At 61.6% G+C, this 84,747-nt stretch carries 71 protein-coding genes and 4 pseudogenes (1 of these 75 running past the window's edge); 21 read left to right on the top strand and 54 right to left on the bottom strand.

Annotated features, from left to right (window positions below; genetic code table 11):
- Window positions 1-330: 330 nt before the first annotated feature.
- The 3 genes and pseudogenes from GQ59_RS33100 to GQ59_RS18795 form a co-directional block, all read right to left on the bottom strand.
- A pseudogene (locus tag GQ59_RS33100) lies at window positions 331-797 on the bottom strand (catalase); the annotation flags it as partial.
- Between the two features lie 458 nt (window positions 798-1,255).
- The gene (locus GQ59_RS32370; protein WP_156376356.1) at window positions 1,256-1,423 is read right to left on the bottom strand and encodes a hypothetical protein; all 168 of its coding nucleotides are present in this window, start codon (window positions 1,421-1,423) and stop codon (window positions 1,256-1,258) included.
- A 959-nt stretch (window positions 1,424-2,382) separates the two neighbouring features.
- A complete protein-coding gene (locus GQ59_RS18795) occupies window positions 2,383-2,613 on the bottom strand; it encodes a hypothetical protein (protein ID WP_037083935.1) in 231 nt (76 codons plus the stop codon).
- Window positions 2,614-3,720: 1,107 nt separating this feature from the next.
- Between GQ59_RS18795 and GQ59_RS18785 the strand changes: the two genes are divergently transcribed.
- Window positions 3,721-3,945 (top strand): hypothetical protein, encoded by a 225-nt coding sequence (locus tag GQ59_RS18785; RefSeq protein WP_037083931.1) that lies wholly within the window; start codon window positions 3,721-3,723, stop codon window positions 3,943-3,945.
- Between the two features lie 207 nt (window positions 3,946-4,152).
- Here the strand turns inward: GQ59_RS18785 and GQ59_RS18780 are convergent, their stop codons facing one another.
- Window positions 4,153-4,548 (bottom strand): DUF1236 domain-containing protein, encoded by a 396-nt coding sequence (locus GQ59_RS18780; RefSeq protein ID WP_037083930.1) that lies wholly within the window; start codon window positions 4,546-4,548, stop codon window positions 4,153-4,155.
- A 212-nt stretch (window positions 4,549-4,760) separates the two neighbouring features.
- Here GQ59_RS18780 and GQ59_RS18775 point away from each other — a divergent pair, with 212 nt between their 5' ends.
- From GQ59_RS18775 to GQ59_RS31985, 3 genes and pseudogenes are all read left to right on the top strand, one after another.
- Complete coding sequence (locus GQ59_RS18775) at window positions 4,761-5,066, top strand: DUF1236 domain-containing protein (RefSeq protein ID WP_037083929.1); 306 nt, start codon at window positions 4,761-4,763, stop codon at window positions 5,064-5,066.
- A gap of 362 nt (window positions 5,067-5,428) precedes the next feature.
- Window positions 5,429-5,798: pseudogene (locus GQ59_RS33640) on the top strand (DDE-type integrase/transposase/recombinase); the annotation flags it as partial.
- Window positions 5,799-5,964: 166 nt separating this feature from the next.
- On the top strand, window positions 5,965-6,291 hold the full coding sequence (locus GQ59_RS31985; RefSeq protein ID WP_152564384.1) for a hypothetical protein: 327 nt from the start codon (window positions 5,965-5,967) through the stop codon (window positions 6,289-6,291).
- Here the strand turns inward: GQ59_RS31985 and GQ59_RS18765 are convergent.
- The 8 genes and pseudogenes from GQ59_RS18765 to GQ59_RS18730 form a co-directional block, all read right to left on the bottom strand.
- Window positions 6,260-6,648 (bottom strand): annotated as a pseudogene (locus tag GQ59_RS18765) (type II toxin-antitoxin system VapC family toxin). The gene GQ59_RS31985 and the pseudogene GQ59_RS18765 overlap by 32 nt on opposite strands.
- Window positions 6,649-6,780: 132 nt before the next feature.
- Window positions 6,781-8,889, bottom strand: a complete 2,109-nt coding sequence (locus GQ59_RS18760; RefSeq protein WP_037083980.1) for a beta-galactosidase — start codon at window positions 8,887-8,889, stop codon at window positions 6,781-6,783.
- Window positions 8,890-8,998: 109 nt separating this feature from the next.
- Complete coding sequence (otnI, locus tag GQ59_RS18755; protein ID WP_037083927.1) at window positions 8,999-9,790, bottom strand: 2-oxo-tetronate isomerase; 792 nt, start codon at window positions 9,788-9,790, stop codon at window positions 8,999-9,001.
- 11 nt (window positions 9,791-9,801) lie between these two features.
- Window positions 9,802-11,508 (bottom strand): ABC transporter ATP-binding protein, encoded by a 1,707-nt coding sequence (locus GQ59_RS18750; protein WP_037083926.1) that lies wholly within the window; start codon window positions 11,506-11,508, stop codon window positions 9,802-9,804.
- A gap of 10 nt (window positions 11,509-11,518) precedes the next feature.
- Window positions 11,519-12,709, bottom strand: a complete 1,191-nt coding sequence (locus GQ59_RS18745; protein WP_037083923.1) for an ABC transporter permease — start codon at window positions 12,707-12,709, stop codon at window positions 11,519-11,521.
- Window positions 12,710-12,719: 10 nt separating this feature from the next.
- Window positions 12,720-13,706, bottom strand: a complete 987-nt coding sequence (locus GQ59_RS18740; RefSeq protein WP_037083921.1) for an ABC transporter permease — start codon at window positions 13,704-13,706, stop codon at window positions 12,720-12,722.
- 109 nt (window positions 13,707-13,815) lie between these two features.
- Window positions 13,816-15,924 (bottom strand): alpha-amylase family protein, encoded by a 2,109-nt coding sequence (locus GQ59_RS18735; protein ID WP_037083919.1) that lies wholly within the window; start codon window positions 15,922-15,924, stop codon window positions 13,816-13,818.
- Between the two features lie 87 nt (window positions 15,925-16,011).
- Window positions 16,012-17,937 carry an ABC transporter substrate-binding protein gene (locus tag GQ59_RS18730; RefSeq protein ID WP_037083917.1) on the bottom strand — a complete coding sequence of 642 codons (1,926 nt, stop codon included), beginning with the start codon at window positions 17,935-17,937 and terminating at the stop codon, window positions 16,012-16,014.
- 172 nt (window positions 17,938-18,109) lie between these two features.
- Between GQ59_RS18730 and GQ59_RS18725 the strand changes: the two genes are divergently transcribed.
- Window positions 18,110-19,135 carry a LacI family DNA-binding transcriptional regulator gene (locus GQ59_RS18725; RefSeq protein ID WP_037083915.1) on the top strand — a complete coding sequence of 342 codons (1,026 nt, stop codon included), beginning with the start codon at window positions 18,110-18,112 and terminating at the stop codon, window positions 19,133-19,135.
- A gap of 72 nt (window positions 19,136-19,207) precedes the next feature.
- Here the strand turns inward: GQ59_RS18725 and kduI are convergent, their stop codons facing one another.
- The 9 genes from kduI to GQ59_RS18680 form a co-directional block, all read right to left on the bottom strand.
- Window positions 19,208-20,056 carry a 5-dehydro-4-deoxy-D-glucuronate isomerase gene (gene kduI / locus GQ59_RS18720; RefSeq protein ID WP_037083913.1) on the bottom strand — a complete coding sequence of 283 codons (849 nt, stop codon included), beginning with the start codon at window positions 20,054-20,056 and terminating at the stop codon, window positions 19,208-19,210.
- A gap of 143 nt (window positions 20,057-20,199) precedes the next feature.
- Window positions 20,200-20,826, bottom strand: a complete 627-nt coding sequence (locus GQ59_RS18715) for a class I SAM-dependent methyltransferase (protein WP_037083912.1) — start codon at window positions 20,824-20,826, stop codon at window positions 20,200-20,202.
- A gap of 95 nt (window positions 20,827-20,921) precedes the next feature.
- On the bottom strand, window positions 20,922-22,067 hold the full coding sequence (locus GQ59_RS18710; protein ID WP_051904063.1) for a glycoside hydrolase family 88/105 protein: 1,146 nt from the start codon (window positions 22,065-22,067) through the stop codon (window positions 20,922-20,924).
- 6 nt (window positions 22,068-22,073) lie between these two features.
- Entirely contained in the window at window positions 22,074-23,588 is a 1,515-nt protein-coding gene (pglA, locus tag GQ59_RS18705; protein ID WP_037083910.1) for a polygalacturonase PglA, read from the bottom strand.
- 4 nt (window positions 23,589-23,592) lie between these two features.
- Window positions 23,593-24,849, bottom strand: a complete 1,257-nt coding sequence (locus tag GQ59_RS18700) for an ABC transporter substrate-binding protein (RefSeq protein ID WP_037083908.1) — start codon at window positions 24,847-24,849, stop codon at window positions 23,593-23,595.
- Window positions 24,850-24,881: 32 nt separating this feature from the next.
- On the bottom strand, window positions 24,882-25,991 hold the full coding sequence (locus tag GQ59_RS18695; RefSeq protein ID WP_037083906.1) for an ABC transporter ATP-binding protein: 1,110 nt from the start codon (window positions 25,989-25,991) through the stop codon (window positions 24,882-24,884).
- A gap of 4 nt (window positions 25,992-25,995) precedes the next feature.
- The gene (locus tag GQ59_RS18690) at window positions 25,996-26,904 is read right to left on the bottom strand and encodes a carbohydrate ABC transporter permease (protein ID WP_037083904.1); all 909 of its coding nucleotides are present in this window, start codon (window positions 26,902-26,904) and stop codon (window positions 25,996-25,998) included.
- 2 nt (window positions 26,905-26,906) lie between these two features.
- Complete coding sequence (locus GQ59_RS18685; protein WP_037083902.1) at window positions 26,907-27,791, bottom strand: carbohydrate ABC transporter permease; 885 nt, start codon at window positions 27,789-27,791, stop codon at window positions 26,907-26,909.
- Window positions 27,788-28,027, bottom strand: a complete 240-nt coding sequence (locus GQ59_RS18680; RefSeq protein WP_037083900.1) for a hypothetical protein — start codon at window positions 28,025-28,027, stop codon at window positions 27,788-27,790. The genes GQ59_RS18685 and GQ59_RS18680 overlap by 4 nt, the downstream gene beginning before the upstream one ends.
- Window positions 28,028-28,192: 165 nt before the next feature.
- Here GQ59_RS18680 and GQ59_RS18675 point away from each other — a divergent pair, with 165 nt between their 5' ends.
- Window positions 28,193-29,101 (top strand): helix-turn-helix domain-containing protein, encoded by a 909-nt coding sequence (locus GQ59_RS18675; RefSeq protein ID WP_037083899.1) that lies wholly within the window; start codon window positions 28,193-28,195, stop codon window positions 29,099-29,101.
- A gap of 217 nt (window positions 29,102-29,318) precedes the next feature.
- A pseudogene (locus GQ59_RS33440) lies at window positions 29,319-29,393 on the top strand (type II toxin-antitoxin system prevent-host-death family antitoxin); the annotation flags it as partial.
- A 139-nt stretch (window positions 29,394-29,532) separates the two neighbouring features.
- Here GQ59_RS33440 and GQ59_RS18670 read toward each other — a convergent pair.
- Both GQ59_RS18670 and GQ59_RS18665 read right to left on the bottom strand, forming a co-directional pair.
- Window positions 29,533-30,288, bottom strand: coding sequence for an alpha/beta fold hydrolase (locus GQ59_RS18670; protein ID WP_037083898.1), 756 nt, complete (start codon window positions 30,286-30,288; stop codon window positions 29,533-29,535).
- 47 nt (window positions 30,289-30,335) lie between these two features.
- Window positions 30,336-32,111 (bottom strand): cytochrome c biogenesis protein DipZ, encoded by a 1,776-nt coding sequence (locus GQ59_RS18665; protein WP_037083897.1) that lies wholly within the window; start codon window positions 32,109-32,111, stop codon window positions 30,336-30,338.
- 332 nt (window positions 32,112-32,443) lie between these two features.
- Here GQ59_RS18665 and GQ59_RS18660 point away from each other — a divergent pair, with 332 nt between their 5' ends.
- From GQ59_RS18660 to GQ59_RS18630, 6 genes are all read left to right on the top strand, one after another.
- On the top strand, window positions 32,444-33,496 hold the full coding sequence (locus tag GQ59_RS18660) for an alpha/beta fold hydrolase (RefSeq protein ID WP_037083896.1): 1,053 nt from the start codon (window positions 32,444-32,446) through the stop codon (window positions 33,494-33,496).
- 114 nt (window positions 33,497-33,610) lie between these two features.
- A complete protein-coding gene (locus tag GQ59_RS18655) occupies window positions 33,611-34,351 on the top strand; it encodes a response regulator (RefSeq protein ID WP_037083895.1) in 741 nt (246 codons plus the stop codon).
- Window positions 34,348-35,667, top strand: a complete 1,320-nt coding sequence (locus GQ59_RS18650; protein ID WP_037083894.1) for an ATP-binding protein — start codon at window positions 34,348-34,350, stop codon at window positions 35,665-35,667. Before GQ59_RS18655 ends, GQ59_RS18650 begins: the two co-directional genes overlap by 4 nt.
- A 172-nt stretch (window positions 35,668-35,839) precedes the next feature.
- Complete coding sequence (locus GQ59_RS18645; RefSeq protein WP_037083893.1) at window positions 35,840-36,256, top strand: organic hydroperoxide resistance protein; 417 nt, start codon at window positions 35,840-35,842, stop codon at window positions 36,254-36,256.
- Between the two features lie 471 nt (window positions 36,257-36,727).
- Window positions 36,728-37,747: a ketopantoate reductase family protein gene (locus tag GQ59_RS18635; protein WP_037083890.1), complete on the top strand. Its 1,020-nt coding sequence runs from the start codon at window positions 36,728-36,730 to the stop codon at window positions 37,745-37,747.
- Window positions 37,744-38,502, top strand: a complete 759-nt coding sequence (locus tag GQ59_RS18630; protein ID WP_037083889.1) for an SDR family NAD(P)-dependent oxidoreductase — start codon at window positions 37,744-37,746, stop codon at window positions 38,500-38,502. Before GQ59_RS18635 ends, GQ59_RS18630 begins: the two co-directional genes overlap by 4 nt.
- A gap of 2 nt (window positions 38,503-38,504) precedes the next feature.
- On the opposite strand, the gene GQ59_RS18625 is transcribed toward GQ59_RS18630, so the two are convergent.
- Genes GQ59_RS18625 through hutI form a run of 5 tightly spaced genes read right to left on the bottom strand, consistent with a single transcriptional unit; the run spans window position 38,505 to window position 44,385 of the window.
- On the bottom strand, window positions 38,505-39,089 hold the full coding sequence (locus tag GQ59_RS18625) for a HutD/Ves family protein (RefSeq protein ID WP_037083888.1): 585 nt from the start codon (window positions 39,087-39,089) through the stop codon (window positions 38,505-38,507).
- Window positions 39,090-39,093: 4 nt separating this feature from the next.
- Window positions 39,094-40,767 carry a urocanate hydratase gene (gene hutU, locus GQ59_RS18620; protein ID WP_037083887.1) on the bottom strand — a complete coding sequence of 558 codons (1,674 nt, stop codon included), beginning with the start codon at window positions 40,765-40,767 and terminating at the stop codon, window positions 39,094-39,096.
- A gap of 13 nt (window positions 40,768-40,780) precedes the next feature.
- Window positions 40,781-41,599 carry an N-formylglutamate deformylase gene (gene hutG, locus GQ59_RS18615; protein ID WP_037083886.1) on the bottom strand — a complete coding sequence of 273 codons (819 nt, stop codon included), beginning with the start codon at window positions 41,597-41,599 and terminating at the stop codon, window positions 40,781-40,783.
- Window positions 41,600-43,135 (bottom strand): histidine ammonia-lyase, encoded by a 1,536-nt coding sequence (gene hutH, locus GQ59_RS18610; protein ID WP_037083885.1) that lies wholly within the window; start codon window positions 43,133-43,135, stop codon window positions 41,600-41,602.
- A complete protein-coding gene (gene hutI, locus GQ59_RS18605; protein WP_037083884.1) occupies window positions 43,132-44,385 on the bottom strand; it encodes an imidazolonepropionase in 1,254 nt (417 codons plus the stop codon). Before hutI ends, hutH begins: the two co-directional genes overlap by 4 nt.
- Window positions 44,386-44,482: 97 nt before the next feature.
- Between hutI and GQ59_RS18600 the strand changes: the two genes are divergently transcribed.
- Together GQ59_RS18600 and hutC are read left to right on the top strand one after the other, a co-directional pair.
- On the top strand, window positions 44,483-45,829 hold the full coding sequence (locus GQ59_RS18600) for a formimidoylglutamate deiminase (RefSeq protein ID WP_037083883.1): 1,347 nt from the start codon (window positions 44,483-44,485) through the stop codon (window positions 45,827-45,829).
- Window positions 45,826-46,551, top strand: a complete 726-nt coding sequence (gene hutC, locus GQ59_RS18595) for a histidine utilization transcriptional repressor HutC (protein ID WP_037083882.1) — start codon at window positions 45,826-45,828, stop codon at window positions 46,549-46,551. Before GQ59_RS18600 ends, hutC begins: the two co-directional genes overlap by 4 nt.
- An 84-nt stretch (window positions 46,552-46,635) precedes the next feature.
- On the opposite strand, the gene GQ59_RS18590 is transcribed toward hutC, so the two are convergent.
- From GQ59_RS18590 to GQ59_RS18555, 8 genes are all read right to left on the bottom strand, one after another.
- Window positions 46,636-47,649, bottom strand: coding sequence for a sensor histidine kinase (locus GQ59_RS18590; RefSeq protein WP_037083881.1), 1,014 nt, complete (start codon window positions 47,647-47,649; stop codon window positions 46,636-46,638).
- Window positions 47,649-48,353 carry a response regulator transcription factor gene (locus GQ59_RS18585; RefSeq protein WP_037083880.1) on the bottom strand — a complete coding sequence of 235 codons (705 nt, stop codon included), beginning with the start codon at window positions 48,351-48,353 and terminating at the stop codon, window positions 47,649-47,651. Before GQ59_RS18585 ends, GQ59_RS18590 begins: the two co-directional genes overlap by 1 nt.
- 47 nt (window positions 48,354-48,400) lie before the next feature.
- On the bottom strand, window positions 48,401-49,894 hold the full coding sequence (locus GQ59_RS18580; RefSeq protein ID WP_152564382.1) for a DUF4153 domain-containing protein: 1,494 nt from the start codon (window positions 49,892-49,894) through the stop codon (window positions 48,401-48,403).
- A 337-nt stretch (window positions 49,895-50,231) separates the two neighbouring features.
- Window positions 50,232-51,968: a M14 family metallopeptidase gene (locus tag GQ59_RS18575; RefSeq protein ID WP_037083877.1), complete on the bottom strand. Its 1,737-nt coding sequence runs from the start codon at window positions 51,966-51,968 to the stop codon at window positions 50,232-50,234.
- The gene (locus tag GQ59_RS18570) at window positions 51,965-52,810 is read right to left on the bottom strand and encodes an ABC transporter permease (RefSeq protein ID WP_152564381.1); all 846 of its coding nucleotides are present in this window, start codon (window positions 52,808-52,810) and stop codon (window positions 51,965-51,967) included. Before GQ59_RS18570 ends, GQ59_RS18575 begins: the two co-directional genes overlap by 4 nt.
- Before the next feature lie 5 nt (window positions 52,811-52,815).
- Window positions 52,816-53,739: an ABC transporter permease gene (locus GQ59_RS18565; protein ID WP_037083873.1), complete on the bottom strand. Its 924-nt coding sequence runs from the start codon at window positions 53,737-53,739 to the stop codon at window positions 52,816-52,818.
- A gap of 64 nt (window positions 53,740-53,803) precedes the next feature.
- On the bottom strand, window positions 53,804-55,339 hold the full coding sequence (locus tag GQ59_RS18560) for an ABC transporter substrate-binding protein (protein ID WP_037083871.1): 1,536 nt from the start codon (window positions 55,337-55,339) through the stop codon (window positions 53,804-53,806).
- A gap of 37 nt (window positions 55,340-55,376) precedes the next feature.
- Window positions 55,377-57,209, bottom strand: a complete 1,833-nt coding sequence (locus GQ59_RS18555) for an ABC transporter ATP-binding protein (RefSeq protein WP_037083869.1) — start codon at window positions 57,207-57,209, stop codon at window positions 55,377-55,379.
- A gap of 512 nt (window positions 57,210-57,721) precedes the next feature.
- Between GQ59_RS18555 and GQ59_RS18550 the strand changes: the two genes are divergently transcribed.
- Window positions 57,722-58,492: an alpha/beta hydrolase gene (locus GQ59_RS18550; protein WP_244448003.1), complete on the top strand. Its 771-nt coding sequence runs from the start codon at window positions 57,722-57,724 to the stop codon at window positions 58,490-58,492.
- 97 nt (window positions 58,493-58,589) lie between these two features.
- On the opposite strand, the gene GQ59_RS18545 is transcribed toward GQ59_RS18550, so the two are convergent.
- On the bottom strand, window positions 58,590-59,321 hold the full coding sequence (locus tag GQ59_RS18545; RefSeq protein WP_037083864.1) for an SDR family NAD(P)-dependent oxidoreductase: 732 nt from the start codon (window positions 59,319-59,321) through the stop codon (window positions 58,590-58,592).
- Window positions 59,322-59,402: 81 nt separating this feature from the next.
- Here GQ59_RS18545 and GQ59_RS18540 point away from each other — a divergent pair, with 81 nt between their 5' ends.
- Window positions 59,403-59,795, top strand: coding sequence for a winged helix-turn-helix transcriptional regulator (locus GQ59_RS18540; RefSeq protein ID WP_037083862.1), 393 nt, complete (start codon window positions 59,403-59,405; stop codon window positions 59,793-59,795).
- A gap of 395 nt (window positions 59,796-60,190) precedes the next feature.
- Here the strand turns inward: GQ59_RS18540 and GQ59_RS18535 are convergent, their stop codons facing one another.
- The 12 genes from GQ59_RS18535 to GQ59_RS18480 all read right to left on the bottom strand — a co-directional run bounded on the left by GQ59_RS18535 (window position 60,191) and on the right by GQ59_RS18480 (window position 74,560).
- On the bottom strand, window positions 60,191-60,949 hold the full coding sequence (locus tag GQ59_RS18535; protein WP_037083860.1) for an iron ABC transporter ATP-binding protein: 759 nt from the start codon (window positions 60,947-60,949) through the stop codon (window positions 60,191-60,193).
- Window positions 60,946-61,887, bottom strand: a complete 942-nt coding sequence (locus tag GQ59_RS18530) for an iron chelate uptake ABC transporter family permease subunit (protein WP_037083858.1) — start codon at window positions 61,885-61,887, stop codon at window positions 60,946-60,948. Before GQ59_RS18530 ends, GQ59_RS18535 begins: the two co-directional genes overlap by 4 nt.
- A 10-nt stretch (window positions 61,888-61,897) precedes the next feature.
- Window positions 61,898-62,875, bottom strand: a complete 978-nt coding sequence (locus tag GQ59_RS18525) for an ABC transporter permease (protein ID WP_037083856.1) — start codon at window positions 62,873-62,875, stop codon at window positions 61,898-61,900.
- Window positions 62,872-63,771, bottom strand: a complete 900-nt coding sequence (locus GQ59_RS18520; RefSeq protein WP_037083854.1) for a siderophore ABC transporter substrate-binding protein — start codon at window positions 63,769-63,771, stop codon at window positions 62,872-62,874. Before GQ59_RS18520 ends, GQ59_RS18525 begins: the two co-directional genes overlap by 4 nt.
- 44 nt (window positions 63,772-63,815) lie before the next feature.
- Window positions 63,816-64,115, bottom strand: a complete 300-nt coding sequence (locus tag GQ59_RS18515) for a DUF2218 domain-containing protein (protein WP_037083853.1) — start codon at window positions 64,113-64,115, stop codon at window positions 63,816-63,818.
- A gap of 107 nt (window positions 64,116-64,222) precedes the next feature.
- Window positions 64,223-66,508, bottom strand: a complete 2,286-nt coding sequence (locus GQ59_RS18510) for a TonB-dependent receptor (protein ID WP_051904062.1) — start codon at window positions 66,506-66,508, stop codon at window positions 64,223-64,225.
- A gap of 121 nt (window positions 66,509-66,629) precedes the next feature.
- A complete protein-coding gene (locus tag GQ59_RS18505) occupies window positions 66,630-67,604 on the bottom strand; it encodes a FecR family protein (RefSeq protein WP_051904061.1) in 975 nt (324 codons plus the stop codon).
- A 100-nt stretch (window positions 67,605-67,704) separates the two neighbouring features.
- Window positions 67,705-68,220: a sigma-70 family RNA polymerase sigma factor gene (locus GQ59_RS18500; RefSeq protein ID WP_037083850.1), complete on the bottom strand. Its 516-nt coding sequence runs from the start codon at window positions 68,218-68,220 to the stop codon at window positions 67,705-67,707.
- A gap of 260 nt (window positions 68,221-68,480) precedes the next feature.
- Window positions 68,481-69,782 (bottom strand): DUF6005 family protein, encoded by a 1,302-nt coding sequence (locus GQ59_RS18495; RefSeq protein ID WP_037083848.1) that lies wholly within the window; start codon window positions 69,780-69,782, stop codon window positions 68,481-68,483.
- Window positions 69,779-71,059 (bottom strand): AMP-binding protein, encoded by a 1,281-nt coding sequence (locus GQ59_RS31975; RefSeq protein WP_037083846.1) that lies wholly within the window; start codon window positions 71,057-71,059, stop codon window positions 69,779-69,781. Before GQ59_RS31975 ends, GQ59_RS18495 begins: the two co-directional genes overlap by 4 nt.
- Window positions 71,056-72,792: an IucA/IucC family protein gene (locus GQ59_RS31970; protein WP_037083844.1), complete on the bottom strand. Its 1,737-nt coding sequence runs from the start codon at window positions 72,790-72,792 to the stop codon at window positions 71,056-71,058. The genes GQ59_RS31975 and GQ59_RS31970 overlap by 4 nt, the downstream gene beginning before the upstream one ends.
- Window positions 72,776-74,560 carry an IucA/IucC family protein gene (locus GQ59_RS18480; protein WP_037083842.1) on the bottom strand — a complete coding sequence of 595 codons (1,785 nt, stop codon included), beginning with the start codon at window positions 74,558-74,560 and terminating at the stop codon, window positions 72,776-72,778. Before GQ59_RS18480 ends, GQ59_RS31970 begins: the two co-directional genes overlap by 17 nt.
- 500 nt (window positions 74,561-75,060) lie before the next feature.
- Between GQ59_RS18480 and GQ59_RS18475 the strand changes: the two genes are divergently transcribed.
- Together GQ59_RS18475 and GQ59_RS18470 are read left to right on the top strand one after the other, a co-directional pair.
- Window positions 75,061-76,263 (top strand): mandelate racemase/muconate lactonizing enzyme family protein, encoded by a 1,203-nt coding sequence (locus GQ59_RS18475; RefSeq protein WP_037083840.1) that lies wholly within the window; start codon window positions 75,061-75,063, stop codon window positions 76,261-76,263.
- A gap of 12 nt (window positions 76,264-76,275) precedes the next feature.
- Window positions 76,276-77,190: a DMT family transporter gene (locus tag GQ59_RS18470; protein WP_244448002.1), complete on the top strand. Its 915-nt coding sequence runs from the start codon at window positions 76,276-76,278 to the stop codon at window positions 77,188-77,190.
- Between the two features lie 80 nt (window positions 77,191-77,270).
- On the opposite strand, the gene GQ59_RS18465 is transcribed toward GQ59_RS18470, so the two are convergent.
- The 5 genes from GQ59_RS18465 to GQ59_RS18445 all read right to left on the bottom strand — a co-directional run bounded on the left by GQ59_RS18465 (window position 77,271) and on the right by GQ59_RS18445 (window position 82,645).
- A complete protein-coding gene (locus GQ59_RS18465; protein ID WP_037083838.1) occupies window positions 77,271-78,275 on the bottom strand; it encodes a TRAP transporter substrate-binding protein in 1,005 nt (334 codons plus the stop codon).
- A 32-nt stretch (window positions 78,276-78,307) separates the two neighbouring features.
- The gene (locus GQ59_RS18460; RefSeq protein ID WP_037083836.1) at window positions 78,308-79,585 is read right to left on the bottom strand and encodes a TRAP transporter large permease; all 1,278 of its coding nucleotides are present in this window, start codon (window positions 79,583-79,585) and stop codon (window positions 78,308-78,310) included.
- A complete protein-coding gene (locus GQ59_RS18455) occupies window positions 79,585-80,118 on the bottom strand; it encodes a TRAP transporter small permease (protein WP_037083834.1) in 534 nt (177 codons plus the stop codon). The genes GQ59_RS18460 and GQ59_RS18455 overlap by 1 nt, the downstream gene beginning before the upstream one ends.
- Before the next feature lie 336 nt (window positions 80,119-80,454).
- Window positions 80,455-81,171 (bottom strand): FadR/GntR family transcriptional regulator, encoded by a 717-nt coding sequence (locus GQ59_RS18450; protein WP_084683219.1) that lies wholly within the window; start codon window positions 81,169-81,171, stop codon window positions 80,455-80,457.
- Between the two features lie 28 nt (window positions 81,172-81,199).
- Window positions 81,200-82,645, bottom strand: coding sequence for an FAD-binding oxidoreductase (locus GQ59_RS18445; protein ID WP_037083832.1), 1,446 nt, complete (start codon window positions 82,643-82,645; stop codon window positions 81,200-81,202).
- A 179-nt stretch (window positions 82,646-82,824) separates the two neighbouring features.
- Between GQ59_RS18445 and denD the strand changes: the two genes are divergently transcribed.
- Complete coding sequence (denD, locus tag GQ59_RS18440) at window positions 82,825-83,808, top strand: D-erythronate dehydrogenase (RefSeq protein ID WP_037083830.1); 984 nt, start codon at window positions 82,825-82,827, stop codon at window positions 83,806-83,808.
- Window positions 83,809-83,983: 175 nt separating this feature from the next.
- A protein-coding gene (locus GQ59_RS18435; RefSeq protein ID WP_244448001.1) for a diguanylate cyclase domain-containing protein crosses the window boundary here: on the top strand, window positions 83,984-84,747 show its 5' portion. Its footprint extends 835 nt past the window's final position; the window shows 764 of its 1,599 coding nt (coding positions 1-764); it begins with the start codon at window positions 83,984-83,986; its stop codon lies beyond the right edge, outside the window.

Here is an 84,747-nt window from a genome sequence, read left to right as displayed (position 1 = left end):
CCCGTCTCGCGCCCGGTCGCCGCCGCACCGAGCCGTCGAGCGTGAAGTAACCCGGACCCTCGGTGATGCCAAAGGTAAGCCACTCAAGAGCCTTCATCGAGGGCTCGGCGAACGGATCATGCGCTTCCTTCGGTGGACGCTCCTCAAGCAGGACATCGCTGATTTCTATAAGCCGCCTTTTCGGTCCGCGGATGCCAGCAATGCCCGCGATCTGTGGGAGGTAAACGTGTCGAATCGCTGAAGGAAGGGCGGCCTGTCGCACAAGGCCGGTTCCCAACCGGCGACTGATCCATGAGCCCGTCGTACCGACCCGCTTCTGCTAATATCGGTCCCTGCTTTTTCGATCGGTGGCAGCGCCGATTGATCATAACCGATGGATTTGCGGTGCTGGAGAGCGTCGGCGAGAAAGTCCCGGGCCGTCGCCTCTTTCACCAGATCATCACCCGCCGCAGTCGATGTGAGAGTGTTCACGGCGTCGATAGAAACGATGCGCCGCCGTATCATGTGGTGCGCCTCGTTCCAGGAGTCATCGGAAGCCGCTACGCCACCTACTTGGGGCGATCAATTCAAACACGGCTTTCTCCTAGGTGATCGCGTGGCAGACCCTCGGCAACTTGGCATCGACCCATCAGTGGTCAGAATGTCAAGCTTGCGACCTTCAAAACGCTTGGGACCGCGTTCGACGATGCTGAGCGCCAACGAGAGCTCTAAATCCTAACACATGGGCATGGCCGCATCGGCAGCTTTGGGCATGGACTGAAAGCCGAGCTTTGTGCAACGGTCGTTGCCAGCGTATCAACTGACAGGCACCCAAAGACCCGAGCGTGCCCCTGCCGCGGGCCTCCTCCTAAGGCTCAGGTTGGGACTTGGACTTAGATGGCCCAAACCTATGCAGAGTCGGTTCTGGATCAAATTCAGCAATTTCGAATGGATCTAGGAACAAAGCGGCTGGAACATCTGCGCTTTGATAGAAACTTGATAAGTTGGCGCGTATCCCGAACCCGGACCATACTGCCTGGAGGGTGATCAGTGCGGCCGGCTGATTCAGATGAAATCGATCTTCGAGACAACTGCTTTAAGCTGGTTCTCATCGCGGATAACGCTCCGGAAAAGTTCAAACAGGGTTGCCGTCAGTCGTTCGCTAGAAGGACGGTCGCTGCCCACCGCGAGGAGTATGCCGGCGCCAGTTTCCATTAAGATCGGCGCAAGCGGCGTCTGTTCACCAAAACACAGCTGGGTGCGGCAGCTTTTGGACTCATTCCGGTACGATTTCCTGCTCCCATGCTGGATTGGAAGCAGAGAGCGTCGTCGATCTAGCCAGCGGCGGATCGGATCTTTTCCCGCCCTGGAAATTGTTGCGGATCAGGCGAAAACCAAACCAAAGCTGCAGCAAGGCGGCTCCCCAAAAACACAAAAGATCCATAGCCCCCTCCGATTTACGGGGCACCAACGCGGGGCGAACACCGTCGTTCCGATGGAGAGAGCTCCCGGCGGCCTATGCTTAACACTTTGTCACCGCGTCGACCTGAACCGCGGCAGTCAACTCCCTTCTTCGCCGGCGACGTTGGCGCCGGACCCAGACAGCTTGGAGACGTCCGGCGGCTTATTCCAGATGAGCGCGGAGCACTGGGGGCAAGGCGTGCCCGAGGCGCCACATCCGCATCCGTGTGTTCCTGTCCATGGCTGCGTTGGGTGAGACTCGCACACCCAGCCGGTATCTCGACAATCCTTGCACTTGCTCATTCGGAATCCTCAGCCACTCCGCCAGGATGGTTTCTGTCTGCAAAACAGTAGGCTCGCGCCGGTCCGCCTTAGCGCGAGCCCATAACCCGTTACGAGGTCAGGGTCCAAACATCGGCCGCTCAATCGTTTTCCCCGTTCGAGTTGGCGACACCCTGCCACAACCGAGATACCCTTTTCGGTGAACGCGACCATAGCTCCTTCGGCATAGATCACCTGAAAGGGCTCCCTCTTTCTGCCAGACGAAACCGTGATCAGAGCCAGTGAGAGCGTCATCGACGTCGGCGTTGTCCGCACGGTAGCGCTCGTGGCCATAGTAGCGCGGTACCTGGTCACAAGGAGGCTTTTCGAGGTCAGGACAAGCTGCGTCCCGCGGTAGCGTGGCTGCATGCAAGGATTTCGTGGCTATCAGCGTGGCGCGTGGTAACAGTACCCCCTACTGGATCTGATCAGAAATCTAAATCCGCGTCCCAGACTCCTGCGCGATATACAGGTCCCGGATGATGCCTGCTGCGTTGAGCAGTGCCGATGCGATTTGCTCGTGCCGCGTTCTCAAGCTGCCGCGCTTTGAAGATCGGCAGCGCGTCTGCAACAGTCGTTCTGCTGGGCACCCCGATCGTCTTCGCAGGTCTCGGATCGTCATCACGGCTTGGTCAAGCTACCGGCGGCATTCCAAGGCGTCGTCCCTCCGCGCCTCGTGTATTGCGCGTTCAGGAGGTCGGCTAAATCATCGGCCTCTTCCATTCCGAGTGCATCAAGTATCGCTCCGTTTACCACGGCTGGCAAACCGGTGGAGATGTCGTAGACGCTCCAGTAGTCGGTACCATCTTCGTTCTTTCGCGCACTGAAGCGGCTCATCAGCTTATCGTTCAATGCAGTGTATCCCTGTCAGGCAACACACCCACCGAGTTCATGAAGGCGACGAACGTATCTGCGCTATCTCGCGGCAGGTCGCAGTACGGCTTTTCCCCAATGATTACCGTCCTGCCAGTGGTGCTGTCGAATCTCCCAAGTATGTTGGCCGTCTTTGCGGAGGTCGAAGCGATCACGTGTACTCCTGCTGGGAAGCTGAAAGCTGGAAGGGTTTTGGCAAAACTGGACCTCTGACGTCTAGTTCCAGCCGCCTTGTCCTGCTAGATATGTCGGGCGTTCCCTGTGTACTTACTGCCCCGTAGCCCTAACCGGCCGCGGGGCTTTTTCATTTGAATGGGCTTCAACGAATTTTTTCCGGACTGAGGTCGTGTCACGCGGCCAAGAAGGCGATCATCCCGCCGCGCCCGAACCCGCGTTCATATGCAGTACAGGTCCTACGGGGACAATGGCATCCCTCGATTGAATAACTGTGAGATTGGAGGGTGCATATTGTTGGATGATCGCTGCAAAGAGATTTTCACCGCATACATAGACCGGGAATACGGTGGCTCGCCATTGCATATTGAGGAAGCTCTCTTCGTGGCGTTCGAGCGAGGCACGGAAGCGGCGAAACGTAGAGGAGATGCCAGCTCCTGTCCCTATAGCGCACTTTCCGAGCCCGAGCCTTTTCTAGCGTGGGTGAAAGGATTTGAGTGCTGCTCTAGCCGGTGAACTTTCTATGCAATGCCAGACCGACGGACGCGCATGACCCGGTCATCGAAAGCCCGCCAGCCCCTGCGCCTCGTACTCCCTTTTTTGACGTCAATACTGCCTTTGGAGAAATTGATCACCTCGGCGCCAGAGGCTTAAGCTTCGGCCATAGGTCGAGCAGAGAAGAGCCTCGGCCGCGAAAGCCCGCGCCTCCGGGGATTGACGCGGGCTTTCCATTAGCTGATTGGGGTGGCCCGGGTTGTCGCCCATCCATCATCATCCCATTCTTCTTTTTCATAGTGTTCCAAACAATCCGGCTTTCACCGTCACACTGTGCAAGGCTCGCTCCGGCCATAGGAAGTAATCGACATATCGGCAGAATCAGCCGAAGAGTCGATCAATGGCAGGAGAGGGCGCATGAAGCGACGGGAACCGGGACTTCAGCCTAAGCTTACTCCGCTCGAAAGCGCTTTGCGGCTAGTCTTGCATATCATGATGATCTGCGCGCTACCCACCACCCTGTTCGCCACGGTTGGCGGTGCATTCGCAGAGCATCAATCACTGCACGGGATATTCTGCCACGAGGTCAACTATATTGATCTCCCGGCAGGTCCCTGGCCATCGATGGATTTCAGGATTTGATCTTGAGTGCTAGGTCCTCGGGAATATAGACACGGGGAGGGGAGTTCTTCGAAGAGTCGTTGAGCACGACAAGTGCGACGACCATTCCCACCATGGCCATCAAAACCATCAGGACGGGACTGCTTCTACGACTGTTTCTGGGCTGATGATATATCATGGACCGATCCAAGACGGTCGAGCGTGTAGCCCACGCCCGACCAGACCAATTTAGTTGATGACCTGGATGACTTTCCGCGAGGAAGGCTCAACGATCACGCGCTGCTCGTTCACGACTGCGTAGGCGTAATTCGGGTTGTCCGGCACTGCCTTGACGACGACAGTCGCGGGTAAGGGCTGGCCGACGACCACCTTCTCCTTCACGACGACCCGTTCCATCGGTGCGGGTAGGTCACGGACATAGGTGACGACCGTCGGCGGCGGCGGATCGATAGCGGTACCTGCGACTGCGCCGACCACGCCACCGACCGCAGCCCCGACAGGACCACCGACGATCGCGCCGGTTACCGCACCGCCAGCCGCTCCGTTGACAGTGGACGACTGAGCAAAGGCTGTTCCACCTGCCAGCGCGAGTATGGCCGTCGTCAGGATGAGTTGCTTCTTCATTGTGTTTCCTCCTTCGTTGCTGCGGCCGAAGCCGTGAGCCATGAACGTGAGCTCGCACACGACGTTCCCCCTCCTGGACTTCGGTCCGTGCGCCGTAGGCCTTTGTGCCCAATGCTGGACTGCTGGGTTGGGCCCTAGGTCTCATAGCCGTCGGACCGAAGTCCAAACCTTGGAACACGATGACCCTTCCATGGTTGTTAAGGAATAACATGATGAAAAAATACATGATTTTCGCAGCGGCAGGCCTGGCCGCGATGGCAGGCACTTTTGCCGCTTCAGCACAGACAGTCGTCATTGCCCCGGAACAAGAAACGGTGATCAAGGAGTATGTCACCAAGCAGAAGGTGAGGTCCGTGGACGTGCCGAATGTCACCGTCAGCGTCGGTGCATCGCTTCCCGAAACGGTCGAACTCCACACGGTCGACGTCCCGGACGTGAAATACCGCTATGCCGTTGTGGGCGGCAAAACCGTGCTGGTTGAGCCCAGCACCCGCAAGGTCGTGCACGTCATCAACTGATCAGCTTGGAAATCTTGCGTCCCGGACAGACGTCAGACATGGGGAGCGTCGCTGGCCTCGGAGGTAGCGGCGCTCTCTTGTTCGGTCCCTACTCCGACGGATGGCACGGCTTTGGGAGGATGTTCATGACCATCTCGCCCTCGACGCGTGTGACGGTTGTCGTCGCCGGGAGGGCGTCGCGAGAGCGTGTTCGTAGGGCGACGAACGATCTAATGAGGGACGGGGGATTTGCCCTCGCGACGGCAATAGAACTACTTGCAGGCGCATTGGTTCCAGCACCCAGTGACGCGCGGCGGCCGCGCTGACGGCATTGCTCGGAGCCGGCGGAGGGCAGCGTGAACCGGTCTTCGAGTTTATCCTTAAGCCGCCGCAATGCGAAGGCGGCCAAACGCCTGATGCGCAAGCTGTTGAAGAGGCAGGGCGAGCGCCTCGAGTGATGATCACCGATAAGCTTCGGTCCTACGACGATGCAAAGCGGAAGACCACGCCCGGTGTCGAGCACCGTTGCCACAACGCCTGACCAATCGGGCAGAGAATTCGCATCAGCCAGTTCGGCGACGAGAGTGGATCATGAAATGCTTCAAGTCAGCGTGACATCTACAACGCTTCATCTCCACCCATGACCCGATTGCCAACCTGTTCCACATCCCGCGCCACGACATCCCCTCTAATCATCAACGCGAATTGCGTTCAGAGGCGATGAACCTGTGGGCGAAGATCGCCCGAGCATGACGGGCGAAATAAGCCGGCGCCATGGCCCGCCCTCGTTGGCGGTTAAGTCTACGGTGCCCGTGGGGCTTCAGCCCCGCCTTCTTCGGAAGTTCGAAACGCCATGCGGCATTGGCTGAAAAAGGAAAAAAGGGCCGACGGATACCGCGGCCCATAAAGTGTGAAGGTCATGGACCTCCTGAGGGGAACAGCTGCGGCGGCGGAACTGGGAGGAGGCCGCCATGTGCATCAGCCGATGCTCCATAGTACGTTCTTAGATCGTACTGCATCTGTTTTTGTGCAGTGCAGCTATGCATTTGGCCGTAGCGTCCGGCGCAGCCAGACATGGGAGCTTCCTACCCAGCATTTTGAATACGATGCCTTCCATCTTGATGTCTTGACATCGGCAGAACACGACGAAGGGTCGTTGCTTCTTGACTGGCAAAACAAAATGACGGGGCAGCGTCCGACGTCGTTCCGCTACGTCATGCGGCCGGACGGATATCTGTTTCAGTGAATTCAGCGCCCTTGAACAGCAACGGCTCGTCGAAATCCCTGGCAAGAGCGTAAGCAAAACAATCACCGAAATTCAGCCCGGCTTTGTGTCTGCCCTTTCCGAAGCCGAGGAACGCCTGCCGAGCCAGATGGCCCTGTTCTACGGTTACTGGCTCGATCTCGATCGCCGCACGGCGGAAAAACGCGTCCGCCTGTCTCATGCCTTCCGGCCCGAGTTGCTTCTCGATCACCATGGATAGCTCCAGGTAGTTTCCCACACTGATCCGAGTAGTTGCGGCATCGTGTATCAATCGGTGAAGACAGCGGCCTCCGGTTCACCATACAGGATCGCGACCATCGCTGAAGTGTCGAGGATCATCTCGGCAGACCATCCCTGTCATAAAGAAGCTCCGCGTGATCACCGTAAGGTCGTCTCAGATGGACTTGCCCGCCCTTGCTGGCCGTTCTCCCTGTAACGTAAGGTTTGGGCAAGGTGAGGCACCGACCGCCCTCATTCGAGCGGCAGGATCAGGACGTCGCGGGCCGGCACCTCGATCATGCAGCCGTCATGGGCGTGTCCGACGGGCCAGACGGCCTTTCCGGGGGCAAGACGCCCAGGGCCTTCGGCGAGCTCGACCTCGGTCAGCTGCGCCGCGCGGGTCGGATTGACGAGCCAGAGGTAGCTGCCTTTTTCGCTCTTGTGGATACGTGCGAACAGCGCCTTGTTCGACAGGGCCGCATGCGGCGCGCAGCCGCTCCAGCGCAGCAACTCGGCGAAGAAGGGCGCGTTCGCCGTGCCTTGCGATTTGTAATAGGCGACCGACGGATTGGTGCCGATCAGGAGCGTGCGGCCCTTGCCGTAAGCGTTCTCGACCACGGCAAGCCGTCCATCGTCGAAATTGCCGCGCGCGTTGCCGCCGGCCAGCACATAGGACTGCAGAAAACCGCCGCCATCGACCGCCGCTCCATCCAGCTTGAAATGGATGCGGTCGCCGATATCGGGCATGAACTCGACCTGATCCTCGCGGGCGCCGAACACCCTGTCGAGGCCCATATTCGGCTGCACTTGGCCGACACGGCCGCGGTCACCGAAATAACCGGGGCAGGCCTCGGCGATCAGCGTGCCGCCCTTTTCCACCCACGCGGTAAGGCGTTCTGCCTGCTCGGTGGTGAACATGATCGGATAGGGAAAATAAAGCCGATCATAGGTGTCGATATCGTCGATATGGACCCAGTCCGGCTGGACGCCGTTTTCGAGGAAGGCGCGATAGGCCCCCCACATCGCTTCCGGATAGGGCTTTTCCTTGCGCTCGTAGTTCAAAAGGTAATCCCATTCCTGCGTCTCGGGGACGACCAGAATGCCGATTTCGCCGCGCACCGGCTTTGCCTCCCAGAGGGCGGCCTGCGCCGGGTCGTTTGCCCATTTCGCCATGTCGCTCTGCATCTTCGAGCGCGGCGTGCGGGCGCCGTCCATGCCGTAGGCGCCGAAGGCACCGAAGAGCGGGCCGTCGAGCAGCGGGCGCCAGCGCAGGTTCAGGACACCGCGCGCGCCGCCGGCAAACGAGGTCATGCTCCACAGGCGGATATCCTCGGGCTCTGCAACGCGGCCGTCGTCCTTGTCGCGACCGATCACCTGAGGCTGCAGCCACAGCGGCCCGCCCTGGCGCTCGGCATGCCAGAAGGGTTTTCCGCGAGCGGCGGCGCGGTTGATGTCGACGCCGTACCAGTTCTTCCAGGCCTCCGTGCCCTTGCGGGCCTGGATCCAGGTGAATCCGTAGATCTCGACCTTGGAGGCCGCCAGCCAGTCGTCGCAGCCGTTCGCGGCCATGTTGGGGATCGCGCCGGAAATGCCGTGGGCCGCGATCGTGTTCTTCGGGTCGACGGCGCGGATCGTGTCGATGCGCCATTGCATCTGGTCGTAGAAATTGTCGCGCTTGAACTGGAGCCAGTCGATGCATTCCGGATAGGGCGCCATGTGGACCGGCGGCTCGACATCCTCCCAATCCGCATAGCTGTAGCGATGCCAGGCCTTGGCGAGCACTTTCAGCGTGCCGTATTTCTTCTCAAGCCATGTGCGGAAAGCCGACTTCGCATAGCTGCTGTAATCGACATCGGCGGAATAGTTGCACTCGTTCCAGACGTCGTAGCCGTAGATCGCGGGATGGTCCTTGTAGCGGGTGGCGAGCGCGGTGAGGAACCTGCCGGCCGCCTCCTTCACTTCGGGGCAGTTGAGCGTCAGCGCGCCCGCGCCGCCGCCATTGTTGGAAAATCCGCCGGTTGCGGCGGAAACACCCATATAGGAGCCGAGCCTGGTGCCGTCGGCATTGACCTGCAGCGCATCGGCATATTTGCGCACCGCCCAGTCGGGCACGGCATGGATGAGCTCGGCGATGACCGTCTTGATGCCGTTTTGGGCGGCGAGATCCATCTGCCTGTCGTATTCCTCCCAGTCATAGACGCCGGGCGCGGTTTCGATCGCGCTCCACATGAACCAGTGGCGGAAGATGTTGAGACCGTCCTCGCCGGCCGTCGCATAGTCGCGCTCCCAGTCCTCGCGGGGCGGATTGGACTTGCGGAAATAGACGGCACCGTAGGGGAATTGGATATCGTTTCTAAGCATGGTCCTATCCTTCTTCATCGACATTCGGACATGGCTTCGCCCTCCGGAGAAAGGCTCCGGTCTGGAAGCGGCGGAGATGGCGTCCGGTTAGTTCGGAAAAGCGTTGATCTTAGCGAGGCCCTCCGGCGAGATGGGGCTTCATCCACTGAAGGCCGTCGCTGGTGCCGGCCTTCGGTCGGTATTCGCAGCCGACCCAGCCGTCGTAACCGAGGCGGTCGAGTTCGCGGAGTATGAAATCGTAGTTGATCTCGCCGGTGCCCGGCTCGTTGCGGCCGGGATTGTCGGCGATCTGCACATGGGCGATCCGGTCCTTCAGGCGGGTGAAGGTGGGGATGAGATCGCCCTGCATGACCTGCATGTGGTAGAAATCATACTGGATGTAGAGATTGTCGGAGCCGACCTTGTCGAGGATGCGTTCGGCATGATCGGTCGTCGACAGGAAAAATCCGGGAATGTCGCGCAGGTTGATCGGCTCGATCAGCAGCTTGACCCCGGCATCGGCGCAGCGTGGTGCGGCGTATTTCAGGTTATCGACCAGCACGCTTTCCAGGGCATCGGTGTCGGCACCCTCTGCCACGAGGCCGGAGATGACGTTGACCTGCGCGCAGCCGAGCGCCTTGGCATAATCGAGTGCCAGGGCGACACCATCGCGGAATTCCTGGATGCGGTCCGGCAGGCAGGCAATGCCGCGTTCGCCGCCGGCCCAGTCGCCCGAGGGAACGTTGAAGAGGGCCTGGACGAGGCCGCTCGCCTTCAATGCATCGACGACCTTTTCCTTCGGCTCCGCATAGGGGCCGAGATATTCGAGCCCGCCGAAACCGTCTTTTGCCGCCGCCGCGAAGCGATCGAGAAAGGGCAGGTCCTGGTAGAGGAAGGAGAGATTGGCGGAGAATTTCGGCACTGGCACTGTCCTCAGGAAACGGGTGCGACGAAGCGGTGCCGGTGCAGCATGCGCTTGTCGCGGGGGTCGGGATTGGGAACGGCGGAAATCAGGCTTTTGGTATAGGCCTCTTGCGGGGCGGTGCAGATCTGCTCGGCCTCGCCAAGCTCGACGATCTTGCCGCGATGCATGACGGCGACGCGGTCGCAGAAATAGCGCACCACCGAAATGTCGTGCGAGATGAAGATGAAGCTCAAGTTGAGGCGCTTCTTGATATCGAGCAGCAGGTCGAGGATCTGGCTGCGGATCGACACGTCGAGCGCCGAAGTCGCCTCGTCGGCGATGATGATGCGCGGATCCAGCGCCAGCGCCCGGGCAATACCGATGCGCTGGCGCTGGCCGCCGGAAAAGGCATGCGGATAACGTTCCATGCCCATCGGATCGAGCCCGACGAGGCGCATCAGTTCTGCGACGCGTTCCTCGAGCGCCTTGCCCTTGGCGAGGCCGTTGACGATCAGCGGATCGCCGATCACATCCTTGACCGTCATGCGCGGATTGAGCGAGGCGAACGGATCCTGGAAGACGAGGCGGACTTCCCGGTGGAAACCGCGCAGCTCCTTCTTGGTCAGGCTGGTGACCTCGACTTCGCCGCCAATCTTGTCGCGGTAGATGACGCTGCCCGTCGTCGGCTCGACGGTGCGCAGGATCAGCCGTCCGAGCGTCGTCTTGCCGGAACCGCTCTCGCCGACGATGCCGAGGTTTTCACCGGGATAGAGATCGAAATTGGCGTCATCGACCGCCCGAAGCGAATTGGTCTTGCCATGCCAGCCGAACGTCTTGCCGAGATTGCGGACGGAGAGGATCGGTTGCAGCGGCTGCGACGAAGCGGCCACTGCCGGTACCCTCCCTTCGACATGGCGGGTGAGCTTCACCGTCGAGGCGAGAAGCTGCCGGGTATAGGGATGCTGGGCGTCATGGTAGATCGCATCGACGGGGCCACGCTCGACGATACGGCCAAAGCGCATCACGGCAACATCGTCCGCGACCTCGGCGACGATGCCCATGTCATGGGTGATCAGCAGCATCGCCATGCCGCGCTCCACCTGCAGCCGCTTGATCAGGTCGAGGATCTCGCCCTGGGTGGTGACGTCAAGCGCCGTCGTCGGTTCGTCGGCGATGAGGATGTCGGGATTGCCGGCAAGTGCCATGGCAATCATCGCCCGCTGCCGCATGCCGCCGGAAAATTCGAACGTGTAGCGGTCGGCCATCTGGTCCGGATTGGGGATTTCCACCTGGCGCAGCAATTCGACCGTTTTCGCCCGCGCGGCGCGCTTGTCCAGATCGCTGTGCAGGCGAACGGCTTCGATGATCTGTGAGCCGATCGTGTGGACCGGCGACAGCGAACTCATCGGTTCCTGGAAGATCAGGCCGATCCTGCGTCCGCGGATGGCGCGCATGGCCTGGCCATCCGGATCGAGCCTGGCGATGTCGGTGAACTCGCCGCCGGTGCGCAACAGGATGCGCCCGCCGACGATGCTGCCGGGCCTGTCGACAATCTGCAGCAGTGAGCGGGCGGTGACGCTTTTGCCCGAGCCGCTCTCGCCGACGAGGCAGAGCGTCTGGCCGCGCTTCAACTCGAAACTGACATTCTCGACGGCATGCAGGATATGGGTTCTCAACCGGAAATCGATCGAGAGGTTTTCGACGGAGAGGACGACATCTTCGGCAGGATCGGTCATGGGTTCCTCCTCAACTGTCATAGGGATCGGCGGCATCGCGAAGGCCGTCGCCGAAGAAATTGAAGGACAGCACGGCGACGATCACCGCAAGCGAAGGCCAGATCAGCAGCCATGGGGCGGTTGCCACCGTGCGGATGTTCTGGGCGTCCTGCAACAGTACACCCCAACTGACGACCGGCGGTTTCAAGCCGATGCCGAGGAAGGACAGCGAGGTTTCGGCAACGATCATTGTCGGCACGGCAAGCGTCACGACGGCGAGAATATGGCTCGTCAGCGACGGCAGGATATGGCGGAAGATCAGCCGTTTCTCGCTCGATCCGTCAAGCATGGCGGCAGTCACGAAATCCTCGCTTCGCAGCGCCAGGAAACGGCCGCGCACCTCGCGCGCAAGACTGGTCCAGCCGAGCAGCGACACGATGATGGTGATGACGAAATAGACGTTGACGGGCGACCATGTGAGCGGGATCGCCGCCGCAAGACCGAGCCAGAGTGGGATGGTCGGCATGGCGCTGACCACCTCGATCATGCGCTGGATCACGGTATCGACCCAGCCGCCGTAAAAACCCGATATCGAGCCGAGCACGACACCGAGGACGAGCGACATGACGACGCCGACCAGGCCGATCGACATCGAGATCCGCGTGCCGTAGACCAGCCGCGAGAAGACGTCCCGGCCCAGCCGATCGGCGCCGAGCAGATACATCGGATCGTTCGGATTGATCGGGCCGATCAGATGGCGGTCCATCGGGATCAGGCCCCAGAGTTCGTAGCGGGCGCCTTTGACGAACAGGCCGACCGGCACCACCTTGGCTTCGTCGACGACGAAGGTGCGCCGCAGCGCCACCTTTTCGATCTCGACCTTGTAGCCCTTCACATGGAAATTGAATTCGGTACTGCCGTCCGGCTTGGTGACGAAGAAGCTCAAGCCCTGCGGTGGCGCATAGGTATATTGCGGCCGCGATGTCGAGGGCAGGCTGGGCGCCAGGAATTCGGCAAACAGGCCGATCAGATAGAGGATAAGGATGACCGCGCCCGCGAACATCGCCACCTTCTGGCGGACCAGCTTGCCGGCGATCAGCCTCCAGGGGCCGACGGTTGCGGTCGAAACGGTCTTGCCGGCTTTGAGCGGACTGATCGAGGGGCCGTCGGCGACGGTGTGAACGGGGCCGGAATAGGTTCCGAATGTCTCGTGCGTGCTCATGCGGCCTCCCTCAATTGAACCGGATGCGCGGATCGAGCAGCGCGAGCAGCAGATCCGAGAGCAGCATGCCGACAAGGGTGAGGGCACTCAAAAGCAGGATGAAACTGCCGGCGAGATACATGTCCTGCGACACCAGCGCCCGAAACAGAAGCGGGCCGGCGGTCGGCAGGTTGAGTACGATGGCGGTGATCGTCACGCCGGACACCAGATGCGGCAGCACCCAGCCGATCGCCGAGACGAATGGATTGAGCGCGATGCGCACCGGATATTTGAGAATGACCTTGTATTCCGGCAGCCCCTTGGCGCGGGCGGTGATCACATAGGGCTTGTGCAGTTCGTCGGTCAGGTTGGCGCGCAGGACACGGATCAGAGCCGCCGTTCCCGAGGCCCCGATGATGATGATCGGGATCCACAGATGGGCGAGGAAATCGCCAACCTTGGCAAGGCTCCAGGGGGCTTCGGCATATTCGGGAGAGTTGAGACCGCCGACGCTCTGGCCGAGATAGCGGTAGGCGAAATACATCAGCACCAACGCCAGGATGAAGTTCGGCACCGCAAGCCCGATGAAGCCGAAGAAGGTGAAGACGTGGTCGCCGATCGAATGGCGGCGGACGGCGGAATAGATGCCGATCGGCAGCGCGACGATCCAGACGAACAGCAGGCTTAAGAGCGAAATGACCAGCGTCGAACCCATCCGGCCCCAGATCAGGCCGGAGACAGGCTGGTTCCATTCGAACGAATGACCGAAGTCGCCGCGGCTGACGATGCCCCAGATCCATTTGAGATACTGGATGTAGAAGGGATCGTCGAAGCCGTAGATTTCCTTTAGCCGCTCGATCTGGGCCGGATCGACCGCCTGGCCGCTGTCGCTCATCGTGGCGATCATCGACGTCAGGTAGTCACCCGGCGGCAGCTGGATGATCAGGAACGAGATCAGCGACATGCCGAACAGGGTCGGGATCATGTAGAGCACGCGCTTGAAGATGTAGCCCAGCATCGGAATAGTTCTCCTCCCGTTGAAGACGCCGCTCCGGCGTCACCTTCGGATCTCAATCCGTTTCCGGCCCCTCCAGGCCGGAAACGCTCCTCCATTTCAGTCTCCCACCCTATTTCCAGGTGAGATGCAGCACTTCCAGCCGCTCTATTGCCGGCACCTCCACTTCCGCGCGTCCGTCCTTCACGCTGAAGCTTGCCGCCCTGTCCGCAACCACCAGCCAGGCTTTCGCAACGGACTTGCCCTCTGGAACTTCCACCGAAACGGTCTGGGCCGCCAGCGGATAATTTTCGCGGATCGGCCCTTTCATCATCATCGGATTGGTGAGGTTGAAAAGGCTGAGGGCGATACCCTCGGCGTTTTCCCTGAGTGCCAGGTCAATGACGCCCGGGCCTTTGACGGTGACGCGCGGGGCCTTGCCGAGCGCCCAGTGGACGGAATTGGACAACAGGCGGCCGTGATCGACCGCAAAGACTTCCCAGAAGATTTCGCCGATATTCCATGGAATATAAACCGTGCGGCCACCCTTGCCGGTTTCGCGGGCGATCACCGCCGCCCCTTCCGGCGCCTTGCGCGGATAGACTTCCTCCATGGGAAGATCGGGAAAATCGGGAACGTAGAGGAAGGGCGTGTCAGCACCGGCCGCCGGCTCGACATGGATCAGCCTTGTGCCGCCCATGATCCGCTCGGCACCGTCAAAACCCTTGTTGACAGGGTGGTCGCCGGAGAGCGCCACATAGGTGTTCTTGACGATGCCGCGCGGGCCGGAGACGAATTTCGCCCCGAGCACGTCCGAGAGGCCGAATTCGGAGCGCGTCTTGCCGAATTCATCGCGAAGCGAGGTCTCGTAGGAGGCGACGACGCTGCCGCCGCGCGCCACATAGGCGCGGATCGCCTCGTTCTGCGCGTCCGAAAGGCAGGAGGCGTTGGCAAGGATGATGACCTTGAAGCGGTCGAGACCGTCCTGGGTCAGGACTTGGTCCGACACAAGCTCGAAAGGCAGGCGCGCCTCGACCAGGGCGTGGTAGACGCCGAGATCGTGTTTCTCCGCGGCGTGACGTTCCTCCGGCGCCCAGTGGCGCAAGGTCGTCGACGGGTCGATCACGGCGATTTCAGCGGTCGGCGTCATGCTTTCAAGGACCGGCTCGACGGCCGACTGGAGGACAAACGCCTCGGCGACCGGCTCCACCCAGCGCTTGTCGGGCACCACGCCGTTGAACTTCGTGAACCAGGCGAAAAGCCCGTGGGCCGTGCCGTTGTTGATCCAGAGCTGCATCTCCTCGCCGGAGGTCACCGCATCCTTCCAGCGGTATTCCTCTTCCGGACCGATCGAGGTGATCAGTACCACCGGACGATCGGCGAAGGTGGCACGGATGCGCTTGCCGTTGCGGCCGGCCGACCAGCCGAGCTCCAGCCCCTTGCGGCCCTGATGGTCGACGACGAGGAAGGGGCAATGTTTGGTGATGACGGAGAGGTCGAACTCCATCAGCGACGCGCCGCTCATGTTGGGGATGAAGCTTGCATGCGGCCGGATGGCTTTGACCGCGTCGTCCCACTGGGCGATCACGTCGGTCAGCACGCGGCGGCGCCATTGCAGCCAGGACTGCCAGGCCGGGTCCTCGGCATCCGCCTTGTTCGGCAGGGCGTATCCGGACATGTCCTTGAAGCGGTGGGCGCTGTCCTCGCTGTAGTCGACGCCATGGCCCTGCCAGCGATTGGCGAAGATCGCGTCGATATCGTATTCGCGGACGATCTCCTTTACCACTTCCGGCATGAATACCGAATTGTAGTCGCCATAGGCATTGGCAACCCAGACGTCCGGATAGGCCCAATGGCGGCGCGGCGTGCCGTCGGCATTGATCATCACCCATTCCGGATGGGCCTTGGCCGCGTCGTCATGGATGGCATGCGGATCGACGCGGGCCATGACATGCATGTCGAGCTTGCGGGCGGCGTCGACGAGCGCGCCGAAAATGTCCCTGTCGCCCAGATACTGGCTGACATAGTGATAGGAAACCTTGCTTGGATAGTAGGCGATGTAACCACCGGCGCTGAGGCAGACGGCATTGGATTTCGTGCGCTTGAAGACGTCGATCCAGAAGGCCGGATCGTATTTGTCCGGATCATCCTCGACGAAGGTCAGCTGTGTCCAGCGTGTCGCCGTCCTGAACCAGTCCGGGGTCCGCAAGGTGTCGGTGTTCTGTCGTCTCGCCTCGAGCATTTTAGCATCCAGTTATCGGAAAAAGGGGCCCCGTGGCGCCGGCCGGATTACGCCGGCGCCCGGAAAATATCGGAATGGGCGAGGCCATCAGACCTTGTAGAACTGCTCCGGCATGGTCGGGGCAGGGGTCGGCCAGCCGAACGAATTCGGCATGGTCCTGGTGATGTTCCTCATGTTGTTCTTGACGATGCCGTAGCCGTCCGGCGGCTGCGAAATGCCGAAGACATAGAAGTTGTCGGCCGCCCCCTGCAGGATCTGTTTCATGACCTCGCGTTGGCCGGCCTGGTCCGAGGTCGCTTTCAGCTTGTCGTAGAGCGCAAGCAGCTTCTTGGTATCTTCAGGCGGTTCCTCGGCATTGGCGTTCTTGGGATCGAGATACCAGAGCTGCCAGGCCGGGGCATACATCGCGTTGCTGTCGGTCGGCACGTAGTAGCGCGGATCGAGCATCGCCGCGACGCCGCCATTGGCGCCGAACTGGTGCGCGGTGGCGTCGAAATCGCGACCCTGGCGAACGCGCGTTTCCCAGAGCGAACGGTCCATGGTGCGCATCTGCGCATCGATGCCGACCGCCTGGAACATCGGGATGACCAGCTGGAAGAGATCGAGAAAGATCGGGCGTGCCTGGTCGATCTCGAAGATGATCGTCAGCCGCCGACCCTTCTCGTCAAGACGGAAATTCTGCCCGTCGCGCTTGGGGACCAGCTCGTCGAGCATGGCATTCGCCTTGTCGACACTGTACTCGGTGAACTGCTTGGCGAGCTGCTCGTTGTAGAGCGGATCGCCTTCCTTGATCGACGGCTGGGCGGGCGCGCCCTGGCCGACCAGCACCGCGTCGATCAGAGTCTGGCGATCGAGCGCTGTCGACAGGGCCGCGCGGAACTTCTTGTTGCGGAACAGCTTTCGCTTCGTCTCGTCGTTGTGGTTCAGGTTGAAGATGAAGTTCATGACGTTGGCCTCGGTCGAGGTCAGCGTGTAGAAATCATAGTCGCCCTGCTTGCGCGCGTCGTAGAGCACCGATTTGTTGTTCGGCGTCGCGATATACTGGTCCATCAGGTCGATTTCGCCCTGCATGCATTTCAAGAGAAGCACCTGCGGGTCGGCGACCATCTGGTAGACGATGCGGTCCATATAGGGCAGCTGATTGCCCTCCGTATCGACCTTCCAATAATAGGGGTTGCGTTCGGCCACCACCCGCTCGGTGTTTTCGCCCGGCGCGATCGTGAAATACCAGGCGTTGAGGGTCGGCTTCTTCGAGGAATTGAGGAAGAAGGCGTTGTCGTCCTGGAAGCCGGAGGCCGATTGGAATGCGGCAATCCAGCTCTGGAAACCGCGCTGCTTGGCCAGTTCGTCCGCCTTGGGATTGTAGTCGATATGGAACTGCTCGAGATAATGCTTGGGGCAGCGGGTGGTATGATCCCAGTTGGACCACGCGACCTGCAACGGAAACATACCGTTAGGCTTTTCGAAGATGACCTTGAAGGTCTGCTCGTCCACCACTTCCAGCTTGGCGGGCTTGCCGGCGGTTTTCCAGTGACCCTGGCTGGTGACCGCAACACGCTTGTCGGTGAGGATGGTATCATACCAGAACTTGACGTCGGCGGTGGTGTAGGGATGTCCGTCAGACCACTTCATGCCTTTGCGCAGGCGGATGGTGTAGACAGTGGAATCCGCATTGCCTTCAAAGGCTTCCGCGACGTTGAGCGTCACCCCCGACCAATCGGGCGTGTAACGCAGGAGAGGCTCATAGGCCTGGTAGCGGAACAGCATGGAGAGCGAACCGCCGCCAACCAGCGCCAGCTTCCAATCGCCTCCGTATTTCCCAACGCTTTCAAAGGGTTTTATCACAAGGGGGTTGGCGGGCAGCCGATCCTTGACGGGAGGAAGGGCGCCACTTGCGACCTTATCCTTCAAGAGGCCCGCTTCCTTGTAGTCGAGGGCTAAAGCCGGCAGGGCCGGCAAAATCAAAACGGCTGAAGTCCCAGCCAGAAACGCGCGACGTTTCAGCTTGATCATGAGTGTCTCCTCCACACGCAGTCCCCGCCGTTACCTATTATTTCCCTTGGGCGTGGATAACGAAAAGTTTGCATTAGAATACTGTTAGGTAAAGTGTTATGTAGTGTTGTGTGGGAAAATTGCGTTTTGCAGTGCGGTAGTGTCGCCGCGGCAGGTGCAAAAGGGGGCTGGAATGAAAAATAGGGGACGGGTCACCTTGCAGACCATCGCGCGCGAGGTCGGCCTTTCGAAATATGCCGTGTCCAGATCGTTGTCGGGCAAGAGCGGCGTCAGTGAGGAAACCCGCGAGCGGATCCGCGAAACAGCCCTGCGTCTCGGCTATAACAAGCCTGCCAGCCAGACCGCGCCGGGCGATATCGCGGTGGTGTTTCACGACCTCGATCCTGTCAATAGCGAACTGCACATGCAGATCCAGAACGGGGTGCAGGCAGAGGCGCACAGGCTCGGCATGGCACTCAGGATGTTATGGACCCACAGCCAAGGGCAGCTTGAAGAACTGGCGCGCAGCTGCGCCGGGCTGCTTTTGGTCGGACCGCACGACCGCGAGGCGATCCGCGCAGCGATGGCGACCGGCACGCCGATCATCCGGTTCGGCTGGGTCGATCCGCTTGAAGATGCCGATCAGGTCTCTGGGACGGACCACGAGGCAGGGCAGGCCGTGATCCAATACCTGGTAGACCTCGGTCACCGTTCCATCGCCTATGTCCACGGCACACCCGGTTATCGCGGTCGCCGCGAGCGTTTTTATGGCGCGCGCGAAATTGCCGAACGTCACCCAAGTGTTACGTTGCATGTGCTGCAGTTCGAGGAGGAGAACGGTTTTGCCGAAGCCTATCGCGTCCTGAAGGAAGAAGGCGCTCGGCCGACCGCCTTCTTCTGCGCGCATGACGGCTTGGCACTCACCGTCGTTTCCGAACTCCTGGGCCAGGGCTATCGCATCCCCGATGATGTCTCGGTGGTCGGTTTCGGCGATTTTTCGCCGGCAAAGCAGATCTCGCCGGCTCTGACGACGGTGCGCATGGAAGGCCAGGAATGCGGAGCCGTCGGCCTGCGACTCCTGCTCGAGCGGATCGACAACCCGCGCCAGCCCGGAACCCCCGCCCGCAGGGTCCAGGTCGCGTCGAGGATCATCGAGCGCCGCTCCACCGGACCATGCAAGGACCCGGCGCATGCAAGCGAAAGTACTGCGCTTCGGTAGGAACCCCGTGTCGTGTCCGCCCGACGGAACAGGTCGGTGCTCTGCTCTGGTAGCGAACCGACTTCGAGGGCTCTATTTGAGGCTCTTCATGTCCACCATGTCCATGTCGGTGAAGGACTGGTTGTCTCCGGCCATGCTCCAGATGAAGGCGTAGGCGCCGGTGCCGGCGCCGCAATGGATCGACCAGGGTGGAGAAAGCACGGCCTGTTCATTGCGGATGATCAGATGGTTGGTCGCCGCCGGTCGGCCCATCAGGTGAACGACGAAGGCATTTTCCGGCAATTCGAAATAGAGATAGGCTTCCATTCGCCGGTCATGCAGATGCGCCGGCATGGTATTCCAGACACTGCCGGTTTCCAGCCGGGTCAGCCCCATCAGCAGCTGGCAGGTGGGCAGCACTTTCGGATGCAGATACTGGTAGAGCTTGCGCTTGTTCGACGTGGCACTGTCGCCGAGATTGTTCTCGATCGCATCCGTGCTGCTGACGATCCGCGAGGGTAAGGTGGCGTGCGCCGGCGCACTGTTGATGTAAAATTTCGCGGGCACCGAAGGGTCGTCGCTCTCGAAGAAGATCTCCTTGGTTCCCATGCCGAGATAGAGCCCGTCCATTGGCAGGAGCTCGTAAGCCTTGCTGTCGGCGATGACGCGGCCCGGTCCGCCGATATTGATGAGGCCAAGCTCGCGACGCTCCAGCAGATAGTCCGCGCCGACCAGTCTGGCCAATTCACTGCCGACGCCAAGGCTTGCCTGCGTCGGCGCCACTCCTGCCACCAGCATGCGGTCGTAATGGGTATAGACGGCCTGCAGCGTTCCGGCGACAAACAGATCCTCGATCACGAAATTTTCGCGCAGGTCCACGCTCGTCATGCGTTCCGACTGGCTGTAGTGAACGGCATGGCGCGTCCGGATATCGATCGTCATGGTCTGTTTTCTCCTGTTTCTCGGCGCGAGCGCGCTGGGTAGTGTCTCAGTTAGACCCGAACCGGAAGCCCGGTCTATCCGGTTTGGTGTCCCATGCGGAAGCGGCACACCGCTTCCATCGGGGCCTAAAAACCATATGTGCGTTATGCCCGCCTCGCCCGAACGCTCAGCCACCGGTCATTGGGGCTTCCGACGGACCGACGTAGCTCGCTGACAATCCAGCCGGCCTCTGTGAGCGCGGCTCGCAAGGCAGGCTCGCGCCAGTACGTTTCGACGTAGCGCCGAGGCGCTGCAGCGCTGCCGTGCGTGGACACATCGTCGCCATCACCCTCTCTCACCGAGGCGTGCAGCCTGCCACCGGTCCGGGTTGCCTTGGCAAGCCGTCCAAGCACCACACGTAAATCTTCGCGCGCGACGTGGATCAGGCAGGCACAGGCCCAAATCCCGTCATATGGCGTGCCAGGACGCTGCGGGTCGGCCAGGTCTTCGGTCAGCGGGTCGAGCAGGTCAGCCTCGAAGCCACTCTTGCGAAGCAATTCCACGAAACCCTTCGAAATGTCGGTGCGCCGGACGCTAATCCCCCGCTTCTCAAGCTCAAGTGCATCTCGCCCACCCCCGCTTCCGATCTCCAGCACCCTGCCTGAGCCACCCAGCTCGGTGACGAACGCGTCAATCTCCGTCGCGACCCATTCGGGCATCGCGGCGGCTTCGGCAGCGTACTCCGCCGCGACCGTGTCATAAGACCGCACAGTGTCCCTGTCGGTGCTCATTTTAGCGCTCCTCCCTCAAGACAAAGCCTCCAATGAGCGGGAGGCCTACCTCTCAACGATATCAGAAGTTCGGCCTGAGACACTAGCGAGTGCTGCTATCGCTTGACGGCCGCGCTGAGCTCGACCTGATCCCCCAGCCGCGCAGACTGGGACATCATCGATTGCGTGCCCAGCAGCGTTTCCGCATAGGCCATCATCAGAGGTCCGACACCCTTGATGTCGTCGGGGCGGATTTCCTCGGAGAGATAATAGCCGACGGTGCCGTCGCGATAGCGGCCGTTGAAGCCTCCAAGACCTGCGACACAACAGATGTTGTGAAGCCTCCGCCGTCCATCCGCATCCCGTCGCAGCTCCTGTCCGGTCAGCGATTGAAGGCTCGCTCGACCGGCCTCGGCAACCGCAGCCGGGCCGCCGAGCCGCGCGAGCTTCTGAAGGAAGTAGGAGAACATCGCCGTGGCCGAGCTTTCGGGATAGTTCTGCGCCTCGTCCGGTCGGTCGATCACCTGCAGCCAGCGGTTATCCGCGGTGCGAAGAGCGACGATCCGGGACGCCAGCGCCGCGGCGCGTTCGGTCAGCTCCCGCCGCGCTGCGCCGGCGGGCAGGTTTTCGATGATGTCCACGAAGGCCATCGCCAGCCAGCCGATCGATCTTGCCCAATGGGCCGGCGAAAGGCCGCTTTCCGCATCCGCCCAGGCCTGTTGCCGGGCCTCGTCGTAACCGTGGCGATAAAGATCCGCCTGCCGGTCATAGGTGAGGTCGAGCGCCGTCGTGAACTGCCGGAGCGCTTCCTCGACGGCCTGGGGATTTGAGACCGCTTGCGCGTATTCCACCTTGAAGGGCAGCGCCATGTAAAGCCCGTCGAGCCAGATCTGATGCGGGTAACGCAGCTTGTGCCAATAAACGTCGCTACCGGTGCGCGGATGCGTTTCGAGTTGCCGCGCCAGCGGGGCGGCGGCCTCAAGCCAGCGGCTCTCGCCCGTCAGCCGATGGAGAAAGACGAGCGCCCGGCCGGGCAGGATGTTGTCGATGTTGAATTCGTCGATCGCGTAGCCCACAAGCCGACCTTGCGCGTCGATCTGGCCGCTCACCAGCCGGATGAGATGATCCAGCCACTGGCGCTCGCCGGTCGCCTCGTAAAGCGCGATCAGGCCGCGATAGAGGCAACCGTCCTCGTAACACCAGACGCCGCCTTTGTAATATTCATAGTCGCGCGCGTAAGTCTCGAAATAGTCCTGAAGCATCGGATTTCAGTCTTGAGCTGGATGAATGGAAACCGGAGAAAGCCGCGCCAGGCGGCTGAAAACGGCGTTTTCCGCAACGATCCCGGCATGCCGGAGCGGCAGGAGAAGAGAGGCCATTTCCGGCACCTCGACCTCGGCATCCGGCGCGAAGGAGACGGTGTAGTTCTCGAAGGCAATGTCGCGGATCGCCGCTTCCGGCAGACCGTAGAACACGGCGGCTGCCGTCCGCGCGCCGGTAACGGTGACGTTCTCGACGGAGATCGAGCTTATGCTCGGCGTTTCCAGGGAGACCGGCAGGGGCGACCGGGACTGGACGTAATCTGACCGGCCGTCGGCATCGCAGAAATAGAATGAATTGACGGCGACCGGGGTTGCGACGTCCTCCATCAGACTGTCGGCAAGGCGGATGTTGGCGACCGTGCCGCCGCGTCCCCGGCGCGTCTTGATGCGCAGGCCCCGATCGGTTCCCCTGAAGTGGCAGTTTCGGATGGCGATGTCGCTGATGCCGGCGCTCATCTCGCTGCCGATGACCACCGCACCATGGCCGCGCTCCATCAGGCAGTTCTCGATCCGCACATGCTCGGTCGGGCGGTCCGGTCCACCGAGAAGGCCGCGTTTGCCGGCCTTGAGGGCGATGCAATCGTCGCCGACCGAGATGTGCAGGCCGATAAGATGGATATCGGAGCTGCTTTCGGGGTTGAAACCGTCGGTATTCGGGGAGTCCGGATCGTTGACTATCGTGAGATCCGCGGCGATGAGCCGTTTGCAGAAAACCGGGTGGACCGTCCAGGACGGGGAATTGCGGATCGTGAGGCCGGAAAGGGTGACGTCCTCGCAGGCCGACAGGAAGATGGTGCGCGGGCGCCTGGCGCCCCGTCGTGTTTCCTTCGGCCACGACCACCAGTCGCCGCGGTCGCCGCCACCATCGATGATGCCGGTGCCGGCAAGATGTAGGTCGCGGCAGTCGATCGCGTTGATCACGCTGGCGTAGCAGGCCTCCGCCACGCCTTCCCAGGTGCCGAGAACGCGGCCGTCCGCGTGACGCGCCGAGAGGATGGGAAAGTCGTGCCTGTTGGCGATTGCCGCGAGCTCCGCGCCGTCTTCGAGGAAAAGGGTCATGTCGCTCTTGAGGAAGATCGGGCCGCTCAGCCAGCGCCCGCCCGGTATTCTCAGTGTGCCTCCGGGCGCGAGCGCCGCGATGGCCCGTTGGATGGCCGGCGCATTGTCCTCTGCGCCCGTCGAGGCACCGAAATTACGGATGTCGATCAGGGCGGTTTCCCGCCGTGTGGTAAATTCGAGCCGGGCATCACCTGCCTGGAAAAGGTAGGTTGTGCCCGGCTCAAGGGAAGCGACCGTGAAGACGACGGTCCGCGTCGCCCCCTCGGCGACCAACGCGCCGTCGATCTCCCGAACCTGCCAGGCAAGCGCGTCATCGCGTGTGTAAAGATGACCTTCGGCATCGACGCGGAAGGTCGCGCTGCGGGGACCGGCAATCAGGAGTTCGATGGCGACGTCCGTCACGTCCTCAGATCCCCGTCAGCGCTTGGTTGATGCCGGCGATGATCTCCGTTGCGGCCTCCTTGGAGGATTGCTGGCCATAGGCGAAGGCTTCGAAATTGGTGTCGAAGACTTCGGTGACGCGCGGATGCTCGTTGAGCGGCGAGACGCCGGGGCTGGTCGGCTCCATCACCCGCCTGTAGGCTTCCAGCTGCACCGGCTTGATCTTGCCTTCCTTGGTCAGCGTATCGAGTGCCGCCTTGCTGGACGGAATGCCGCGCGTCGCTCCCATGATCTTGACCGCTTCCGGGTCGTTGAGCAGGCAGTTGAGCACCTGGGCCGCGGCCTTCGGATCCTTGCTGTTCCTGGAGATCGAAAACAGCATGGAGGGTTTGCGGTAGACGCCGTCGGTCTTGGCGCCCTCGATCGTCAGCAGCTTGACGGGTACGAGCTCCTGGCCCTTTTCCATCGGCGTGGCGATCTTGCCGTAGGTACTGTCCCACTGGTAGGTGCCGGCGACCTGGCCCTTGGCCCATTTCTGATTTTCATGCAGTGGCGTATTGCCGCCGGCGGCGACCTGTTTCCAGCTCTCGATGACGCCCTTGTCGACCAGCGTCTTGTAGAATTCCAGGCCTTCGGCGAGTTCGGCTTCGCTCCAGGCGACCTTGTTGGTGGCCGGGTCGATCAGGTCCTTGCCGGTCTTCTGGGTGGTGCGCAGGATCACCATCAGGCGGGCGTCAAGTGCGGCGCCTTCGAACGGAAAATACTCCTTGCCGAGCTTTTCCTTCATCTTCGGGGCTGCGGCGATCAGCTCTTCCCAGGTTTTCGGGATCGGGATGCCGGCCTTGTCGTAGGTCGTCTTGTTGAACATGAAGACGCGGCCGGTCGTGGAGACGGAAATGCCGTTCAGCTTGCCCTTGACGGTGCCGCTGTCGAGATCCGACTTCGACCACTGACTGAGGTCGATGATGTCCTTGTACTGGTTCAGATCGGCAAAGCCGTCGCCGTTCTTGGTGAACAGCGGCAGCCAGGGCCAGTTCACCTGCATGATGTCGGCCTCGGTGCGGCCGGCGAGCTGCGTGGCGATCTTTTCCTGATGGCCCTGGAAACCGGTGAATTCAGGCGCGATCGTGTGGCCGAATTTCGTGCCACAGACCTTCAGGGCCTGCTGGGTCGCGACATGGCGGTCGTCGCTGCCCCACCAGGACATGCGCAGATCCGAAGCGAATGCGGTCGAAAGGCTGGTGGCGGCAAACAAAGCCGCCGTCATGAACATGGTTCTCATTTTGGCTCCTCCCAAGTTGGAACGATGAAGTTTCAAATCGCCAGGCTGATGTTCTCCCCGGACTGGCGGTCGAACAGATGCACTCCCTTCGGGTCCGGACTCAGCCAGACCCAGTCGTCGCGAAGCGCGCCGCGGTCGTAGGACGCGGACGGCACCACGGCGATGAGGCGTTTCGGGCCGATGTCGACATAGAGGTAGACTTCGTGGCCCATGAACTCGATATGGGTAAGCTTGCCCTTGATGGTGCCGGGCGTTTCGGCCGCGACGATGCGCAGGTGCTGCGGGCGGATGCCGAGCGTGACGTGCTCGCTGCGTCCGGAAATCCGCTTGGTGAACTCGTCGCCGAGCACGATCACCTGCTCCGCTGCCCGCACGCTGTTCTCTCCCTCGAACGTGCCGTCGAGGAAATTCATTTCCGGGCTGCCGATGAAGCCTGCGACGAATGTATTGGCCGGGCGGCTGTAGAGCGTCACCGGATCGGCGACCTGCATGATGTGGCCCTCCCTCATGACGCAGATACGGTCGCCCATGGTCATGGCTTCGGTCTGGTCGTGGGTAACATAGATGACGGTCGCCTGCTGGCCGTCCGCCTTCAGCCGCTTGTGCAGGTCGGTAATGCGCACGCGCATCGAGGCCCGCAGCTTGGCGTCGAGGTTGGAGAGCGGCTCGTCGAACAGGAAGACCTGCGGTTTCTTGATCAGCGCCCGGCCGACCGCGACGCGCTGCGCCTGGCCGCCGGAGAGCTGCTTCGGCAGCCGGTCGAGCAAGGGGTCGATCTCGAGCAGATTGGAGACGTGGCTTGTGGCCTGTTCGATCTCGGCGGCCGGACGGCGCTTCAGTCGCATGCTGAAGGAGAGGTTCTTGCGCACCTTCATATGCGGATAGAGCGCGTAGTTCTGGAAGACCATGGAAATCCCGCGGTCGCCCGGCGTCTTGTCGTTGACCAGTTCGCCGCCTATGCGGATCTCGCCGCCGGTCACCCGTTCCAGCCCGGCGATCATCCGGAGCGTGGTGGACTTGGCGCAACCCGACGGGCCGACCAGCACCATGAACTCGCCATCTTCGACATCGAGGTTGATGCCATGCACGGCGCGGAACGAACCGTAGTCCTTTTCGAGGTTTCTCAGTTGAAGACGCGCCATTTGACTATCCTTTGATCCCGCCGGAGGAGATGCCGTCGATGAAATATTTCTGGGCGAGGAAGAAGACCGCGAGGGCCGGTGCCAGCGACAGGACCGACATGGCCAGGACCCGGTTCCATTCGAAGGCTTCGGTCGTGTCGATCGACAGTTTCAGCGCAAGCGAGATCGGGTATTTGTCGACCGAGGAGATGTAGATCAGAGGCCCTAGGAAATCGTTCATCGTCCACATGAACTGGAACAGGCAGACCGAGATCAGCGCCGGCATCAGAAGCGGTACGACGATGAAGATCAGCGTCTGCCAGGTGGTTGCTCCGTCGACCCGGGCGGCCTCCTCCATGTCGCGCGGTATGGCGCGCAGGAACTGCACCAGCATGAAGACGAAGAAGGCATCGCCGGCAAGCGCCGAAGGCACCCAGAGCGGCAGGTAGCTGTCGAGCCAGCCGAGATCGCGGAAGATCAGGTATTGCGGAATGCGGGTAACGACGTTCGGCAGGAGCAGCGTCGCGATCAGCGCGGAAAACAGCACCTTCTTGAAGGGGAAATCGAAGCGGGCGAAGCCATAGGCGACCGCCGTGCAGGAAATTGCCGTGCCGATCACCTTCGGGATGACGATCCACAACGTGTTGGCAAAGAACGTGCCGAAGGAATAGGGCGTCGAGGTTTTCCAACCCTTGATATAGCCGTCGAGCGTCGGGTTCTCCGGCCAGAAGCCGGGATTGGAGAAGATCTCCGAATTGGTCTTGAACGATGCTCCGATCAGCCAGATCAGCGGATAGAGCATCAGCAGCCCGACCGCGGTCAGCAGTGCGTAACGCAGCGCGGCACTAAAGCGGTGGCTGCGCGTCTCGCGGCTGCGGACGATGTCGATGTCACGGGCGGCGGGCGTGTTCTGGGAGAGGATGTGATCGGTCATGGTCAGCTCCTCTTGTCGCCGGCGTAATAGACCCAGTGGCGCGAAGACCAGAAGGCGATGAGGGTGAGGGCCATGATGATGAGGAACAGGACCCAGGCGATGGCCGAGGCATAACCCATGTCGAAGCGCTTGAAGGCCTCGTCATAGATGTAGATCGGCAGGAGATAGGTGGATTTCAAAGGCCCCCCTTGGGTGATGATGTAGGGTCCGTTGAACTCCTGGAAGGCCTGGACCATCTGCATGATCAGGTTGAAGAAGATGACAGGCGTGATCAGCGGCAGGGTGATGTAGACGAAGCTCGTCCATTTGCCGGCGCCGTCGATCGAGGCTGCCTCGTAGAGCGTCTTGTCTATGCTCTGGAGGGCTGCGAGGAAGATCACCATGGCCGAACCGAACTGCCAGAGGCGCAACAGGGTGATGGTGAACAGCGCATTGGTCGGGTCGCCGAACCAGTTGACCGGCTCGAAGCCCAGCAGGGCGAGTCCCATGTTGACGAGGCCGACATCGGCGAAGATGTAGCGCCACAGAACCGCGATGGCGATCGAACCGCCGAGGATCGAGGGCACGTAATAGGCCGTCCTGAAAACGTTGATGAACTTCAGCTTGTAATTGAGGATCACCGCCATGAAGAGTGCGAAGGCGAGCTTCAGCGGCACCGTCATGAACACGTAGACCAGCGTGACCCAGAGCGATTTGCGGAACGTCCGGTCGTTGGTGAACAGCCGGATGTAGTTCTGCAGGCCCGTGAAGACCGGCTCGTTCATCAGGTTGTAGTTGGTGAAGCTCAGATAGAGCGATGCGAGGAAGGGGAGAGCCGTGAAAACCAGAAGCCCGATGATGAAGGGCGACAGATAGATAAGGCCAAGGAATTTGTTGTCGCCGCTCATGCCACCCGCCCCAGTCCGGCCGGCCCTTCCGGCAGGCAGTGCATCTGTCCAGTGCGTTCCGCAGAACCGATGCCGGCATTGCGCGCGGCGGCAGGCTGATCGAGATCGTGGTGTCGGACATGTGCGGTGACGGCTCCGTCACGGGCAGGATCGCCCGTGAGGTTCGTCGCGCAGTTGAGCGAACCACCGCCGATAGAGGCGATGTTGAACGAAGAGACACTTGCTTTATTGTGCATCGCGACCTCTGGCCCTTCAATCCGTGGGCACACCTGATCCATCAGGCTCCCGCAATTGAAGCGCCATTTCCTCCCATTAATGTCTCAGACGTGTTGAGTTCTTAGCTCCCGGGCTGATATTCTCACTTTGCCAGTCAGATCAAATCGACGAATTCGGGGAAAAGGATGGAGAAAATCGAAGGTAGCGTTCTGTCTGCGATTCCGATGAATGCGATGGCGTTGACGCTGACGCGTTCAACCATAAGGATGCAGCATTCGCATACCTGGGCCGTGGACAAATCGAACAGCGTGCATGACCTCATCATCTGCCTGACGGGCTCGGCACGTTATAAGGTCGGGGGCGAGACGATCGACATGGCGCCGGGCAGGGCGATGCTGCTGCCCGCGAACACCTGGTTTTCCGGCCATTCGACCTCGCTGGATGCCTATACCGGCATCGCCCAGCATTTCACGCTCGACCTCTTCGGACGGCTCGACCTGATCGCCCAGATGAACCTGAAGCACGCCGTCACGCTCGCCCGCTGGGAGATGATGGAGCCGCTGACGCGGTATTATCACGACAATTCGCCGCCCTACTCGACGACGCTGCTTCAGCATCATCTCTTCATGTTCCTGTTGATCGAATTCATCGAACAGGCTCATACCGGCTGGAGGGAGCAGTCGGTCGGCAACGTCAACAATCCGGATGCGCTGTCGTTTTCGGTCATGGTGGCGGCGAGCCAGATCGCGGCCGATCCGCTCAATGAGGAGATCGTCGGAAGAACGATCAATTCGGTGCCCTACAATCCGGATTACTTCAAGCGGGAGTTCCGCAAACGCGTTGGCTGGACGCCGGACAAGTTCCAGGAGTTCAAGCGGATGGAGCGGGCCATGGGCCTGATGGCCGGCGGCTGCACGGTGAAGCGTGCAGCCGAGCTTTCCGGCTATACGGACGCCTATTACTTCTCCCGCATGTTCAAGCGCTATATAGGCATCAGCCCCCAAGGTTATCAGCAATCCGAAAAGCGCAGCCGCGAAGGCGCCTTCCCGAGAGGCGAGGAGGATGGCCAACTCATCTATCCGCTGACCCGCTGACCCGCTGACCCGCTGACCGCTGACCCGCTGAACAGGTTGTGGCTCTTAATTCATTGAAGCGCTCAGGGGAAATATTGCCACTGGTTTTTGAGCTTGCGGTTTCAGCTGGGAGCAGGGAAGGGCGTCTATCAGGTTGATATCATTATTGATGCCCCAGTTTACCACTGAGGGTCGCCATTCGGCATTTTCCCAAACAGCGTATTCTGACGGAGAGATCAGGCTCCAGTTGGCGCCTCAAACCATTACCCGCAATGGAAAACCGAGCGTGGTAGTCGTTTCTGCAGAAGAGTTTGCATCGTCTCACCTGTAACCAGAATGACTATAGTGACTACAATGCGCGAACGGCCTTTCTGCAAACACTTGGCCGGAACGGGATGGGACAAAGCCCGGCGCCGGGATTTTCTGCCGACGCCGGTGACCGTTGACGCGGACTATTTGCCAGCCTGCCTGGCCGCGCGCTCGATGACGTCGGCGACTTCCTCCGGTTGGGAGGCGAAAACGGCATGGCTTGCCTTGATCTCGGTGATGTCGCTGCCGGCTCGCCGGGCCATGTCCCGTTCCAGTTCCGGATTGATGGAGCGGTCTTCGGTGGCGACGATTGACCAGCTTTTCTTGGTATGCCAGGCGGGATCGCCGACCTTGGCGGAGAAAGCCTCCTTGGCGGCAAACACCTGCGATCGGGCGAGAAAACGGGCCTCGTCCTTCGGCAGGTCCGCGGCGAAATCGCCCGGGAATGCGGCCGGGTCGATAAAGAGATATTTCCCGTCCTTCGTCTCGCGGATGTTCATGCCGCCAGCCGGTTTGGAGCTTGCGAGGCTGAGCAGGCTTTCGCCCTGGTCGGGCTGGAACGCCGCCACGTAGACGAGGCCGGCGACATGCGGGCTGTGTCCGGCTTCGGTGATCACCATGCCGCCATAGCTGTGTCCGACGAGCAGTGTTGGGCCGTCCTGGAGGTCCAGCACACGGTTGGTGGCGGCGATATCGTCGGCAAGCGAGGTGATCGGCTGTTGAACGATCGTCACGTTGAAGCCGCGCTTTTCGAGGATCTCGGTTGCCTTGCGCCAGCTCGAGCCATCGGCCAATGCGCCGTGGACGATGACGATGTTCTTGACTTCCGCGGCTTGCGCCGCAAACGCGATGACGCTGGTGGCAAAGGCAAGTGCGAAGGTGGGAATACGTCTTTTCATGGGCTTAACTCCTGTCAGTTGATGTAGGATTGGGTTTGGGATGACGTCTAGCCGAATGTGAAGGCATAGGCTTCGACACCCGGATCGAGGAAGCGGATCTCGAAATTGTGCGCCTCGACATCGCCGGCCTGACGAACGAGCTGGTAGAGCTTTGTCGCAGTCACCGTGCCGTTGCCGTCTGCGTCGATATCGGCGCCGTGGTCCATTCCCGGAGCCTTGCCGTCGATCGTCACCTGGAAGCGGACCGGCTTGCCCGCGGCGCCGGGACCGAGGACGAGATGCAGATCGCGGGCGCTGAACCGGTAGGCGATGCCGCCGCCCGGCTGGCCGAGCGTCGCCTGTTCCGCACCGACCGTCCAGGTGCCGGAAAGGCCCCATTCGTTGAGGCTGGGTTCCTCGACCGAATAGTCGCGGGCGGCGTCGGCGCGCAGGGTTTGCCGGGAGGCGAAATTGGTGGCGCGTTTGTAGCCGAGATAGGTTTCGCCGGAGCGGACGTTGCGCAGATCCGGGCTTGTCTCCGCGCCCTTGGCGTCCGGCATGACCGGCGCGCTGGCTGCCATGTCACTTCCGGCTTCGTGCAGTAAATCCTGGATCGCCTGCTCGGACTGCTTGTAATTGCCCTCGCCGAAGTGGTGATAGCGGATCTGGCCTTTTGCATCGATCAGGTACTGGGCGGGCCAATAGCTGTTCTCGAAGGCACGCCAGATCTTGTAGTCGTTGTCGATCGCGACCGGATAACCGATCTTGAAGTCGCCGACGGCCTTTTTGACGTTGTCGATCTTCTTCTCGAAGGCGAATTCGGGAGCGTGCACGCCGATCACCACGAGGCCCTGATCCTTGTACTTCTCGGCCCAGGCGCGGATGTAAGGCACGGTGCGGATGCAATTGATGCAGGAATAGGTCCAGAAATCCACGAGCACGACCTTGCCGCGGAGCTGCTCCGAGGTCAGCGGCGGCGAATTCAGCCACTCGACCGCGCCCTCGAGCGAAGGCGCACGGCCCTCGACCGACAGGTTGCTGCGGAACGGCCGGGGGGTATCGGCTTCGGCGCTTGTCATGCCATTACCGGCGATTTCCGAAGGCGAGCCGGTTGCGGGCTTCGAATGCAGCCTGTCGAGCACCGCCTGTTCGAAGGAGGCGGTGCTGGCATAGGACAGACGCGCGAGCAGGCCGGTATCGAGGCCAAGCGCAATGACTACGACGCCGGCAAGCACGGCGGCACCCAGGACCTGGCGGATCCGTTCGCTGACACCGAGCGAACGCTTCATTCCGGCAAGAACCTTTCCACCGACGATGAGCGCAACCGCGAGGGAAGTTGCCGCGCCGGCGGCATAGGCGGCGAGCAGGAATGTCGTTTCGAGGTTCGCGCCCTGCAGCGCGGCACCGGTGAGGACGAGGCCGAGAATGGGCCCGGCGCAAGGTGCCCAGAGCAGGCCGGTTGCGATGCCGAGGACGAGTGAACTCGCCACACTCGGCACCGAACCGGGTTTGCCCGAGGCATTCATGAGCCGATTGCCGAAATCGACGACCGGCCGAGTGACGAAGCTTGCGACCCGTGGTGAAAGGAGACTGACGCCGAAGACCGCGAGCAGGACGATGGCGGCGAGCCGGCCGTATTCGTTGGCATGGATTGCCCAGCTGCCGCCGATGGCTGCAAGCGTGGCGACGAACGCAAACGTGGCAGCCATGCCGGCGAGCATCGGCAATGTGCTGCGGACGAACGGCTGTCCGGCGCGGGCAAAGACGAAGGGAAGAATGGGGAGGATGCATGGGCTGAGGATCGTCAGCGCGCCTCCGAGATAGGCAATGATAAGAAGCGTCATCATCGTTTCCTTTGACACCGGATGTTCGGGTTCTGGGCGCCGGTGCGGCGCAACCAGCAACGGAGCCAATCTGGTCGGCGCGACGTATCCCGGATGTGTCCGGGTTCGAGGGAAAATGTACCGAAGTGTAGGAAACCGCCCGATGCGCTACAGAGCGACACAAATCGCCGGGCGCGGCGGAAGGCGGCCGGAGCGGGGGGCCTGAATTGTATCAGAACGTATCCCGGCGGCCGGATGCTACATCCGCATTCAAAACCCGCGGCTTGGGACATATCGGGGATACATGGGTCCGGCTTCCTTCCGACCGTGATCAACACGAATTGGAGAGTTCGATGTCCGACCTGATCAACCACCAGCGGCGCCGCTTCGTCGGCATTGCCGCCATGACCGTTGCAGCGGTCGAATTTGGAATGACCAGCACTGCTGGCGCCCAGTCTTCGTCGCCTGTCGTGACGCCATCAACCGCCATCAAGGCCGGCACCAACCCATCTTTTGAAACGTTGAAGCAGGTCGAGGCGGGCGTGCTCGATGTGGGCTATGCCGAAGCCGGTCCGGCAGACGGTCCCGTCGTCCTGCTGCTGCATGGCTGGCCCTACGATATCTACAGCTTCGTGGATGTCGCGCCGCTGCTCGCCTCTGCCGGTTATCGGGTCGTCGTGCCCTACCTCAGGGGCTACGGCACGACACGCTTTCTGTCGAAGGATACGCCGCGCAACGGTCAGCAGTCGGCCATTGCGGTCGATATGATCGCGCTCCTCGATGCGCTCGGGATAGACAAGGCGATCGTCGCCGCCTTCGATTGGGGCGCCAGGACCGCAAACATCATGGCGGCGCTTTGGCCGGAACGCTGCAAGGCGATTGTATCGGTGAGCGGCTACCTGATCGGCAGCCCGGAAATCAACAAAAAGCCATTACCGCCGAAAGCCGAACTTGCATGGTGGTACCAATTCTATTTGGCCACCGAGCGCGGCCGGTTGGGCTACGAGCAGAACCGGCGCGATTTCAACAGGCTTATCTGGCAGACGGCGTCCCCCGGCTGGAAATTCGAGGATGCGACCTTTGAAAGATCGGCCGCCGCATTCGACAATCCCGACCACGTCGAGATCGTTGTCCATAACTATCGCTGGCGGCTGGGCCTGGTCGAAGGCGAGGCCCGGTTCGATGCATTTGAAAAACAGCTCGGCACGGGGCCGATGATCTCGGTGCCGACGATCACCATGGAGGGCGACGCCAACGGCGCGCCGCATGCCGATCCTTCTGCCTATGCGGGCAAGTTCTCCGGAAAATACGAGCATCGCACCATCACCGGCGGGATCGGTCACAACCTGCCGCAGGAGGCCCCGCAGGCCTTTGCGCAGGCTGTTCTGGACGTCGACCGATTTTGAGCCCCCATGGCTGCCGTGGAGATATTTCTTGGCTTCGCGACAGCCATCCTGAGGTTTAAAGAAGGAAGGGCGGTGCGATACCGTTCTCATCGGACAAGGATTTGAAGCCCGAAAATGGATCATATCGACCATATCCTGATCGTTGACGACGACCGCGAAATCCGCGAGCTGGTGTCGAGCTATCTGAAGAAGAACGGCCTTCGGGCGACGGTGGCCGCGGATGGCCGCCAGATGCGCAGTTTCCTCGAGGCCAATACGGTCGACCTGATCGTGCTCGACGTGATGATGCCGGGCGATGACGGGCTCGTCCTTTGCCGCGAGCTCAGGGCCGGCAAGCACAAGGCGACGCCGATCCTGATGCTGACTGCCCGCAGCGACGAGATGGACCGGATCATCGGGCTCGAAATGGGTGCCGACGACTATCTGCCGAAACCGTTTGCCGCGCGTGAATTGCTGGCGCGCATCAAGGCCGTCCTGCGCCGGACGCGCATGCTGCCGCCCAACCTGCAGATCAGCGAGGCAGGCCAGCTGCTGAGCTTCGGCGACTGGCGGCTCGATACGGTCGGCCGCCATCTGCTCGACGGACAGGGCACGGAAATCGCGCTGAGCGGTGCCGAATACCGGTTGCTGCGCGTCTTCATCGACCATCCGCAGCGCGTGCTCAACCGCGACCAGATCCTCAACCTCACGCAAGGCCGCGATGCGGACCTGTTCGACCGGTCGATCGACCTTCTGGTGAGCCGGCTTCGCCAGCGGCTCGGCGACGATGCGCGCGAGCCGACCTATATCAAGACCGTGCGCAGCGAGGGTTACGTCTTCTCGGTCCCCGTCGAGATCTCGGAGCCGAAGCGGTGAGCGCCAGCGTCTCACGCCTGGGAAAATGGTGGCCGAGCACCCTGCGTGCCCGGCTTTTCCTTATCCTGTTTGCAGGTCTCGCCATCGCCTACGGGCTCTCCTTCAGCATCCTCTTTATCGAACGCTACATGTCGGCAAAGGCCGTCATGCTTGGCACGCTTGAAAACGATCTGGCGACGTCGATCGCCATCCTCGACCGGCTGCCGGCCGATGAGCGGGCCGATTGGCTGGATCGGTTGAGCCGCGGCAATTACCGCCTGGTGCTCGGCCCGGGGATTGCCGGCGTGCCGGAAGTGTCGGGCCGCGGCGCCGAGATTACCGGCAAGATCCAGGAGGCGGTGGGGCATCGGTTCCCGCTGCGGGTGGAGTCCATTCCCGGTGACGTCAGGCGGCTGCAGGGTCATCTCACCCTTTCCGACGGCTCTCCGCTCACCATCGACGTCACGCCGACCGGTATCATGCCGATCGCCGAATGGCTTCCCTACGTGTTCGCCGTCCAGATGGCGCTTCTGGTGGTCTGCACCTGGTTTGCGGTCCGGCAGGCGATCCGCCCGCTCGGAGACCTTGCCGCCGCAGCCGATGCGCTCGATCCCAACAGGAAAGGCCCGCCCTTGAGCGAGACCGGCCCGAGCGAAGTCGTCCATGCGGCACGGGCCTTCAACGCCATGCGCGACAGGATCGCCCATTATCTCGAGGAACGGGTGCAGATTCTCGCCGCCATCTCCCACGATCTCCAGACGCCGATCACCCGCATGCGGCTGCGCGCCGACATGGCAGACGATTCGCCCGAGAGGGACAAGCTGGTGCATGACCTCGGCGAGATCGAGCGGCTGGTGCAGGACGGCATAGCCTATGCGCGCAGCGCGCATGGCAATGGCGAGAAAGTTTCCCGCATCGATCTTGCCTCGTTCATCGACAGCATTGCCTATGATTATCAGGACACCGGCAAGGCGGTGACCGTCGCCGGCGTGGTGCAGGGCACCGCGTCCACCAAACCGCACGCGCTACGCCGCATCCTCTCGAACTTCATCGACAATGCGGTGAAATTTGCCGGCGCGGCCGAGATCAGCGTCGAGCGAAGGGGCGAGGGCGACATCGTCATCACGGTCCTCGATCGAGGGCCGGGGATTCCGGAAGAGATGCTGGGGGCGGCCATGCAGCCATTCTTCAGGCTGGAGCAGTCACGCAACCGCGAAACCGGCGGCACGGGGCTTGGTCTTGCGATCGCCCAGCAACTTGCCGCAGCGCTCGGCGGCTCGGTCAGGCTCTACAACCGCGCCGGTGGTGGGCTGGCTGCCGAAGTCACCATCGGTTGATCGGAAATCGACTGATTTTTCGAAGCGTTTTGTATGAAACGGTGTCCGGCGAGGTCCGCGCTACTCTTCGATACATTTCCGGCGATTCCGGAAACATGCCGGATACCTCGGCCCGTCAAACCACTCCCGTCAACGGATGTCGCAACCGGCGACACCAACAAAGGAGTGTTCCATGACCAGGATCGACAAGGTTCTCTATACCGGCAAGACCCGCACGACCGGCGGGCGCGACGGGTTCTCGCGCAGCGACGACGCCCAGCTCGACGTCAAGCTTTCACCTCCCGGCAGCGCGCATGCCGGCACCAATCCGGAGCAGCTTTTCGCAGCCGGATGGTCGGCGTGTTTCATCGGCGCCATGGGCCTTGCCGCAGCTAAGCGGAAGATCAAGTTGCCGACCGAGACGGCGGTCGATGCCGAGGTCGACCTCGGGACGACCGAGGGCGCATACTTCCTGCAGGCCCGCCTCAACATCAGCCTGCCGGGCATCGATCCGCAACTTGCGAGAGAGCTTGTCGAAGAGGCTCACCAGACCTGCCCTTATTCGAAAGCGACCCGCGGCAACATCAATGTCGAGCTGATCCTCGCCTGAGGAAACGCGATTTGCGCCTTGCACCGGATCGGTCGCGGCGACGGGCAAGAACGGATAACCGGACGAGGCAAGCGCCTCGTCCCTGGAGAACCCCATGAGACTGGTGATCATCTGCATCCTGGGAGCGGCCGTCTTCGCGGCGCCCTGCATATACGACTTAACCTCCCTGGAGCCTTCGGCCTTGGCCGGTCTGCTGGCCGCAGGTTCCTCATTTTGAAATCCCTTTGGGAAAAGCGGCGACCGGAGGCATGACCTCGGTCGCCGCCGCCCGACGCTTGTCGATCCCAGCCTGTACTCGACCACGAGACCGTAGTGGTCTACTCCTCGGAGTGCGCGTGTCCGCATGTCGGGAAACCGAATATCGTCATGTTACGGCCCCGGTCGTTTCAAGCAAACTGCAACGAGCGCGCGTTAGGCAATGTAGAATATCGCGCTTGCAGGAATGCGGGCGCTTCTAGAGGGAGCTTGGGCATGAGCCAGCCAATTCTGATCTGGGGCGCCGGCGCGATCGGCGGCACGCTGGGTGCAGCTTTCATCCGCGCCGGCGAGGACGTGATCTTTGTCGACAACGTCAAGGACCATGTCGATGCGATCAACGAGGAGGGACTGAAGATCGTCGGCCCGATCTTCGAAGACACTGTCCAGGCCAGAGCCTATCTGCCGGAAGAGCTGGAAGGCGCCTATCAGCGGACTTTTCTCTGCGTCAAGGCCCATCATACGGAGGCGGCGACACGGTCTCTCGTCCAGCATCTCCCGGCCGACGGATATGTGGTCTCCGCCCAGAACGGGCTCAACGAACGCGTGATTGCCCGCATCGTCGGAGAACATCGCGTCATCGGCTGCTTCGTGAATTTCGGGGCGGATTACCTCGAGCCGGGCGTCGTGCAGTATAGCGGCCATGGCGCCGCGGTGATCGGTGAGCTCGACGGGCGTTTCACCGATCGGGCCGAGGGTATCTATCAGCTGATGCGGCATGTCGAGCCGAAGGCCCTGATCACCAGCAATATCTGGGGCTTCTTGTGGGGCAAGCTCATCTACGGTGCGCTGCTGTTTGGCACGGCTCTCACCAATGACAGCATCGCCGATGTACTCGACAATCCGATCGCGCGACCGGTTCTGCGCCGGCTTGCGCTGGAAGTGGCGACGGTGGCGGCTATCAACAATATCCGGCCGGAAGCCTTCGACGGGTTCGATCCGGCCGCCTTCGGGCCGCTGGCCTTGCCGGAGCAGACCGAGAAGTCCTTCGACGACATGGTCGCGCATAACCGCATGTCGGCAAAATCGCATTCCGGCATCTGGCGCGATCTCGCCGTGCGCAAGCGCAAGACCGAGGTGGATGCGCAGGTGATGCCGGTCGTCGAGATCGGCAGGGAATCGCGCGTTCCGACGCCGCTTGCCGCCCGCCTGATCGCCATGATCCACGAGATCGAGGACGGCAAACGTCCGCTCGACATGGCCAATCTCGAAGAACTGGCGATGGCGACGGCATGAACATTTCGTTCGACGGCAAGGTGGTGATTGTCACGGGTGCCGCCCACGGTTTCGGGCGGGCGATCGCACAAGGGTTCGCGAGCCGCGGCGCGGCGGTGCATGCCTGCGACGTCGATGCGGCGGGGCTCGATGAAACGGTCGGGCTCTGCGGGCCGAAGGCCGAGGGGCATGTACTGGATGTCGGCAATCGCAGTGCCGTGCAGGAAACCGTCCGGGCGATCGAAGCTACCTCCGGCGCGCCGGACGTCCTGGTCAACAATGCGGGCGGTGTGCGAGGGCAGGTGGGCCGGCCGATCGAGGAGATATCCGAAAGCGACTGGCAGACGATCTTTGACGTCAACCTGTCCGGCGCCTTCTTCATGGCCCAGGCGGTCGCGCCGGGCATGAAGAGGCAAAATGCCGGGCGCATCATCAATATCTCGAGCGGAGCAGGTCTTGGCATTTCCCTGACGGGAATCCAGGCCTATGCCAGCGCCAAGGCCGGCCAGATCGGACTGACGCGCCAACTCGCCCACGAACTGGGGCCGTGGGGCATCACCGTCAACAATGTCGCGCCCGGCTTCGTGCGCTCCAACCCGGCGACCGAGCGACAATGGGAGGCGATGGGCGACGAAGGGCAGGCGCGGCTCCTTCAGAATATCGCCCTCAAACGCCTTGGCGCACCTGACGACATCGCGGCCATGGTGATGTTCTTCGCATCCGATTTCGCCGGATGGATTTCCGGGCAGATCATCAGCGTGGATGGCGGCAAATGAGCTTAGAACGACTTGGATACTGCTTCGGAAACCAACTCTATCAGGAAAACCTCCGACTCCCCGGAGATAACAAGATCGCCTGTCACGTCGCCGCCGAAGGTCAGGCAATCAAGTGGCCCGAGGTCAGCTCTCTGCGAACCGAACGCAATCGTGTGTTTTCCTGTGGCAAGAACGAATCTCAAAAATGCCGAGGGCGGCAGCGACACGGGCGTCCGGTGCCTGATGACGCGGTGAGAAAACCGGCTGCGCCGCGTCATCACGTTGAGGTCCGTTGTCACGCCATCGACCAAGGCGGCAAAAACCGGTCTGTCGGCCCGAAACGGACGAGGCCCGGAACTGAGCTCGAGAGTGACAGGCGCGCCACCATCGATCGTCAGCTCCATCCCGTTGCCGGAGAGGATCGACAGGGTTCTATCCACGCCCGGAAAGATCGAGAACGGGCCGTCGGAGGCGACGGTCGCCATGCTGATGCGCCAGTCGAAATCATCGATCGACGCGCCGGCGGGAAAGACGGCGATCTCCACCGTCTCGCCGCCTCCGTTCTTCCACGGCATTCGCTTGTAGTCGGATGCGCGCAGGATCTTCATGGGTTCAGTTTCCGAGAATGCCGGGCAAACGAAGGCCGTTTTCCGTGGCACAATCGACAGCGATCTCGTAGCCCGCATCCGCGTGGCGCATGACGCCGGTGGCGGGGTCGTTCCAGAGCACGCGCTCGATCCGGCGGTCGGCGTCTTCGGTGCCGTCGCAGCAGATGACCATGCCGGAATGTTGCGAATAACCCATGCCGACACCGCCGCCGTGATGCAGCGATACCCAGGTGGCACCGGAGGCCGTGTTCAAAAGAGCATTCAGAAGCGGCCAGTCGGATACCGCATCCGAGCCGTCCTTCATCGCTTCCGTCTCCCGGTTGGGAGAGGCGACCGATCCGGAATCGAGGTGGTCGCGGCCGATCACGATCGGCGCTTTCAGCTCGCCATTGCGGACCATCTCGTTGAAGGCAAGGCCGAGCTTGTGGCGGACGCCGAGGCCCACCCAGCAGATGCGTGCCGGAAGACCCTGGAACGAAATCCGTTCGCGCGCCATGTCGAGCCAGTTGTGCAGATGCGCGTTGTCCGGCAGCAGCTCCTTCACCTTGGCATCGGTGCGATAGATGTCTTCCGGATCGCCGGAAAGGGCGGCCCAGCGGAACGGACCGATGCCGCGGCAGAAGAGCGGGCGGATATAGGCCGGCACGAAGCCCGGGAAGGCGAAGGCGTTTTCCAGCCCCTCGTCCTTGGCGACCTGGCGGATGTTGTTGCCGTAGTCGAGCGTCGGGATGCCGGCGTTCCAGAAGGCGATCATCGCCTCGACATGCTCGCGCATCGAGGCGCGGGCTGCTTTTTCCACCGCCTTCGGATCGCTTTCGCGCTTGGCCTTCCATTCGGCCATCGTCCAGCCCTTCGGCAGGTAGCCGTTGATCGGGTCGTGGGCGGAGGTCTGGTCCGTGACCATGTCCGGGCGGATGCCGCGACGGACCATCTCGGGGAGGATTTCCGCCGCATTGCCGAGCAGGCCGACGGATTTTGCCTCGCCGGCGGCCGTCCAGCGGGTGATCATCTCCATGGCTTCGTCGAGCGTTTCCGCCTTGGCATCGACATAGCGGGTGCGCAGGCGAAAATCGATGCTGTCCGGATTGCACTCGACCGCCAGGCAGCAGGCACCGGCCATGACGGCGGCAAGCGGCTGGGCGCCGCCCATGCCGCCAAGGCCGCCGGTCAGGATCCATTTTCCCTTGAGGTTGCCGCCATAATGCTGGCGTCCGGCTTCCACGAACGTCTCGTAGGTGCCCTGCACGATGCCCTGGGTGCCGATATAGATCCACGACCCGGCCGTCATCTGGCCGTACATGGCCAGTCCCTTTTTGTCGAGTTCGTTGAAATGGTCCCAGGTCGCCCAATGGGGCACGAGGTTGGAGTTGGCGATCAGCACGCGCGGCGCATCCTTGTGGGTGCGGAAGACACCGACCGGCTTGCCGGACTGCACCAGAAGCGTTTCCTCCTCCGTGAGCGTCTTCAAGGTCGCCACGATCCTGTCGAAATCGTCCCAGGTGCGGGCGGCGCGTCCGATGCCGCCATAAACGACCAGTTCGTTGGGGTTTTCCGCCACGTCCGGGTCGAGATTGTTCATCAGCATGCGCAGCGGCGCTTCCGTCATCCAGCTTTTGGTGTTGAGCTGGTTGCCGCGGGGGGCGCGGATTTCGCGGATATTGTGGCGGGGATTGGTCATCGGAACGTTCCCTTTATCGGTTGTTGTTTTTCTGTGACGCGAGGCCGAGGGCGATACGCTCGATCCGCGTCAGGATATCCTTGAGATGGATGCGCAGCCGCTCCGCCTTGGCCCGGTCGTAAGCGAAGGGCTGGGTTTCCGTCTCGAGATGGGTGGATTGTGCAAGTTCCATCTGGATGGCGTGGACGCCGGTTTCCGGCTTGCCGTAATGCCGCGTCGTCCAGCCGCCCTTGAAGCGGCCGTTGAGGATGCTGGTGTAACCCGGCGCCGCGGCCGTCGCGGCAAGCGCTGCCTCTTCGATGTCCGGAGCGCAGGTTCTGCCCGTGTCCGTGCCGATATTGAAATCGGGCAGGGTGCCTTCGAAGAGGAACGGGATATGCGAGCGGATCGAGTGGCAATCGTAGAGCACGGCAATTCCGTGAATGGATTTGACCCGTTCGATCTCGGCTGCGAGCGCGGCATGATAGGGCGCATGAAATTCGCGCAGCCGCCCTGTGGTGTCGGGCTCGGTCGGCGCGGCGCCCTGTTGCCAGATGGTCTTGCCGTCGAAATCCGTCTCCGGGATCAGGCCCGTGGTGTTCTGGCCGGGATAAAGGCTGACACCCTGCGGATCGCGGTTGGCGTCGATCACGTAGCGGTGGAAGGTGGCGCGCACGGTCGTCGCATCCGTCAGGAGGCCGTCATAAAGCCGATGGATATGCCAGTCCGTATCGGCAAGCAGGCGACCGTTGTCGTTCAGCCGGTCCCAGATCGCCGAGGGCACGTCAGTTCCCGTATGCGGAAAGCCGAGAATGACGGGGGAGGTGCCTTGCCGGGTCTCAACAACAGTCATCTACGCCTCCAGATCCGGCAGGATATCCGGTGACACGGATGCGGCGAGCGCGCCCGTGGCGACGAGATCGGTGGCGGCTTTCAGATCATTCGCCATGTAGCGGTCCTCTTCCTGGCTCGGAACCGCGGAGCGGATGGTAGCCATCACCTTCTGAAGTTCCGGACTGGTCGTGAGCGGGCTGCGCAGTTCGACACCTTGCGCTGCCGTCAGCGCCTCGATGCCGATGATGGTCGCGAGATTGTCGGTCATCTGGAGAAGCCGGCGGGCGCCATGGCAGGCCATCGAAACGTGGTCTTCCTGGTTGGCGGAGGTCGGCGTCGAATCGACCGAGGCGGGATGCGACATCTGCTTGTTTTCCGACATCAGGGCGGCTGAGGTGACTTCCGCGATCATCAGCCCGGAATTGAGCCCCGGCTTCTTGGCGAGAAAGGCCGGCAGTCCGTAGGAGAGGGTCGGGTCGACGAGCAATGCAATACGGCGCTGGGAGATCGCGCCGATTTCGCAGACGGCAAGCGCGATCTGGTCGGCGGCAAAGGCCACCGGTTCAGCGTGGAAATTGCCGCCGGAAACGACAGTGTCATCGGAAAGCACCAGCGGATTGTCGGTCACTGCATTGGCTTCGATCTCAAGCGTGCGGGCGACCGAGCGCAGGAGATCGAGGCAGGCGCCGTCCACCTGCGGCTGGCACCGGATGCAATAGGGGTCCTGCACCCGTTCGTCGCCCTGCAGATGACTTTCGCGGATGACCGAACCCGACAGCAGGGCGCGCAGGGCTGCAGCCGCGTCGATCTGGCCCTTGTGGCCGCGAAGCGTGTGGATATCCGGATGGAAAGGCGCGGAGGAGCCCATGGCGGCGTCCGTCGACATCGCTCCGGTGACCAGTGCCGTCTGGGCGGCCCGATGGGCGCGAAACAGACCGGCAAGCGCCAGGGCCGTGGAGGTCTGGGTGCCGTTGATCAGGGCAAGGCCCTCCTTGGCTGCAAGGACGACCGGTTTCAATCCGGCTTTCGCAAGCGCCTCGGCGGCCGGCAGCAGATTGCCTTGATAGAAGGCCTCGCCTTCGCCCATCATCACGGCCGCCATATGCGCAAGCGGCGCCAGATCGCCCGACGCGCCGACCGAGCCCTTTTCGGGGATGAGCGGGATCACGCCGGTTTCCAGCATCGCCTCGATCAGGCGCACCAGTTCGAGCCGGACGCCGGAGGCGCCGCGGCCGAGCGAGATGAGTTTCAGTGCCATGATCAGGCGGACGATGTTTTCGCCAAGCGGCGCCCCGACGCCGCAGCAATGCGACAGGATCAGGTTGCGCTGGAGTGTGGCGACATCGGTACTGTCGATCTTGATCGACGCCAGTTTTCCAAAACCCGTATTGATGCCGTAGACCGGTTCGTTGCCGGCGGCAATCTGGGCGATCCGCGCCGCAGCCTTCTCAATGCCTGCGTCGAACGAAGAAGCGATCCGTGCCGGCGTGCCGTTCCAGTAGATGTCCTGAAGCTCGCGAAGGCTCACCGAGCCGGGTGTCAGAACGATGCTCATGCGGAAACCCTCTCGCCCTTGAAGATCCGTGCCGTCAGCGGATTGAAGCCGATGCGATAGACGAGCTCGGCCGGCCGCTCGATATCCCAGATCGCGAAGTCTGCGGATTTGCCGACTTCAAGCGTGCCGGTTTCGGCCTGAAGGCCGAGGGCACGGGCGGCCTCCCGCGTGACGCCGGCAAGGCATTCCTCGATCGTCAGGCCGAACAGCGTCGCGCCCATGTTCATGGTCATGAGCAGCGATGTCAGCGGCGACGTGCCGGGATTGCTGTCGGTCGCAAGCGCGATGCGGGTGCCGGCATCGCGCAGCGCCTGGACAGGCGGCGCCTGCTTTTCGCGCAGCGTATAGAACGCACCCGGCAGCAGCACGGCGACCGTACCGGCGTCAGCCATGACCTTGGCGTCCGCCGCGGAAAGATATTCGAGATGGTCGGCCGACAGCGCACCGTAGGAGGCGGCGAGGCGCGCGCCGCCGAGATCGGAGAGCTGTTCCGCATGCAGCTTGACGGGCAGGTCAAGCGCTTTCGCCTTGTCGAAAACCCGGGCTATTTCCGCCGGTGAGAAGGCGATGCCTTCGCAAAAACCGTCGACCGCATCGACGAGCCCTTGCGCGTGCGCAGCTTCCAGACCCGGCAGCACCACGTCGGTGATGTAATCGCCGTTGCGGCCCTTGTAGGCCGGGGGTGTTGCGTGTGCGGCAAGCCAGCTCGTGACGATCCGCACCGGCCTGACTTCAGCGAGCCTGCGGGCGACCCGCAGCGTCTTGAGCTCGCCCTCGATGTTCAGCGCATAGCCGGATTTGATCTCGACCGTGGTGATGCCCTCGGCCAGAAGCGTGTCCAGCCTGCGAAGCGCCTGTCCCAACAGTTCCTCTTCCGAGAGGGCATTGGTTGCCTTCACCGACGAGATGATGCCGCCGCCGGCGCGTGCGATCTCCTCGTAGGTCGAGCCCGCCAGGCGCATTTCGAATTCCATCGCGCGGTCGCCCCCGAATACCAGATGGGTGTGGCAGTCGATGAGGGCCGGAGTGATCCAACGCCCGCCGCAATCGGTTTCGTTTTCGGGGTTCTCAAATTCGGCGGGCAGGTCGGCCTGTGCGCCGACAAAGGCCATCCGCCCGTCGCGCACGGCGATCGTACCGGCTTCGATAATGCCGAGGCCGGATGCCGAGGGAGCAAAAGTGGCGATCCGCGCATTGTGCCAAAGCGACGCGGAGCCTCCTGCAGATCTTGAAGATTTTTCCCCATCCATAAGCTTTTCGCCTTTCCTTATGGATGAACATGTATATACATAATAATCCGAGTGACAAGAAGAATTTTGGTCTCCGCGAGAAAAAGGGAAGGCGTTTATGGCCACGCTTCACGCGCAATTGGCTCTTCTGCCAGAAGGCTGGCGGCAGAATGTAAGGTTGACGATCGCGGCGGACCGGCTTGCGGGGGTAGAGGTCGGCGTTGGGGCGACGGCAGAAGACGAGCGTCACAAGGTTGTCGTGCCTGCGATGCCGAACCTGCACAGCCACGCCTTCCAGCGCGCCATGGCGGGTCTCACGGAAGTTCGCGGTCCCAGCGACGACAGCTTCTGGAGCTGGCGGACGCTGATGTACAGGTTTGCTTTGTCGATCACGCCGGAACAGGTCGAGGCCGTCGCCTCACAGCTCTACATGGAAATGCTGGAGGCCGGCTTTTCGCGGGTCGGCGAGTTCCACTATCTCCACCACGACAGAGACGGTGGGCACTACGCCAATATCGCCGAAATGGCCGAACGCATCGGAGCCGCGAGTGCCGCGTCAGGCATTGGCCTGACGCTGCTGCCGGTCTTTTATGCGCATTCCGGCTTCGGCGGTGCGGCGCCGATCGAGGGGCAGCGCCGTTTCATCCACTCGGTCGACGATTTCGCCAAGACGATGGAAGATTGCCGTCGCCTGATAGCGGCCATGCCCGGCGCTAAACTTGGCGTCGCTCCTCACAGCCTCCGCGCCGTAACTCCGCGGGAACTCGATGAGGTCGTGCGGATGGCAGGCGACGGGCCTGTGCATATCCATATCGCCGAGCAGGTGAAGGAGGTCGAGGACTGCCTTGCCTGGTCCGGCGCACGGCCTGTCGAATGGCTGCTCGCAAACATGCCGGTGAGCGAACGCTGGTGTCTCATCCACGCGACCCACATGACCGAGGATGAGACCCGCCGCATGGGGCAAAGCGGCGCCATCGCCGGTCTTTGCCCGATCACCGAGTCCAATCTCGGCGACGGCATTTTCCCCGGCGAGCTTTTCCTCGGGCAGAACGGCCGCTTCGGCATCGGCTCGGATTCGAACATACTGATCTCAGTCGCGCAGGAATTGCGCCAGCTCGAATACTCCCAGCGCCTCGGCTTGAAGAAGCGCAACGTCATAGCGCAGCCGGACGGTTCGTCGGGTCGGCGGCTGTTCGAGGCGGCCCTGTCGGGCGGCGCTACGGCCCTCGATGCGGCTGTCGGCCTGGCTCAAGGCAATTACGCCGATATCGTCTCGCTTGATGTGAAAGATGTTCCCTACCTTGCCGGCGACCAGATTCTCGACCATTGGATATTTGCGGGCGGCATTGCCGTGGATTGCGTCTGGGCGTTTGGCCGCAAGCAGGTCGAAGGCGGACGGCATATCCGGCGGGATGCGATCGGCCGGCGGTTCAGGACGGTAATGCAGGAATTGCTGACAGTATGACCAATGGCAAGGAAGCCACTCTCCATCAACGCATCTTGAGCGACATAGAGGGACGGATCGTTTCCGGCGAATGGCCTCCCGGGTATCGCCTGCCTTTCGAGGTCGACCTTGCGATTCAATACGGCTGCTCGCGAATGACCGCCAACAAGGTGCTGACGCATCTGGCAAGGGCGGGGCTGATCGAGCGGCGCAAGAAGTCCGGCAGTTTCGTGGCGCAACCGGTGACGCAGGCCGCGGTGCTTGAAATCCATAGTATCGAGGCAGAGGTCCGCTCCCTCAACCTTTCCTATTCCTACCGGCTGGAGAGGCGGGTTCGACGCGAGGCGAGCGCCATCGATCGGCAACATCTGGAGCTTTCGGAACCGGCTCCGGTCCTCGATCTCGTCTGTCTTCACCATGCCGGTGAGCGGCCGTTCTGCCTTGAGGAGCGGTTGATCAATCTGACGACCGTGCCTGAAGCGGAGGGCGAAGATTTTTCCAGTTCGGCGCCGGGGACCTGGCTCATCAGCCAGATTCCGTGGAACACTGCGGAACATCGAATTTACGCGCAGTCGGCCAGCGCGGAGGTCGCAAAGACGCTCGACATTTCCAGGAATGCAGCCTGTCTGGTCATCGAACGACGGACCTGGGGCAGCACCGGCCCGGTAACATTCGTTCGTTTCATCTATCCCGGCGACCGGCACGCACTGGTCGCCCGGTTTACACCCGGCGGGGAAAGCTAGGCGAACGCCACCGCCACCGTGCTATCGAAATCCGCATCCGCAAACGATCGCGGGGGGTGTGCTTCAGCCCGGTTTCTTCGCCTATCAGGGCGCCAGGGGCACAATGATCTCGAATTCCGTTGCCGCGCCGGTCGCCTGCCGCAGGCAAATCGTGCCGCCATATGATCCCAGCATGGTGCGGACGATGTCGAGGCCCATGCCGGTGCCGCCCTGTTCGCGACGGGTCGAAAAGAAGGGTTGAAAGACGCGTTCCCGGTTTCCCTCGGAAATGCCGCTGCCATTATCGCGCACCAGAATGGTAGCGGTTCGCGCGTCGGCTCCTACCACCAGGTCCAGTCTGGTGGCGCCGTGCTGAGCCGCATTTTCCGCAAGATTGGCAAAGACGATGCCGGCTGCTTCGAATGGCAGGGCAATTGCAGTTTGCGTGTCTCCCGACCCGAAAATTTCAAGGCCGGGAAACCGGTTGCGCAGCAGAGGCAGGACATCTTTGGCGCACGTTTCGCCCTGAGCCACCGGAAGCTCCGCCTGGGCCAACTCCCTCAACCTCGACAGCAAGGCGTCGAGCCTTTCGGCATCGGCGATGATATTGTCAAGAAAATGCAGGCGTTGGGCTGTTGTCATCGGCAGGTCGGCCCGGTCGTCGCGCAGCAGTTCGGCAGCGCCCCGGATCGCGGTCAACGGCGATTTGAGTTCGTGAGAAACATGCGCCGCAAAGGAGCGGACATATTCGGTGCGGTCGACCAGCCTGCCCGCGAGGTCGAGGAGGCTTTGCGACAGTGTCGCGATCTCGCGCGTTCCATAACGTTCCAGTGGCCGGATTGCCGCCTTGCCGCCGCGGGCAATCTCCTCGGCGCGGGCGATCAGCGCATTGATGGGGCGGGTTATGGTGCGGGCGAGCACATAAGCAACCGCGAGCGTCAGTATGAGGACGACGACCAGTGCCGCTGTTTCGGCAGGCGTCATCCGGATCGAGGTCGTTTCCGTGGCACGAAACCAGACGATGATCAGGACCGGCAGTGCCATCACGGCCAGAAGCACCGCGTACACGATCAGCGCCAGCGGCGGCCGCCATTTCGTCCGCACCCGTGGCGCCGTCATCACGCCTTCCTCCCGAGATCGTTGCCCAACCTGAAACCGACGCCGTGAACGGTAGCGATAATGCCGCTCGCGCCCGCCGCCGAAAACTTGGCCCGAATGTTGCGAATATGGCTGTCGATCGTGCGATCCGCGACATGGATGCCGGGGCCGTAGGCCGCCGCCATCAGCTGTTCGCGGGTGAACACCATCTCAGGGCGGGAAAGCAGCGTGTCCAGAATGGAAAATTCCAGCGCGGTGGTCGCGACAATGGTGCCGCTGAAGGTCACGGTCCTGCCCGCCCGGTCGAGGCTGACCTCTCCGGCGAGAAGGATAGTCTCACGGTTGTCGAAACCGCCGCCATTGCTGCTGCGCTTCAGGATCGCCTTGACGCGGGCGACCAGTTCGCGCGGGCTGAAGGGCTTGGTGACATAGTCGTCACCGCCAATCTCAAGCCCCAGCACCCTGTCGATCTCCTCGTCCCTGGCGGATAGGAACAGGATCGGAAGCCCGGATGTCTTGCGGATCTGCCGGCAGACCTCCAGACCATCCATTTCCGGCATGCCGATATCGAGAACGATGAGGTCGATGTTTCCCCGATGGAAGGCCATCATCGCTTCGGTGCCGTTGCGGGCGGTTGTCGATACCAGGCCGGCGCGCTCCAGGGCAAAGCAGATCACGTCGCGGATATGGGGTTCGTCATCGACGACGAGGATGCGATGCGCCATGATGGGTCCTGCAGAAATTCACCGTCGCTGTTGTTATCGTTCTTCCTCTATCTTGCAATGCCTGCAGGTAAACGGAGATAGGCCTCGATCCGCTCGGCGCGGAAACTCCAGCTCCGCCAGTCACCCGGCCTGAGCGCAAAATCATGGACAAGCGACTGCCGGACCGACAGCGCCCTGTGCTTCTTGTCGATCGCTTCGCCGGGCAGGGCGGAGAGATAGAGATCAAGCGCCGGAATGGCGGAAGGGCCGAGCGACGACAGATAGTCGATATCGAGCGGAACGCCCTCATGGCTGAGTTCCAGGCTGTGCGTGACGTTAAAGCGGGCGATGAAGGCCGGAAAATCGATGAAGGCACTGAGATAGAGCACGCCTGTCAGCACGGCGATATTCGTGGCGATCAGCCATTGGTTGGATTGGCGCAACGCGATCCGCAGCAGGATCAAGACAAGGCCGACGGCAACCAGGCCCATCCATATCCCGGCGGCAACGCGCAGTTCCGTCAGCGAATACACCTCGACATAGAGGTCCAGGCGCAAGATCGACGACAGGCAGAGAAGCACGTTCTGGCCGATCCAGACATGGACGAGGCCGCGGATCAGAGGACTTTTGTCGCCTGGGCCGCCCCGACGCATGGCGATCAGGACGAAAGCTGCGGCAAGAAGGGCCGTGGCGATCAACGGATAGGCGCCGCGATGGGCATATTCCGCATGAGTCATCCCATCCGGCAGCGCGACACCGCCCCAGAGATAGACGAGATCCAGCAAGGTCTCCATGGCAAAAAGCGCATTGAAGAGGAGCAGCGACCGCAGAAGCGAGGCATGGGTGAGAAATGGAATTTCGGTGGGATCCGCGGCCGTGTCGCCTGCCCCGCGTCGAACGATCCGGCGCTTGAGGCGCGGTCGCAGCATGGCCCATACAAAGGCGGCCATCGCCAGCCAGAAGCCGATCCGCCACAGATCCATGAATTGCAGCAGGAATGCGAGATCGATGCGGCGCAACGCGTCTTCGATCAGCGGATTGGCGATGGCGAAGAGAAGCAGGAAAACGGAAGCGAGAATGAGCGGCACCATCCAGATGCCGAGATTCCGCCAGACTGCGGCAAATGACGAGCGTTCGGCCCGCGAGGCAAGATGTTTTTGGCAATCCTGCAGAAGTCGTAACGGGACAACGAGGATAAAACGAAAAAGAACCGGGGGAAGACGGCTGAGCCGCTGCGGCACGAGCCTGGCGCTGGCCAGCGCGACGCACATGATCGCACCAATTGAAACGGCAATGCCCATGGGTGATGGAGTTTCGACGAGCGGCGCCGCAGCGAGAACCGAAAGGCCGAACAAGAGGGCCGTCGTCAAGGGCCGCGCACGCCGCTTTGCCGACAAGAGGATCGCGGCGGTTACCAGAATCGCAAACAGGAAGAGGTTGAGCCCCGGCGCCTGGCCGAAGATCAGGAAATCCGAAACCGCCACGACCGCGAGTGGCGCTGCGATCCGGTTGGCGCCACGTGCCTTGGGCATCGGTGCCGTCAGCTTGTCAGTTATTTGCACTGCCGGTCCTCTCTCTGACGCCGCCCTGGATCACGACGAAAATAATCGCCGCGCACTGGTCAGGGGGAATTCCTTCTGGCTGGCGATCGTCAACCAGCCACCATCCGTCATTGCGGAGGCGATCTGGAAGTGTGGAGGGAGTGATGCGGGGCGGGGTGCTGCTCTTGTTCATGACAAGAGAATGCAGGGCCTGATTGCAGAATCTGTGCAGGCGGCAAGGAGTAATTCAGGAGACTGGCGAGGCCGCGGTTCGCGCTTTTCGAAGCGCGGCCATCCAGCGAAGAAGCATGGTTCTCGCTGGATGGATTTCATCCGAAATCGGGTAACACCGAAGGGCTCAGACCGCGGGTCCCGAGGCCTGCGACGGTTCCTCGATCGCCTGGATCGCGTCATAGGCGGAAAGCACGGTCTCCATCTGCGCTGTGTGGCCCTGAATGAAGGCCGGGCCGTAGATGGTTTCGTCCGGATATTCGGTGATCAGCGTCAGCGGAACCGTATGCCGGTCGTCGATCGAGATCAGGCAGGGGAAACCGTTGATGATGCGGAAGCCTGTCTCGCCGGCATGGGTTTCAAAAAGCTTGATCTGCGCGGCGTTATAGGCGACGAGGCCGGGAATGGCGGCGAGGTGGCGGCTGACGCGGTCGATCAGGATTTCGGCCTGCGCCGTCCATTCGGTATGATGGCGCATGATGAGGAAGAAGCCCTTCGGCACCGTCCACATCGCGAACCCGCGCGGTACGTAGCCGGAAAGTGGTCGCGTCCATTCATGGGAAGGATAACCGTGCAGGTTGACGTGCAGCTTCGCACCGCTCAGCCTTTCTGCTTCGAGGCGGATCGCCTTTTCGAACAGTTCCTTGCCCGAGCGGTATTCGAGATCGTCGCCGAGCGCGGTATAGCGCGCTGCATGGTGCATGTGCAGCGGGTTTTCTGCGCGAAGCCGCCAGTGGACCTGGTAACCGTCGGGATTTTCGAGCGGGGATATGACGAAATGGGCGTTCGGTCTTGAACTCAGCGTCCGAGCGGCACGCAGTGCACCGACGATGCCGGTCGTCTCGTTGGGATGCTGGCCGCCGCTGATGATGACGGGTTTGTCGCCGCCCGCGTGATAACGGGCTTCGATTGCACGGCCAGTCCGAGAATGCGCTTCGAAGGCGACGCCGTTTATGGCTGTGAGTTCCCGGCGGATCTGAGAAACCGGGATCGGCGACACCGCGCAGGCGAGGCGCTGCGGCTCAGCCACCGCCTCGGAGGTCCAGAGCGGCCGGGTTTCGATGCGGACCGAGATGGTTTCGCCTTCGCGGATTTCCGGAATGATCTGGCCCGGCTGCAGACCGCGGTCGCCGATCGGCCGGCCGGATTTCTTCTGGAAGACTTCCAGAAGCGAGAAATAGAAATCCTCATGCAGCGCCTCGCGAAGGCTGACGACTTCTTCGCCGACGGCCAAGCACCGGTCTTCGGCCGGCAGGGTGACGGCGATATTGAGTTCGTCGAAATAGGGCTCCTTCGTCCCCCAGTCATGAGCAGCGACGGCTTCCATGGCCGAGGAGAACAGGAGTTCGTAATCTGTTTCCAGCCGTTCGCCGGTGCCGCCGTCAACCGCCAGCCAGCCGGTCGGTGACAGCAATGTTTCGCCGATGAAATCCGTGTGGAGCCGGTTCGGTGCGAAGACCTTGTGTGTCTCGGTGCCGCCGTCCCTTGCGGTCAGCGTTACTACGTAAAATGCATCTTCGGCCCCGGCTTCGAAGGTCAGCCGTGCCGTTCCGACAAGACCGGCGAGCGGATAGGCTTCCAGCAGGAAACGGTTTTTCGGGCAAGCACGATGAACGGGGTAGACGATATGCAGAGCCGAGAGGTTCTCGAGATCGACCTCTTCGAGAAGAAAATGCAGCAACGGCTTGTAGGCACTACGGAACTTCGCCTCGACGCCCGTGGTGGCGAGTCTCGCCTCGGCCTGCCGGCGGCTCTTCTCGTCGTCAAAGACCCAGGCTTCGATCTTGGTACCCTTGGCGCCGGAAAAGCGGGCGACGAGGGTGTCGAGCGTGCGCTCGACCTGCTTTTCGTGGATCAGTGTCATGCGGATGTTCTGCCTGTGGGATCGAGACTGTCGCGCAGCCAGTCGCCGAGGAGGTTGAGGCCAAGGACGGTGAGGAGGATGGCAAGACCCGGGAAGACGCTGACCCACCAGGCGGTCTGCAGATAGGTGCGGCCTTCGGCGAGCATGCCGCCCCAGCTCGGGATCGTCGGGTCGATGCCGAGGCCGAGGAAGGTGAGGCTTGATTCAAGCAGGATATTGGTGGCGACGTTCAGCGTCATCAGCACGATAACCGGGCCGATCAGGTTGGGCAGCAGGTGCTGGACGATGATGCGCCAGTCCTTGACGCCGATGGCGCGGGCAGACAGGATAAATTCGCGCTCGCGCAGCGTCAGCACCGAACCTCGCACCAGTCGGGCATATTGCACCCATTGCGAGACGATCAGCAGGATGATGGTGTTCGCCAGCCCGCCACCGACGATGGCGATGAAGGTGATGGCGAGCAGGATGAAGGGCATTGCCAGCTGGATATCGGCAAAACGCATTACCAGCATGTCCCATATGCCGCGGTAGTACCCGGCGATCAGGCCCATGACGACGCCGATGGTGACGCCGCCCGCGACCGAGACGAAGCCGACCATAAGCGAGATCTTGCCGCCGGCCATCACGCGGGCGAGCACGTCGCGCCCGAGCGGATCGGTGCCGAAGACATGCGCCGGCCTGACGAAAGGCGGCACGAGGCGCGACATCAGGTCGATCTTTTCGGCGCCGCCGGGAAAGATCACGCCGGAAAGGATGACCGCAACCCCTATAATGCCCACCAGGAAGGCGCCAAGGACAAATTCGAGTTTCAGGAAATTCGAGGAAGCAGCGCGCGAAGCCATGGCTCTCACTCCGTCCGGATGCGGGGATCGACGAGCCCGTAGGCGATGTCGACCAGAAGGTTGATGCCGATGATCATCAGCGACAAAACGGTGATGACTGCCTGCAGCACCGGATAGTCACGGGCTCCGACGGCGTCGAAAGCGAGCGTGCCGAGGCCCGGCCAATTGAAGACGCGCTCGACCACGACGATGCCACCGAGCAGGCCGCCGAACTGCAGGCCGAAAAAGGTGATCAGCGGAATGGCGCAGTTTCGAAGCGCGTGCTTGTAGAGCACCGCGTTTTCGCTGAGGCCCTTGGCGCGCGCGACCATGATATATTGCGAGCGTAGCGTCTCCAGCATGGTGGTGCGCACCAGGCGGACATTGGTCGCCGTCAGGATGATGCCCATGGTGATTGCCGGCAGGATGAAGCTTTCAAATCCGTCCATGCCGCTTGGTGGAAGCAGGGGCACGGCAATCGCGAAAAGCAGCACCAGCATTGTGGCCAGCCAGAAATTCGGAAACGACAGGCCGACGAGCGACAGGATGCGGATCATCTGATCGACCCATTTGCCGCGTGCCGTGGCGGCCTTGATGCCGAGCGGAATGGAGATGACGATCGAGACGATCAGCGAGGTGAAGGCGAGCGCCAGTGTTGCGGGCAGCGCCTTGCCGATCAGCAGAGAGACCGGCGTGCCGCCGAGGAAGCTCTTGCCGAAATCGAGCGTGAATATGCTCTTCAGGAAATTCAGATATTGAACGAAGAACGGCTCGTTGAGGCCGAGCCCCTCGCGAATGCGCACGAGATCTGCCTCGGTGACGCTGCCGGCACCCTGCGTCAGCATCAGCGCCGGATCGCCGGTGAGGCGGATCGCGAAGGCAACCGTCAGTGTCACGGCGATCACGACGAAAACCGCCTGCAGCAGGCGTTTTACCAGAAATGCGGCCAAATCTCGTTCCCCTCTTCTTGTCGGAGCCGCCGCCTCTTTTTCGAAGGCGGCGGCTCGCGAAGTCTTAATCGACGGTGACGTCGGTGAACTTCAGACGGCTGTCCGGCACGGGCGTGAAATTCTTCACGCGCTTGCTGATGCCGAAGATGGCGTTCAAGTTGTAGAGCGGCATTTCCAGCGCCCGGTCGGCCGCGTAATGGGCGATTTCCTGCAGCACCTTTTCGCGCTCGGCCACATTGGTGATGGTGCGCTGCTTGGCAAGCAGTTCGTCCATCTTCGGGTCGCTGTCGTAGGGGTTCCACTTTTCCTTGGTCTTGTACATCGCGACCGCAGTGTTGTCGTAGTCGAGCGTCCAGCCGCCCCAGGACTGCTGGAACATCGCGCCCGTCTTGCCATTCGGGATGATGTCGTTCAGCAGAACGTTGGTCTCATAGGGCTTGATCGTCGCGGTGATGCCGATCGTCTGCAGGTAGGCGGAGATCGCCTGGGCAACTTCGATGAAGGTCGACTCGTTGCCACGAAGGTCGATCTGCAGCGCCGTGCCCGGAGCGACGCCGGCTTCCTTGAGGAGCGCCTGGGCCTTGGCCGGATCGTAGGGAAGCGGCTTCATCGCCTTGTCGAAGCCGAAGGACAGCGGTCCCTGGAAGCTTGCGATCGGCTGTGCCTGGCCGCCGAGGATCGACTTGATGATCGCGTCGCGGTCGACGCCCATGATCAGCGCCTGGCGGACCTTCGGATCCTTGGTGATGCCGTCGCGCGTATTGAAGCGCAGCGCATAGACCGTCGGCCCCGGAGAGGTGACCACGGCAAGCTTGGCATTGCCCTGGATCGTCGGGATCATGCCGATCGGAATGGTCGGCGGAATGACGAGATCGACGCGGCCCGCCTGCAGTTCGGCAACCGCTGTCGCCGGCTCGGAGATGAACTTGTATTCCAGATCCGAAATCTTCGGAGCACCGCCGAAGTAATCGGGGTTGGCGGCAAGAACGATGTTCACCTTGGGCTCATAGGAGACGAACTTGAAGGCACCGGTGCCGACCGGATGGGCGTTGAAATAGGCGTCGCCCTTTTCGGCAATGTATTTCGGCGGAACGATCATGCCGCCGTAACCGGCGAGCTTGGTGAGGATGACCGGATCGGCGACCTTCATCTTGAATTCGACCGTGTTGGCATCGATGATCTCGACGCTGCCGATCGAATTGTAGTTGGACTGTTGCGGCCCCTTGGCGCCTTCCGGACCGAGCAGGCGGTCGAAGGTGAACTTCACCGCTTCGGCGTCGAAGGCCTCGCCGTTGTGGAATTTTACGCCTTCACGCAGCTTGAAGCGGATGCGCATGCCGTTATCGAGCACTTCCCAGGAAGTCGCGAGACCCGGTACGAGCTTCAGGTCGGGGCCGCGATAGGTGAGGCCGTCGAAGATATTGGTCGAGACCGAGGCCCAGTTGACCAGGAAAGTGTCGATCGGATCCCAGCTGCCCGGATCCTGCGGTGAGGACACCGTCAGCTTGCCGGCGGCGAGAGCCGAGACCGGCGCGAAAACCGTGCCTGCGAGCGCCATCGCCACGAACGCCGTCCGCAAACCCCTCTGCATTTTTATCATCGTTTTTGCTCCTGTTGAAAAACCGAATGTCGAATCGTCACGCGCTACGGGCCACATAATGGCCTGGCGCGATCTCCTCCCGGGCGAGAAGCACCGGTTCGTTACCGACAGCCCGGACCGGGCTTGGAATGTCGCCCTCGATCATCGCCAGCGGCTTGCGCCGGCGCGGATCGGCGACCGGCACGGCAGACAGAAGCCGGCGCGTATAGTCGTGCGAAGGCGTTTCGAAGATCTGGCGGCGATTGCCAAATTCCATGATCTGACCGAGATAGAGCACCGCCACCCGGTGGCTCATCTTCTCGACGACGGCCATGTCGTGGCTGATGAAGAGGTAGGCGAGGCCGCGCTCTTCCTGCAGGTCCATGAACAGGTTGATGATCTGCGCCTGGATCGAGACATCGAGCGCCGAAAGTGCCTCGTCGGCGATGATCAGCTTCGGCTTCGAGGCGAGCGCGCGGGCGATGCAGACGCGCTGGCGCTGGCCGCCGGAAAATTCGTGCGGATATCGGCGAGTATGGGCGGAGGTTAGGCCGACCCGTTCGAGCAGGGCATCGACGGTTTTTGCGATTTCCTTCTCGCTGTCGAGAAGGCCGTGGGTGCGGATCGGCTCGGCGACCGAGAAGCCGACCGTCTTGCGCGGATCGAGCGAGGCGAACGGATCCTGAAAGATATATTGCACGTCCCGGCGCAGGTTGTGGCGCTCGGCCATGCTCATCGCCGACAGCGGTTTGCCCGAGAAGGTGATATTGCCGGCCGTTGCCTTCTGGAGCTGCTGTATGGTGCGGCCGATCGTCGATTTGCCCGATCCGGATTCGCCGACCAGTGCCAGTGTCTCGCCCGGATGGATGTCGAAAGAGACCTTTTCAACCGCATGGACGCGGTGCGTGACCTTGCCGAGCAGGCCTTTCTTGATGTCGAAGCGCACCACGAGATCGCGCACTGACAATAGCGGAGCGGCATCGTAGCGGGCGGTATTCTGGATGCGCTCCACACCCGAGAGCTTTGGTTCGCCGTTTTCGAGCACGGTCAGCGGCAGGCGCTTGGGAAACTCCTCGCCGGTCATGCTGCCGAGCTTCGGCACGGCTGCGAGCAGCGTGCGCGTATAGGCATTGCTAGGCCGTTCGAAAATATCGAGCGCCTTGCCCGTTTCCACCGCCTTGCCCTTCCACATCACCACCACGTCGTCAGCCATTTCGGCGACAACGCCCATGTCATGGGTGATGAAGATGACGGCGGCGCCGAGTTCCTTTTGCAGATCGCGCAGGATATTGAGGATCTGCGCCTGGATGGTGACGTCGAGCGCGGTGGTCGGTTCGTCGGCGATCAACAGCCGCGGCCGACAGGCGAGCGCCATGGCGATCATCACGCGCTGGCGCATGCCGCCGGAAAGCTGGTGCGGATAACGGGTCAGGAGTTCCGCGGCATCGGGCAGGCGGACCATGTCGAGCAGCCGCTTCGCCTCGGCGAGCGCCGCACTGTTCGACTTGCCCTCATGCAGCTTCAGGATCTCGGCCACCTGGTCCCCGATCGTGAAAACCGGGTTTAGCGAGGTCATTGGCTCCTGGAAGATCATCGAGATCTCCTTGCCGCGGATGCTGCGCATCTTCTTCTGATCGAGCTTCAGCAGATCGATCTCGCCGGCTGCGGTCTGGAACAGGATGCGTCCGGTCGGATAGTTGGCGCCGAGCATGTCGGCAAGCCGCATGATCGACAGCGAGGTCACCGATTTGCCCGAACCGGACTCGCCGACGATCGCGACCGTCTGGCCGGCCGAGACGGAGAAACTCAGGTTCTCGATGACGCGGGAGGCGCCGAACTCGACCGACAGGTCGTCCACGGCCAGAAGAGGGGTGGAGGCGGTTGGCGTCACGCGGGGAACTCCCTACCGATTGCGGCGGCGCAGGGCGCCTGATTGACGGCATCGGCAACGGAATTCACGAGATGCTCGTGACGTTTGGCGTGGCGGTTGCCGGCAGCCACCCCCATCGGTACCCGCTTGCTTTCCGGGCTCCCAATTTCTGTCGGTCTTTCCGTCAACTGCCTCATCCCTGCCTTGATAAGAATATGTCATCACTTTGTCGACAATTTGTCAACGGCGCTTCTCTACGGCGGGGTGAGGTCAGGCTCTTTCGCGCTATTTGGTGGCGGAACGAAATCGATGTCACGTCCGGAGTCGGCCCGATGCGGCCATTCGCACGCGATGAGAGAGGATTTCCAAGTAGGTATACTCGCCCATATCTAGGCTAAACCAGGTGCGTAATTGATATCAGATATCCGCCGTGTATCTATCGGCTCCATCATGAGCAATGTGATGAAGCTGCCCGGAAAAAACGGACGGCACCCGATGCGCATCAGAGATAGTGGAAAGGCAATAGGATGACGATGAGGAGACTTCTGGCTAGCGCTCTGTTGGTTCTGTCAATTTCCAGACCTGCCAGTGCCGATGGGCCTGCCAAAGTTGTTGGATCTGCCAATGCCGCTGCGACCAATGTTGTGCTGGTGCATGGTGGGACCACGGACGGCTCGGGGTGGAAGGATGTCTATCATATTCTACGGGCGAAAGGGTTGGCAGTCACTATTGTAGAACTGCCGCATACAAGCCTCGAAGATGATATAGCGGCGACGAGACTGGCTGTCGCCGTCCAACGCGGCCCCACCGTTCTGGTTGGCCACAGCTACGGCGGTGCCGTTATTACCGAGGCCGGTGTCGCACCCAACGTCAAGGCATTGGTATACGTCGCGGCTCTTCAACCCGATAAGGGCGAAAGTCTGGCTGAGATCAGCAGCCGCTTTCCCATGGGCATGGACATGAAGATGCTCGACGACAAGAGGTTCGTTCCAAATCCAGCGAGCTATCATGACATGATCGGTGCGGACCTTCCGCGCGACGTCACCGATTTTATGGCTGCGTCGGCCAAGCCGATGAGGGTGGATACATTCCAGATCCGGTTCCAGCATGCTGCATGGCATGACAAGCCGTCGTTCGGCATCGTGACGACCGAGGACAAGGTCCTCTCACCCGACTTTCTGCGGTGGATGTATCAGCGCACAGCCACGAAGGTGAGGGAAGTGAAGGCAAGTCACATGGTCTATATGTCTCACCCGCAGGTGACCGCCGAGGTCATTCTTGAGGCTGTCAGCTCGGTAAAGTGACGACAGGCCGAACGATGGCTTGGATGAATTGGTGGTCATCGAGCGCGTGTTGCTGTACCCGACCTACTCGAGATCGGGTACACCTTTCGACAGACCCTTAGACCTGCCGCAAGCCGCCGTCGACGCACAGTTCAGCACCGGCGATGTAGCTCGCGTCATCGCTCAACAGGAACAAGGCGGCCGCAGCCACTTCTGAAGGCCGAGCCATTCGGCCCATCGGGATCGGAGCGACAATTGCCGCGCGAGTGTCTTCCGCGACAGCAGCCATCATGTCCGTATCCGTCGGGCCAGGTGCAACGACGTTGACGCGTACACCTTTGGGCGCGAGTTCTGCCGTCCAGGTTCTGGCGTAGGATCGAACGGCCGCTTTGGTGGCGGCATAGGTTCCGTACGAAGAGTAACCCGCGTTATCGGCGATGGATCCGACGAGGACGACCGCCCCACCTCCTGTCATCGCCGGGAGAGCCGCCTGCAGGCCGAAAACCATCCCGCGGACGTTGACGCCAAAGTGGCGGTCGAAGTGGTCCGGCGTTATTTCGGCGATCTGCGAAGGCTCGGAAAGACCTGCATTCAGAACGAGCGCGTCAATACGACCGCATGCTTTGCGCACTCTTTCGACAGCCTCCACCATGTCTTCCGGAGAGCTTGCGTCAGCGGTAATACCGACCGCGCCATTGCCGATGCCTTTCGCCGCCTTTTCAGCGTCTTCACCTCTACGACTGGTGATGAAGACACTTGCCCCCTCGGCGGAAAGCCGCTCTGCAATCGCCAGGCCGATACCCTTCGCGCCACCGACGACCAGAGCCACTTTGTTATTCATTCGAGCCATCGTAAATCCTTTCACTGAATGGTCTCGCAATGATATACCCTGGATACCTGATATCAATTACGCACCTGGAATAGCCTAGATATGGATCAGTATACCGACCTTGAAGCGCTTTCTCATCGCGCGCTTTGCGACATGGCGCAGGTTCGTCCGGTGCTCGACAAGATCGCTGACAAATGGACGATCCTGATACTGACAGTGATCTGTCCGAAACCTGCGCGGTTCAACGAACTTAAGCGGCGTCTCGATGGGATCACTCACAAGGCTCTGGCCGACGCGTTGAAGAGACTTGAGCGGAATGGTCTTGTGACGAGGACGGTGCTCCCGACGCAGCCGATCGGCGTTGAGTATGCAATCACTCCACTAGGCCATTCACTGCGGGAGCCGTTTGAAGCATTGTGCTTGTGGGCAGCGGCCAACGGCGACAAGGTCGAGGCAGCCACGCTGAGCTATGACAATACGGCAAATCGTCGTTGACGGCGTCCCTGTGTCCGCTTCTGGCTGGTTTCCAGCCAACGTTGCTGCCGCCCTGCTCATGCAGGCAGCGTTTCGTCCGCAGGTCACAAACTTCGGACCTCACTTCGCAGCCCGCGCTTTCCTCCGGGATCGGCACTTGGCCCTCCCACGATGGGGTCCAGTAGAGGAGGTGGTCCAATCTGTGCTGCATCCTCCTCCGCATGATGGTTGTGCCTGGTTCCGACAGGCGACTTGTATTATCGGCAGTGCGGTGAGCCTCTACCTCCGCGGGTGAGAAAGGGTACGATGCCGATTGGCCCACCTATGCTGATATCCCCGATGGTCTGATGGCGAAGGTTCAGATGGTCTCTACTCGGGCAGTTTCAGTTGTTTCCGCCCCGTTGAAGCTTCCCGACCTAGCGGAAATGCAGGACAACCGGCATATCGTCGAACGTTTCCACCCGCATCTGGAAACCGAAGACGGCTTGCAGGGTTTTGGGCGTCAGCAAGTCGGAAGGCGTGCCGTCGGCGACTATTCGGCCGGATTTCATTGCGACGATCCGGTCGGCATGGGCGCTCGCCTGGTTGATGTCGTGCAGCACGATGACGATGGTCTTTCCGTTTTCGTCGGCGATCCTGCGGAGCGAACGCATCAGTTCCCGGGCGAAAAACATGTCGAGATTGTTGAGCGGTTCATCGAGCAGCAGGTAGTCCGTACCCTGGGCAAAGGCCATCGCCACCAGGGCCCGCTGCCGCTGGCCGCCGGAAAGGGTTTCGATAAAGCGGTCGGAAAGATCAGTCAGGTCGAACTGCTGCAGCGACTGGTCGATGATCGCGTAGTCGTCAGGCGTCAGGCGTCCGCGTCCATGCGGAAAACGGCCGAAGCCCACGAGTTCGCGCACGCGCAGCCGGCTGGTGACGATCGAATCCTGCCGCAGGATGGCGAGGATCCGGGCAAGATCACGGCTCGGTGTCGTGTCGACAGGGAAACTGTCGACGCTGATCCTCCCGGCCTGCAACGGTTGCAGCCTGGCGATGAGCGACAGGAGCGAGGACTTGCCCGCGCCGTTCGGCCCGACCAGGGCGGTGATGCCGCCCTTCGGGATCGTCAGCCAAATGTCGTGAAGGATCTGCGTCTGGCCGTGCCGCAGCGAGACGTCTTCTATCCGGATCATTTGCGGCTCCCGAAAACGAGCAGAACAAGAAAGGCGAAGCCGCCGACGAATTCGATGACGACGCCAAGTGTCGAACTGCTGCCCAGCCCATGCTGAAACAGCGTCTGCCCGCCAACGAGGATGATGACGGCCGTCAGCATGGCGGCTGGCATCAGAGCCGCGTGGCTGCGCGTGTCGACGAGACGTTCGGCAAGCGCCACGACCAGCAGGCCGAAAAATGCGACAGGCCCCACCAGCGCCGTCGAAACGGCGACAAGCGCCGAGACGAGCAGCAGCAGCCCGGTAACGTTGCGCGACCAGCTGATCCCAAGGCCGGTTGCCGTATCGGCGCCGAGTGCCATGACATCGAGCACATGCCGGGCCCTCCAGGCAATCACGATGCCGGCGATTGTGAGGATGGCGGCAAAGGCGAGAAGGTCGGTGCGGACGTCGTTGAAGTTGGCGAAACTCGCGCCCTGGACGACGGCGAAGTCATTGGGATCGATCAGGCGTGCCAGCAGCGAATTCAGGCTGCGGAACAGGATGCCGAAGATGATGCCGGCGAGCAGCATCAGACCCATGTCGGTGCGGCGGCGGAGCATCGGCAAGAGGAGGCCCGTTGCCAGTGCCATCAGTACGATAATCTCGCCGCCGAACTTGAGCTGCGCGTCGAGCGCCGCATAACCGAGCCCGCCGAGCAGGAAGACGAGCAGGATCTGGCCGAATAGGTAAAGCGCGTCGAGACCCATGATCGACGGTGTCAGGATACGGTTGTTGGTGACGGTCTGGAAGATCACCGTCGAGACGGCGATCGACACGCTCACCTGCAGAAGCGCGGCAAGCTTGATGGCGCGCAGGGCGAGCACGAAGCCGATATTGCCGCGCAGGCCGATCGTCATGAAGGCGACGATGCACAGAAGTGCCGCCCCGGCAAGACAGAGAAGCCGTCTATCGGGCATGTGCCGGCGCTCAGACATGGGAAGGCCGCCGGAACAGAAGCCAGAGGAAGATCAGTCCGCCGACGCATCCCATCACCGTTCCAACCGGAATTTCATAGGGATAGCGGATCAACCGCCCGAGGATGTCGCAGCCGAGCACCAGGATCGCGCCGCTGACCGCAACAGTTGGGAGCGTGCCGCGCATGTTGTCGCCCATCAGCCGTGAGACGATGTTCGGCACCACAAGGCCGACGAAGGGGATCATGCCGACGACCACGACGCTCAAGGCCGAAATGACGGAGACGATGATCAGCCCGAGCTGCAGCATGCGCGCATGGTCAAGGCCGAGCCCGATGCTGGCGTCGCGGCCGAGCGCCATGATCGTCAGCCGGTCGGCGACCATCCAGGCGACCACCACCATCAGTGCCCCGAGCCAGAGCAGTTCGTAACGGCCGCGCAGGACGCCGGAAAAGTCGCCATTGGTCCACACCGAGAGATATTGCAGAAGATCGGCCTGCCAGGCGACGAAGGTGACTGCCGCGCCGATGACGCCGCCATAGACGAGCCCGAAGAGCGGCACGAGGAAGGGCTGGGTCGGCGGAAGCCGGTGCGCCGTCATCAGGAAGAGCGAGGTTCCGAGAAGAGCGGCGGCACTCGCCGCCAGGCTTTTGAACAGAAGGCTGGCGGAGGGAAGGAGCAGGGTGACGAGCAGGATCCCAAGTTCGGCGCTCTGTGCCGTTCCGGCGGTGGATGGCTCCACATAGCGGTTGCGGGCAAGCGTCTGCATGATGAGCCCGGCGATCGCCAGGCCGGCGCCGGTAAGGATCGCCGCGAGTGTCCGGGGCAGGCGGCTGACGAGGAGGAGTTCCAACGCCCGCCCGTCCGAGAACAGCCGGATGATCGGCATGTCGTCGACCCCGACACAAAGGCTGAAGACAAAAAGGACCGCGAGCGTCAGGCCGGCGACCCATCCCGTTTTCGATGCTTGCTTGGTGGCGGCAATGCTCATCTGGCGGCGGTGAAGGCCTCTGCGACCGTCGCCATCACGCGCTGCATCGACTGCACTCCGCCGGCGGCGATGTAGAATTCGGCGGCCGGCAGATAGATCACCTGGTTCTTCTTCCAGGCTGTCGTCTCGGCGACCAGTTCATTGTCGAGCGTCGTCTTGGCGCCCTGTTCGCCGGAACCGATCGCGGCGGCGCGGTCGAGCACCAGGAGCCAGTCGGGATTTGCCTTGGCGATGAACTCGAAAGAGATCGCTTCGCCGTGATTGGCGGCTTCGATGTCGGGCACCGCTGCCGGCAGGTTCAGTGCGGCATGCACCCAGCCGAAACGCGAGCCAGGACCATAGGCCGTGACTTTTGGCCCGTTGGTCATGATGATCAGGCCCTTGCCCTTGCCGGCTACCGCCGCCTTGGCGACGTCTATTCGGGCATCCAGTTCCCTCACGGCGGAAGCGGCCTCGTCCGTCTTGCCGAAGAGTGCGCCATAGGCAGCCAACCGCTCCTTGGCCTGGGCTACGAGGTCGTCGCCATCCATGGTCATGTCGATCGTTTGCGCAACCTGCGCGGTCGCCGAAGCCTTTGTCGAGGAGCGACCGCCCACGATGATCAGGTCCGGACCGAGCGCGCTGAGAGCCTCGAGATCGGGCTCGAAGAGATCGCCGACGATTTCCGCGCCCTGTTTCAGTGGCTCCAGTTGCGAGAGGTATAGCTTTTGCGGAACGCCGGCTGGCTTGATGCCGAGGCGATCGAGCGTATCGAGCGCCGCGATATCCAGGACCGCGATTTTGGTGGGTGAGGCGGCAATCTGCACCGATCCTTTCGCAGTCAGGATATCCACCGCGTGCGCGGGGAGGGCTGAAAAAGCAAAAGCGGCAAAAGCCGCGATCGTCCTCAAGTTCATTCTTTCACCATGTCTTGACCTTGGGCCGAATGCTCGATCGGGCCTCAGGCGGCCCGATCCGGCCTCTGCCATTGCAGGGCTTCCAGATTTTCACGGAAAGCGAAGCGCACGAGATGCTTCTCGATCACCGATTCCGTTTCCATCAGCTGTTCCTCGTCGGCTGCCGTCGCAAGGATCTTCAGGCCGCCGTCGTCCGCATCGAGAATGGCGGTGCCGCAGGCAAAACGGCACTCCCCATGGGTCTCGGAATAGGAGACGTCGATTCTGTGCGCGAAATGTTTGCACAACTGGACGAGGTATTTTCCGCCGTGCTCCGTGCGCCATTCCGTAGTCGCCTGTAACAAAGCTCTCTCCTTAAGGTGAATGTGGTTCTCCACTTATCCCACCCATACTCCCGCGGCAACGGGGAACGCGGTTGCCGCACGGTCATGTGAACGCATGATCATGTTCTTCAGAACGTCGCCTTGGCGGTCAGAAGGAAGCTGCGGCCCGGCTCGTAGAGAGGTCTGACGGTCCCAAATTCCTGACCGTAGGTGGCGCGGTCCGCATAGGTCTCATCGAAGACGTTCTGGACCTCGGCGCGGAAGGTGAAGTTTGGCAGAGCCTCGGGCTTCCATTCGGCGAAGGCGTTCACCACCTCGTAGGCCTTGTAGGCCGGGGCGCCGCCTGCGACATGGTCATATTCCGGGGCGATCTCGATATCGCCGCCGATGGTCAGGCCCCAGTCGACGAATGTATGGGCGGCCGTGATGGTGATGATGTCGCCCACCGGCGTAGCGAGATAGTTGCCGGTATCGGAGTCGGCAGGAACGCCATCGATATCCACTCGAATATGAGCGTATTTGACCTTCACGTAGCCATTCGCCCACTCATAGCCCGCACCGAGTTCGAACCCTTGTGATACCATGTCCCGTTCGATGATAGCGCCTGTCGCGGGCGGGCTGTAGCGTACCGCACGCGCGTTGTAGATGTCGGTCCGGAAGAGGCTTGCCTCTGCAGTGAAACCTTCATATTCCGCCTCGAGCCCAACCATGTAGTTATTGGCGGTGACCGGTTCCGGCCCGTCGGGACCATAGGTCCAGGCTGGGTTCATGACGAAGTTTTCTGCCAGCGGTATACCGGCCCAGACATGCGAGAAGCCGGCTTTGGCGGTCAGCACGTCCGTCAGGTCGTATTCACCGGAGATATTGGCGCTGAGGCCGCCATTGTCGTAATCCTGCCCGCCCACACCGGTGAACCACTGGTAGTCCGCTCGTCCGCCGAACGAAAGGCGGGTGCGGTCCCAAGGCTCCAGCCGTGCCTGGGCATAGAAGCCAACATTCCGCGCTTTTTCTTTCGACGAATCGACGTCGGCATCCAAATCCGCAATGTCGGAAAAGAAGTCGACGCCTGCGACGATATTGCCGATGTCGAAGGAGAACTTGTTCTCGAACTTCCCGTTGAAGCTGGTCGTGTTGCCGGTGGCGTCATATTGATACCCCAGAGAGCTATAGACCGGCACGGTGACTTCCGAGCCGCTATAGGCGAGCACCACTCTCGGATCCCACCAGCCTTCGGGCGACGTGTCCGTATAGGTAAAGACGAAGTTCTGGCGGTCGATCTCGTAATTGCGTGTCAGCGGTTCCCATGGCGGCCGCACGATATGCCCGGCATTGGCGCGGTAGGGGCGCAGCCCATCGTCACGGCTGCGATCGTAACTGATCTCGAAGCGGTCGCCGCTCTCCGCTTCATAGGCGAGTTTGCCAAGGCCTGACAGCAGATCGGTCTCCGTGCCGGACACTTCTCTGCCATTGCCGCCGACAAAATCGTCGCCTTTGGCAAAATTGAAATAGCCGAGAAATTCGAAGCCCTCACGCTTGCCGTAGGCGGAAAGCCCGGTCGTCACCGTATCGCTGTGGAAGTTGTAGGTCGAAGTGACGAAGCCGCCGAAGGTTTTGCCCGGCGCCAGAAGATCGATCGCATCCTTGGTCTCGTAGTTGATCGAGCCGGCGAGCGCGCCGGGACCGGCGTCAGCCGGCGCGATGCCTGCGTCCACGTCCACTGCCTTCAGGAGGCTCGGGTCGATCAGGTTGGTCGCGTTGTGATGGAAGACCTTGTTGTTCTGGCGCGCGCCGTCGATGCTGACGGCGAGGTTGGTTTCCTCGACCCCGTGGACATAGACCTTCTGCGACATGGGAAGCGAGCTGCCGACCTGTATGCCGGCCTGTTCCCGGAACACGTCTGCGAGATCGGTCGGGTTGATGCGCTCGAGCTGCTCGGGTCCGATGACCGTTTCGCCGACATCGCCTTCGGCGCCCGGCTGGCCCTGCAGGACGATCGGCCTCAGCGTCGTGGCTCCTTCGGCCGGCACATCGCCGGAAGCGTTGGCGGGAGTGCCGATGACGGCCGTGCCGTTGGCGATCCTGTAGTTCACGCCGGTTCCTGCGAGCATGCGGGCGAGCGCCTGATCCGGCGTGAGATTGCCATTGACGGCCTGTGCGGCAACACCACGGGAAGTCGATGCAGCCAGCGTCACCTGAAGGCCGGACTGGCGGCCGAAGGCGTTGAGAGCCGAAGCAAGCGGCTGGGCCGGGATATTGAAGCTGCGCGTCGCCGTCTGGGCGAGGGCCTCGGACGCAAGGATCCCGCTTCCGCCAATCAGGGCAGCCGCGACCGTCGTCATCAAGCCCACTGCAAAAGCGTTCCGCTTGCCCTTCGCCCTCACGCCACGCACTACTCCACTCACCGGCAAAATCATCCGCCCCGTCTCCTGCTACACTGTGTCCGCCAAGGCCCCCGGCCTGCGCTTCAGGGTAAAGACGACTGCGCCCGGCGCTTTTTTCACCGCGTCGCAAAAATTTTCAGGAAATTTTAACGGCCTAGAAAAGCGCAAGCACCCTGAGATAGGGCGAGATGTGGTGCACCCTGCCGCCATAGGGCTGGACCAGCGCTTCGAGCGCTCGATCGGGATCGGAGAGATCGTAGAGGCCGGTGACGCGCCGATTGGCGAGATCGCCGCTCGGAATGCTGATCCACGCGGAGTGATAGCGCTGCAGCTCCTCGACGACCGAGGCGACCGTCACGTCGTTGACGAACAGCCGTCCGTTCCGCCAGGCCGCCATATCGTCCGGCGCCAGCCTTGCTCGCGACACCTGGCCATCCGTACGGCTGACGGTCACGGAATCGCCGGGAGACAGCTCGAAAGTGCGCGCCGCGCCGTCGACCGTGAGGCCGACTACCCCGCGAACCAGTTCCACCGTCGTATTTTCGGGCTTGATATGGACGTCGAACGCGGTGCCGAGCACGGTGACCTTCACGCCGGCGGCGGTGACGGTAAAGGGCCGCGCCGGATCATGTTTGACGTCGAAGAAGGCTTCGCCGGAAAGCAGCGTCACATGCCGTGCACCGTTGGCGAAATCCGTATCGATTGCGCTTTCGGCGCCGAGTTCGACCGCGCTGCCGTCCTCGAGCGTGATCTTGCGCAGCTCGGCCGTCGCCGTCCTGAAATCTGCCCGGTAGCGAATGAAGAGGGAAGGGCCGGCCAACGCCAGCACAAGACAGGCCGCCAGCGCCAGCACCGTGCCCACACCCCAGACGCGCCGTCGGTGGCGGGCGGCAAGCGTTTTCGCTTGGCCGGCCGGACGCCAGAGGTCCTCGTGGATGGGCGTCGTCTCGCCCATCAGCTCCCAGGTCTTGCAGGCTTTCGTCCAGGCATCGCGATTTGCAGGCGACCGGTTGAACCAGAGGCTGAAATCGCGCTCGTCGGCGGCTGTACGATGTGCTTCGCGCAGGCGCAGGAACCAGTCCATCGCCTCCTCCAGAATGATCTCGTCCGTTTTGTCGTGCCCTGCCAAGTCTCAACCTGCTTCGGATGTCCTGCGATCTCTATCCGAAATTCCCCTTCTTGCGTAGGAACGATTGACTGGTCCGGATTTTTCGCATGCGTGGAGATATTCAGGCGTTTTTCCTGTCGAGCGCGGTGGCGATCTTGACCATGGCGGTCCGCACGTGGCGGTGGGCGGTGGCGACGGAGATGCCCAGGTGGTCGGCCACGCCTTCGAGCGAATGGCCGCCGAACCGGTACATTTCCACAGCGATCCGGATCTCGCTTGGAAGCGCATCGAGTGCCGCCGCCGCCACGCGCACCTCGTCGCCGAACATCACTGTCTGTTCCGGATTGTCGGCGGCTTGTGGAATGGTCCAGAAGGGCGGGTCTTCGGAATGCCCACGATACTCGATCTTGCGGCGTTTCAAGACGTCGAAGGAGAGATTGCGGACGATGCGATAGAGATAGGCGAGCCCCTGGCGCGCCGATTCGCCGGGTGTCTTCCCCGGCGCGAAACGCAAATAGGCTTCCTGCACGATATCCTCGGCCGCCTCCCGGGAGCCCAGGATCCGAGCGGCATAATCGACCAGCGCCGAGCGGTGGGCGAGATAGAGGCTGTGACGACTTTCAGCTTCCAGGGTCATGGGGGTCAGAGTATCTGAGCTCGTCTAATATGCTGACCCAGCGCTCGCCACGACATGCAACGGATGGGTCGATGATATGAATGACATGGTCGGACTACCTGTCTGCGACGCATATCTATCATCAAAAACTTGAATGCAATAGTCATATTATGATGACGGCAACAAAGGCGGGGTTGCCTTTGCTGCCGTCATCGGTCCCTCCGACCCGTCCCGACACCTTTGGGAGAAGCGAAGCGGCGAGATAGATGCATGTTTCCGCCTTATCCGGCGGCCCTTCTAAGCCTCGGCGCGGTGAGCGGTACATTTTGGTCGCACCAGTCGGAAAAGACCTCGCCAAGCCTGGCTTTCAGTTTGCGTTCCAGCCGATCGGCCTCGTCAAGGCGCTCGAAGACTGCACCGGCCTGGTTCCTGTCGCCGGTCTGGCCGAGTTTCATGCAGGCGTAATGCAGGTTTTTCAGCGATTGGACGAGCGCTTCGATCTCCTCGCACCAGATTTCGAATTCGGCGGAAGGCAGTTTCAGGGCGCGCCAGAAGAAAGCGAAACCGTGCTCATAGGCATATTTGCGGATGGTGATCACCGGCAGTTCGCGAACCGCCGATGCCAGGTTCGCCAGCTGCAGCCCGTTGCGGCCGTCGATATGGGCTGTGACGATGCCGCGTACGGCGTCGGACAAAGGATTGCGCTCAGCGACGAAGCAGGCCTCGAAATAATCCCTCAGATCTTCCGGCGCCGGATTGCGTGCCTGTGCGTTGTCGAAGACGTAACCGCCGCCGACCGTCGGCTGCATGATCGCGTGGATCACCTTTTCCCGCTCGATCTCGCCTTCACATCGGTAATCGGGATCATGCACGAACCATTTGCCGGGGTCGGCGGTCTTCTGCAGCATCAGATAATGCGGGAAGGGGTTCTGGTTGAATTTGTTCTCGCGCTCGGGAAGATGGAACATGTCGAGCATGACCATGACCGAGCCGGTCTCCGGGCGGCTGTCGACGAGGTCGAAAAGCGTGGCGAGGTTGTCGCTCTTCGATTTTGCCGGGTCGTACCACTCCCGGACCTGGACCTGGTAAAGCCGCTGGAACCAGTCGCGGAAGAAGTCCTGGGTTATCTCCGGCGAATGATAGAGGAGCTGGAAGCTTTCGCTGACGGTAAATCTCGCGTCCCAGACCCCGAAATAGAAGGGCCGCTGGTCGAGCCCCTGCCGTTTCAGACCGTCGCAGACGCAACTGACGAAGCAATGTACCTTGATGTCGTAATAGGCCTCACCATGGACGCCCTCATCTGCCGTTCCGCCTGTCATCGGGAAAGAGGGAATGATGGCCTTCGGCACGTAGAGGGCCACGAGATCCGCAACCGTGTCGAGTTCCTGCCGCGCGATCGCTTCTTCCGGCATGGCAAGGCCGTATTCCAGCTCGAGATTGAGGAAGATCTGCAGGATCAGGACGGAATCGAGATAAAGGTCCTCGTTGAGGCGCGCTTCGGGTGCGAAGCCACGCATATGCGGATGGGCCATGTGCTCGGAAAGCACGGTCCGGACGGCTTCGAGAATATCTTCGCGCGTCATGAGGCAACTCCTGCTTCGGGGGCTGCGAACTCGCCGGCCGCATGGCGGGCCGCGACCTCGCGGCGGCTGATCTTGCCGTTCGCCTGGCGGGGGATTTCGCCGACCTGGATCATCTCCATCGGCAACTGGTGGCTGGCGAGATGGCGGCTGCACCAGGCGCGGATATCCTGCGGCGCCACCGGCTTGCTGGCGCTGTAGAGCAGCACGACACGTTCGCCGGCAAAACGATCCGCCTTGCGGAAGGCGACGGCGTCGGTGACGCCAGGCATAGCCATCACCGCATCCTCCACGTCGCCGGGATAGACGTTGAGACCCGAGACGTTGATCATGTCGTCCATGCGCGACACGAAGACCAGCATACCGTCCTTGCGGCGGTAACCGAGGTCGCGGGTGTGGATTGCCGCGCCGCCATCGTTCCGGACGACGATCTCCCCGGCATCGTCAACGCCCGATCCGGTCTCGGCCGTCAGATGCGGCAGGACGAAACCCATGTCGCCTGCGGCCCGCATGTCCGGGTTGATGGCGATGCAGCCGGATTCGGAGCAGCCATATTGCTGGAAGAGATGTTCGCTCTTTGCGCGGATCTGCACGAACCACGGATCGGGCAGCAGTGTGCCGGAGGTCATAGCCGCATGAAGTTTTTCCCCCTCGGGCAAAAGCCGCGAGAGCGTGTGGAGGATCGCCGGGGAGGAATAGAGGAGCGGCCGTTCGGTTTCGCGCAGCACTTTCAGGAGATATTTCGGATTGGCGGTCTCGACGATGACGGGGATCTGGCCGCGCTTGAGAGCCACGAGGATCCCGCAGATCAGCCCATAGGAATGGGTGGTCGGGCAGGCGATGACGGGCGTCATGCCTTCGGGTTCGCGGAAGGTTGCGACATAGCTTTCGACCTCCCGGTCGATTTCAGCCCAGGGCCGGGCGATGCATTTTGCCGCCCCGGTCGTCCCCGAACTCATATGCAGCAGCCGGCCCGGCTTTGGCGCCTCCTGCCGCGCGTCGAGCACTTCGGCCGTCAGGCTGTTGTAGAAAAGCCGGTCGCAGTTGGCCGTGATCGCCAGTTTTCGGGCGGCGGCATAGGGCGTGCCGGGATGAATCGGCAGGACGCTGGCGCCGGCCTTGCGGATGGCGAAGAACAGGGAAAGCCATTGCGTCGTCTCGCTGAAGCAGACCGCGTAGTGTCCGCGGTCGTTTTGAGCAAGGCCGATCTGTGCGGCAATGCTTTGCGAAGTTTCATCGAAATAGGCGTGATCGTAGAGCCGTCCATCGATCTGGATCATGGCTTTCTCCTTCGTTCAGACGTCCTGGCAGCCAAGGCATTCGGCACCTCGTGGTGATATTCCGGCTTCAGCGCGAGGAGCTTTCGGGTGATCAGGGATTCGGTGAGGATGAGCGCGCGGTTATGCCCCAGCAGCGACTGCCGGTGCTGCATGCCCTGCTCTTGCGCATAGCCGGCGAGCAGACCTTCGACCCGCTGCCAGAAACGGAACTCCGGAAGTCCGTAACAGACGTCGAGAAGATGCGAGATTTCCGCCAGATTGAACACGAAAAGCGTGTCCATCACGAGCTCCCGCAGGGAATCGAGATTGTCCGTCCAGTAATACTGATCCGGTTCCGCGTGGCGGTAGAGCGGGTTCAGCGCAGCGAAATCCGGAGCTCTCTTCGGCTCGCGCAGGAAATCGGGCGCAAATTCCACGCTCTCGTGGAAATCGCGCAGGATAAGCCGCACCGGCCAGCCGTCGCGGTGGACGAGCAGCATATTCTGGCCGTGGGCTTCAACGGCGATCCCGTGGGCGACAAGGAGGTGCCAGACAGGCAGGACGGCGACCTCCAGAAGCCGGTTCAGCCATGGCATGAGCCCGAAACGCTCGATCCACTCATCCGCGAAGGGCTTTCCGTCCGCTTCGATCATCATCAGCGCGTTGAACGGGATGATTGCCTCGCCGGACGAGAGCATCGCCTCGGCGTTCTCCCGCCAGATCGCACCCAGCTGGCCGGCCAATGGACCTCCGGCATCGGCGATGATCCCGGCATATTCCTGCAGGATGGCGAGGGGAAATTCCCGGCCGAACAGCGGATCGTCGCGGACGATACCGGCGATCCAGGCGGACAGCACCGGCGCCGTGCACACCGAATGCGGCTCCAGCGTCCGGCGCGACGAAGTGTTGACGATATTGAGCGGCAGCTTGATGCTTGCCGCAAGCGGTCGGTCGACATTGAACAGGGACCGGACCGATTGGCTTGCCACGTAGCGATCACCCGCGGGGCCGAGGTAATGCGCCTCTCCCGCGGCGATCCACCCCGCGCGCATGGTTTCGCCAAGGTCTTTCCATTGCCACGGGTGGAGCGGCAACAGCCCGAAATCTCCGGCTGCCACGCCAAGCCGTTTCCGCCTCGCCTCCAGCACAGCCCACGTCTCATCGCCAAGTTCGGCACGCCAGAAGGCGTCTCTGCTGCCCGGTAGCGCCTGGGCGAGATGTCTTTGCGCGACGAGCAGCCAGACGAGCTGGAATGCCTGCCCTGATTCCGGTCCGTAGGCGGCATGATCGGCAAACGAAAATCCGCTTCGGGCTCTGTAACAGGGATGGTACGGATGCCCTTCGTCGATGGCACCTTCCAGTTCGACAAGGGCGAGGGCGCGGCGGTTCTTCATGGGCAGATTTTGGTGGTTCCATTCGGAAAAGGCGATCGTCTGCTCCAGTTCGCCGAGCAGCTTGCCCCGTGTGATCCCGGTACCGGGCAATGACGGGATGATCGCGCCGAGCGAGGCGCTTTCCCAATGGCCATCCACGGCCCGCATCTCCACCGAGCCCGTCGCGATGCGGGTGCGTCCGAACGGGCCGATCGTGCCGCGGCACCGGAATTCCCGGCCACCGAGCATCCACTGAAATTGCGTCGCACCGTCACAGGCGCTTTCGCGCACCTCTATGACGCCCTCGAACAGCAGGGCTGCCATAAGCTGGCGGATGACGCGGTCGCGAGGTTCTCCCACGGCTTCAAGAGGCAATGGCATGGCCGGTCCTCGGTGCTGAAAGGGCGATCGGAACCCTCAGCGGGTTCGGGATGGACCGATACAGGGAATGCACGCCGTTCGACTGCAGTTCGTCGACATCGAAAAGGCGGGTCGTAAGATTGGCCTTCGACGTGATCGTCGGCAGATCGAGAATGTGCCTCGCAAAATCCCGCCCGGCGCCGGACATCGTTTCGGCGCAGTGTTCCAGATGCGCCCGCAGGGCAAACAGAAGCACACCCTCGTCGCAAACTCCGTCATGGCCCATGCGGCTGATGACGGAAAAGACCTGGTTGACGATCAGGTAATAGGCGAACCGATCACGGATTTCGGCATCCGGGAAATAGAGCGAGGCAATTGTTTCCGTTTCCGGTGCATGCCCGGCAAGCAGGCTGCGATAACGCTCCGAAAGATAAAAGCCCTGGTTGTCGCGATAGTAGCTGGCGCCCGGATAACCCATGCCGATATCGAGGAGGGTGTTCTGCTGGTGGGCTTCGAGCGCCACTCCGTAGTCGTCGTAGAGCCGGATCAGTGGCTCCACGGCGCAGCCGAGATAACGCCGGAACCATGCAAGCGCGATGTTTGAAATACCGTCGCCGCCTCTGGCTGCGAGCCTGCGGATGGTCCGCTCCAGTCTCGACAGGTCGCCGGGAAGGGGGTCGGCGGTGAGGGCGGCGACCGTCACGACGCCCTGGGCCCTCGCGCCCTTGAATGGATTCTCGCGCAGGATGACTTCGAAACCGCTTTCCTCGCGGCCCGGTATATCGAGGGTGATATAGGCGGGATCCTGGATGATGCGGAAGTTTTTGGAGCGCTCGGCAAAGCCGATGCCCTCTATCAGTTTTGCCATCGCTACCCCGGCTTCAAGCTCCGGCCGGCGATTGATGCGCACGGAATTGGTGATGCGCACGGGAAGCGAGAACTTCAGCATCCAATCGGAATGAGGGCTGTAGACGGTACGTACCGACGACGTCGCGGTGAAGAGAGACCCGGCAGGGCCGAGATGACGCAGGCGGCCGTCGCGCTGCATCGCCTGGATGCTCGGATCAAGAAGCAGCGCTTCAGCCTGCAGCGGATGCATGGGTATGAGGCACTCGTCCGGGTCGATGCCGGGATCGGCTCCGGATGCGCCAAGTTCGGAGCGGATGATTTCGTGCGCCTGCATCGTTCGCGCTGAAGCCTCGCGGACATGTTCTGTCCTGGCGGCAAAATACTGCAGCTGGAATTGTCCGCGCAGTTCCGGGGCATATCGCTCCTGCTGCCAGAATGTCATGCCCTGCCGGCTCTTCGGCGTCGGATGCTGCCAGTGGCCGAAGACGAGCGATTGTTCCGCCTCGATGAAATGTCCCTCGTCCGGCGGCGCGGGAGAGGCCTCTTCAAGGTAGAGCGTCATCTGCTGGTAGCTGTCGAGAACGCGCACCAGCAGCTCCAGTTCAAAGCTGCGCAGGGTATCGGTCCGGTCGTCCTCCATTTGCCGGTAGGCTTCCTGGAGGAGGAGATGCAGCGCCGACATCGGCTCGACCGCCCGCCAGGACATGTCGGACGCGGCGCGCGTCCACAACCTGCCGAAATGCTGCGGTCCGCAGACGGACGCGGAGACGATCTCTGCGCGCAAGAGCATCTGCTGCTGCGGCAGTGGCCATTCGATGGCATCGACCGCTCCGCTGATGCTGCGGTGGACAATCCGGGTGCCGGAACTGACCTCCCGCAGATAGCAGTTCGCAAAACTCTGGAATGTCGCCGCTTCCGCGGTCTGTCTTGACGATTGCATATGTCTCCATCCCCATTGCACAAGCCGACGACCACGCAATGGCTTTCCAGTCAGCGCCAGGCGGCCGGGGCCGACAGCCTGTGCCGGTTTTCAGCCGGGCATCCGCCGACAGTGATCTGGCTGCTGAGAATGTTTTTTCTGGATTGCCGGCTGCGGCGCCGGGGCAGGAGACAATTTGAAGCTCGGGCCTGCAGGATGAGCAGGGGCCGAACGCACCACGTTGCCTCGATGCAACGGGCTCGTTTCGGTCTGCGGTGCCTGAAGCTGTGATCTCATGGCGGCGAACCCGTTCCTGTCATCCGATTTTGCGTGCCTTGCTCTTGCTTCGCAGGCGCTCGGCAACAAGGACGATTTGTCCGCTCCTTTTTTTCATCGCTTTCGGAATTTTTGATCGGTGCCGGCAAACTGCGCTCTGATGATTATCCTGTGGGCGACAAAATCGCGGGTCTTGCCTTACCAAAGGCCAAGGCCTGTGGTTGAATTCGCAAAGGGAGGCAACAATGAAGATCACCAAGCTTGAAACTGTGCGCGTCGCAGAGCGTGCGAACCTGCTGTGGGTACTGGTCCACACCGATGAGGGTATTACCGGCCTCGGCGAAACCTTTTTCGGGGCAGAGACCGTGGAGAGTTATATCCACGAATACGTGGCTCCGCGGGTCATCGGCCGCGACCCGCTGCAGATCGACCTCCTGGCGCAGGAACTGGTCGGTTATATCGGTTTTCGTTCCTCAGGCGCGGAGGTTCGGGGCAATTCGGCGTTCGATATCGCCCTTTGGGACATTTTCGGAAAGGTCACGAACCAGCCCATCGCCCAGCTGCTGGGAGGCTTCAGCCGCAGGGAGATCCGCACCTACAATACCTGCGCCGGCACGGAATATATCAAGAAAACGACCGGCCAGGCGACAGCCAACTACGGTCTGACGGGGGGCGCCACCTATGACGATCTGAACGGCTTTCTGCATCGTGCCGACGAACTGGCCGAATCGCTGCTCGAAGAGGGCATCACGGCGATGAAGATCTGGCCGTTCGACGCGGCTGCGGAGAGGACGAAGGGCCAGTATATCTCGATGCCGGACCTGAAGCTTGCGCTTCAGCCTTTCGAGAAGATCCGCAAGGCCGTCGGCGACAGGATGGATGTCATGGTCGAGTTCCACTCCATGTGGCAACTCCTGCCGGCCATGCAGATCGCCAAGGCGCTGACGCCGTACCAGACCTTCTGGCACGAAGATCCGATCAAGATGGACAGCCTGTCGAGCCTGAAGCGGTATGCGGAAGTGTCGCCGGCGCCGATCTCAGCCTCCGAGACGCTCGCGACCCGTTGGGGCTTTCGCGATTACCTGGAAACCGGCGTTGCCGGCATCGTCATGCTCGACATATCCTGGTGCGGAGGCCTTTCGGAGGCCCGCAAGATCGCGTCCATGGCGGAAGCCTGGCATCTGCCGGTCGCGCCGCACGACTGCACCGGCCCCGTGGTCCTCTGTGCCTCGACGCATCTGTCTCTCAACGCACCGAACGCACTTGTGCAGGAAAGCGTGCGCGCGTTCTACAGGACATGGTATCGGGATCTGGTGACGGCGCTGCCGGAGGTGAAAAACGGCATGATCACCGTGCCACCAGGCCCGGGCCTCGGGCTGGAGCTCAACCCCGAGCTCGATCGAGCCTTTACCGTCAGCCGGCGGACCTCCGACGTCTCCATTCTCTAAGGTGCAATTGAAATGACTATATCCTCGGCGACCGTGCTCAAGACCGCGAGCATGACCGGCCCGATGCTGATGCTTCTCGGCATGCTGATGTTTGCTCTCAATGACGCCATGGGCAAGTGGCTCGTTGCGAATTACGGGCTTGGTCAGGTTGTCCTGATCCGCAGCCTTGCGGCACTGATCATCCTCGTGCCGATGGTCTGGAAGGCGGGCCTTGGCAATCTGCTGACCGTCGAACGGCCCGGCATGCAGTTCTTCCGCGTGGCGTTTTCGACTGCTGAAGTGTTCTGCTTCTATTATGCGGTGATGTACCTGCCACTCGCCGACGTCATGACCTATTGGCTAGCGGCGCCGATCTACGTTGCTGCGTGCTCGCCCTTCCTGCTCGGCGAAAAGGTCGGCTGGCGACGCTGGACGGCGATTGCCGTCGGTTTCGTCGGCGTCATTATCACGCTTGAACCCTCGAGCGCCATGTTCAGCATGCCGGCTGTCATTTCGATCGTCGGCAGCGCCGCCTTTGCCTTCATGCTGATCTCGGGGCGCTTCCTGCGTGGTACGCCGGATAGTGCGCTGGTCTTCTTCCAGGTCATGGGAGCCGGTATCGCCGGCCTTGCCTTCGCGCCCATGGACTGGTCGCCGATCGCATCGAGCCGCGATCTTCTTCTGCTCGGGCTGCTCGGTATCGTCGCCATGGCGGCCCATATGCTGGTCAACCGCGCCCTCAAGATCTCCGATGCCGCGACCGTGGCACCGCTTCAATATACGCTGCTGCTCTGGGCCGTGATCTTCGGCTGGATGTTTTTCGGCGACATCCCAAGGTTCGGCATGATGGTCGGGGCCGCCCTGATCGTTGCTTCCGGCCTCTTCATCTTCATCCGAGAGCAGATGCTCAAGAAGCGCCAGAGCGTGCTTCCTGCTGTTCCGGAATGAAGTAACCCGCGGCGCTTTGGGGCACCGCGGGTTTTCATTCCTCAGACGGGCTATTACATCCGGGTTACGGGTGCGTTCCGTTACTTGCGGACTTCCTTGAGCTCGGCGACGATGCCGTCGACCACGTCGGCGCCGATCGTCGCCTTGTGCTTTTCATAGACGATCGCGGACTTTTCGCGGATGCGCTGCTGCTCTTCCGGCGAAAGCGTGTTGACCTGCAGGCCGGCCGCCTTGATCTTCTCAAGCGACTTCTTGTTGAGATCGCCGATCACCTGGCGTTCCACATCCCGGCCGACGACCGCGCAGGCGCGAAGGGCAGCCTGCTCGTCCGGGGCATAGGTGTTGAAGATTGCCTTGGAGAACAAGAAGAGGAACGGCGTGTAGGCGTGGTTGGTCTCGGTGACGTATTTCTGGACCTCGAAGAACTTCGACGTGTCGATCGTCACATAGGGATTTTCCTGTGCGTCGATCGCCTTGGTTTCGAGCGCCGAGAAGACTTCGCCGAAGGCCATCGGGGTGGCGTTGGCACCGAGGTTCTGGAAGGTGTCGAGGAAGATGTTGTTCTGCATGACGCGAACCTTCATCCCCGAGAAATCTTCCCATTTGGTGACCGGGCGAACCGAGTTCGACAGGTTACGGAAGCCGTTTTCCCAATAGGCGAGGTTGACAAGACCGGCGGCGTCGAGCTTCTGGTTCATCATGTCGCCGAACTTGCCGTCGAGCACCTTGTGGGCTTCCTGCGCATTGCCGAACAGGAAGGGCAGGTCGAAGACGCCGAGGGCGGGGACGATGCCGACCAGCGGCGACGACGACGTCACCACGGCTTCCTGGACGCCGGAGCGCAGGGCCTGGGTGGCCTGCAGGTCGCCGCCGAGCGCGCCGCCCCAGAAGGCTGTCAGCTTCATCTTGCCGCCGGACTTCTCGTCGAGGCACTTCTGCATGGCGGCGATGCCGTTGCCGACCGGATGGTCGGCGTTGATGCCGTTCGAAACGCGGATGTTGCGCGTCTTGAATTCGGCAAAGGCCGGGGCGGCCGATGCGCAAGCGATGGCAAGTGCAGTAGTTGTGAGCAGCAGTTTTCTCATATTATCCTCCCATGGATGAGCTTGAGACAGGTTTAATGGAGCCAGCGTGCAGGCACGAGCACGAGGTCCGGGAACAGGACCAGAAGAAACAGAACGATGGTTTCGGCGATCAGGAACGGCCATACGCCTGCCGTCACCTTGCCGAGCGGAATGCGGGCGACGCCGCTGACCACGTTCAGCACGACGCCAACCGGCGGAGTGATGAGGCCGATGGAATTGTTCATGATGAAGAGCACGCCGAAATAGACCGGGTCGATGCCGGCCTGCTTGACGATCGGCATGAGGACCGGCGTCAGGATCAGGATGGTCGGCGTCAGATCGAGCGCAGTGCCGACGACGAGCACCAGGATCATGATGGCGAACATCAGCAGCATCGGGCGGTCGATCAGTGGCTCGATGTAACCGACGATTTCGGCCGGGATGTTGGCCGCGGTGATCAGCCACGAGGAGACCAGCGCCGCCGCGACCAGGAACATGATGACCGAGGTGGTCTTGGCGGCCTGCAGGATGACGTGCGGCAGGTGGCTTGGCTTCAGCTCCCGATAGATCACCATGCCGACGAAGAGCGCGTAGGCGGCGGCGACGACGGCGGCCTCGGTCGGCGTCATGATGCCGGCCTTGATGCCGCCGAGGATGATCACCGGCATGCCGAGCGCCCAGGCGGCACGACCGGTGACGCGCAGGCGTTCCCCCGTCGACGCCTTCGGCAGCGGCTGGACATTGTCCTTCCGCACGACGATGAGCCAGGCGATGATCAGTGACAGGCCCATCAGGATGCCGGGAAAGATGCCGGCGAGGAAAAGCTGGGTGATCGAGACGTTGCCGGCGACGCCGAAGACGATGAAGGCCATCGACGGCGGGATGACCGGCGCAATGATGCCGCCTGCGGCGATCAGGCCGCCGGAACGCGGAACGTTATAGCCAGCCTTGGCCATCATCGGGATGAGGATGGCGGCAAGCGCGGCGGTATCGGCCGCGGCCGAGCCCGAGATGCTCGCCATGATGATTGCCGCCATGATCGCGACGATGCCGAGGCCGCCGCGGATATGGCCGACGCAGGCAATGGCAAAATCGATAATCCGGCGCGACAAGCCGCCCGAGTTCATCAGTTCTCCTGCGAGAATGAAGAACGGAATGGCGAGCAGGGTAAAGGTATCGACACCTGCGATCATGTTCTGAGCGATGATCTGGGTGTTGAACATGTCCATGTACCACATGAGCACGACACCGCAGAACATCAGCGAAAATGCCACCGGCACGCCGATCGCCATGGCGCCGAGAAGCGATACGATGAAGACGATCAGGGTCATCAGGTACGCTCCGCCATCTGCTCGATCGTCAGGTTTTCACCGGCAAAGATGCTGATCTCCTCCGCCGTCGCCCGGCCGGTGACATAGCGGAACAGCCGCTCCAGCGCGATCAGCGACAAGCCGGCGCCGGTAAACAGGCCGATGCCGTAGACCCAGATCATCGAAATGCCGGTCACCGGCGCGCTCATGCTGGCGTTGATCTCGAACTGCTGCCAAGTCCCCCAGAAAAAGATCATCGAGCAAGCGAGGATGACGAGGTTGGCCACGATCATGCAGACGAGCCGGCCCTTGCGGCCGAAAAGCGCCACGACGCTCTCGACGCCGAGGTGACCATGTTCGCGAAATGCAACGACTGCGCCGACGAAGCTCAGCCAGACGAAGAAGTAGCGGGAAAGTTCCTCAGAGACGGACATGCCGGAATTGAAGGCGTAGCGAAGAACCACATTGGCAAACACCATGATCGCCATTGCTGAAAGCAGCAGGATCAATAGGACTTCCAACGCCTTAAAAAAAAGATCGATTGCCTTTTGCATGTTCCCCTCCCTAATTCTTACAAGAGCCCGCGCCAAGCGAAGGTCTTCGTCACTGTCCACAACTTCAAATTCCGCTCAGGGCGTTTGCCCCGATGATCCGCTGCATCGATCAGCGGCTCAAGCGGTAGGCTGGACGTCACGACGCGGCTTCCTATTTGGTATGCGATCAGACTCTCCTCCATCGCAATGGCCTCTCGCGCGCTCCCTCAATTGTCAGGATGTCTGACAACCTCCACCTGCGGTATCTCTAAAGAGAGTTTTACTCGCTGTCCAGCGGCCCTTGACCGCTTTCGGGAAATCCCCTGGATCGATCTAACGAGGCGACTGACTGGAAGCTTAGTAAACTTTCAATTGAAGGTCGAGACGGCTTGCCGCACCGTGAAGGTGATGGCGCATTGCCTCCCGGGCGCGGATGGGATCGCGGCTCGCAACGGCGTCGCGGATTGCGACATGTTCCGCGATCGTCACTTCGACGATCTCGGTCAGCACGGCTGCCTCCCTGGCCGTATTGATGGCCAGATGAATTCGCTCGGCGATAAAACCGAGGAATAGCAGGAAGTACTCGTTATGCGTTGAAGCCGCGATCTGGCGATGGAAGGCGAGGTCGGCGAGGACGCCTTTCTCGGTCCACTTCTCTCCGCCCGTCATCTGTTCGAGCGCTTCGTCGAGCTTCACAAGGTCTTCGGCGGCGTGATTGGTGGCTGCGAGACCGGCTGCTTCGATCTCGAGGGGCAGCCTGAGCTGAAACAGGCTCTGAAAACTCGCGTGATCTGCAAGGTTGCCCTGTTCGATGCGAATCGACTGCCTGTGCTCAAAATCGGTGGCGAACGCTCCCACACCTTGCCGGGTCTCGACCAGACCCTCATTGCGAAGCTGCGCGATCGCTTCGCGCACGACCGATCGGCTGACGCCAAAGGTCTTTGCCAGAATGTGTTCCGTCGGCAGCTTCTCGCCGGGCGCGATCCGGCCGTCACTGATCTCGCGTCCGATCTGCGACGCGATCCGTGTGGGCAGATGCTCGTTTCGTCTGATCTGGCTGAAGTCCAATACCACGGCGCCGGCCCTCCCTCCTGACGCTCTTCTATGACTTCCGAATAAAATTCAACTGGCAGCCCGGGTTCATCATCATGTCGGGATCGATTGCGTTCTTGATAGCCGTCAGCATCCGGCGCTTGGTTTCCGGAAGGCGTGCATCGAAATCCGCCCGCTTGAGGCGGCCGATGCCGTGTTCGGCGCTGAGGCTTCCCTGGAAGCGGTCAAGCACCTGGTTCAGGATGGTCTTGGACTGATAGATCCTTTCGAGCCGCTGCTCATGGGGCAGTTCCGCGGATGGCAGGACGTTGAGATGGACATTCCCGTCGCCGACATGACCGTAGGAGACGCAAACGCAGTCGGGCAGCGCCTCGTGGATCGCCTTTTCGGCCTCGGCGACAAAGGCGGGCACCTTGGAGAGCGGAACCGAAACGTCGCTGCGCATGTGGACACCACGTTTCGCCTGGCCTTCGTTCATTCCTTCGCGGATCAGCCACAGGTTTCGCGCCTGCGCCTGTGATGAGGCGATCGCGCCGTCGAGGACGATTCCGTCTTCCATGACACCTTCGAGGAACCGCTGCATCAGGTCGCCGATATCGACGAGGCCCGAACCGGAAACCTCCATGAGAACATAGCAGGGATAGTCGGTGGCCATCGGAAGCGGCAGGTCCGGGATGGCTTCCCGCGCGAGCGTGAATGCAAGGGGCGGCATGAATTCGAAGGCGGACATCAAATCGCTGCAGTCGCGCCGGGCACGGCGATAGAGGGTGATTGCGTCCTCCAGAGAGGCAAGGCCGACAAGGGCGGTCGCCACCTGATCGGGATTGGGCGTCAGCTTGATCGACACGGCGGTGACGATGCCGAGCGTGCCTTCGGCGCCGATGAAGAGCTGTTTCAAGTCTATGCCGCGATTGTCCTTCCGGAGCGTCGAGAGACCTTCGAAAATCGTACCGTCCGGCAGCACGACTTCCAGGCCCAGCACCAGTTCGCGTGTCATGCCGTATCGAAGCACGTTGATGCCCCCGGCATTGGTCGAGACATTGCCGCCTATCCGGCAGCTTCCCTGCGCACCGAGCGCCAGCGGGAAGAACATTCCCTCTGCGGCGATCGCCTCTTTCAGCTCCCACAGGATGCAGCCCGCCTCGACGACGGCTGAGAAGTCGTCGACATCGATCTTGCGGATACGGTTCATTCGTTCCAGGCTGAGAACGACCTGACACTCCGGCGCGTCGGGAATGCCGCCCAACACGAGGCCTGTATTGCCGCCCTGCGGGACGATCATGAGGCCGAGGTCACGGCAGCCTTTCACGCAGGCCACCACGTCATCCGTCGATCGCGGCCTCAGGACAGCGACCGCAGCACTGGTCACATCGCCGTGCCAATCGCGACAGTACCGCGCCATCGCATCTATGTCGGTCAGGACAAGGTCCTCGCCAAGCATCGATCGCAGGAGAAGGCGATGCTCTCCGGCCGGGTCAGTTTGCAGGCTCGTCATTCTCGGCGGTTCCTTCGGATGATCCGTTCCCTGGCTGGATAGTTTCCTTTGCCCCACGCCTTGTCCCGGCGCACAACTATCCTGTTTTCAACGGAAGCATATAAGGTTATCAGACAACCGTACAATATAAATTTGGCGTATCCGGGCAGTCATGTGCTTTGGTCGAAACGGGAGGACGCATGCATATTCTGATCATAGGCGCGGCCGGGATGGTGGGTCGCAAATTGACGGCGCGGCTCATCGCGGAGGGTGGCGTGCTCGGCAGGCCGATCGACAAGCTGACCCTCGTCGACGTTGTGAAGCCCGATCGTGTGGAGGGATTTACCGGATCCGTGGCAACGAGCGACGCCGACCTCTCGACGCCGGGCGAGGCCGAGAGGCTTATCGCGTCCCGCCCCGACGTGATCTTCCACCTTGCCGCGATCGTCTCGGCGGAGGCAGAACTCGATTTCGAAAAGGGCTACCGGGTCAATCTGGATGGCACCCGCTACCTTTTCGATGCGATCCGCCTCGCAAACGGCGAGGACGGCTACAGGCCACGGGTCGTCTTCACGTCGTCCATCGCTGTCGCGGGTGCCCCGCTGCCATTCCCCATTCCCGATGATTTCCATCTGACGCCGCTCACCAGCTATGGCACACAGAAGGCCATTTCGGAGCTGCTTCTTTCGGACTACACCCGCCGGGGTTTCTTCGACGGCATCGGCATCCGGTTGCCGACGGTGTGCATCAGGCCTGGCAAACCCAACAAGGCCGCATCCGGCTTCTTCTCCAACATTCTGCGGGAGCCGTTAATCGGACAGGAGGCGATCCTGCCCGTGTCGGATGACGTGCGTCACTGGCACACATCGCCTCGTTCGGCCGTCGGATACCTCGTCCATGCGGCGAATATGGATCTCGAGAGCGTCGGGCCGCACCGCAATCTTTCCATGCCGGGGGTCAGCGCGACCGTCGGCGATCAGATCGATGCGCTTCGCCGCGTGGCGGGCGACAGGGCGGTAAATCTCATTCGTCGCGTCCCGGACGAAATGATCATGAGAATGGTTGCGGGCTGGGCACCCGGTTTCGAGGCAAAACGGGCCACCGCCCTCGGCTTTACCGCGGAGAAAAATTTCGACGAGATCATTCGGGTCCATATCGAGGATGAGCTTGGAGGTCGCCTGTGATGAGAAATCCGGGTGCGGACTAAAAGGTTTGGTCTCCAAAACGCACGGTGGCCCTCGCTCGGAGGTCGGAATGCCAGAGCGAGGCTGCGCCATCTATATGCGCGTTTGAATTTTAGCGATTTATTTCATTCTTGCAGCTTATCCTGCATCCGTAGATTTTTCCGGGCAGATCGGCGTGCCTGAGGGAGCTATGCTTGGTGCGGAAGTGATGAACCTCCTGGAATCCTGTCCGCTCGCCGCGCTCATTGTGAACGCGGCGGGCTTTGTCACCTTTGCGAATGCCGAGGCAAGAATACTGTTTCGCGCAGCCGACACTTTGCAAGGCAAAGACATAACCGATCTTCTGCCGGGGTGGCCGCTGGACAATCCCGAGGGTTCGTCGGTTCTCTTGAGCGACAGGGCAGGGCAAACCCGGACCTGCAATATCAGAGTTTCGCCATGTCCCGGCTCGGACGAGCCGCTCACCGTGGTCTGGATCGATGTCGGCAGCCAGGAGAAGTCCGCCGGGCTCGCCGCTCGGGAAGCCAATCTTCGTCTGCGATACGTCATCGAGATGTTGCCGCAGGCGGTCTGTGTCTTCGATGCCAAGGACCGTTACGTCCTTTGGAACCAGAAATACGCCGATCTTTATGCCGATATCGCCGAATACCTGACGCCCGGAATTCCGTTCGAGGAGATTTTGAAAATCAGCCTTGCAGGCGGCAGCATCCAGGAGGTGGTGCCGGACCAGGATGTCTGGCTCAGCGAGCGCATGGCGAAGTTTCGACAGCCCGTTTCCCAGGAGGAGCGGCTAATGAAAGACGGGCGATGGTTGCGCTATGACGATCGCCGCACGCCGGATGGCGGCGCCATCGGGATGCGTATAGACATTAGCAGCCTCAAGCAACGGGAGGAGTGGCTTCGGCAACTGTTCGATGCCAACCCGATGCCGATGCTGCT

This window comes from Neorhizobium vignae (assembly GCF_000732195.1).
Lineage (GTDB): Bacteria > Pseudomonadota > Alphaproteobacteria > Rhizobiales > Rhizobiaceae > Neorhizobium > Neorhizobium vignae.
Note: the sequence above shows the minus strand (reverse complement) of the source record. Positions and strands in the feature narration are given on the sequence as shown.

Excerpts from the sequence above, each read along its gene's own strand:
- GQ59_RS18690 (WP_037083904.1), bottom strand. The coding sequence starts at position 26,904 with ATGACCGATCACATCCTCTCCCAGAACACGCCCGCCGCCCGTGACATC.
- GQ59_RS18675 (WP_037083899.1), top strand. The coding sequence starts at position 28,193 with ATGGAGAAAATCGAAGGTAGCGTTCTGTCTGCGATTCCGATGAATGCG.
- GQ59_RS18740 (WP_037083921.1), bottom strand. The coding sequence starts at position 13,706 with ATGCTGGGCTACATCTTCAAGCGCGTGCTCTACATGATCCCGACCCTG.
- GQ59_RS18725 (WP_037083915.1), top strand. The coding sequence starts at position 18,110 with ATGAAAAATAGGGGACGGGTCACCTTGCAGACCATCGCGCGCGAGGTC.
- hutH (WP_037083885.1), bottom strand. The coding sequence starts at position 43,135 with ATGAGCATCGTTCTGACACCCGGCTCGGTGAGCCTTCGCGAGCTTCAG.
- GQ59_RS18685 (WP_037083902.1), bottom strand. The coding sequence starts at position 27,791 with ATGAGCGGCGACAACAAATTCCTTGGCCTTATCTATCTGTCGCCCTTC.
- GQ59_RS18510 (WP_051904062.1), bottom strand. The coding sequence starts at position 66,508 with ATGATTTTGCCGGTGAGTGGAGTAGTGCGTGGCGTGAGGGCGAAGGGC.
- GQ59_RS18695 (WP_037083906.1), bottom strand. The coding sequence starts at position 25,991 with ATGGCGCGTCTTCAACTGAGAAACCTCGAAAAGGACTACGGTTCGTTC.
- hutU (WP_037083887.1), bottom strand. The coding sequence starts at position 40,767 with ATGACCAATCCCCGCCACAATATCCGCGAAATCCGCGCCCCCCGCGGC.
- GQ59_RS18535 (WP_037083860.1), bottom strand. The coding sequence starts at position 60,949 with ATGATCCGGATAGAAGACGTCTCGCTGCGGCACGGCCAGACGCAGATC.
- GQ59_RS18470 (WP_244448002.1), top strand. The coding sequence starts at position 76,276 with ATGACTATATCCTCGGCGACCGTGCTCAAGACCGCGAGCATGACCGGC.
- GQ59_RS18585 (WP_037083880.1), bottom strand. The coding sequence starts at position 48,353 with ATGGCGCATCGCATCCTCGTCGTCGATGACGAACCCCATATCCGCGAC.
- GQ59_RS18445 (WP_037083832.1), bottom strand. The coding sequence starts at position 82,645 with ATGACGAGCCTGCAAACTGACCCGGCCGGAGAGCATCGCCTTCTCCTG.
- kduI (WP_037083913.1), bottom strand. The coding sequence starts at position 20,056 with ATGACGATCGATATCCGGACGCGCCATGCCGTTCACTACAGCCAGTCG.
- GQ59_RS18780 (WP_037083930.1), bottom strand. The coding sequence starts at position 4,548 with ATGAAGAAGCAACTCATCCTGACGACGGCCATACTCGCGCTGGCAGGT.
- GQ59_RS18630 (WP_037083889.1), top strand. The coding sequence starts at position 37,744 with ATGAACATTTCGTTCGACGGCAAGGTGGTGATTGTCACGGGTGCCGCC.
- GQ59_RS18760 (WP_037083980.1), bottom strand. The coding sequence starts at position 8,889 with ATGCTTAGAAACGATATCCAATTCCCCTACGGTGCCGTCTATTTCCGC.
- GQ59_RS18730 (WP_037083917.1), bottom strand. The coding sequence starts at position 17,937 with ATGATCAAGCTGAAACGTCGCGCGTTTCTGGCTGGGACTTCAGCCGTT.
- GQ59_RS18530 (WP_037083858.1), bottom strand. The coding sequence starts at position 61,887 with ATGCCCGATAGACGGCTTCTCTGTCTTGCCGGGGCGGCACTTCTGTGC.
- GQ59_RS18600 (WP_037083883.1), top strand. The coding sequence starts at position 44,483 with ATGGCCACGCTTCACGCGCAATTGGCTCTTCTGCCAGAAGGCTGGCGG.
- GQ59_RS18560 (WP_037083871.1), bottom strand. The coding sequence starts at position 55,339 with ATGATAAAAATGCAGAGGGGTTTGCGGACGGCGTTCGTGGCGATGGCG.
- GQ59_RS18645 (WP_037083893.1), top strand. The coding sequence starts at position 35,840 with ATGACCAGGATCGACAAGGTTCTCTATACCGGCAAGACCCGCACGACC.
- GQ59_RS18575 (WP_037083877.1), bottom strand. The coding sequence starts at position 51,968 with ATGACACTGATCCACGAAAAGCAGGTCGAGCGCACGCTCGACACCCTC.
- GQ59_RS18590 (WP_037083881.1), bottom strand. The coding sequence starts at position 47,649 with ATGACGGCGCCACGGGTGCGGACGAAATGGCGGCCGCCGCTGGCGCTG.
- denD (WP_037083830.1), top strand. The coding sequence starts at position 82,825 with ATGCATATTCTGATCATAGGCGCGGCCGGGATGGTGGGTCGCAAATTG.
- GQ59_RS18775 (WP_037083929.1), top strand. The coding sequence starts at position 4,761 with ATGAAAAAATACATGATTTTCGCAGCGGCAGGCCTGGCCGCGATGGCA.
- GQ59_RS18655 (WP_037083895.1), top strand. The coding sequence starts at position 33,611 with ATGGATCATATCGACCATATCCTGATCGTTGACGACGACCGCGAAATC.
- GQ59_RS18785 (WP_037083931.1), top strand. The coding sequence starts at position 3,721 with ATGAAGCGACGGGAACCGGGACTTCAGCCTAAGCTTACTCCGCTCGAA.
- GQ59_RS18660 (WP_037083896.1), top strand. The coding sequence starts at position 32,444 with ATGTCCGACCTGATCAACCACCAGCGGCGCCGCTTCGTCGGCATTGCC.
- GQ59_RS18735 (WP_037083919.1), bottom strand. The coding sequence starts at position 15,924 with ATGCTCGAGGCGAGACGACAGAACACCGACACCTTGCGGACCCCGGAC.
- GQ59_RS18475 (WP_037083840.1), top strand. The coding sequence starts at position 75,061 with ATGAAGATCACCAAGCTTGAAACTGTGCGCGTCGCAGAGCGTGCGAAC.
- hutI (WP_037083884.1), bottom strand. The coding sequence starts at position 44,385 with ATGGATGGGGAAAAATCTTCAAGATCTGCAGGAGGCTCCGCGTCGCTT.
- GQ59_RS18635 (WP_037083890.1), top strand. The coding sequence starts at position 36,728 with ATGAGCCAGCCAATTCTGATCTGGGGCGCCGGCGCGATCGGCGGCACG.
- GQ59_RS18465 (WP_037083838.1), bottom strand. The coding sequence starts at position 78,275 with ATGAGAAAACTGCTGCTCACAACTACTGCACTTGCCATCGCTTGCGCA.
- GQ59_RS18525 (WP_037083856.1), bottom strand. The coding sequence starts at position 62,875 with ATGAGCATTGCCGCCACCAAGCAAGCATCGAAAACGGGATGGGTCGCC.
- GQ59_RS18715 (WP_037083912.1), bottom strand. The coding sequence starts at position 20,826 with ATGAGCACCGACAGGGACACTGTGCGGTCTTATGACACGGTCGCGGCG.
- GQ59_RS18545 (WP_037083864.1), bottom strand. The coding sequence starts at position 59,321 with ATGGCTCGAATGAATAACAAAGTGGCTCTGGTCGTCGGTGGCGCGAAG.
- GQ59_RS18700 (WP_037083908.1), bottom strand. The coding sequence starts at position 24,849 with ATGAGAACCATGTTCATGACGGCGGCTTTGTTTGCCGCCACCAGCCTT.
- GQ59_RS18520 (WP_037083854.1), bottom strand. The coding sequence starts at position 63,771 with ATGAACTTGAGGACGATCGCGGCTTTTGCCGCTTTTGCTTTTTCAGCC.
- GQ59_RS32370 (WP_156376356.1), bottom strand. The coding sequence starts at position 1,423 with ATGGATCTTTTGTGTTTTTGGGGAGCCGCCTTGCTGCAGCTTTGGTTT.
- GQ59_RS18480 (WP_037083842.1), bottom strand. The coding sequence starts at position 74,560 with ATGCAATCGTCAAGACAGACCGCGGAAGCGGCGACATTCCAGAGTTTT.
- GQ59_RS31970 (WP_037083844.1), bottom strand. The coding sequence starts at position 72,792 with ATGCCATTGCCTCTTGAAGCCGTGGGAGAACCTCGCGACCGCGTCATC.
- GQ59_RS18680 (WP_037083900.1), bottom strand. The coding sequence starts at position 28,027 with ATGCACAATAAAGCAAGTGTCTCTTCGTTCAACATCGCCTCTATCGGC.
- GQ59_RS18665 (WP_037083897.1), bottom strand. The coding sequence starts at position 32,111 with ATGACGCTTCTTATCATTGCCTATCTCGGAGGCGCGCTGACGATCCTC.
- GQ59_RS18570 (WP_152564381.1), bottom strand. The coding sequence starts at position 52,810 with ATGGCTTCGCGCGCTGCTTCCTCGAATTTCCTGAAACTCGAATTTGTC.
- GQ59_RS31985 (WP_152564384.1), top strand. The coding sequence starts at position 5,965 with ATGGACCTCCTGAGGGGAACAGCTGCGGCGGCGGAACTGGGAGGAGGC.
- hutG (WP_037083886.1), bottom strand. The coding sequence starts at position 41,599 with ATGACTGTTGTTGAGACCCGGCAAGGCACCTCCCCCGTCATTCTCGGC.
- GQ59_RS31975 (WP_037083846.1), bottom strand. The coding sequence starts at position 71,059 with ATGATCCAGATCGATGGACGGCTCTACGATCACGCCTATTTCGATGAA.
- hutC (WP_037083882.1), top strand. The coding sequence starts at position 45,826 with ATGACCAATGGCAAGGAAGCCACTCTCCATCAACGCATCTTGAGCGAC.
- GQ59_RS18455 (WP_037083834.1), bottom strand. The coding sequence starts at position 80,118 with ATGCAAAAGGCAATCGATCTTTTTTTTAAGGCGTTGGAAGTCCTATTG.
- GQ59_RS18750 (WP_037083926.1), bottom strand. The coding sequence starts at position 11,508 with ATGACCGATCCTGCCGAAGATGTCGTCCTCTCCGTCGAAAACCTCTCG.
- GQ59_RS18710 (WP_051904063.1), bottom strand. The coding sequence starts at position 22,067 with ATGCTTCAGGACTATTTCGAGACTTACGCGCGCGACTATGAATATTAC.
- GQ59_RS18625 (WP_037083888.1), bottom strand. The coding sequence starts at position 39,089 with ATGAAGATCCTGCGCGCATCCGACTACAAGCGAATGCCGTGGAAGAAC.
- GQ59_RS18745 (WP_037083923.1), bottom strand. The coding sequence starts at position 12,709 with ATGAGCACGCACGAGACATTCGGAACCTATTCCGGCCCCGTTCACACC.
- GQ59_RS18670 (WP_037083898.1), bottom strand. The coding sequence starts at position 30,288 with ATGAAAAGACGTATTCCCACCTTCGCACTTGCCTTTGCCACCAGCGTC.
- GQ59_RS18460 (WP_037083836.1), bottom strand. The coding sequence starts at position 79,585 with ATGACCCTGATCGTCTTCATCGTATCGCTTCTCGGCGCCATGGCGATC.
- GQ59_RS18495 (WP_037083848.1), bottom strand. The coding sequence starts at position 69,782 with ATGACGCGCGAAGATATTCTCGAAGCCGTCCGGACCGTGCTTTCCGAG.
- GQ59_RS18500 (WP_037083850.1), bottom strand. The coding sequence starts at position 68,220 with ATGACCCTGGAAGCTGAAAGTCGTCACAGCCTCTATCTCGCCCACCGC.
- GQ59_RS18540 (WP_037083862.1), top strand. The coding sequence starts at position 59,403 with ATGGATCAGTATACCGACCTTGAAGCGCTTTCTCATCGCGCGCTTTGC.
- GQ59_RS18550 (WP_244448003.1), top strand. The coding sequence starts at position 57,722 with ATGAGGAGACTTCTGGCTAGCGCTCTGTTGGTTCTGTCAATTTCCAGA.